This is a genomic window from Comamonas sp. FG99 (genome assembly GCF_057808605.1).
The window spans coordinates 1-110,425 of the sequence record NZ_JBMDII010000017.1 but is presented as its reverse complement, the minus strand read 5'-3'; the positions used below and the strand labels follow the sequence as shown (position 1 = coordinate 110,425).

The 110,425-nt window shown below is 68.1% G+C and carries 109 protein-coding genes and 1 tRNA gene (1 of these 110 cut by a window edge); 66 read left to right on the top strand and 44 right to left on the bottom strand.

What is annotated here, in order from left to right; all coding sequences use genetic code 11:
• Positions 1-485, top strand: the 3' portion of a protein-coding gene (gene queC / locus ACODRX_RS13555; RefSeq protein ID WP_488872035.1) for a 7-cyano-7-deazaguanine synthase QueC. The gene continues 220 nt to the left of window position 1, outside the view; the window shows 485 of its 705 coding nt (coding positions 221-705); the start codon falls outside the window, past its left edge; its stop codon occupies positions 483-485.
• Between the two features lies 1 nt (position 486).
• On the opposite strand, the gene ACODRX_RS13550 is transcribed toward queC, so the two are convergent.
• Positions 487-1,392, bottom strand: coding sequence for a LysR family transcriptional regulator (locus ACODRX_RS13550; RefSeq protein WP_488872034.1), 906 nt, complete (start codon positions 1,390-1,392; stop codon positions 487-489).
• A 71-nt stretch (positions 1,393-1,463) separates the two neighbouring features.
• Between ACODRX_RS13550 and ACODRX_RS13545 the strand changes: the two genes are divergently transcribed.
• Positions 1,464-2,552, top strand: coding sequence for an adenosine deaminase family protein (locus tag ACODRX_RS13545; protein ID WP_488872033.1), 1,089 nt, complete (start codon positions 1,464-1,466; stop codon positions 2,550-2,552).
• A 5-nt stretch (positions 2,553-2,557) separates the two neighbouring features.
• Positions 2,558-3,538 carry a Bug family tripartite tricarboxylate transporter substrate binding protein gene (locus ACODRX_RS13540; RefSeq protein WP_488872032.1) on the top strand — a complete coding sequence of 327 codons (981 nt, stop codon included), beginning with the start codon at positions 2,558-2,560 and terminating at the stop codon, positions 3,536-3,538.
• Here the strand turns inward: ACODRX_RS13540 and ACODRX_RS13535 are convergent.
• A complete protein-coding gene (locus tag ACODRX_RS13535) occupies positions 3,525-4,466 on the bottom strand; it encodes a LysR family transcriptional regulator (RefSeq protein WP_488872031.1) in 942 nt (313 codons plus the stop codon). The genes ACODRX_RS13540 and ACODRX_RS13535 overlap by 14 nt on opposite strands.
• 148 nt (positions 4,467-4,614) lie before the next feature.
• Here ACODRX_RS13535 and ACODRX_RS13530 point away from each other — a divergent pair, with 148 nt between their 5' ends.
• Entirely contained in the window at positions 4,615-5,562 is a 948-nt protein-coding gene (locus tag ACODRX_RS13530; protein WP_488872044.1) for a Bug family tripartite tricarboxylate transporter substrate binding protein, read from the top strand.
• Between the two features lie 14 nt (positions 5,563-5,576).
• Positions 5,577-7,202: a gamma-glutamyltransferase family protein gene (locus ACODRX_RS13525; protein ID WP_488872030.1), complete on the top strand. Its 1,626-nt coding sequence runs from the start codon at positions 5,577-5,579 to the stop codon at positions 7,200-7,202.
• A gap of 11 nt (positions 7,203-7,213) precedes the next feature.
• Here ACODRX_RS13525 and ACODRX_RS13520 read toward each other — a convergent pair whose 3' ends face one another.
• Positions 7,214-8,122, bottom strand: coding sequence for a LysR family transcriptional regulator (locus tag ACODRX_RS13520; RefSeq protein ID WP_488872029.1), 909 nt, complete (start codon positions 8,120-8,122; stop codon positions 7,214-7,216).
• Between the two features lie 143 nt (positions 8,123-8,265).
• Between ACODRX_RS13520 and ACODRX_RS13515 the strand changes: the two genes are divergently transcribed.
• Positions 8,266-8,727, top strand: coding sequence for a (2Fe-2S)-binding protein (locus ACODRX_RS13515; RefSeq protein WP_488872028.1), 462 nt, complete (start codon positions 8,266-8,268; stop codon positions 8,725-8,727).
• 16 nt (positions 8,728-8,743) lie between these two features.
• Positions 8,744-11,005 (top strand): xanthine dehydrogenase family protein molybdopterin-binding subunit, encoded by a 2,262-nt coding sequence (locus tag ACODRX_RS13510; RefSeq protein WP_488872027.1) that lies wholly within the window; start codon positions 8,744-8,746, stop codon positions 11,003-11,005.
• Between the two features lie 50 nt (positions 11,006-11,055).
• Here the strand turns inward: ACODRX_RS13510 and ACODRX_RS13505 are convergent, their stop codons facing one another.
• From ACODRX_RS13505 to ACODRX_RS13465, 9 genes are all read right to left on the bottom strand, one after another.
• Positions 11,056-13,071, bottom strand: coding sequence for an FUSC family protein (locus ACODRX_RS13505; protein WP_488872026.1), 2,016 nt, complete (start codon positions 13,069-13,071; stop codon positions 11,056-11,058).
• Positions 13,068-13,532: a MarR family winged helix-turn-helix transcriptional regulator gene (locus ACODRX_RS13500; RefSeq protein ID WP_488872025.1), complete on the bottom strand. Its 465-nt coding sequence runs from the start codon at positions 13,530-13,532 to the stop codon at positions 13,068-13,070. The genes ACODRX_RS13505 and ACODRX_RS13500 overlap by 4 nt, the downstream gene beginning before the upstream one ends.
• A 92-nt stretch (positions 13,533-13,624) precedes the next feature.
• Positions 13,625-14,488: an alpha/beta fold hydrolase gene (locus tag ACODRX_RS13495; RefSeq protein WP_488872024.1), complete on the bottom strand. Its 864-nt coding sequence runs from the start codon at positions 14,486-14,488 to the stop codon at positions 13,625-13,627.
• A gap of 40 nt (positions 14,489-14,528) precedes the next feature.
• Complete coding sequence (dmpG, locus tag ACODRX_RS13490; protein WP_488872023.1) at positions 14,529-15,548, bottom strand: 4-hydroxy-2-oxovalerate aldolase; 1,020 nt, start codon at positions 15,546-15,548, stop codon at positions 14,529-14,531.
• Between the two features lie 14 nt (positions 15,549-15,562).
• A complete protein-coding gene (locus ACODRX_RS13485) occupies positions 15,563-16,510 on the bottom strand; it encodes an acetaldehyde dehydrogenase (acetylating) (protein WP_488872022.1) in 948 nt (315 codons plus the stop codon).
• A gap of 20 nt (positions 16,511-16,530) precedes the next feature.
• Positions 16,531-17,505 (bottom strand): Bug family tripartite tricarboxylate transporter substrate binding protein, encoded by a 975-nt coding sequence (locus ACODRX_RS13480; protein WP_488872021.1) that lies wholly within the window; start codon positions 17,503-17,505, stop codon positions 16,531-16,533.
• Positions 17,506-17,555: 50 nt separating this feature from the next.
• A complete protein-coding gene (mhpD, locus tag ACODRX_RS13475; protein WP_488872020.1) occupies positions 17,556-18,338 on the bottom strand; it encodes a 2-keto-4-pentenoate hydratase in 783 nt (260 codons plus the stop codon).
• A 28-nt stretch (positions 18,339-18,366) separates the two neighbouring features.
• Positions 18,367-19,341 carry a 3-carboxyethylcatechol 2,3-dioxygenase gene (locus tag ACODRX_RS13470; RefSeq protein WP_488872019.1) on the bottom strand — a complete coding sequence of 325 codons (975 nt, stop codon included), beginning with the start codon at positions 19,339-19,341 and terminating at the stop codon, positions 18,367-18,369.
• Positions 19,342-19,346: 5 nt separating this feature from the next.
• On the bottom strand, positions 19,347-21,146 hold the full coding sequence (locus tag ACODRX_RS13465) for a bifunctional 3-(3-hydroxy-phenyl)propionate/3-hydroxycinnamic acid hydroxylase (protein WP_488872018.1): 1,800 nt from the start codon (positions 21,144-21,146) through the stop codon (positions 19,347-19,349).
• Between the two features lie 233 nt (positions 21,147-21,379).
• On the opposite strand from ACODRX_RS13465, the gene ACODRX_RS13460 reads away from it, so the two are divergent.
• A complete protein-coding gene (locus ACODRX_RS13460) occupies positions 21,380-22,195 on the top strand; it encodes a DNA-binding transcriptional regulator (RefSeq protein WP_488872017.1) in 816 nt (271 codons plus the stop codon).
• 6 nt (positions 22,196-22,201) lie between these two features.
• Here the strand turns inward: ACODRX_RS13460 and ACODRX_RS13455 are convergent, their stop codons facing one another.
• The 3 genes from ACODRX_RS13455 to ACODRX_RS13445 form a co-directional block, all read right to left on the bottom strand.
• Positions 22,202-22,684: a CreA family protein gene (locus ACODRX_RS13455; RefSeq protein WP_488872016.1), complete on the bottom strand. Its 483-nt coding sequence runs from the start codon at positions 22,682-22,684 to the stop codon at positions 22,202-22,204.
• A 117-nt stretch (positions 22,685-22,801) separates the two neighbouring features.
• Positions 22,802-25,375, bottom strand: a complete 2,574-nt coding sequence (cphA, locus tag ACODRX_RS13450; protein ID WP_488872015.1) for a cyanophycin synthetase — start codon at positions 25,373-25,375, stop codon at positions 22,802-22,804.
• A gap of 26 nt (positions 25,376-25,401) precedes the next feature.
• Positions 25,402-27,597: a cyanophycin synthetase gene (locus tag ACODRX_RS13445; RefSeq protein WP_488872014.1), complete on the bottom strand. Its 2,196-nt coding sequence runs from the start codon at positions 27,595-27,597 to the stop codon at positions 25,402-25,404.
• Positions 27,598-27,842: 245 nt separating this feature from the next.
• Between ACODRX_RS13445 and ACODRX_RS13440 the strand changes: the two genes are divergently transcribed.
• The 6 genes from ACODRX_RS13440 (at position 27,843) to ACODRX_RS13415 (ending at position 35,667) form a co-directional block, all read left to right on the top strand.
• A complete protein-coding gene (locus ACODRX_RS13440; protein ID WP_488872013.1) occupies positions 27,843-30,188 on the top strand; it encodes a cyanophycin metabolism-associated ABC transporter in 2,346 nt (781 codons plus the stop codon).
• Positions 30,189-30,193: 5 nt separating this feature from the next.
• Positions 30,194-30,691 (top strand): cyanophycin metabolism-associated DUF1854 family protein, encoded by a 498-nt coding sequence (locus tag ACODRX_RS13435; RefSeq protein WP_488872012.1) that lies wholly within the window; start codon positions 30,194-30,196, stop codon positions 30,689-30,691.
• 58 nt (positions 30,692-30,749) lie between these two features.
• Positions 30,750-31,151 (top strand): hypothetical protein, encoded by a 402-nt coding sequence (locus ACODRX_RS13430; RefSeq protein WP_488872011.1) that lies wholly within the window; start codon positions 30,750-30,752, stop codon positions 31,149-31,151.
• 245 nt (positions 31,152-31,396) lie between these two features.
• On the top strand, positions 31,397-33,415 hold the full coding sequence (locus ACODRX_RS13425; protein WP_488872010.1) for a TonB-dependent receptor domain-containing protein: 2,019 nt from the start codon (positions 31,397-31,399) through the stop codon (positions 33,413-33,415).
• A 162-nt stretch (positions 33,416-33,577) separates the two neighbouring features.
• Positions 33,578-34,618, top strand: coding sequence for a mannonate dehydratase (gene uxuA / locus ACODRX_RS13420; RefSeq protein ID WP_488872009.1), 1,041 nt, complete (start codon positions 33,578-33,580; stop codon positions 34,616-34,618).
• A 35-nt stretch (positions 34,619-34,653) separates the two neighbouring features.
• Complete coding sequence (locus ACODRX_RS13415; RefSeq protein WP_488872008.1) at positions 34,654-35,667, top strand: Bug family tripartite tricarboxylate transporter substrate binding protein; 1,014 nt, start codon at positions 34,654-34,656, stop codon at positions 35,665-35,667.
• A gap of 6 nt (positions 35,668-35,673) precedes the next feature.
• Here the strand turns inward: ACODRX_RS13415 and ACODRX_RS13410 are convergent, their stop codons facing one another.
• Together ACODRX_RS13410 and gspF are read right to left on the bottom strand one after the other, a co-directional pair.
• Complete coding sequence (locus tag ACODRX_RS13410; protein ID WP_488872007.1) at positions 35,674-36,588, bottom strand: 5'-nucleotidase; 915 nt, start codon at positions 36,586-36,588, stop codon at positions 35,674-35,676.
• Between the two features lie 25 nt (positions 36,589-36,613).
• Positions 36,614-37,834 carry a type II secretion system inner membrane protein GspF gene (gspF, locus tag ACODRX_RS13405; RefSeq protein WP_488872006.1) on the bottom strand — a complete coding sequence of 407 codons (1,221 nt, stop codon included), beginning with the start codon at positions 37,832-37,834 and terminating at the stop codon, positions 36,614-36,616.
• Positions 37,835-38,055: 221 nt separating this feature from the next.
• On the opposite strand from gspF, the gene ACODRX_RS13400 reads away from it, so the two are divergent.
• The 12 genes from ACODRX_RS13400 (at position 38,056) to hisD (ending at position 46,701) form a co-directional block, all read left to right on the top strand.
• Positions 38,056-38,904: an ABC transporter ATP-binding protein gene (locus ACODRX_RS13400; protein ID WP_488872005.1), complete on the top strand. Its 849-nt coding sequence runs from the start codon at positions 38,056-38,058 to the stop codon at positions 38,902-38,904.
• Entirely contained in the window at positions 38,904-39,686 is a 783-nt protein-coding gene (mlaE, locus tag ACODRX_RS13395) for a lipid asymmetry maintenance ABC transporter permease subunit MlaE (RefSeq protein WP_488872004.1), read from the top strand. The genes ACODRX_RS13400 and mlaE overlap by 1 nt, the downstream gene beginning before the upstream one ends.
• A 153-nt stretch (positions 39,687-39,839) precedes the next feature.
• A complete protein-coding gene (gene mlaD / locus ACODRX_RS13390; RefSeq protein ID WP_488872003.1) occupies positions 39,840-40,328 on the top strand; it encodes an outer membrane lipid asymmetry maintenance protein MlaD in 489 nt (162 codons plus the stop codon).
• A gap of 24 nt (positions 40,329-40,352) precedes the next feature.
• The gene (locus tag ACODRX_RS13385) at positions 40,353-41,144 is read left to right on the top strand and encodes an MlaA family lipoprotein (protein WP_488872002.1); all 792 of its coding nucleotides are present in this window, start codon (positions 40,353-40,355) and stop codon (positions 41,142-41,144) included.
• A 45-nt stretch (positions 41,145-41,189) separates the two neighbouring features.
• On the top strand, positions 41,190-41,849 hold the full coding sequence (locus ACODRX_RS13380; protein WP_488872001.1) for an MlaC/ttg2D family ABC transporter substrate-binding protein: 660 nt from the start codon (positions 41,190-41,192) through the stop codon (positions 41,847-41,849).
• 11 nt (positions 41,850-41,860) lie between these two features.
• Positions 41,861-42,139: an STAS domain-containing protein gene (locus tag ACODRX_RS13375; RefSeq protein ID WP_488872000.1), complete on the top strand. Its 279-nt coding sequence runs from the start codon at positions 41,861-41,863 to the stop codon at positions 42,137-42,139.
• Between the two features lie 146 nt (positions 42,140-42,285).
• Positions 42,286-43,251 carry an ABC transporter ATP-binding protein gene (locus ACODRX_RS13370; protein ID WP_488871999.1) on the top strand — a complete coding sequence of 322 codons (966 nt, stop codon included), beginning with the start codon at positions 42,286-42,288 and terminating at the stop codon, positions 43,249-43,251.
• Between the two features lie 8 nt (positions 43,252-43,259).
• Positions 43,260-44,015, top strand: a complete 756-nt coding sequence (locus ACODRX_RS13365) for an ABC transporter permease (protein WP_488872043.1) — start codon at positions 43,260-43,262, stop codon at positions 44,013-44,015.
• Between the two features lie 60 nt (positions 44,016-44,075).
• On the top strand, positions 44,076-44,315 hold the full coding sequence (locus ACODRX_RS13360; RefSeq protein ID WP_488871998.1) for a BolA family protein: 240 nt from the start codon (positions 44,076-44,078) through the stop codon (positions 44,313-44,315).
• A gap of 11 nt (positions 44,316-44,326) precedes the next feature.
• Entirely contained in the window at positions 44,327-44,971 is a 645-nt protein-coding gene (gene hisG, locus ACODRX_RS13355) for an ATP phosphoribosyltransferase (RefSeq protein ID WP_488872042.1), read from the top strand.
• A gap of 9 nt (positions 44,972-44,980) precedes the next feature.
• Entirely contained in the window at positions 44,981-45,382 is a 402-nt protein-coding gene (locus ACODRX_RS13350; RefSeq protein WP_488871997.1) for a DUF1016 N-terminal domain-containing protein, read from the top strand.
• A 2-nt stretch (positions 45,383-45,384) separates the two neighbouring features.
• A complete protein-coding gene (gene hisD, locus ACODRX_RS13345) occupies positions 45,385-46,701 on the top strand; it encodes a histidinol dehydrogenase (RefSeq protein WP_488872041.1) in 1,317 nt (438 codons plus the stop codon).
• Between the two features lie 19 nt (positions 46,702-46,720).
• On the opposite strand, the gene ACODRX_RS13340 is transcribed toward hisD, so the two are convergent.
• A complete protein-coding gene (locus ACODRX_RS13340; RefSeq protein WP_488871996.1) occupies positions 46,721-47,572 on the bottom strand; it encodes an NAD-dependent protein deacetylase in 852 nt (283 codons plus the stop codon).
• 140 nt (positions 47,573-47,712) lie between these two features.
• Between ACODRX_RS13340 and ACODRX_RS13335 the strand changes: the two genes are divergently transcribed.
• The 8 genes from ACODRX_RS13335 to galE all read left to right on the top strand — a co-directional run bounded on the left by ACODRX_RS13335 (position 47,713) and on the right by galE (position 53,844).
• Entirely contained in the window at positions 47,713-48,699 is a 987-nt protein-coding gene (locus ACODRX_RS13335; protein ID WP_488871995.1) for a Bug family tripartite tricarboxylate transporter substrate binding protein, read from the top strand.
• A gap of 65 nt (positions 48,700-48,764) precedes the next feature.
• Positions 48,765-49,028: a hypothetical protein gene (locus ACODRX_RS13330; protein ID WP_488871994.1), complete on the top strand. Its 264-nt coding sequence runs from the start codon at positions 48,765-48,767 to the stop codon at positions 49,026-49,028.
• Positions 49,025-49,474, top strand: a complete 450-nt coding sequence (locus ACODRX_RS13325; protein WP_488871993.1) for a PIN domain-containing protein — start codon at positions 49,025-49,027, stop codon at positions 49,472-49,474. The genes ACODRX_RS13330 and ACODRX_RS13325 overlap by 4 nt, the downstream gene beginning before the upstream one ends.
• Positions 49,471-50,595: a pyridoxal phosphate-dependent aminotransferase gene (locus tag ACODRX_RS13320; RefSeq protein ID WP_488871992.1), complete on the top strand. Its 1,125-nt coding sequence runs from the start codon at positions 49,471-49,473 to the stop codon at positions 50,593-50,595. Before ACODRX_RS13325 ends, ACODRX_RS13320 begins: the two co-directional genes overlap by 4 nt.
• 21 nt (positions 50,596-50,616) lie before the next feature.
• A complete protein-coding gene (hisB, locus tag ACODRX_RS13315; protein WP_488871991.1) occupies positions 50,617-51,216 on the top strand; it encodes an imidazoleglycerol-phosphate dehydratase HisB in 600 nt (199 codons plus the stop codon).
• Positions 51,213-51,887 carry an imidazole glycerol phosphate synthase subunit HisH gene (hisH, locus tag ACODRX_RS13310; RefSeq protein ID WP_488871990.1) on the top strand — a complete coding sequence of 225 codons (675 nt, stop codon included), beginning with the start codon at positions 51,213-51,215 and terminating at the stop codon, positions 51,885-51,887. Before hisB ends, hisH begins: the two co-directional genes overlap by 4 nt.
• Before the next feature lie 47 nt (positions 51,888-51,934).
• Positions 51,935-52,681 (top strand): 1-(5-phosphoribosyl)-5-[(5-phosphoribosylamino)methylideneamino]imidazole-4-carboxamide isomerase, encoded by a 747-nt coding sequence (gene hisA / locus ACODRX_RS13305; protein WP_488871989.1) that lies wholly within the window; start codon positions 51,935-51,937, stop codon positions 52,679-52,681.
• Between the two features lie 152 nt (positions 52,682-52,833).
• Positions 52,834-53,844 carry a UDP-glucose 4-epimerase GalE gene (gene galE / locus ACODRX_RS13300; protein ID WP_488871988.1) on the top strand — a complete coding sequence of 337 codons (1,011 nt, stop codon included), beginning with the start codon at positions 52,834-52,836 and terminating at the stop codon, positions 53,842-53,844.
• A gap of 8 nt (positions 53,845-53,852) precedes the next feature.
• Here the strand turns inward: galE and ACODRX_RS13295 are convergent, their stop codons facing one another.
• Both ACODRX_RS13295 and ACODRX_RS13290 read right to left on the bottom strand, forming a co-directional pair.
• The gene (locus tag ACODRX_RS13295) at positions 53,853-54,188 is read right to left on the bottom strand and encodes a type II toxin-antitoxin system RelE/ParE family toxin (protein WP_488871987.1); all 336 of its coding nucleotides are present in this window, start codon (positions 54,186-54,188) and stop codon (positions 53,853-53,855) included.
• Positions 54,185-54,421: a ribbon-helix-helix domain-containing protein gene (locus tag ACODRX_RS13290; protein ID WP_488871986.1), complete on the bottom strand. Its 237-nt coding sequence runs from the start codon at positions 54,419-54,421 to the stop codon at positions 54,185-54,187. Before ACODRX_RS13290 ends, ACODRX_RS13295 begins: the two co-directional genes overlap by 4 nt.
• A gap of 122 nt (positions 54,422-54,543) precedes the next feature.
• Between ACODRX_RS13290 and hisF the strand changes: the two genes are divergently transcribed.
• The 9 genes from hisF (at position 54,544) to tatC (ending at position 59,866) form a co-directional block, all read left to right on the top strand.
• Positions 54,544-55,344 (top strand): imidazole glycerol phosphate synthase subunit HisF, encoded by an 801-nt coding sequence (gene hisF / locus ACODRX_RS13285; RefSeq protein WP_488871985.1) that lies wholly within the window; start codon positions 54,544-54,546, stop codon positions 55,342-55,344.
• Positions 55,345-55,393: 49 nt separating this feature from the next.
• Positions 55,394-55,783 carry a phosphoribosyl-AMP cyclohydrolase gene (hisI, locus tag ACODRX_RS13280; protein ID WP_488871984.1) on the top strand — a complete coding sequence of 130 codons (390 nt, stop codon included), beginning with the start codon at positions 55,394-55,396 and terminating at the stop codon, positions 55,781-55,783.
• 29 nt (positions 55,784-55,812) lie between these two features.
• Complete coding sequence (locus tag ACODRX_RS13275) at positions 55,813-56,208, top strand: phosphoribosyl-ATP diphosphatase (protein WP_488871983.1); 396 nt, start codon at positions 55,813-55,815, stop codon at positions 56,206-56,208.
• Positions 56,205-56,594: a DUF4870 family protein gene (locus ACODRX_RS13270; RefSeq protein ID WP_488871982.1), complete on the top strand. Its 390-nt coding sequence runs from the start codon at positions 56,205-56,207 to the stop codon at positions 56,592-56,594. The genes ACODRX_RS13275 and ACODRX_RS13270 overlap by 4 nt, the downstream gene beginning before the upstream one ends.
• Positions 56,587-57,690, top strand: a complete 1,104-nt coding sequence (locus ACODRX_RS13265; protein WP_488871981.1) for a patatin-like phospholipase family protein — start codon at positions 56,587-56,589, stop codon at positions 57,688-57,690. Before ACODRX_RS13270 ends, ACODRX_RS13265 begins: the two co-directional genes overlap by 8 nt.
• A gap of 114 nt (positions 57,691-57,804) precedes the next feature.
• On the top strand, positions 57,805-58,161 hold the full coding sequence (locus ACODRX_RS13260) for a histidine triad nucleotide-binding protein (RefSeq protein WP_488871980.1): 357 nt from the start codon (positions 57,805-57,807) through the stop codon (positions 58,159-58,161).
• Between the two features lie 43 nt (positions 58,162-58,204).
• Entirely contained in the window at positions 58,205-58,447 is a 243-nt protein-coding gene (gene tatA / locus ACODRX_RS13255) for a Sec-independent protein translocase subunit TatA (RefSeq protein ID WP_488871979.1), read from the top strand.
• A gap of 46 nt (positions 58,448-58,493) precedes the next feature.
• Positions 58,494-59,018, top strand: coding sequence for a Sec-independent protein translocase protein TatB (gene tatB / locus ACODRX_RS13250; protein WP_488871978.1), 525 nt, complete (start codon positions 58,494-58,496; stop codon positions 59,016-59,018).
• Positions 59,019-59,059: 41 nt separating this feature from the next.
• Positions 59,060-59,866, top strand: coding sequence for a twin-arginine translocase subunit TatC (gene tatC / locus ACODRX_RS13245; protein WP_488871977.1), 807 nt, complete (start codon positions 59,060-59,062; stop codon positions 59,864-59,866).
• 98 nt (positions 59,867-59,964) lie between these two features.
• On the opposite strand, the gene ACODRX_RS13240 is transcribed toward tatC, so the two are convergent.
• From ACODRX_RS13240 to ACODRX_RS13230, 3 genes are all read right to left on the bottom strand, one after another.
• Positions 59,965-61,131 carry a Do family serine endopeptidase gene (locus tag ACODRX_RS13240; RefSeq protein ID WP_488871976.1) on the bottom strand — a complete coding sequence of 389 codons (1,167 nt, stop codon included), beginning with the start codon at positions 61,129-61,131 and terminating at the stop codon, positions 59,965-59,967.
• A gap of 81 nt (positions 61,132-61,212) precedes the next feature.
• Positions 61,213-62,202 (bottom strand): tripartite tricarboxylate transporter substrate binding protein, encoded by a 990-nt coding sequence (locus ACODRX_RS13235; RefSeq protein WP_488871975.1) that lies wholly within the window; start codon positions 62,200-62,202, stop codon positions 61,213-61,215.
• A 3-nt stretch (positions 62,203-62,205) separates the two neighbouring features.
• Entirely contained in the window at positions 62,206-63,426 is a 1,221-nt protein-coding gene (locus tag ACODRX_RS13230; protein ID WP_488871974.1) for a M20 aminoacylase family protein, read from the bottom strand.
• Between the two features lie 95 nt (positions 63,427-63,521).
• On the opposite strand from ACODRX_RS13230, the gene ACODRX_RS13225 reads away from it, so the two are divergent.
• Both ACODRX_RS13225 and ACODRX_RS13220 read left to right on the top strand, forming a co-directional pair.
• On the top strand, positions 63,522-64,415 hold the full coding sequence (locus ACODRX_RS13225) for a LysR substrate-binding domain-containing protein (RefSeq protein ID WP_488871972.1): 894 nt from the start codon (positions 63,522-63,524) through the stop codon (positions 64,413-64,415).
• Between the two features lie 240 nt (positions 64,416-64,655).
• On the top strand, positions 64,656-65,990 hold the full coding sequence (locus ACODRX_RS13220; RefSeq protein WP_488871970.1) for an MFS transporter: 1,335 nt from the start codon (positions 64,656-64,658) through the stop codon (positions 65,988-65,990).
• Here ACODRX_RS13220 and ACODRX_RS13215 read toward each other — a convergent pair.
• Positions 65,974-66,456, bottom strand: coding sequence for an AmiS/UreI family transporter (locus ACODRX_RS13215; RefSeq protein WP_488871968.1), 483 nt, complete (start codon positions 66,454-66,456; stop codon positions 65,974-65,976). The two genes, ACODRX_RS13220 and ACODRX_RS13215, sit on opposite strands and share 17 nt — an antisense overlap.
• Positions 66,457-66,563: 107 nt before the next feature.
• On the opposite strand from ACODRX_RS13215, the gene ACODRX_RS13210 reads away from it, so the two are divergent.
• Together ACODRX_RS13210 and pdxA are read left to right on the top strand one after the other, a co-directional pair.
• Positions 66,564-67,316 carry a Nif3-like dinuclear metal center hexameric protein gene (locus ACODRX_RS13210; RefSeq protein WP_488871967.1) on the top strand — a complete coding sequence of 251 codons (753 nt, stop codon included), beginning with the start codon at positions 66,564-66,566 and terminating at the stop codon, positions 67,314-67,316.
• Between the two features lie 23 nt (positions 67,317-67,339).
• Positions 67,340-68,374 (top strand): 4-hydroxythreonine-4-phosphate dehydrogenase PdxA, encoded by a 1,035-nt coding sequence (pdxA, locus tag ACODRX_RS13205; protein ID WP_488871965.1) that lies wholly within the window; start codon positions 67,340-67,342, stop codon positions 68,372-68,374.
• A 99-nt stretch (positions 68,375-68,473) separates the two neighbouring features.
• On the opposite strand, the gene mscL is transcribed toward pdxA, so the two are convergent.
• Complete coding sequence (gene mscL, locus ACODRX_RS13200) at positions 68,474-68,902, bottom strand: large conductance mechanosensitive channel protein MscL (RefSeq protein WP_488871964.1); 429 nt, start codon at positions 68,900-68,902, stop codon at positions 68,474-68,476.
• 165 nt (positions 68,903-69,067) lie between these two features.
• Here mscL and petA point away from each other — a divergent pair, with 165 nt between their 5' ends.
• The 6 genes from petA to ACODRX_RS13170 all read left to right on the top strand — a co-directional run bounded on the left by petA (position 69,068) and on the right by ACODRX_RS13170 (position 73,338).
• Positions 69,068-69,664 carry a ubiquinol-cytochrome c reductase iron-sulfur subunit gene (petA, locus tag ACODRX_RS13195; RefSeq protein ID WP_488871963.1) on the top strand — a complete coding sequence of 199 codons (597 nt, stop codon included), beginning with the start codon at positions 69,068-69,070 and terminating at the stop codon, positions 69,662-69,664.
• An 11-nt stretch (positions 69,665-69,675) separates the two neighbouring features.
• Complete coding sequence (locus ACODRX_RS13190) at positions 69,676-71,124, top strand: cytochrome b (protein WP_488871962.1); 1,449 nt, start codon at positions 69,676-69,678, stop codon at positions 71,122-71,124.
• Positions 71,125-71,146: 22 nt separating this feature from the next.
• Positions 71,147-71,908: a cytochrome c1 gene (locus tag ACODRX_RS13185; protein ID WP_488872040.1), complete on the top strand. Its 762-nt coding sequence runs from the start codon at positions 71,147-71,149 to the stop codon at positions 71,906-71,908.
• A 118-nt stretch (positions 71,909-72,026) separates the two neighbouring features.
• A complete protein-coding gene (locus tag ACODRX_RS13180; protein WP_488871961.1) occupies positions 72,027-72,638 on the top strand; it encodes a glutathione S-transferase N-terminal domain-containing protein in 612 nt (203 codons plus the stop codon).
• Positions 72,639-72,677: 39 nt separating this feature from the next.
• Positions 72,678-73,214 (top strand): ClpXP protease specificity-enhancing factor, encoded by a 537-nt coding sequence (locus tag ACODRX_RS13175; protein ID WP_488871960.1) that lies wholly within the window; start codon positions 72,678-72,680, stop codon positions 73,212-73,214.
• 48 nt (positions 73,215-73,262) lie between these two features.
• Positions 73,263-73,338, top strand: a tRNA-Thr gene (locus ACODRX_RS13170).
• 87 nt (positions 73,339-73,425) lie between these two features.
• Here ACODRX_RS13170 and ACODRX_RS13165 read toward each other — a convergent pair.
• The 3 genes from ACODRX_RS13165 to ACODRX_RS13155 all read right to left on the bottom strand — a co-directional run bounded on the left by ACODRX_RS13165 (position 73,426) and on the right by ACODRX_RS13155 (position 77,483).
• Complete coding sequence (locus tag ACODRX_RS13165) at positions 73,426-75,945, bottom strand: TonB-dependent receptor (RefSeq protein ID WP_488871959.1); 2,520 nt, start codon at positions 75,943-75,945, stop codon at positions 73,426-73,428.
• Between the two features lie 102 nt (positions 75,946-76,047).
• A complete protein-coding gene (locus ACODRX_RS13160; RefSeq protein WP_488871958.1) occupies positions 76,048-77,001 on the bottom strand; it encodes a FecR domain-containing protein in 954 nt (317 codons plus the stop codon).
• Positions 77,002-77,003: 2 nt separating this feature from the next.
• A complete protein-coding gene (locus ACODRX_RS13155; RefSeq protein WP_488872039.1) occupies positions 77,004-77,483 on the bottom strand; it encodes a sigma-70 family RNA polymerase sigma factor in 480 nt (159 codons plus the stop codon).
• A 283-nt stretch (positions 77,484-77,766) separates the two neighbouring features.
• Between ACODRX_RS13155 and ACODRX_RS13150 the strand changes: the two genes are divergently transcribed.
• From ACODRX_RS13150 to ACODRX_RS13120, 7 genes are all read left to right on the top strand, one after another.
• Positions 77,767-78,744: an ABC transporter permease gene (locus ACODRX_RS13150; protein ID WP_488871957.1), complete on the top strand. Its 978-nt coding sequence runs from the start codon at positions 77,767-77,769 to the stop codon at positions 78,742-78,744.
• Position 78,745: 1 nt separating this feature from the next.
• Positions 78,746-79,996: a M20 aminoacylase family protein gene (locus ACODRX_RS13145; protein ID WP_488871956.1), complete on the top strand. Its 1,251-nt coding sequence runs from the start codon at positions 78,746-78,748 to the stop codon at positions 79,994-79,996.
• 5 nt (positions 79,997-80,001) lie between these two features.
• Positions 80,002-80,922 carry an ABC transporter permease gene (locus ACODRX_RS13140; RefSeq protein ID WP_488871955.1) on the top strand — a complete coding sequence of 307 codons (921 nt, stop codon included), beginning with the start codon at positions 80,002-80,004 and terminating at the stop codon, positions 80,920-80,922.
• Between the two features lie 120 nt (positions 80,923-81,042).
• Entirely contained in the window at positions 81,043-82,044 is a 1,002-nt protein-coding gene (locus ACODRX_RS13135) for an ABC transporter ATP-binding protein (protein ID WP_488871954.1), read from the top strand.
• Positions 82,041-83,069 carry an ABC transporter ATP-binding protein gene (locus ACODRX_RS13130; protein ID WP_488871953.1) on the top strand — a complete coding sequence of 343 codons (1,029 nt, stop codon included), beginning with the start codon at positions 82,041-82,043 and terminating at the stop codon, positions 83,067-83,069. The genes ACODRX_RS13135 and ACODRX_RS13130 overlap by 4 nt, the downstream gene beginning before the upstream one ends.
• Positions 83,070-83,162: 93 nt before the next feature.
• Positions 83,163-83,435 carry a YlcI/YnfO family protein gene (locus tag ACODRX_RS13125; RefSeq protein ID WP_488871952.1) on the top strand — a complete coding sequence of 91 codons (273 nt, stop codon included), beginning with the start codon at positions 83,163-83,165 and terminating at the stop codon, positions 83,433-83,435.
• Positions 83,432-83,668, top strand: coding sequence for a type II toxin-antitoxin system RelE/ParE family toxin (locus tag ACODRX_RS13120; protein ID WP_488871951.1), 237 nt, complete (start codon positions 83,432-83,434; stop codon positions 83,666-83,668). Before ACODRX_RS13125 ends, ACODRX_RS13120 begins: the two co-directional genes overlap by 4 nt.
• 348 nt (positions 83,669-84,016) lie before the next feature.
• Here the strand turns inward: ACODRX_RS13120 and ACODRX_RS13115 are convergent, their stop codons facing one another.
• Both ACODRX_RS13115 and zwf read right to left on the bottom strand, forming a co-directional pair.
• Positions 84,017-84,862 (bottom strand): MurR/RpiR family transcriptional regulator, encoded by an 846-nt coding sequence (locus tag ACODRX_RS13115; protein ID WP_488871950.1) that lies wholly within the window; start codon positions 84,860-84,862, stop codon positions 84,017-84,019.
• A gap of 268 nt (positions 84,863-85,130) precedes the next feature.
• Complete coding sequence (zwf, locus tag ACODRX_RS13110) at positions 85,131-86,600, bottom strand: glucose-6-phosphate dehydrogenase (RefSeq protein WP_488871949.1); 1,470 nt, start codon at positions 86,598-86,600, stop codon at positions 85,131-85,133.
• Positions 86,601-86,730: 130 nt separating this feature from the next.
• On the opposite strand from zwf, the gene tal reads away from it, so the two are divergent.
• From tal to ACODRX_RS13080, 6 genes are all read left to right on the top strand, one after another.
• The gene (gene tal / locus ACODRX_RS13105; protein ID WP_488871948.1) at positions 86,731-87,678 is read left to right on the top strand and encodes a transaldolase; all 948 of its coding nucleotides are present in this window, start codon (positions 86,731-86,733) and stop codon (positions 87,676-87,678) included.
• Positions 87,675-89,291 carry a glucose-6-phosphate isomerase gene (gene pgi, locus ACODRX_RS13100; protein ID WP_488871947.1) on the top strand — a complete coding sequence of 539 codons (1,617 nt, stop codon included), beginning with the start codon at positions 87,675-87,677 and terminating at the stop codon, positions 89,289-89,291. Before tal ends, pgi begins: the two co-directional genes overlap by 4 nt.
• Positions 89,292-89,440: 149 nt before the next feature.
• Positions 89,441-90,331, top strand: coding sequence for a transporter substrate-binding domain-containing protein (locus tag ACODRX_RS13095; protein WP_488871946.1), 891 nt, complete (start codon positions 89,441-89,443; stop codon positions 90,329-90,331).
• A gap of 39 nt (positions 90,332-90,370) precedes the next feature.
• Entirely contained in the window at positions 90,371-91,726 is a 1,356-nt protein-coding gene (gene hglS, locus ACODRX_RS13090; RefSeq protein ID WP_488871945.1) for a 2-oxoadipate dioxygenase/decarboxylase HglS, read from the top strand.
• Between the two features lie 9 nt (positions 91,727-91,735).
• Positions 91,736-92,953: an aminotransferase-like domain-containing protein gene (locus ACODRX_RS13085; protein WP_488871944.1), complete on the top strand. Its 1,218-nt coding sequence runs from the start codon at positions 91,736-91,738 to the stop codon at positions 92,951-92,953.
• 87 nt (positions 92,954-93,040) lie between these two features.
• On the top strand, positions 93,041-93,985 hold the full coding sequence (locus ACODRX_RS13080) for a LysR substrate-binding domain-containing protein (protein ID WP_488871943.1): 945 nt from the start codon (positions 93,041-93,043) through the stop codon (positions 93,983-93,985).
• A gap of 18 nt (positions 93,986-94,003) precedes the next feature.
• On the opposite strand, the gene ACODRX_RS13075 is transcribed toward ACODRX_RS13080, so the two are convergent.
• From ACODRX_RS13075 to ACODRX_RS13010, 14 genes are all read right to left on the bottom strand, one after another.
• Positions 94,004-95,386: an MFS transporter gene (locus ACODRX_RS13075; protein ID WP_488871942.1), complete on the bottom strand. Its 1,383-nt coding sequence runs from the start codon at positions 95,384-95,386 to the stop codon at positions 94,004-94,006.
• A gap of 146 nt (positions 95,387-95,532) precedes the next feature.
• On the bottom strand, positions 95,533-97,188 hold the full coding sequence (locus ACODRX_RS13070) for a hydantoinase B/oxoprolinase family protein (protein WP_488871941.1): 1,656 nt from the start codon (positions 97,186-97,188) through the stop codon (positions 95,533-95,535).
• A gap of 2 nt (positions 97,189-97,190) precedes the next feature.
• Positions 97,191-99,293: a hydantoinase/oxoprolinase family protein gene (locus tag ACODRX_RS13065; protein WP_488871940.1), complete on the bottom strand. Its 2,103-nt coding sequence runs from the start codon at positions 99,291-99,293 to the stop codon at positions 97,191-97,193.
• Between the two features lie 330 nt (positions 99,294-99,623).
• Positions 99,624-101,261, bottom strand: a complete 1,638-nt coding sequence (gene groL / locus ACODRX_RS13060; RefSeq protein WP_488871939.1) for a chaperonin GroEL — start codon at positions 101,259-101,261, stop codon at positions 99,624-99,626.
• Between the two features lie 90 nt (positions 101,262-101,351).
• Positions 101,352-101,642, bottom strand: coding sequence for a co-chaperone GroES (gene groES / locus ACODRX_RS13055; RefSeq protein ID WP_488871938.1), 291 nt, complete (start codon positions 101,640-101,642; stop codon positions 101,352-101,354).
• 261 nt (positions 101,643-101,903) lie between these two features.
• Positions 101,904-102,380, bottom strand: coding sequence for a GNAT family N-acetyltransferase (locus ACODRX_RS13050; RefSeq protein ID WP_488871937.1), 477 nt, complete (start codon positions 102,378-102,380; stop codon positions 101,904-101,906).
• Positions 102,381-102,413: 33 nt separating this feature from the next.
• Positions 102,414-102,845 (bottom strand): divergent PAP2 family protein, encoded by a 432-nt coding sequence (locus ACODRX_RS13045; RefSeq protein WP_488871936.1) that lies wholly within the window; start codon positions 102,843-102,845, stop codon positions 102,414-102,416.
• A 14-nt stretch (positions 102,846-102,859) separates the two neighbouring features.
• Entirely contained in the window at positions 102,860-103,729 is an 870-nt protein-coding gene (locus ACODRX_RS13040; protein ID WP_488871935.1) for a decaprenyl-phosphate phosphoribosyltransferase, read from the bottom strand.
• On the bottom strand, positions 103,726-105,150 hold the full coding sequence (locus ACODRX_RS13035; RefSeq protein ID WP_488871934.1) for a hypothetical protein: 1,425 nt from the start codon (positions 105,148-105,150) through the stop codon (positions 103,726-103,728). The genes ACODRX_RS13040 and ACODRX_RS13035 overlap by 4 nt, the downstream gene beginning before the upstream one ends.
• Positions 105,151-105,155: 5 nt before the next feature.
• Complete coding sequence (locus ACODRX_RS13030; protein WP_488871933.1) at positions 105,156-106,208, bottom strand: bifunctional nicotinamide-nucleotide adenylyltransferase/Nudix hydroxylase; 1,053 nt, start codon at positions 106,206-106,208, stop codon at positions 105,156-105,158.
• A gap of 3 nt (positions 106,209-106,211) precedes the next feature.
• On the bottom strand, positions 106,212-107,912 hold the full coding sequence (locus tag ACODRX_RS13025; protein WP_488871932.1) for an NAD+ synthase: 1,701 nt from the start codon (positions 107,910-107,912) through the stop codon (positions 106,212-106,214).
• Positions 107,913-107,921: 9 nt separating this feature from the next.
• Positions 107,922-109,109, bottom strand: coding sequence for a nicotinate phosphoribosyltransferase (gene pncB / locus ACODRX_RS13020; protein ID WP_488871931.1), 1,188 nt, complete (start codon positions 109,107-109,109; stop codon positions 107,922-107,924).
• Between the two features lie 76 nt (positions 109,110-109,185).
• Complete coding sequence (locus tag ACODRX_RS13015; RefSeq protein ID WP_488871930.1) at positions 109,186-110,004, bottom strand: cysteine hydrolase family protein; 819 nt, start codon at positions 110,002-110,004, stop codon at positions 109,186-109,188.
• Between the two features lie 59 nt (positions 110,005-110,063).
• Positions 110,064-110,237: a DUF1328 domain-containing protein gene (locus ACODRX_RS13010; protein ID WP_488872038.1), complete on the bottom strand. Its 174-nt coding sequence runs from the start codon at positions 110,235-110,237 to the stop codon at positions 110,064-110,066.
• Between the last annotated feature and the right edge of the window lie 188 nt (positions 110,238-110,425).

Sequence of the window (110,425 nt, the reverse complement as noted above, 5' to 3'; positions counted from 1 at the left end):
ATGTGCTGCGCCAGATCGGCGGCTCTTCGCTGACCGACGACGTGGCCTTTGCCATGCAGGCCGACGGGCTGCCCAATACCTTCGTGCCGGGGCGCAACCTGCTGTTCATGACGCTGGCGGGCGCGCTGGCCTACCGCCGCGGGCTGCAGGTGCTGGTGACCGGTGTCTGCGAGACGGATTTCTCCGGCTATCCCGACTGCCGCGACGACACCATGAAGGCCTTGCAGGTGGCCTTGAACCTGGGGTTGGAGCGGCGGCTGAACATCGAGACGCCACTGATGTGGCTCGACAAGGCCCAGACCTGGGAGCTGGCCTGGCAGCTGGGCGGCCAGCCGCTGGTGGAGCTGATCGTGCAGGACAGCCATACCTGCTACGAAGGCGACCGCAGCCAGCGCCACGATTGGGGCTGGGGCTGCGGCAGCTGCCCCGCCTGCGCCTTGCGCGCCAAGGGCTGGGCGCGCTGGCGGGCAGCCCGGCCCGGCTGATTCACCGTCCGGCCAGCGCCTCGCACAGAAAGGCCTGGCAGGCCGCCACCCAGGGCCGCTGCGCTGCAGGCTCGCCACGCAGCATCAAGGCCAGGCGCCGGCTGATGACCGGCGCGATCAGCGGCCGCACCTGCAGCGCCGGCGTGGCCACGCCCTGGGTGTAGAGCCGCGAGATCACGCCCACGGCCTGGCCCGACTGCACCAGGCTGTACAGCGACTCGCTGTAGCGCATGCGCAGTGCGCCCTCCATCCCGATGCGCTGCTGGCGCAGCGTGGCGACGGCCAGCTCGTAGGTGCTGCCGCGGGCGAACAGCGCCAGGCGCTCGCCGCGCAGGGCCTTCCAGCGCAGGCCGCCCGAGGCGCCGGCCAGGCGATGGCCGGCGGGCAGCAACACCACCAGCTCATCCTCGACCAGCGGCGTGGCGTGCAGGCCCTCGGGCATGTCGAGTTCGGTGGAGATGCCGATATCCACCTCGCCGCCGCGCAGCCCGGCGATCAGCTCGTCGTGCAGCGGATCGCTCACCTGCACGCGCACCTGCGGATGGCGCCGCTCCCATTGCGCCAGCGCCGGCGCCAGCAGGTGCATGGCCGAAGGCAGGCAGGCGATGCGCACCGTCTGCAGGCCGCTGCGCAGCAGCGCGTGCATGTGCGATACGCCGCGGTCGAAGCTGGCCACCAGCCAGGCCGCATCGTCGTGCAGCGCGCGCCCGGCCTCGGTCAGCGCCACATGGTGCGGGCCGCGGTCCATGAGCGTGGCGCCCAGCAGCAGCTCCAGCTCGCGCACGCTGGCCGATATGGCCGGCTGCGACAGCGCCAGTACCTGGGCTGCCTGGCTGAAGCTGCCGTGCTGTGCCACGGCCAGGAAGGCGCGCAGCTGCCGCAGAGTGGGGGCGCGCAGGTTTTGCATAAGAGTGAATGATAGACCTATCAGGTTAAATCATTTTGCTGATAGCAAGCCATGGCCTACCATGCGTGGCCATGAATGCCGCCCCACAAGCCGCCACGCCTGCGCTGACCGCGTTTGCCCAGGCCCTGCCCAAGATGGAATTGCACTGCCACCTGCTGGGCAGCGTGCGCAAGCACACCTTCAGCGACCTGGCCCGGCGCGCCAAGGCGCCGGTTTCGCAGGAAGAGATCGAGGCCTTCTACACCCGCGGCGAAAAGCCCGTCGGCGTGCTGCGCGTGCTGCGGGCGCTTGACCAGTGGCTGCTGCGCACGCCCGACGACCTGCACCGTATCACCTACGAATACCTGCAGGATGCCGCCGCGCACAGTGTGCGCTATGCCGAGTTCTTCTGGAACCCCACCGGCACCGTGCAATGCTCCGGCATGGGCTATGGCCAGGCGCAGGCCGCGATCCTGGCCGGCGCCGCCGATGCGCGGCGCGACCATGGCATCCATGGCCGGCTGGTGCCGGCGATCGACCGCGAGGCCCCGCCCGCGGCCGCGCTGCAGATGGTGGAGTGGATGCTGCAGCACCGCCATGACGATGTGCCCGGCATCGGCATCGACTACCGCGAAAACGACCGCCCGCCCGAGCTGTTCGCGCAGGCCTATGCGCTGGCCCGCCGCCACGGCCTCAAGACCACGGCCCATGCCAGCGAGTTCGGCCTGCCCTGGCACAACCTGCAGACCGCGCTCGATCTGCTGCAGGTGGACCGGGTGGACCACGGCTATACCGTGGTGGACAACCCGGAGCTGGCGGCGCGCTGCGCCGAGCAGGGCATCGTCTTCACCGTGGTGCCCACCAATTCCTACTACCTGCGCACGCTGGCACCCGAGCGCTGGGCGCTGGACCACCCGATCCGGCGCATGCCAGAGCTGGGCATCCGCGTGCATCCCAATACCGACGATCCGACGCTGCACCATGTGACGCCCACCGGCGCCTGGTCGATGATGGTGTGCGACTTCGGCTTTTCGGTGGCCGAGCTGCGCGGCTTCATGTTCAACGGCATCGATGCCGCCTGGATCGATGCATGCGACAAGCACACGCTGCGCGCCGAGTGGAGCGCCGAATTCGATGCGTTGTGCACCCGGCTGAATCCCCAATCCTCCCTGCAAGCCTGACGACCATGTTCAAGAAACTCTCCCTCGCCCTGGCCTCCGTGCTGCTGGCCACAGCTTCCCATGCGGCCGATTCCGCCTGGCCCACGGCCCGCCCGATCACGCTGATCGTGCCTTTCAGCGCCGGCGGCAGCGTGGATGCCACCGCGCGTCTGCTGGCGCAGAAGCTGGGCGAGCGCCTCAAGCAGTCGGTGGTGGTGGACAACGTGGCCGGCGCCGGCGGCGCCATCGGCGTGAACAAGGCGGTGCATGCCAATGCCGACGGCTATACGCTGGTGATGGGGGCGGACAGCCCGATCGCCATCGCCAAGCTCGTCAACCCCGCAGCGGTGCGCTACGACGCGCTCAAGGACCTGGCGCCGGTCGCCATGGTCAACACCGCGCCGCTGGTGCTGGTGGCGCGCAGCAGCCTGCCGGCCGCCAGCCTGGGCGACGCCATCCAGCTGGCGCAGAAGGAGCCCGGCAAGATCAGCTATGCCACCTCGGGCATAGGCACCATCCTGCACCTGGCGATGGAGCGCATCAGCGAGCAGGCCAAGGCCCAGTTCGTGCATGTGCCCTACAAGGGCGGCGGCCAGATCGTGACCGACGTGGCCGGCGGCCAGGTGGATCTGGCGATGCTGATCAGCGTGACCGCGATGCCCCAGATCCAGGCCGGCAAGCTCAAGGCCCTGGCGGTGACCTCGGCCCAGCGCCTGCCCGAGCTGCCCAACGTGCCCGCGGTGGCCGAGACGCCTGGCCTCAAGGGCTACCAGATGGTGTCGTGGGCCGGCCTCTTCGCGCCGGCGCGCACGCCCGCGGCCGTGGTCGACAAGCTCAACCACGAGGTCAACGCGGTGCTGGCCATGCCCGAGGTGAAGGCCAAGCTGGCCGAGCAGGGCGCGGTGGCGGCCGGCGGCGGCACGCCGGCCCAGTTCGGCCAGTTCGTGCAGGGCGAGCAGGCCCGCTACGCGCAGATCGTGAAGGCGGCGCGCATCAAGGCCGATTGAGCGCCGCGATGCGCCTGAGCGCATCGACGAAGCCCGCCACCTGCCCGTGCTCGCTCTCGCGGCGCCAGACCACGCCGACCGGGCCGAAGGGAATGGGCCGCGCCAGCGGCAGCAGCCGCAGCAGGCCCAGCGCCTGCAGGTGCCGGGCCATGGCGCCCGAGCAGGCGCCGATGTAGTCGGTGGCCTGCAGCACGGTCTGCAAGGTGGTGATGGTGGCGGTCTCCACCATGGGCCGCACCCAGGAGCCCTGGTGCTCCAGCATCGCGGCATCGAGCTGGGTGCGCATCAGCGTGCCCTTGGGCGGCATGATCCAGGGGCAATGCATCAGCTGCGCAAGGCTGTGCTCTCGCGCCTGCTGGGCGAGCGGATGGTGCGGGCCGGCGACCACGCAGATATCGTCCTCGAACAGCAGCTCGTGCTGCAGGTGCGGGCCGAAGGCCCGGGCGTCGATGCTGCCCACCACCAGGTCGAGATCGCGCTGCTCCAGCCCCGCCAGCAGTTCGTTGAACGCGGCCTCGGTCATCTGCAGCGCCACCGAGGGATGGCTGCGCTGGAAGGCCACCATGGCCTGCGGCACCAGGTGGGCCACGCCGGCCCAGATGCTGCCGATGTGCAGCCGCGCCGACAGGCCCGCGGCAATCGCGTCCAGCTCGGTGTGGGCGCGCGACACCTCGCCCAGCACGCGGACCGCGAGCCGGTGCAGGGCCTCGCCCGCCGGCGTGAACTGCAGCTTGCGCCCACGCAGCGCCAGCGGCGTGCCCGCCAGGTTCTCCAGCTCCAGCAGCCAGTGCGACATGGCCGACTGCGTCATGTGCATGCGCTGCGCGGCCCCGGTGAGCGTGCCGGCATCCTTCAGGATGAGCAGCGACTCCAGGTGGCGAATCTTCAGGCGGCGCGCCCAGGCGATGGTTTCAACGGCTTCATGCATGAGTAAATGCTAATGTATTCATCACGGAATTTCGCAATGAATTTCATGGGAAAACTCCAATAATTCCGGGTTGAAGGAATTAGTGTTTTCTCATGCAAGGAGCGTTTTTGTGAAGCGTCGTGAATTCGGCCGTCTGGCCCTGTCTTCGATGGCCGCTGCGGCGGCCGGTATGCCTGTGCTGGCGGGGGCGCAGGCTGCCTATCCGGGCCGGCCGGTGCGGCTGGTGATCTCGCAGGCGGCGGGCGGCAGCTCCGACACCATCGCGCGCCTGTGGGCCGAGATCGCCGCCAAGCAGCTGGGCGGCTCGGTGGTGGTGGAGAACAAGCCGGGCGCGGGCGGCATCATCGCGGCGCAGGCGGTGCTGGCGCAGCCGGCCGACGGCTACACGCTGTTCTTTGCCGGCGTGTCGCAGATGGTGCTCAACCAGTTCGTCTACAAGCCGCTGCCCTACAGCCCGCTGACCGATTTCGCGGGCGTGGGCATGCTGACCACCGTGCCCTTCGTGCTCGTGGCCAGCCCCAAGTCGGGCATCAAGAGCTTCCAGGACCTGGTGGCCCAGGCCAGAAAGCAGCCGGGCGCGCTGAACTTCTCGTCTGCCGGCCTGGGCAACTCGACCCACCTGGCGGTGGAGCTGCTGCAAAAGCGCGCCGGCATCCAGATGACCCATGTGCCCTACAAGGGCGAGACCGACGGGCTGCTGGCGCTGGCCAGCGGCGACGTGCAGCTGATGGCGCCGGTGCTGGGCACCGCGCTGCCGCAGATCAAGGCCGGCAAGGTGGTGCCGCTGGCGCTGTTCGCGCCCCGGCGCATGCCCGAGCTGCCCGAGGTGCCCACCGCCCGCGAGCTCGGCCTGCAGGGCTTCGATTCGCTGGGCTGGAGCGGCATTGCGGTCAAGGCCGGCACGCCGCCCGAGATCATCGCCCGGCTGCATGCCACGATCGCGGCCTTCCACCGCGATCCGCGCGTGCAGGAGCGGCTCAAGACCATGGCCACGATCGCGATGGAGGGGCCGTCCGGGCAGCTGATGGAAACCGCCAGGCGCGACTCGGCCACCTGGGCCGACGCGATCTCCGAGCTCAAGCTCTCGGCCCAGTGAACCGGAGCGGCACGATGGCGAAACAAGCAATGGTCTGCTGCGCCCAGCCCGAGGCGGCGGAGTCGGGCATCGAGATCCTGCGCCAGGGCGGCAACGCCGTGGACGCGGCGGTGGCCACGGCGCTGGCGCAGACGGTGGTCGATCCGCTGATGTGCGGCATCGCCGGCTTTGGTACCGCGGCGGTCTACCTGCCGGGGCGGGCGCACGAGTATTTCGACTTCCACTCGCCCGCACCCCGCGCGGCGCGGCCCGGCATGTGGGAGCATTTGCTCGAAGGCGAGGCGCGCGACGGCTTCGGCTTCGTGCTCAAGGGCCGGGTCAACGACATCGGCCCGCAGTCTATCGGCGTGCCGGCCACCCTGCGCGGGCTGCAGCGCATGCACGAGGCCCATGGCACGCTGCCCTGGGCGGCCGTGGTGGAACCCGCGATCCGTTGGGCGGCGGACGGCTTTTTCGTGCGCCCGGGCATGTACACCTTCTGGATGGACGAGCCCGCGATGGGCCGGGTCAGCAACCGCGAGCGGCTGCTGTACTCGGCCGAGGGCCGGCAGCTGTACTGCCGGGCCGACGGCAGCCCCAAGCCCACCGGCACGCCGCTGGCCAACCCCGGCATGGCGCGGGTGCTGGAGCAGATCGCCGCCGACGGCGCCGAGGTCTTCTACACCGGCGCGCTGGCCGAGCGCATGGCTGCCGACCTGCAGGCCCAGGGCGCGCTGGTGTCGCTGGAGGACCTGGCCGGCTACGACGTGCAGCGCCTGGCGCCGCTCGAAGGCAGCTACCGCGGCCGGCGCGTGACCACCAACCAGCCTCCTGGCGGCGGCGCGATGCTGCTGCAGATGCTGAACCTGCTGGAGCAGTTCGACCTGTGCGAGCTGGGGCACAACACGCCCGAGTACATCCGCACCGTGTGCGAAGCGATGAAGCTGGCCACCGTGGCCAAGGACCGCTTCATCGGCGATCCGCGCTTTGTGGAGGTGCCGCTGGGCGAGCTGCTGTCCAAGGACCGGGCGCGCGAGGCGGCCGCGCGCATCCGCGCCGGCCACAAGGCCAGCGTGGTGCGGGTGAACCCGGGCGCGGTGGTGCCGCGCGACACCACCCACCTGAGCGTGGTGGACGGCGACGGCAACTGCGTGGCCATGACGCATTCGCTGGCCATGCCCTCGGGCGTGATGACGCCGGGCATGGGCTTTTTCTACAACGGCTGCATGGGCGTGTTCGATCCGCGCCCGGGCCGTGCCGGCAGCATCGCGCCGGGCAAGAGCCGCTTCACCTCGTCGTGCCCGAGCATCGTCTTTGGCGGCGCCAATGGCGACATGCCCGAGATCGTGCTGGGCGCGCCCGGCGGCACCCAGATCGCCATGGGCGTGCTGCAGGCCATCGTCAACGTGCTCGATTTCGGCATGGACATGCAGCAGGCCGTGTCCGCGCCGCGCTTCTCCTCCACCAGCAACGCCATCGACGTCTGCAACCGCATCCCGCGCTACACCACGCGCGTGCTGCAGGAGCAGGGCTACGAAGTGCTGCGCAACCCCTACAACTACACCATTGGCTGGGTGCATGGCATCCGCATCGCCGCTGGCGGGCTGCAGGGCGGCGCCGACCCGGGGCGCGACGGCGTGGCGCTGCAGACCGCGCTGTAGCGGGCCGAGCGTCAGGCAGTGATGGCGGGCAGCCGCTGCTTCAGGAAGTCGAGGAACACCCGGGTCTTGACCGGCAGGTGCGCGCGCTGCGGGTGGTAGGCATAGAAGCCCGGAAAGCTGGCGCGATACGGCGCCAGCACCTCGACCAGCGCGCCGCTTTGCAGCAGCGGCGCCATCGATTCGCTCCAGCCCATGGCCAGGCCCACGCCGCCCAGCGCGGCCTGCAGGCCGGCTTCCCAGTGGTTGACCACCAGCGGCCCATGCACCGCGCGCTCGGTCAGCGCACCATCCACCGTGAACTCCCACTTGTAGACCGCGCCGCTGCTGCGCATGCGGTAGTTGATGCAGCGGTGCCGCTGCAGCTCGTCGGGGTGCTGCGGCTGCCCATGGGCCTGCAGGTAGCCGGGCGCGGCCACGCAGCACAGGCGGAATTCGCGCGTCAGCCGCACCGCGATCATGTCGCCCTCCAGCGAGTCGCCGATGCGTATGCCCAGATCGAAGCCCTCGCGCACGATGTCGACGAAGCCGTCGTCATACACCAGCTCCAGCGCGATGTGCGGATGCCGCGCAAAGAACTCGGCCAGCAGCGGCTCCACCAGCACACGGCCGGCGGGATGGGCCAGCGTGAGGCGCAGCGTGCCGCCCTCCACGCCGGCGCTGCTCTGCAGGTCTTCGGTGGCGCTGCGCAGGCTGGCCAGCGCGGGGGCCACGCGCTCCAGATAGGCTCGGCCGGCCTCGGTGAGGTTCACGCTGCGGGTGGTGCGCTCGAACAGGCGCACGTCGAGCCGCGCCTCCAGCTTCTTGATGGTCTGCGACAGGGCGGCCGGCGTTACGCCCAGAGTATGCGCGGCATAGGTGAGGCTGCGGTGCTGGGCCACCTGCTCGAAGGCCGCCAGCGAGGCCAGGATCTCGGGCTTCATGGGGCTTTATTTTTAAGCAAAACTTGATAACTTACGTAGATAGGCTATCTTTTTCTTTCAAACGAGCTGCGGCACACTGCTCGCCACCCCCGCGCACGCGATGTGTGCCGTGGTGGGCCCTGCAACCAGAAAGAGAACGCCCCATGCCCGTGAAATTCACCCTCAACGGCAAGCCGACTTCGGTCGACGTCGATCCATCCACCCCCATACTCTGGACGCTGCGCGATACGCTGGGCCTGCAGGGCACCAAGTTCGGCTGCGGCATGGCCATGTGCGGTGCCTGCACGGTGCACTTGAACGGGCAGGCGATCCGCTCGTGCATCACGCCCATCTCGGCCGCCGCGGGGCAGAAGCTCGGCACCATCGAGGCGCAGGCCGCCGACAAGGTGGGCAAGGCCGTCGAGGACGCATGGGTGCGCCACGACGTGGCCCAGTGCGGCTATTGCCAGAGCGGCCAGATCATGAGCGCCACCGCGCTGCTCAAGGGCAACAAGGCACCCAGCGATGGCGATATCGACGCCGCCATGGCCGGCAACATCTGCCGCTGCGGGACCTACGCCCGCATCCGTGCGGCCATCCATGACGCGGCCAAGACCCTGGCCTGAACCCGAGGAGCGCCCCATGCATTTCACCACCGACATGCTCCAGGATCTGCCGCGCGGCCTGCGCCCGCTGCTTGATGACGCCGAGGCGGCTTGCGCTTGCAGTGGCGCATCGCGCCGCAGCTTTCTCAAGCTCGCCACCGCATCGGGCTTTGCGCTGGGCGCCTTTCCGGCCGGCGTGCTGGCCCAGGCCGGCGGCGAGGCCGCGAATGGCGGCCTCAAGCCTACGCAGCAGCCTGCCGCATTCGTGAAGATTGCGCGCGACGGCATTGTCACCGTCACCATCAACCGGCTGGATTTCGGCCAGGGCGTGCAGACTGGCCTGCCCATGGTGCTGGCCGAGGAGCTGGACGCCGACTGGTCCCAGGTGCGCAGCAACCACGGCAATGCCGATCCGGCCTATGTGGACCCGGTGATGGGCTTTCACCTCACCGGCGGCTCCACCGCGATCAAGCATTCATACACCCAGTACCGCGAACTCGGCGCGCGCACCCGCGCGATGCTGGTGGCGGCCGCGGCCCGGCGCTGGGGCGTGCCGGCCGACTCGCTGCGCACGCAGTCCGGCCAGGTGATCGGCCCGCGCGGCAAGAAGCTGGGCTATGGCGAGCTGGCCGATGCCGCGATGAAGCTGCCCGTGCCGCAGGCCGTCACGCTGAAGGAGCCGAAGGATTTCCGCATCATCGGCCAGCCCACCGGCCGCATCGATGCGCGCGCCAAGTCCAGCGGAAACCAGGCCTACGGCATAGACACCCGGCTGCCAGGCATGCTCACTGCCGTGGTGGCGCACCCTCCCATCTATGGCGGCAAGCCGGCCTCGGTGGATGACAGCGCTGCCAAGGCCATCAAGGGCGTGCGCGCCGTGCTGCGCATACCGAGCGTGCATGGCGGCGAGACGGTGGCCGTGGTGGCCGATGGCTACTGGCCCGCCAAGCTGGGGCGCGATGCGCTCAAGCTCGAGTGGGATACCGCATCGCTGGGCAAGGTGGATTCGGCCCAGCAGATTGCCCAGTACCGCGAGCTGGCGCAAAAGCCCGGTGCGCTCAAGTACGACGCCGATGTGTCCAAGCTCGGCAGCGCGCCGCACAAGATCAGTGCGGAGTATCTGTTTCCCTACCTGGCCCACACCCCCATGGAGCCGCTCAACTGCACGGTGCGCCTGACCGGCCAGGGTGCGTCGGCCCAGGCCGAGCTGTGGCTGGGCACGCAAGCGCCGGGCTGGGAGGCGGCCACGGCCGCGCGCATCCTGGGCGTGGCGCCCAAGAATGTGCGGGTGCATGTGCAGATGGCGGGCGGCGGCTTCGGGCGCCGTGCCACGCCCGGCAGCGACTACGTGGCCGAGGCCTGCCAGATCGCCAAGGCCGCGCGCGCAGCCGGCGTGGATGCGCCGGTGCGCCTGGTGTGGAGCCGCGAGGACGATGTCAAGGGTGGCTACTACCGCCCCATGCACCTGCACCGCGCCGAGATCGGCTTCGACGAACAGGGCAGGGTGCTGGCCTGGGACCATGTCATCGTCGGCCAGTCCATCGCCCACGGCACGGCCTTCGAGGGCTTCATGGTCAAGGATGGCGTGGACAGCACGGCCGTCGAAGGCATGAGGGAGCCCTACGACCTGCCCATGCGCCTGTCGGTGCACCATCCGGTGCTGAACGCGCCGGTGCTGTGGTGGCGCAGCGTGGGCTCGACCCACACCGCCTTCGTGATGGAGACGCTGATCGACGAGATCGCCCGCACGGCCAAGCTCGATCCGGTCGAGTACCGCCTCAAGCAGTTCGGCAGCAAGCACCCGCGCCACAGCGCCGCGCTGCAGCTGGCGGTGGACAAATCCGGCTACGGCAAGCGCCAGCTGGCGCAGGGCCGGGCCTGGGGCGTGGCGGTGCACGAGTCCTTCGAGTCGGTCGTGGCCTATGTGGTCGAGGTCTCGGTGCAGGACGGCACGCCGAAGCTGCATGCGGTCACCGCCGGCGTGCACTGCAACCTGGCGGTCAATCCGAAGAGCGTGGAAGCGCAGGTGCAGGGCGGCGCGCTGATGGCGCTGGGCACCTGCCTGCCCGGCGCGGCCATCACCTTCAAGGACGGCGTGGTGGAGCAGGGCAACTTCAACGACTACACCGTGGCCCGCCTCACCGACATGCCGGCCGTTGCGGTGCACATCGTGCCCAGCGCCGATGCGCCGACCGGCATGGGCGAGCCGGGCGTGCCGCCGCTGGCGCCGGCTTTTGCCAATGCGCTGGCGTGGCTGACGGGCAAGAGCCTGCGGCAGTTGCCATTCAAGCTGGCCTGACGCCCGCGGCTTGATGCTGTGGCGCGCACGCCCGCGCTCTGGGCGATGCCCTATGCGGCACTCTCCGGCAATGCCCGCTGCGCCCAGAAATCCCGGTAGCCGGTGATCTCGTGGGCCGCCTGGCGCAGCCGGCGCGCGGGCTCGGGGTGGCTGGCGGCCACGCGCCGGGCGACGGCGTTGAGCGGCGGCACGCAGGCCTGGGGCGCAGCCTGCAGCCGCTGCAGGCGCCGCAGCGCGGCGCGCACCGCGCGCGCGGTGCCGCGGCACAGGGCGGGGTCTGCCGCCAGGCCGTGCAATGCCTGGATGGCGTGGCCCACGTGCAGCGCGGCCAGCCCGCATTCGGCGGCCTGGGCGCCGCGCTGCGCGCCGGCCTGCTCGGCCATGCGCACCAGGCGCAGCAGGCGGTGGTACAGGCGCGCGCGCCAGACCCGCCCGTTCTGGGCGTGGCGGCGGGTGGCGGCCATGGCCTGCAGTTCGCGGACCATCATGGTGCGCAGGCGCTCAAGCCGCCCCTGCAGCGTGACCGGCAGGATGAAGCGGTAGGCGGCCCAGCCCGCGAGCGGGCCCGAGACCACCGCCAGCCCCAGCGCCAGCGCATGGCCGAAGCTCGCGGTCTGCGGGTAGTGGGGCTGCAGCAGGAGCAGCAGCACCATGTTGCAGTCGTAGCCCGAGAGCATGGTGCGCCGGTGCGAGAACAGCAGCGCGCCGACGAAGATGAAAGGCAGCGTCAGCCACACCAGCCCCGCCTGGCTGCTGGCGAAGGGCCAGGCCAGCCACTGGCAGGCCAGGGCCACGAGCACGCCGATGGCCTGGCCCAGCGTCACATGGCGCATGGCCGCCGCCGGGTTCTCGGAGCCGGAGAACACGGTCAGCATGATGGCCATGCCCAGCAGCATGTAGGCGCCGCCGCTCCAGCCCGTGGCGATCCAGAGCAGGCCGACCAGGGCGCTGGACGAGGCCGCGCGCAGCATGGCACGGCGCGCCCCCAGCCAGTCGCTGTGCAGCACCACAGGCCAATGGTGTGGGTAATGATGCGGGTGATTGCGCACGCCATGGTGCACAGCGCCGCTGGCCGCCAGGTGGGCCTGCAGCGCCAGGCCCAGCGGCGTGAGCATGTCGGCCGCCAGCTGCCAGGGCGCGGCGCTGTCGCGTGCCCGGGCCAGAGCCTGCGCCGCGCGCAGGAGCTGGGGCTCGGTCTCCAGCGCCTGGGCGGCCTCGCGCAGCGCGGCGGCCACCTCGCGGGCCTGGGTTGCGCCGAAATCGGCGGGCGGCTGCAGCAGCGGCGCGTCGCGCAGCCACAGCAGGGCGGAGACCTGGGCGTTCATGAGGCGGCGCAGCGCGCGCACGGCCTCGCGCGAGCGCTGTGAGCCCGCGGCATGCGGCTCCAGCCCTTCCTCGATCACCGCGATGGCCAGCAGCCGCTGTGCCAGCTCCTGAGCGCCGATGGCGCTGCGCCCGTGCGCCTGGAAGCCGTCGGCCAGCTCGCGCAGCAGCCGCGCCAGCTGCTGGCGGATCTCGGTATTGCCCGGAATCTCGCCGCCGCGGGGGGTGAACAGCCAGCCCACGAGCAGCGCCGCGAGCACGCCCGTCAGCGCGGTGAACAGCCGGTCCCAGCCCAGCGCGAAGACCCGCTCCGGGTGGGCGGTGTCGAGCAGGGCCACCATGGCCGCCGAATAGCCGGCCAGCATGGTGCCGTAAGCCATGAAGCTGCGCAGCAGGTTGCCGATGCCCGCGCACAGGCCGAGCCAGGCGGCCAGGCCCAGCACCAGCCACGGCAGGCTGCCTTGGGCGAGCAGCACCAGGCCCACGCCCACGGCCGTGCCGGCGATGGTGCCCGCGAAGCGGTAGAAGCTCTTTTCGAGCAGTTGCCCGCGCAGCGGCTGCGACGCGGCCCAGACGGTCATCGCGGCCCATTGGGGATGCTCCAGCCCCAGCTGCCAGGCGGCCAGCAGGGCCAGGCAGGCGGCCAAGGCGGTGCGCAGGTGCTGGCGCAGGCGCGCGGCGTCGAAGCCCCAGCGTGCCGCCGCCTCCAGCAGGCGGCCGTAGGCATGGTGCAGTGCGTTCACGATGGCTGGCCCTCGGCGCGCAGCGCGGCCATGCGCGCCTGGATCTTGGCCAGGCCCGAGAGCATGGCCTGCACCTCGGCATCGTCCAGGTCCTGCAGCATGGCCAGCTCGGCCTGCAGCATGGTGGCGCGCACGCGGTCCACGGCCTGGTTGCCGGCGGCGGTCAGGAAGATGCGCTTGCTGCGCCGGTCGCCGGGGTCGGCGCGGCGCTCCACCCAGCCATGGCCTTCGAGGATGTCGAGCAGCCGCACCAGGCTGGAGCCATCGAGGCCCACGCGCTCGGCCAGCTCCTTCTGGGTGACGCCGTCGCCCCAGGCGCGCAGGTGGATCAGCGGCGCCCAGGTGGCGTCGGTCAGCCCGTCGCAGGCCAGTTGCTCCTCGACCTGGCGGCGCCATTGGCGCACCAGGGTGACCATCAGGAATCCGAGTCGGGCGCGGGGTGGGGCTGCGGCAAATGACATGCCGAGATTATCTTTGACATTCAATTAATTTGCAATACAAACTAATTGAATGTGCATTTAATCAGGGAATATTCCCTGGGTACCGCGACGATTCAGCGCGCGAGGAAGTCCAGCACCATGCGGTTGAAGGCCGGTGCATGCTCCCACTGCGCCCAGTGGCCGCAGCGGTTGAAGATGTGCATCTCGGCGTCGGGGATGCCCCAGATCACGCGCAGGCCCACATCCAGCGGCACGAAGCGGTCATCGCGGCCCCAGATGACCAGGGTCTGGGCGCGGATCTCGTGCAGGCGGTGGCCGTAGTCGCTGAACTGCCTGGGGTTGACCTGCAGGCTCTTGACGAAGTTTTCGAGATGGTCACGGCGCGCGAGGATGTTGGCCAGGCGCTGTTCGTACAGAGCCTCGGTGAGGCTGCTCGCGTCGTAGACGAAGACGTTCATCATGCGCTTGAGGTTCTCGACCGTCGGCTCGCGGTAGAGCGCGCCGATGAGCTTGATGCCCTCGGTGGGCATGGGCACGAACTGGCTGGGGCCGCCCGTGCCGCCGCCCATGAGCACCAGGCGGCCGGTGCGCTCGGGGTTGGCCAGCGCGAAGCCCACGGCGCTGTGCGCGCCCATGGAGTTGCCGATGAGGTGCACGCGGCCCTCGATGCCCAGGCCGTCGAGCACCGCGCGCAGGCAGCGGGCGTTGAGGTCGGAGCGCGAGCCGGTGCTGACGATGCTGTCGCTCTTGCTCCAGCCCGGGCAGTCGAGCAGCAGCACGCGGTAGCCGGCCGCAGCCAGCGGCTCGATGTTGCGGTGGAAGTTGGCCCAGCCGCTGGCGCCCGGCCCCGAGCCGTGCAGCAGGACGACGGTCTGCCCGCCCTGGCCGACGTCGTTGTAATGCAGCCGCAGCGGCAGGCCGTCTTCGGTGATGGTGATGAAGCGGCTCGTGGCCTCTTCGGTGATGCTGGTGTTCATGGAAATGCCTTGGAGGGTGGGAGTGCAGAGGGGGGGCGCATCAGGCGCGCTGCTTGAGGATGTCCAGAGCCACATCGACGATCATGTCCTCCTGGCCGCCCACCATGCGGCGGCGGCCCAGCTCCACCAGGATGTCCACCGTCTTGATGCCGTAGCGTGCCGCCGCCGCCTCGCTGTGGCGCAGGAACGAGCTGTACACCCCCGCATAGCCCAGCGCCAGCGTCTCGCGGTCCACGCGCACCGGCCGGTCCTGCAGCGGGCGCACGATGTCGTCGGCCGCATCCATCAGCTTGTACAGGTCGGTGCCATGGTTCCAGCCCAGGCGGTCGATGGCGGCGATGAAGGCTTCCAGCGGCGCATTGCCCGCACCCGCGCCCATGCCCGCCAGGCTGGCGTCCACCCGGTCGCAGCCTTCCTCCACCGCCACGATGGAGTTGGCCACGCCCAGGCTCAGGTTGTGGTGCGCGTGCATGCCGGTCTGGGTCTCGGGCTGGAGCACATCCTTGAAGGCCCGGAAGCGCTCGCGCACATCGTTCATGTTCAGCGCGCCGCCCGAGTCCACCACATAGCAGCAGGTGGCGCCATAGCTCTCCATGAGCCTGGCCTGCCGGGCCAGCGCCTGCGGCTCGGTCATGTGGCTCATCATCAGAAAACCCACGGCCTCCATGCCCAGCTTGCGGGCGTACTCGATATGCTGGCGCGAGACATCGGCCTCGGTGCAATGCGTGGCCACGCGCACCACGCGCACGCCGGCGTCGTAGGCGTTCTTCAGGTCGTGCACGGTGCCGATGCCCGGCAGCAGCAGCGTGGCGATCTTGGCGTGCTTGACCACGCTGGCCACGGCGGCTATCCATTCGAGATCGGTGTGCGCGCCAAAGCCATAGTTGAAGCTGGAGCCCTGCAGGCCGTCGCCATGGGCCACTTCGATGGAATCCACCTTGGCTTCGTCCAGCGCCTGGGCGATCTGCCGGGCCTGCGCCACGCTGTACTGGTGGCGGATGGCGTGGCTGCCGTCGCGCAGCGTCACGTCCGAGATATAGATCTTCTTGGATGCTTGCATGGTGTCTCGTCTCCTCAGGCGGCCACGGTGGCGGCCAGCATGCGCGCGGCCATGGTCTCGGCCGTGCGCAGGCCGGCGCTGGTCATGATGTCCAGATTGCCGGCATAGGCCGGCAGGTAGTGGGCCGCACCCTCGACCTCCAGGAAGATCGAAGTCTTCAGGCCCGTGAGCGCATCGCCCACGCCCGGAATACGGATCGGCGCGGCGATGCGCTCGAACTGCACCGCCTGCTTGAGGCGGTAGCCCGGCACATAGGCCTGCACGGCGGCGGCCATCTGCGCCACCGACTCGGCGATCGCATCCTCGTCGGCCGGCGCGCTCAGCGTGTAGACCGTGTCGCGCATGATCAGCGGCGGCTCGGCGGGGTTGAGCACGATGATCGCCTTGCCCTTGGTGGCGCCGCCCACCACCTCGATCGCCTTCGACGTGGTCTCGGTGAACTCGTCGATATTGGCGCGCGTGCCAGGGCCGGCGCTCTTGCTGGAGATCGAGGCCACGATCTCGCCATAGTGCACCTTGGCCACGCGCGACACCGCCGCCACCATGGGGATGGTGGCCTGGCCGCCGCAGGTGACCATGTTCAGGTTGGGCGCATCCAGGTGCGCGTTGCCGTTGACCACCGGGATGCAGTACGGGCCGATGGCTGCGGGGGTGAGATCGATCATGCGGATGCCAGGCTTGAGCGCGCGCAGCAAGGCGTCGTTCTGGACATGGGCGCTGGCGCTGGTGGCATCGAACACAAAGTCGATATCGGCGAACTCGGCCATGCGGGTGAGGCCTTGCACACCTTCATGCGTGGTGGCCACGCCCATGCGGGCGGCGCGCGCCAGGCCGTCGGAGGCGGGGTCGATGCCGACCATGGCGGCCATCTCGATGTGCTGGCCGTGGCGCAGGATCTTGATCATCAGATCCGTGCCGATGTTGCCGCTGCCGATGATGGCGGCCTTGAGTTTGCGGGTCATGTCTGCTGCTCCTTCAGGGCTCAGTCGATGGAGGCGCCGCTGGCCTTGATCAGCGGTGCCCAGCGCGCGATCTCGGCCTGCATGAAGCTGCCGAACTGCGCGGGCGTGGAGGGGAAGGGCTGCATGCCCTGTTCGGCGAAGCGCTTGAGTACCTCGGGGTCCTGCATGGCCTTGAGGATGGCCTCGTTGAGCCGCTGCACCACGGCGGCCGGCGTGCCGGCCTTGGCCACGGCGCCGAACCAGACGCCCGCATCCACACCGGCGATGCCGAGCTCGCGCAGCGTCGGCACCTGGGGCAGTTGGGGCGAGCGCTTGTCGGCGGCGATGGCCAGCGGCTTGAGCTTGCCGCCCGCGATCAGCGGCGCGGTGGTGATCACCGGATCGAACATGAAGTCCACCTGGCCGCCCATCACGTCCTGCAGGGCCGGGGTCGAGCCCTTGTAGGCCACATGGCGGTAGCTGCCGCCGGCCTGGCCGCGGAAGGTCTCGCCCAGCAGATGGCCTATCGAGCCCATGCCCTGCGAGGCATAGTTGAGGCCGCCCTTGCGCTCCTTGGCCTGGCGCACCAGCTCGGCCACGCTGTGCAGCGGGCTGTTGGCGGGCACGACCAGCACCAGCGGCGAGGCGATCAGCGAGGTGATGGGCGTGAAGTCCTTGACCGGGTCATAGGAGAAGCGGCGAAACAGCGTGGGGTTGATGGCGAACATCTCGGTTGCCGCCACGTAGAGGGTATGGCCGTCGGCCGGCTGCTGGCGCACATGGGCCGCGGCGATCTGGCCGCCGCCGCCGGGCCGGTTGTCCACGACCACGGGCTTGCCCAGCTGCTCGCCCATCTTATGGGCCAGCGCGCGGGCCACGGTATCGGTGATGCCGCCGGCCGGAAAGGGCACGACCATGGTCAGCGGCCGGCTGGGAAAGTTCTGGGCCTGGGCCGGCAGGACTGCTCCGGCCAGCGCCATGAAGAGAAGGCGGGTGAGGGTACGTCGGTTGCACATGGATGTTGTCTCCTGGTGGTGTCGTTGCTCGTCTTTGGGGGGGATGGTTTTCAGGTGCCGAAGCGCGCGCGCACCGTGCCCACGCCGCTGATATGGGCCTCGAAGCGGTCGCCGGGCTGCACGGCCACCATGGGGCCCAGCGCGCCGGTGAGCACCAGGTCGCCCGCGCGCAGCGGCTGGCCCAGCGCGGCCAGCTTGCGCGCCAGCCAGGCGGCGGCATTGAGGGGGTGGCCCAGGCAGGCCGCGCCCGAGCCCGTGGATACGGTGTCGCCATTGCGCTGCATGCGCATGTCGCAGAGCTTGAGGTCCAGCCCATCGAGCTTCACCGGCACGGCGCCGAGCACGAGCAGGCCGCTGGAGGCGTTGTCGGCCACGGTGTCGACGAAGCGGATGTCCCAGTCGGCGATGCGGCTGCCGACGATCTCGATGGCGGGCAGCACATAGGCCGTGGCCGCGATGACGTCGGCCACGGTGGCGTCGCGCAGGTCCAGCTCGCGCGAGAGCACGAGGGCGACCTCGGCCTCGGCCTTGGGCTGCTGGGTGCGGGCCATGGGAATGGGCTCGTCGTCGCCATAGACCATGTCGGCGAACAGGGTGCCGAAGTCGGGCTGCTCCACGCCCAGCTGCTTTTGCACGGCCGGCGAGGTCAGGCCGATCTTGCGGCCCACGATGCGCCGGCCCTGGCCTTGCGCGTGGCGCACGTTGGCCAGTTGCACGGCATAGGCGCTGGCCTCGTCGGCGATCTCGCCGCGCAGCGGCGCGATGGGGCGGGCGCCGTGTTCGGCCTCGCGCAGGCGGCGGGCCCAGGTCTCAATCTGTTCGGTGGTGTGCATGGCGCAGCAAGGGATAGTGGTGGAAGGATCAGTCGGCGGTGTGCATGAACATCACGCCATAGCCCGCGATCAGCGAGGGCACGGCGCGGTAGGCGTTCACCGGGCAGGGCAGCCCGGGGCGCTGGGGCAGGGCGGCGCGCGCCACCAGCCAGGTCTTGGACTCGTGGGCCGAGCGGCCGGCCTGCTCGTCGATCGAGGCTTCGCTGTCGCGGCACAGGGCGGCGAGGTCGCCCGAGGCCATGGCGCGCATCCAGCGCAGGTCCCATGCGGGGTTCAGGGGCTTCATCCAGGCTTCGCCGCGCGCCAGCGCCATGCCGGCGGCCATGACGCGCTCGGTCTTGGCGGCTTTCTCGGCCTGCGTGGGCGCGGCGCCGACGGTGATGCGCTCGCGCACCGCCGGGTCGGGGTGGGCCAGCGTGGGCACGGGCGGCTCATGCGACAGGCCACCCGAGCCGATCAGCAGCGTGCGCTGCGGCAGGCCGTCGAGAAAGCGGCCCAGGGCCTCGCCCACCGTGCGGCAGCGCGCCAGCCGCGCGATGCCGGGCTGGGCCACGGCGTTGAGGAACAGCGGCAGCACGGGCGGGGTCTGCGCCAGGTCGTCGCCCCACAGCTGCTGCAGGGCCTGGGCAAAGCCGTGGTCCACCTCCATGCGGCGCGAGACGGCGATGTCGATGTGCGCATCCATCAGGTGCGTGGCCAGCGCCAGCGCCAGCTCCCCGGGTACGTTCAGCGGCCCCGCGGGCGAGAGGTAGTCGCCCACGGCGCGCACCTGGGTGCCCAGGCACAGCGGCGGCATCAGCGCGTTGAAGAAGCCGTTGTAGTGGTCGGGGCCCACGAGCACGACCAGCTCGGGCGCGAAGGCGTGGACGGCTGCGCGCGCCGCGCCGGTGGCGGCGTCGAGCGCGTGCTGGTCTTCGGCGTCCACGGGGTTCAGGCCCAGCAGCGGCGAATGCGACATGCCCAGGAAGGCGCGCCGTGCGCGGGCGATGGCGGTGGTGTCCATGGCGTTCAGTCCTGCAGTGCGGCGCAGCGCTGTGCGGCGGCCGGGGCCAGCGGGGTGTGCAGCAGGCGCGCCAGCTCGGCGGTCACCGCGCCGACCTCTTGCGGCGAGGCCAGGGCCGCCACGAAGCGGTCGGGGCGCACGAAGGCGATGGAGCGGCTTTGCCGGCCGAACCATTCCTTGAGGCGGCCCTGGGCATCGCCCAGGGTGATGACGCCGTCGCGCGCGGGCGGGCAGTGCCCGAGCTGCCCCGGGGGCATGACGCGGACCAGGCACGCACCGAGCCGCCGCCAGAAGGCCAGCGCCCTGTCGTCCAGGCCGTGCGCCGGGTCCGTGCCCCAGGCGATGATGGCGAAGCGCGCGCCGATGGCGTCGTCCAGGCGCAGGCTTTGGCCCTGGGCGTCGGTGACGCGGGGCTGGATGAACATGCGGCCCACCGGGCTGGGCGCGCTGGCCTCCAGCCCGTGGACGAGGCGGCCCAGCGGCGAGTCCTTCTTCTCGGCCATGAGGCCGAACAGCCGGCCCAGCGGGGTGTCGCCCGAGCGCTCCAGCAGGCCGCCGAGCAGCGGCGCGGGCCGCTGCGCCGTGGCCGCCTGGTGCAGCACCACGCCTTGTTCGTAGCGCGGCATGGGCTTGAAGCGCATCTCGGCGAAGTACTGCTTGACCGGCGGCACCGCGTTGAGCGCGAGCATCACCGTGTCGCGCAGCCGCGCGGCGGTGCGGCTTTCGGGCGCGAAGATGTCGCCGGCCACCTCGGACAGGTGGATCATGCTGCGCGCATGGTCGCGCCGCTCCTGGCCGTAGCTGTCGAGCAGGGCCTCGCCGGCCTGGCCCTTGGCCACCAGGGCCAGCTTCCAGGCCAGGTTGCTCGCATCGCGCATGCCGCTGTTGTAGCCCTGGCCCTGCCAGACCGGCATGATGTGGGCCGCGTCGCCGGCCAGCAGTACCCGGCCTGCGCGGAAGCGGTCGGCCAGGCGGGCGTTGTGGGTGTACACGCGCTTGCGGATGTAGTCGAGGCTGTCGGGGTCGGCCACCACCTTGCGCATCAGCTGGGCCAGGTTTTCCGGCCGGGACAGCTCCTCCTCGGTCTCGCCGGGCATGACCATGAACTCGAAGCGGCGGATGCCGTGCGGCAGCGCGGCCGAGACGTAGGGGCGCTCGGGGTCGCAGTGCATGCCGATGTGGGGCGTGCCCAGCGGATCGTTGCGCACGTCAACCACGATCCACTGGTTGGGCTTGGTGCGGCCCTCGAAGGGGATGCCCAGCGCGCGGCGCACGCCGCTGTTGCCGCCGTCGCAGGCCACCATGAAGCGGGCACGCTGCGCCTGGCGCGATCCGTCCGCGGCCTGCAGCTGCAGGCTCACGCCGGCGTCGTCCTGCGTGAAGTGCGCGAGCTCCCGGCCGAACAGCACTTGCACATGCTCGAAGCGCGCCAGGCCCTGGTGGAGGATGGCGTCCACCTGGGGCTGGATGAAGGCGTTGCGGCGCGACCAGCCGAACTCGTCGGTGCGCGGCTCGATCGAGGCGAAGCACTGGCCCGCGGCGGTGTAGAAGCGCATCCAGTGGTCGGGCGTGATGTGGGCCTCGACCTGCGCGGACAGGCCGGCGGCCTGCAGCGTGCGCAGCGACTCGTCGTCGATGCCGATGGCGCGCGGGTAGTCGATGATGCGGTCCAGCTTTTCGACGACCAAGGTGCGCACGCCGGCCTGTCCCAGCAGGTTGGCCAGGGTCAGGCCCACGGGGCCTGCACCGATGATGGCGACGTCGAATGGCTGTGCCTGCGCCGGGGTGTCTGCTGTCTTGTCCATGGGGGCTTCCTTGTCTCCGCTTTGCAATGCCGTGGCGCGGGTTTTCGGGCGCCGCGCCGTCCATGGCTGCGCATTGTGGGCAGGGCCGGCAGATCTGCGAACTGCGTGCACCTGGTGCACATCAGGCCATGGGTTTACCCTTGATTCAGCCTGCTTTTCCAGGTTTCGGCCCCGCGCCCGGCAGCGGCTGGCGCGGTGAACGCGCTACACTGCCCGGCACCGGCTTTTTCCCCATGACCGACCAGCGCCTGCAGCCACTGCCCGAGCGGGACTACAAGGACGTGCGCAGCCTGGCGCGCGGCCTGGCGGTGCTGCGCGCGCTCAACCGCGCCCCCGGCGGGCAGGCCAGCACCACGGCCCTGGCCCAGGCCTGCGGCGTGCACCGCACCACGGTCAAGCGGCTGCTGGAGACGCTGCGCGCCGAAGGCTTCGTGCGCCGCGCCGAGAAGGAGGGCCAGTACTACCTGACCTTCGAGGTGCGCAGCCTCAGCGAGGGTTTCGAGGACGATGCCTGGATCGCTCAGGTGGCGCTGCCGCTGATGCGCGCGGCCGTGCCCGACCTGCTGTGGCCCTGCGACCTGGGCATGGTGGAGGCGGGCTTCATGGTGGTGCGCGAGAGCACGCACCGTTTCAGCCGCCTGTCGCAGCACCGCGGCATGATCGGCGAGCAGATACCGGTGTTCTTCACCGCGCTGGGCCGCGCCTACCTGGCGGCCTGCTCGGCCAGCGAGCGCGAGGCCTTGCTCTCGCTGCTGGCGCGCCGCGCGGATGCGGTGGGGGCGATGGCGCGCGATACGGCGGCGGTCGATGCGCTAGTGCGCGAGACGCTGGCGCGCGGCTATGCGACCAACGAGGGGGAGTGGGCCCGCGAGGCCGAGTTCGCGGCGGTGGCCGTGGCGCTGCGCAGCGGCCGGCGGCTGCTGGGCGCCATCAACCTGGTCTATCCGCGCCAGGCCGTCTCGCCGCAGGAGCTGCAGCGCCGCTACCTGCCGCGCCTGCGCCGGCTGGCGCTGCGCATCGGGCGCGACGCCCGGCCCTGGCTGGAGTGAGGCTGCCTACTTGCCCAGCGGGATGGGCGTGGTGCTCGGCACGGGCACGGCCGTGACGCTGTTTTGCGGCGAGCCTTCGATGACGCGGTCGGAGTAGGTCATGTAGACCAGGGTGTTGCGCTCGGCGTCGACCATGCGCACCACGCGCAGGCGCTTGAACAGCAGCGAGATGCGCTCGCTGAAGACCTCGTCCTGCTTCTTGAGCGGCTTGCCGATCTGGATGGGGCCGGTCTGCACGCAGCTGATCGAGGCCTCGGCCCGGTCCTCGGCCACGCCCAGCGCGCCCTTGACGCCGCCGGTCTTGGCGCGCGAGACATAGCAGGTGACGCCCGAGACCTGCGGGTCGTCGTAGGCGTCGACCACGATCTTGTGGTCCGGGCCTATCCATTTGAAGACGGTGTCCACCGAGCCTATGGTCTGCGCCGCGGCCCAGGGCGCGGCGCAGCACAGCAGGGCGGCCGCGGCATGGCGGAGGGTGAGGGGTTTCATGGCGTGTAGTTTAAAAAAGAGAGCTGCCAGCGCTTTCATGGCAATGTTTTCAGATAGATTTATATCTGAAATCCATGTATACCAAGCGCTGGCAGCTCCTGTTTTAGATAGCCGGCGTTATTCGATCTCGCCGTTGACATGGCGCTGCAGATGGGCCAGGGCTTCTTCCACCTGGTCCACCAGCACCAGGCACAGGTCGCCTTCCTGCAGGCGCGCCAGCGCATGGTCGATGGCGATGAATTCGCCGGTGATCTCGGCCACGTAGCTGGTGCGCGGCGCGCCTTGCAGGCCCTGGCGCAGCAGCGCGATGACCTCGCCGTCGGCGCGGCCGCGCTGCGCCGCGTCCTGGTAGAGGACCACGTCGTCGAAGGCCTTGCCCAGCATCTCGGTCTGCACGCGGATGTCCTGGTCGCGCCGGTCGCCGGCGCCGCTGATGACCACGCTGCGGCGCTTGGCGGGCATGGCCTCCACCGCCTGGATCAGCGCCTGGATCGCATCGGGGTTGTGGCCATAGTCGGCCACGATGGTGGCGCCGCGGTAATCCATGACGTTGAAGCGGCCGGGCACGGTGTCGGTGTCGCTGATGAAGCCGGCCAGGCCGCGGCGGATGGTGTCCCACGGCAGGCCCACGCCCCAGGCCGCGGCCACGGCGGCCATCACGTTCTCGACCTGGAAGCCGATGGCGCCGCCGCGCGTGAGCGGTATGTCGCGCAGCGGGATGGTCTCGCGCCACGAGCCTTCGGCCGCGACGATGGCGTCGCCATCGACATAGACCACGCGGTTGCCCTGGGCGCGGTGCGTGGCCATGACCGGGTGGTGCCGGTCGGCGGCGAAGAAGATCACCTTGCCGGGGCTGCTGCCGGCCATGGCGGCCACATGCGGGTCGGCGGCGTTGAGCACCGCATAGCCGCCCGGCGCGACGGTGTGCACGATGACGCGCTTGAGCACCGCCACGTCTTCGACGGTGGTGATGTAGTTCAGGCCGAGGTGGTCGCCCGCGCCCACGTTGGTGACCACCGCCACCTGGCTGCGGTCGAAGCCCAGGCCTTCGCGCAGGATGCCGCCGCGCGCGCATTCGAGCACCGCCGCATCGACCTCGGGGTGGAAGAGCACGTTGCGCGCGCTCTTGGGGCCCGAGCAGTCGCCGCTGTCGATCTGGCGGCCGTTGACCCAGACGCCGTCGGTGTTGGTCATGCCGGTGCGCCAGCCGTGCGAGGTGAACAGATGCGCGATCAGGCGCGTGGTGGTGGTCTTGCCGTTGGTGCCGGTCACCGCCACCAGCGGCACGCGGCCATCGTCGTGCGGGCTGAACAGCAGCTCGACCATGGGCACGCCCACGTTGCGGGCCTTGCCGAAGGAGGGCGCCAGGTGCATGCGCAGGCCGGGCGCGGCGTTGACCTCGACGATGCCGCCGCCTTGCTCCTCCAGCGGGCGCAGCACGCTTTCGCAGATCACGTCCACGCCGCAGATGTGCAGGCCGATGGTCTGCGCCGCCTCGATGGCGCGCGCGGCCACTTCGGGGTGCACGTCGTCGGTCACGTCGGTGGCGCTGCCGCCGGTGGAGAGGTTGGCGTTGTTGCGCAGCACCACGCGCTGGCCCGGCGCGGGCACCGATGCGGGCGCCAGGCCTTCGGCGGCGATGCGGGCCATGGCGATGTCATCGAGGCGGATCTTGGTCAGCGCGGTGCCGTGGCCCGAGCCGCGGCGGGGGTCCTGGTTGACGATGTCCACCAGCTCGCGGATGGTGTGCTGGCCATCGCCGATCACCTGCGGCGGCTCGCGCCGCGCCGCGGCCACGAGCTGGTCGCCGACGACCAGCAGGCGGAAATCGTGGCCCGGCAGGTAGCGCTCGACCATCACGTCGCCATACTCGGCGGCGGTGGCGTAGGCGGCGGCGAGCTGCTCGCGGGTGGAGATGTTCACCGTCACGCCCTTGCCCTGGTTGCCGTCCTGCGGCTTGACGACCACCGGCAGGCCCACTTCCCCGGCCACGGCCCAGGCGTCGTCCAGGCCGTCGACCGGGCGGCCCAGCGGCACCGGCACGCCGGCGGCATGCAGCAGCCGCTTGGTCAGATCCTTGTCCTGCGCGATGGATTCGGCCACCGCGCTGGTCTGGTCGACCTCGGCGGCCTGGATGCGGCGCGCGCGCGCGCCCCAGCCCAGCTGCACCATGCTGCCGGCGGTCAGGCGCCGGTAGGGCAGGCCGCGCAGCAGCGCGGCATCGACGATGGAGCCGGTGCTCGGGCCCATGCGCTCGTCCTCGTCGAGCGAGCGCAGCTCGGCGATGGCGGCGGCCGCGTCGAACGGCGCGTTGGCCTGGGTGGCGGCGATCAGTTGCTCGGCCAGCTCCATCGCGCGCCGGCCCACGGCCTCTTCGGTGTACTCGACCACGACCTGGTAGGTGCCGCTCTCGACCGTTTCGTGCGTGCGGCTGAAGGTGACGGCACAGCCGGCCTGCGCCTGCAGCGCCAGCGCGGCAACTTCCAGTGCGTGGGCCATGGACACGCCGTGCTCCGAGCCCTGCGGGCGCAGCGGGCCCACGGAGGGGAAGCGGGCGCGCAGCTGGTCTTCGAAGCCGTCGATGCGCGTGTAGTCGCGCTCGGGTTCGCTGCAGTGCACGATGCATTCGATGGCGGTGTTGCGGCTCCACAGGTTGGGGCCGCGCAGGGCGCGGGTGCGGGAGATTTCCATGGTGGTTCTTTGGGGATGTGGAGCGATCAGGCGGGCTGGTAGTCGAAGGTCTTGATGCCGGCGGCGATCAGGTCGGGCGTGATGTCCAGCGCCCAGGCGGTGGCGATGGCCGCCAGCAGCGCCGAGGTGTCGGGGATGAAGCCATTGGCAGGCCGCAGCGCCGCCAGCTGGCCCAGCACGCGCTGTTGGCCGCCGCTGGCCAGCACCACCTGTTCGCCCTGCACCAGCACCGCGCGGCCGCCATCGTGGCCGGGTTCGGTATTGCCGCGGTGCGCGGCGATGGTGGTCAGGGCCGCGGCGTCGGCGCCGCTGCTGTAGAGGATCACCTCGCCGTCGCACAGCTCGGCCAGTTCGGCCACTTCCGCGATGTCGGCATTGAGCACGCCGGCGCCTTCGTCGAGCACCACGTCGATCTGGGTGCGCAGCACGCGGCGCATCTTGGCCGGCTCCAGCACGTCGTGGTCGGCCAGCTGCTCGTAGCCATCCATGTCGGTGACCACGCCGACCAGGCAGCGGTCGTAGGCCAGGCCTTCTTCGAGGATGGAGCGCGAGGTGGTCTGGATCACCGCGGCCTCGGCCAGGCGGTTGGTCAGCAGGCGGTGGGCGCCGGCCCAGTTGGCGGTGTTGCTCTTTTGCGTCTGGCGGTTGGCCAGGAACATGCCTTCGCTGCAGGCCACGCCGGTGCGCTTGCCCGACAGCTGCAGCAGCCAGCCCACCAGGCGGGAGATGAAGGCGTTCTCGCGCGTGCCGACGATGCCCACCAGCGGGATGCGGCCGGCGCCGCTGCCTTCCTCGGTGCGCGGGAATAGGTGGTCGGCGATCGCCATGCCCACCGGGCGCGGCGCGCCGCTGGTGGGCTTGAGGTGCATCAGCAGGCCGGGGCCGGCGTTGACTTCGAGGATCGCGCCCTGGCCCTTCATGGGCTGGGAGACGTCCTTGAGGATCATGTCCATGCCGGCGATATCGAGGCCCACGATCTTGGCCGCCAGCGCGGCGTAGTAGGCCACGTCGGGGTGCACGTCGTCGGTGCAGTCGATGGCCATGTTGCCGTTGCGCTGCAGCAAGATGCTCTGGCCCGAGGGGATGACCGAGTCGGGCGTCACGTTCTGGCGGTTCAGCTCCAGCCTGACCGCGCCCGATTCGAGGTTGATCCAGTCCAGCGGGTACTCCTGCTCGGGGCCGCGGCGCGGGTCTTGGTTGAGCACGGCCACCAGCTCGCGCAGCGTGGCCTGGCCGTTGCCGTGCACGCTCACGGTCTCGCCCTTGGTGGCGGCCACTACCTTGCCGCCAACCACCAGCAGGCGGTGCTCCACGCCGTCGATGAATTTCTCGACGATCACATCCGAGCCCTCGGGCTCGGCCAGCGCGAAGGCGGCCTTGATGTCTGCCTCGTGGTGCAGCTCCAGCGTCACGCCGCGGGCGTGGTTGCCGTCCGAGGGCTTGACGGTGACCGGAAAGCCGATGTCCTGCGCCACTTCCCAGGCTTCATCGGCGTTTTTCACGATCTGCCCCTCGGGCACGGGCACGCCGCACGAGGCCAGCAGCCGCTTGGTGAAGTCCTTGTCCTGCGCGATGCCTTCGGCGATGGCGCTGGTCTGGTCGCTCTCGGCGGTCCAGATGCGGCGCTGCGCGGCGCCGTAGCCCAGCTGCACCAGGTTGCCGTCGTTCAGGCGGATGTGCGGGATGCGGCGCTCGCTGGCCGCATCGACGATGGAGCCGGTGCTGGGGCCCAGGTAGCGGTCGTTGATCGCGGTCTTGATGGCCTGGATCGCCGGCTTCAGCTCGAACGGCCGGTCGTTGATCGCGGCCATCAGCAGCGCATGGCCCTGGGCCAGCGCCACGCGCGCCACTGCTTCCTCGGGGCAGCGGAAGACCATGCGGTACACGCCGCGCTGCGAGACTTCGCGCGTCTGGCCGAATTCGGCCGGCATGCCCGCCAGGTTCAGCAGCTCGATGACCACATGCTCCAGCACATGCCCCATCCAGGTGCCGCCTTGCAGCCGCTGGATGAAGCCGCCGCGCTCGCCCACGCCGCAGTGGTGCTCGACCAGGTCGGGCAGCCAGGCGGTCAGCCGCTCATTCAGGCCGGGGATCTTGTTGGACGGATAGTCCTCCAGCTCGCCCAGGTCCAGCCAGACCTCCAGGATGGGGCGGTAGGTCCAGACGCTGGGGCCTCGCAGGTAGGTGGTGCGCAGCAGTTGGATGTCTTTGAATATCGGCATAAATCTTGTGCGATTGAGAAAAACCGCCGGGCAGGGCGGTGCAGGGCCGGCAAATGGATATACATTGTGCCCATCCTGAGGCCGCTCAGGGCGACTGGCGCGCGCAATTTGTCAGCGCGGCGCGGGGATGGCGCGTTAAGGTGAAGATGCCGCGGCGCAGGGGCGCTGCGGTGGCGAAGGATCGGGCGGCCTGCCCCGGGGGCCGCGGCCGGCCGGCGCGAAACGATCGTAAAAAAAGCAAGTCAATGCAGCATTCATCTCAAGTTGTTCCGGCGGACCAGGCTGGCCTGCCCGCCGGTAACGCTCACTCCGTTCCACTCCATAGCCAGGAAAACGTGCTGGCCCTGCTTGCGGTTGACTTGACCCAGGGGCTGCGCTTCGGCCAGGGCCAGCTTGTGGTGACGGAGCAACGCCTGCTGGCCCAGTCGCCCGACGACGGCGCCTGGACCGCCTGGGAGCTGCGTCCCGGCCTGGCGCTGAGCCTGATCGACCAGGCCGGCGTGGGCACGCTGGAGCTGGCCGACGCCGGCGGGCGCCTGGCGCTGTGGCGCTTCACGCTGGGCGCGCAGGCCAAGGCCCTGCGGCTGATGCAGAAATTCGAGGAGCAGGTCGAGCTGCTGCAGGGCGGCCACCGGCATGTCGACGGCGAGGAGGAAACCCTGTGCGCGGTCTGCAATACGCCGCTGCCGCCCGATTCCGACGAATGCCCGGCCTGCGCGCGCGAGCAGGCGCCGCACACCTCCACCTGGGTGCTGCTGCGGCTGTGGCGCTTTGCCAAGCCGTACAAGAAGCTGCTGTACACCGGTTTCGGGCTGACGCTGGCGTCCACCGCCGCCACGCTGGTGCCGCCGTACCTGACGATCCCGATCATGGACGACATCCTGATCCCCTACCAGAACGGCCAGCAGATCGACCCCAGGCTGGTGGCGATGTACCTGGGCGGGCTTCTGCTGTCGGCCCTGGTGGCCTGGGGACTGGGCTGGGCGCGCACCTACGCGCTGGCCCTGGTGTCCGAGCGCATCGGCGCCGACCTGCGCACCAGCACCTACGAGCACCTGATGAAGCTGTCGCTCGACTACTTCGGCGGCAAGCGCACGGGCGACCTGATGGCGCGCATCGGCGCCGAGACCGACCGCATCAACCTGTTCCTGTCGCTGCACGCGCTCGATTTCGCCACCGACGTGCTGATGATGGTGATGACCGCGGCGATCCTGTTCTCGATCAACCCGTGGTTGGCGCTGGTCACGCTGGTGCCGCTGCCCTTCATCGCCTGGCTGATCCACACGGTGCGCGACAAGCTGCGCACCGGCTTCGAGCGCATCGACCGCGTCTGGGCCGAGGTGACCAACGTACTGGCCGACACCATTCCCGGCATCCGCGTGGTCAAGGCCTTCGCCCAGGAAAAGCGCGAGGCCGACCGCTTTCGCACCGCCAACCAGCACAACCTGGAGGTCAACGACAAGCTCAACCGCACCTGGTCGCTGTTCACGCCCACCGTGTCGCTGATGACCGAGATCGGCCTGCTGGTGGTCTGGGCCTTCGGCATCTGGCTGGTGGCGCACAAGAGCATCACCGTCGGCGTGCTGGCCTCGTTCATCGCCTACATCGGGCGCTTCTACTCGCGGCTCGATTCGATGAGCCGCATCGTCTCGTTCACGCAGAAGGCGGCCGCCGGCGCCAAGCGCATCTTCGACATCCTCGACCATGTGAGCAACGTGCCCGACCCGAGCAATCCGGTGAAGGTCGGCCGGGTGCAGGGCGCGCTGCGCATGGACAACATCAGCTTTCGCTACGGCAGCCGCGCGGTCATCAAGAACCTGAACCTGGAAATCCGTCCCGGCGAGATGATCGGCCTGGTGGGCCACAGCGGCTCGGGCAAGAGCACGCTGGTCAACCTGGTGTGCCGCTTCTACGACGTGACCGACGGCTCGCTGCAGCTCGACGGCGTGGACGTGCGCCGCTTCGCGGTGACCGACTACCGCCGCCACATCGGCCTGGTGCTGCAGGAGCCCTTCCTGTTCTTCGGCACCGTGGCCGAGAACATCGCCTACGGCAAGCCCGAGGCCACGCGCGAGGAAATCGTGGCCGCGGCGCGCGCCGCCCATGCGCACGACTTCATCCTGCGCCTGCCCATGGGCTACGACTCGGTGGTGGGTGAGCGCGGCCAGGGCCTGTCGGGCGGCGAGCGCCAGCGCATCAGCATCGCCCGCGCGCTCTTGATCGACCCGCGCATCCTGATCCTTGACGAGGCCACGTCGGCGGTGGACACCGAGACCGAGAAGGAAATCCAGAAGGCGCTGGACAACCTGGTGCAGGGCCGCACCACGATCGCCATCGCCCACCGCCTGTCCACGCTGCGCAAGGCCGACCGGCTGGTGGTGATGGACCGCGGCGAGATCGTCGAGGTCGGCCCGCACGACGCGCTGATGGCCAAGCAGGGGGCCTACTGGCGCCTGTACGAGGCCCAGGCCCGCCGCGCCGAGGAGGATGCCGAGGCCGCCGGCGTGGTCACCGCCCGCGCCGCTGGCGTGGTCTATGACAGCCAGCCGCCCGTGGCCCCGGCGCCCGTATCCCATTTCGAGGCGAAGTAAGCACCATGAGCCTGCCCGTGAATACCTCCGCTACTGCCCTGAACCCCTTGCCCCTGTCGCGCAACGCCTTCGGCCGCCTGGTGCTGCAGCTGGACGCTGGCCGCCCCGCGGTGGTCACGCCGGTGCGCGCCTTTCCGCTGACCGCGCCGCTGGAGGGCCTGTCGCTGGTCGGCGACAACGGCAAGGAGCTGCTGTGGATCGCACACCTCGACCAGCTCGATGCCGCGGCCCGCGCGCTGCTGGAGGAAGACCTCGCGGTGCGCGAGTTCGTGCCGCAGATCCTGCGCCTGGTCAGTGTCTCGTCCTATGCCATGCCCAGCCAGTGGGCGCTGGAGACCGACCGCGGCCCGGCGGTGATGACGCTCAAGGCCGAGGAGGACATCCGCAAGCTCGACGGCCGCCGCAAGCTGCTGATCACCGCCGCCGACGGCGTGAACTACCGGGTTCCCGACAGCACCCGGCTCGACAAGCATTCGCGCAAGATGCTGGAGCGCTTCCTGTAACTTGAGCGTCATCCAAATGCAAGGATAATGCCCAGTTGTTTTTGTACTCCTGGGCACCATGCTGCTGCGCCGCTCCTTGCTGCTGATCGACTGGCTGCGCCATCCGGCGCAGGGCCGGGCGCGGCCGTGGCTGCTGGGCCTGGCGCTGTGGCTGTGCCTGATGCAATGGTTCACGCCCACGCTGGGCCTGATGCACCAGGTGCTGCACCACGGCGGCAGTGCGATGGCGGCATCCATCGATGGCGCCGAGGCGGAGCAGGAATCCCCCGCGCCGATGTTCGATGGCCATTCGTCGGCCGATTGCCAGCTTTTCGACCAGATGGCGCTGGGCCTGGCGCTGCTGGCCCCGCCCATGGCGCTGGCGCTGGTGCCGGCGCTGCGCAAGGCCGCCTGGTCCGTCCAGGCGCTGCTGCTGCGCCAAAGCCCGGCGCTGTTTTTTGCCCGCGGTCCACCCCTTTGATGCGCTGAGCGTTTCGCGCAGGCCGTGAAACGCGGCTCCGGGCCCATGCGCCCGGCATGTTCCGCAAGCCCGATGCCGCTGCCGTCGCCACTGCCTTGAGGGCCGCTGGCGCAGGTTGCATGGGCGTTTGCGGCCAACCCCATTCCTCTCTCTATACACGGCCCTGCCCGCGCGCATGGCCGCATGGCGCATTCATGAAAATCTTTGCCTTGCCTTCCTCTTTTTTTATTGCAACCCCCGTGGCCATGGCTGCCTTGCTGGCCTGCCAGCCATGCGCGGCGCAGGCCGCCGATGCCGCGCCGGCCCTGGCTGAAGTGACCGTCAAGGCCGACGGCCTGGCGCGCAGCGTGGATGCACTGACCACGCCGGTCTCGGTGCTCGAGGGCGACGAGCTGGTGCAGCGCCGCGGCGCCAACCTGGGCGACACGCTGTCGGGCGAGCCCGGCATCCAGGCCACGCATTTCGGCGCCGGCGCGAGCCGCCCCATCATCCGCGGCATGGACGGCGCGCGGGTCAAGGTGCTGTCCGATGGCGCGGCGGTGCAGGACGCCTCCACCGTCAGCCCCGACCACCTGGTGGTCACCGAGCCCATGCTGTCGCAGCAGATCGAGGTGCTGCGCGGCCCGTCGGCGCTGCTGTATGGCGCGGGCGCCATCGGCGGCGTGGTGAACGTGCTGGACCAGAAGATCCCCACCGCCGTGCCGAAGAAAGGCTACGAAGGCCAGCTGGAGCTGCGCGCCGGCACCGCCGGCAGCGGCGCGGCCGGCGCGCTGTCCATGACCGGCGGCAGCGGCCGCTTCGCCATCCATGTGGAGGGCATGGCGCGCGATGCGGGCGACTACCGCGTGGGCAGCGGCTGGCCCGCAGGCGGCCAGGTCGAAGGCAGCCATTCGCGCGGCAACAATGGCAGCATCGGCCTGTCGTGGATCGGCGACAGCGGCTATGTGGGCCTGGCCTACACCCGCCAGACCGCGTACTACGGCCTGCCGGGCCACAGCCACAACTTGGAGGGTTGCCACACCCACGGCCTGCACCTGCATTGCGGCGGCCACGGCCATGATGAAGATGGCCATGACCACCATGGCGAAGAAGGGAATGAGCATGGCGACGTGCCGGTGGTCGACCTGCGCAGCGAGCGCTACGACCTGCGCTCGGAATGGCGCAACCCGGTGGCGGGCATCAACGCGGTGCGCGTGCGCGGCGGCATCACCCGCTACCGCCACGACGAGGTCGAGGACGGCCAGGTGTCCACCGCCTTTCGCAACCGCGCCCACGACCTGCGCGTGGAGGCGGTGCACGCGCCCATCGCCGGCTGGAGCGGCGTGTTCGGTTTCGAGACCATGCAGCGCCGCTTCAGCGCCGAAGGGGAGGAAGCCTATGTGCAGCCCACGCTCACCCGCCAGCATGGCGTGTTCCTGCTGGAGGAGCGGCGCTTCGGCGCCTTCAGCGCCGAGGCCGCGCTGCGCCACGACTGGCAGACGGTGGACGCGCAGGACGACGAGCTGCACCGCAGCCACCGCGGCACCTCGGCATCGCTGGGCGGCGGCTGGAGCTTCGCGCCCGGCTACCGGCTGAGCGCCCACCTCACCTCGGCCAGCCGCCTGCCCACCGCCGAGGAGCTGTACGCGCGCGGCCTGCACATGGCCACCGCGACCTACGAGCTGGGCAACCCCGAGCTGCGCGCCGAGCGCTCGCAGAACATCGACCTGGGCCTGGCGCGCACCGCGGGCGACACCACCTTCGCGCTCAACCTCTACCGCAACCGCATCAAGAACTATGTCTACGGCCGCACGGTCGACGAGCTTGAAGGCCTGCAGCTGCTGCAATACAGCCAGCAGACCGCGACCTTCACCGGCCTGGAGGCCAAGCTGCAGCAGAAGATCGATGCCAACTGGCGCGCCACGCTATGGGGCGACATGGTGCATGCGCGCCTGGCCGACGGCAGCCACATCCCGCGGCTGGCGCCGGCCCGCGTGGGCCTGCGCCTGGCCGGCCAGTGGCAGCACTGGCGCACCGAGGCTTCGTTCCTGCTGGTCAAGCGCCAGAGCAAGGTGGCCGAGTTCGAGACGCCCACCCCGGGCTACGGCATGCTGAACTGGCGCATCAGCTACCACGGGCAAAGCGGCGACGGCAGCCCCTGGCAGGTCTATCTCAAGCTGAACAACCTGAGCAACAAGCTGGCCTATGCCCACACCTCGTTCATCAAGAACGCGGCGCCGCTGCAAGGGCGCTCGGTGACCGTGGGGTTTGTCAAGGCGTTCTGATGTGATGTCCCGAAGCGCGTGGGGCATGCCCACGCGCTTGTCAAGCCGCTTGTGGATCGGTGTTCGCCCTGATTCACGCCGGTTTGCCTATCTGTTCTGATTTGCTCCTTTGAAACCGGTTACTTCACTCGAAATAATGGTATTCAACCAGGAGCTTCTCGCATGAAAATGTCATTCCGCTGGTATGGCGCGTCCGATCCGGTCAGCCTCCAGTACATCCGCCAGATCCCGGGCATGACGCATATCGTCTCGGCCATCTACGACGAGCCGGTGGGCGAGGTCTGGCCCATGGACAAGATCCTGGCGCTCAAGGCGGCCATCGAGGCCGCGGGCCTGCAGTTCGAGGTAGTCGAGTCGGTGCCGGTGCACGAGGACATCAAGCTCGGCAAGCCCTCGCGCGAGCGGCTCATCGCCAACTACCAGCAGACCATCCGCAACCTGGGCGCTGCCGGCACCAAAGTGATCTGCTACAACTTCATGCCCGTCTTCGACTGGACGCGCACCGAGCTGGCCAAGGTGCTGGAGGACGGCTCGACCTGCCTGGCCTTCAGCACCCGGGAGGTCGAGGAGATCGACGCGAGCCAGGGCATTGCGCTGCCGGGCTGGGATTCGAGCTACCAGGCCGAGGAGCTGCAGGCGTTGCTGGGCGAGTACCGCGGCGTCGATGCCGACGGGCTGTGGCGGCACCTGGAGTATTTCCTGAAAGCCATCATCCCGGTGGCCGAGGAGGCCGGCGTGAAGATGGCCATCCATCCCGACGATCCGCCGCGCCCGATCTTCGGCCTGCCGCGCATCGTCAAGGACCGCGACGATCTGGCGCGCATCCTGGGCATCGTGGACACGCCGGCCAACGGGCTCACGCTGTGCTCGGGCTCGCTGGGCGCGGGGCCGCAGAACAATGTCGAGGCGCTGGTACGGGAGTTCGGCGGCCGTGGGCGCATCCATTTCGCCCATATCCGCAATGTCAAGATCACGCCCGAAGGCGATTTCGAGGAGACGGCGCACCGCTCGGACTGCGGCTCGCTCGATATCGCCGCCATCGTCAAGGCCTACCACGACGTGGGCTTCGACGGCTACGTCCGCCCCGACCATGGCCGCATGATCTGGGGCGAGAGCGGCAAGCCCGGCTACGGCCTGTACGACCGGGCGTTGGGCGCGGTCTATATCAATGGGCTGTGGGAAGCCGTTGCCAAGTTTGCTTGATTTCCGCCGAAAAACCACCCTGAGGAGACGACTCCATGCATTCCGATTCCAAGCGCTTTTCTTTCTTGCGCCGCAGTGCGCTGCTGGGCCTGCTGGCCACCGGCATCGGCGCTGCCGCCATGCCCGCGCTGGCGGACAATCCCTGGCCGGCCAAGCCGGTCACGCTGCTGGTGGGCTTTCCGCCTGGCGGGCAGACCGATTTCGCGGGCCGCGTGCTCACCAACACCTTGCCCGGCACGCTGGGCCAGGGCGTGGTCATCGAGAACAAGGCCGGCGTGAACGGCAACCTGGCGTCGGTGGACATCCTGCGCGCCCAGCCCGATGGCTACCGCCTGCTGGTGGGCAATGGCTCGATGACGGTCACGCCGCACGTCTACGCCAAGCTGGGCATCGTCGATCCGCAGAAGTTCACGCCCATCGTCATGCTGCTGCAGTCGCCGCTGGTGCTGGCCGTGCCGGCCAAGTCGCCGGTCAAGAACTATGAGCAGTTCGTCGCCGAGGTCAAGGCGCGCGCCAAGAGCGGCAAGGGCATCGACTACGGCACGGGCGGCGCGGGCTCGCTGGTGCATGTCACCATGGAGCTGCTGCGCGAGCGCATGGGCGGCCCGGCGATGAACCACGTGCCCTACAAGGGCAGCAGCCCGGCGATGGTCGACCTGATGGCGGGCCGCATCGACGCCATGTTCGACGCCACCTCGGTGGTCGCGCCCTACATCCAGTCGGGCCAGCTGCGCCCGATCCTGGTGACCAGCAGCAAGCGCGTGGCCACGCTGCCCAATGTGCCCACCGCGGCCGAGGCCGGCATCAAGGATTTCGAGATCATCTCCTTCATCGGCCTGTATGGCCCGCCGGGCCTCAAGCCCGAGGTGGTGCAAAAGGCCAATGCCGCGGTGAACGCGGCGCTGAAGGACCCGGCCGTCATCAAGAGCATCCAGGAGCGTGGCGACGAGCCCGGCGGCGGCACGGCCGAGCAGCTCGCCAGCCTGACCAAGGCGCACTACAAGCTGTGGGGCGACGTGGTCAAGGCCAACAACATCCAGGCGGACTGACGGGCCTCAGGCGGATGGCGCATCGCCATTCGCCACGCCGCTGCTCACATGTCCGGCCGGCACATGGCGGGCGGCGGAGCTGGCGTGGCCGGTCTGGTCGTCGAAGAAGAAGTCGGGCTCGAACTCGCGCAGGAACTCGCCCTTGGACAGGCCGCCGAGGAACATGGCTTCGTCGACGCCGATGTTCCAGTCCATCAGCGTGCGGATGGCGCGCTCGTGCGCGGGCGCGCTGCGCGCGGTGACCAGGGCGGTGCGGATGCTCATGCGCGATTCGGCATCGTGCTGCAGGCGGTGCAGCGCCACCAGCAGCGGCTTGAAGGGCCCGTCGGGCAGCGGGCGGGTGGCATGCTCGCTTTCATGGCGCTGGAACTCGTCCAGCCCCTTGGCCTGGTAGATGCGCTCGGCCTCGTCCGAGAACAGCACCGCGTCGCCGTCGAAGGCGATGCGCACCTCGCCGGGGTGGCCGGCCTGCGCCGGCACCGATTCGGTGAGCACGCGCGCGGCCGGATAGCCCAGGGCCAGGGCCTGGCGCACGTCGTCGGCATTCGCCGAGAGGAACAGGTGCGCGCCCAGCGGCCGCAGGTAGCGGAACGGGTCGCGCCCCTGGGTGAACACGCCGCGCTGCACGCTGGCCAGGCCATGCGCCTGGCACGAGCGGAACACCCGCATGCCGCTGACCGGGTCGTTGCGCGACAGCAGCACCACCTCGACCTTCTGCGCGCCGCCCTGGTTGAAGGCCAGCAGCTTGCGCGCCAGCGAGAAGGCCACGCCGGGCGGCGCGGGCACGTCCAGGCGCTGCAGCTGCAACTGCACGTAGGCCCGGTCGTCGCCCTGCTCGAAGAGGCGGTTTTCCTCCTCGAAGTCGAACAGCGCGCGCGACGAGATCGCGACGACCAGCTTGTTGTCCAGGGTAGGGGCCATGTGCGTTTGGGGGTTGGGCCGGGCGCTAGCGCACGAATTGGTTGAGCTGGATGATGGGCATCAGCACCGCCATCACGATCACGCCCACCACCAGGCCCATGGCCACGATGAGCAGCGGCTCCAGCAGCGTGGCCAGGCGCATCGCGCGGCGCCGGACCTCGCCCGAGAGCTGGTTGGCCACGCGCTGCAGCATCTGCGGCAGCTCGCCGGTCTGCTCGCCCAGCCGGGCGAACATCGGCAGCAGCGCCGGGTAGCGTTTTTTCTGCGCCAGCGCCGAGGCCAGCGGCGCGCCTTCGCGCACCATGTCGAGCGCATCGAGCGCATCGTGGCGCATGGCCTGGTTGCCCACGGTATCGGCGGCGGCCTGCAGGGCCTTGAGTATGGGCACGCCGGCATTGCTCAGCATGGCCAGCGTGGAGGCGAAGCGCGCCGCGTTGTAGTTGCGCGCCAGCCGGCCCAGCACCGGCAGGCGCAGCCAGGCCGCGTCGTAGCGGCGGCGTACATCGGGCTGGCGCAGCGCCAGGCGCAGCATCACCAGCGCCAGCGCCGCCACCAGCGCCGCCAGCCAGCCCCAGTGGCGGATCAGCTCGCTCAGGGCCAGCATCACGCGGGTGAGTATCGGCAGCGCATGCTTGGTGCCGGCAAACACCTCGGCCACCTGGGGCACCACGTAGCTCATCAGCACCATCACCACCACGAAGGCGAAGCAGGTGACGATGGCCGGGTACAGGGCCGCGCCGATCAGGCTGTTGCGCAGCTGCTCGCGCTCTTCCAGGTCGTCGGCCAGCCGGCTCAGCACCTCGTCGAGGTGGCCGCTGTGCTCGCCCGCGTCGATCACCGCGCGGTAGATGGCGGAGAAATCCGCCGGGTACAGCGCCAGCGCCTTGGCAAAGGTGGAGCCGCCATTGACCTCGGCGCGCAGGCTGGCCACCAGCTGGCGCTGGCCTTCATGGTCGATCTCTTCCATCAGCGCGGTCAGCGCGCGCTCCAGCGGCAGGCCCGAGCCCAGCAGTCCGGCGAGCTGGCGCGTCCACACGGCCAGGCCAGCGGCGTTGAACACCTGGCGCTGCCAGCGCCGCGGCCCGCCGCCATCTGCCGCGGTACCCGCGGCCACCGGCTCCACCGACAGCGGCACCATCGCCTGGGCGCGCAGCTGGCTGCGCGCGGCCTTGGCGGTGTCGGCTTCGATCATGCCCTTGCGGGTCTGGCCCTGGGCATCGAGAACTTCGTAAGAAAAAGCAGGCATGCAAGCAAGAAGGGAACGTTCGCGGGCTATTGTGCATGAAGGGCGACAATTTCCGGGGATATGGCCGAGCTTGCCTGCGGCCCTGTCATGAGGATGTTATAAATACATACATGTATGTTTGCTGTGTTTGCATTCGCTCAACACAGCGTTCTACTTCTCCATACATTTGCCGTGATGGCAATACCGTATGATGCAGCCAGCCGGTTCCTTCCGGCATTTTTATGTCCAATTCCAGCCTGTCTCCTTTGGTTGAACTGCGCAATGTCACCTTCGGATATGGTGACCGCGCAATCCTGCGCGACATGTCGCTGACCATTCCGCGCGGCAAGGTCACTGCGGTGATGGGCGCGTCGGGTGGCGGCAAGACCACGTTGCTGCGCCTGATCGGCGGGCAGGAGCGCGCCCAGGCCGGGCAGGTGCTGTTCGATGGCCAGGACGTGACCACGATGGACCAGGCGCAGCTGTATGCGGCGCGGCGCCGCATGGGCATGCTGTTCCAGTTCGGCGCGCTGTTCACCGACATGAGCGTGTTCGAGAATGTGGCGTTTCCGCTGCGCGAGCACACCGACCTGCCCGAGGCGCTGGTGCGCGATGTGGTGCTGATGAAGCTCAATGCGGTGGGCCTGCGCGGCGCACGCGAGCTGATGCCTTCGCAGGTTTCGGGCGGCATGGCGCGGCGCGTGGCGCTGGCGCGGGCGGTGGCGCTCGACCCCGAGCTGATCATGTACGACGAGCCCTTTGCCGGGCTGGACCCGATTTCGCTGGGCACCTCGGCGCAGCTGATCCGCCAGATGGGCGATGCCATGGGGCTGACCACCATCATCGTCTCGCACGATGTCGAGGAAACCTTCCGCCTGGCCGACCAGGTGATCATCCTGGGCGCGGGCGTGGTGGCCGCGCAGGGCACGCCCGACGAGGTGCGCGCCAGCAGCGACCCGCTGGTGCACCAGTTCGTCAATGCGCTGCCCGAAGGGCCGGTGCCGTTCCACTATCCCGCGCCGTCGCTGGAGCAGGAGTTCGGTGGGGCGGCCGGCTTGGGTGCTGGCGGCGCCGGCAAGGGAGGCCGCTGATGCCGTGGTACCACCCCGCCGCCATCGGCTTCGGCGTGCGCCGGCAACTGGCCGGCATGGGCCAGGCCACGCGCCTGTTCCTGCGCCTGCTGGCCTCGCTCGGCTATGTGCTGCGCCGCAGCGCGCTGTTGCGCGAGCAGATCCATTTCCTGGGCAATTATTCGCTGGCCATCATCGGCGTCTCGGGCCTGTTCGTGGGCTTCGTGCTGGGGCTGCAGGGCTACTACATCCTGCAGCGCTACGGCTCCGCCGAGGCGGTGGGCCTGATGGTGGCGCTGAGCCTGCTGCGCGAGCTGGGGCCGGTGGTGACCGCGCTGCTGTTCGCCGGGCGCGCCGGCACTTCGCTCACCGCCGAGGTGGGCCTGATGCGCGCGGGCGAGCAATTGAGCGCGATGGAGATGATGGCGGTGGACCCGGTGCACCGGGTGCTGGCGCCGCGTTTTTGGGCCGGCGTGATCGTGATGCCGCTGCTGGCCGCGGTGTTCAGCGCGGTGGGCGTGATCGGCGGCTGGGTGGTTGGCGTGGTGCTGATCGGCGTGGACGGCGGTGCCTTCTGGGGCCAGATGCAATTCGGCGTGGATGTGCTGCGCGATCTTGGCAATGGCGTGGCCAAGAGCTTTGTCTTCGGCGTCACCGTGACCTTCGTGGCGCTGCTGCAGGGCTATGCGGCCAAGCCCACGCCCGAGGGCGTGTCGCGCGCGACCACCAAGACGGTGGTGATGGCGTCGCTGGCGGTGCTGGGGCTGGACTTCCTGCTCACCGCGATGATGTTCAGTATATGAATGGACACCCCCTATGTCGCTTTGCTCCTTCCCCCAAGGGGGACGACGGCCTTGGCTGCGGGGCGGCCCTGGCTGGCCGTCCCGCCGATGGGCCGTGGCAGTTTCTGGCGGTGTGGGTGATGTTTGGCGCTAAGGATAAATAAGGAAGAATCTATGCAGCAATCCAAAAGCGATGTCTGGGTTGGCCTCTTCGTGATGCTGGGGCTGGCGGCGCTGGCCTTCCTGGCGCTCAAGTCCGCGAACCTGCTGACGCTGGACTTCAACTCGGGCTACACCGTCACCGCGCGCTTCGACAACATCGGCGGGCTAAAAGCCCAGGCGGCGGTGCGCAGCGCCGGCGTGCGGGTGGGGCGCGTCAAGGCGATCGGCTTCAACGACAAGACCTTCCAGGCCGATGTGCAGCTGGAGCTGAACAAGCAGTTCGTCTTTCCCAAGGACAGCTCCTTCCAGATCCTGACCAGCGGCCTGCTGGGCGACCAGTACATCGGCGTGATCCCCGGCGCCGACGAGAAAAACCTCGCGCAGGGCGATGTGATCACCTCGACGCAGTCGGCCGTGGTGCTGGAAAATCTGATTGGCCAGTTCCTCTACGGCAAGGCGGAGGAGGGCGCATCGGCCAGCAAGCCCGCTGCCGGGCACTGAGGCCCCAACGATGAGAACAAAGCCATGACAAGAATAGCTATCAATCTCCCCAGGCGGGCCGCAGTGCCGGCCGTGGTGCTGGGCGCGGCGCTGCTGGCCGGCTGCGCCACCGGCCCCAACGCCAATCCGCGCGATCCGCTGGAGCCCTACAACCGGGCCATGTTCAACTTCAACGACGCGCTGGACCGCGCGGTGCTCGAGCCGGTGGCCACGGGCTACAAGGACGTGCTGCCGTCGCCGGTGCGCACCGGGGTGAGCAACTTCTTCTCGAACCTGGGCGACCTGTGGTCGTTCGTGAACAACGCATTGCAGCTCAAGGGCGAGGCGGCCTACAACAGCGCGGTGCGCTTTTCCACCAACACGGTGCTGGGCCTGGGCGGGCTGATCGACGTGGCCTCCGAGGCGAACATCGACCGCTACAAGACCGACTTCGGCCTGACCATGGCGCGCTGGGGCATGCCCTCGGGCCCCTACATCGTGTGGCCGCTGCTGGGGCCCTCGACGGTGCGCGATTCGGTCGGCATGGTGGCCGACTGGCATGGCGACCTGGTGAGCTATGTGGACCCGGTGTCGGCCCGCAATTCGCTGTATGCGCTGCGCATCGTCAATAACCGCGCCAACCTGCTCACCGCCACCTCGCTGATCGAGGCCGCGGCGCTGGACAAGTACAGCTTCACCCGCGACGCCTATCTGCAGGTGCGCCAGCAGGCGGCGCAGCCCGAGTATGGCGATGAGCGCGACTGGGCCAACGAGTCGGCGCCCGAACCTGGAACCGTGCCGGTGGCCGAGCCGCCGGCGCTGCGCCTCAAGCGCTGAACCCCTGGCGCCCCCCGTGGGCGCGCCCAAGAAAGGAACAAGAATATGTTGAACCGACGTCTCTGGATCCGAGTGCTGGCCAGCTGTGCCGCCAGTGCCGCGCTGCTGGGTGCCACGCTGGCGCGGGCCGCCGACATGGCGCCCGACGAGATGATCCGCCAGCTCTCCGACAAGGTGCTGAACACGCTCAAGACCGACCAGGCCATCCGCGCCGGCGACGTGAGCAAGATCACTTCCTATGTCGACTCCGAGGTCATGCCCAATGTCGATTTCCGCCGCATGATGGCTGCCGCCGTGGGCCCCAAGTGGCGCACGGCCACGCCGTCGCAGCAGCAGCAGTTGCAGGACGAGTTCAAGAAGCTGCTGGTGCGCACCTATGCGGGCGCGCTGCACCAGGTGAGTGACCAGACCATCAGCGTCAAGCCGGTGCGCATGCAGCCGGGTGACCAGGAGGTGCTGGTGCGCTCCGAGATCCTGGGCCGGGGCGATCCGATCCAGCTCGACTACCGCCTGGAGAAGGCGCCCGGCCAGGGCTTCGGCTGGAAGATCTACAACATCAACGTGCTGGGCGTGTGGATGGTGGAGACCTACCGCAACCAGTTCCAGCAGGAGATCAACACCAAGGGCGTGCAGGGCCTGATCGACTCCATCGTGGCCCGCAACAAGGCCAACGAGTCCGCGCCCGCCCCCGTGCCGGCCAAGTGAGCGCAACCGCGATGGATTCCACGCTGGCCCTGCCGGCCACCCTCACCCAGGCCCAGGCCAGCGCCGCGCTGCGCCAGCTGCAGCAGGGCATGGCGGGCTTGCCTGCGGCGGCGGCGGTGCAGGTCGATGCCTCGGCGCTGGCCCGCTTCGATTCCTCGGCCATCGCGGTGCTGCTCGAATGCCGCCGCACCGCACTGGCCGCCGGCCGGCCCTTCTCGGTGCAGCAGGCGCCGCACACCATTGCCTCGCTGGCGCGGCTGTATGGCGTGGCCGGATTGCTGGGTATATGAAAAGCAGGAGCATTCAGCGCTTGACTGGCGCTGGATTGCGATCTGAATCATATTGAAACTGAGTCTATATAAGCGCTAGGTGCTATTGTTTTGATGACGCCCTGTCGCCAGCACGCCACTGGCGTTCGTCCTACAATCCCCGACTCATGTCCGCCGTCTCCTTCCAATCCGTCTCCAAGATCTACCCCACCTCCAGGGGCCCGTTCCAGGCCCTGAACCAGGTGAGCCTGGACATCGCCGAAGGCGAGTTCTTCGGCCTGCTCGGGCCGAACGGCGCGGGCAAGACGACGATGATCAGCATCCTCGCCGGGCTGGCGCGGGCCAGCAGTGGTTCTGTCAAGGTGCTGGGCAGCGATGTGCGCGGCGATTACGCCAGCGCGCGCCGCAAGCTGGGCATCGTGCCGCAGGAGCTGGTGTTCGATCCCTTTTTCAACGTGCGCGAGTCGCTGCGCATCCAGTCCGGCTATTTCGGCGTCAAGAACAACGACGACTGGATCGACGAGCTGCTGGAAAACCTCGGCCTGGCCGACAAGGCCAATGCCAATCTGCGCCAGCTCTCGGGCGGCATGAAGCGCCGCGTGCTGGTGGCGCAGGCGTTGGTGCACAAGCCACCCATCATCGTGCTCGACGAGCCCACCGCCGGCGTGGACGTGGAGCTGCGCCAGACGCTGTGGCAGTTCGTCTCGCGCCTCAACAAGCAAGGCCATACGGTGCTGCTCACCACCCACTACCTCGAAGAAGCCGAGGCGCTGTGCAACCGCATCGCCATGCTGCGCTCGGGCAGCATCGTGGCGCTGTCCACCATGGCCGGGCTGCTGCAGGGCAGCTCGGCCAATGTGCTGCAGTTCAAGACCGACGCGGCGCTGCCGCCCGAGCTGGCCGCGGCCAGCCGCGTCACCGGCCGCATCGTGCAGGTGCCGGCCAGCGACGCGCGGGCGGTCGAAGACATCCTGGCGCGCCTGCGCGTGAGCGGCATCGCGGTCGAAGACCTGGAGATCCGCCGCGCCGACCTGGAAGATGTCTTCCTGCAGGTGATGGCGCGCGGCACCGGTGGCGATAGCGGCGCAAGCCACGCCACCGCGCAGCTGGGACCGCAGGGAGTCGGGCGATGAACACGATGATGAGCGGCTGGCAGACCCTGTTCTACAAGGAAGTGCTGCGCTTTTGGAAGGTGAGCTTCCAGACCATTGCCGCGCCGGTGCTCACCGCGGTGCTGTACCTGCTGATCTTCGGCCATGTGCTGGAGGGGCGCATCACGCTGTTCGGCGCGGTGGGCTATACCGCCTTCCTGGTGCCGGGGCTGGTGATGATGAGCGTGCTGCAGAACTCGTTCGCCAACAGCTCGTCCAGCCTGGTGCAGAGCAAGATCATGGGCAGCCTGGTGTTCATCCTGCTCACGCCGCTGTCGCACTGGGCCTGGTTCTTCGCCTTCGTGGGCGCGGCGGTGGTGCGCGGGCTGGCCGTGGGGCTGGGGGTGTACCTGGTCACGCTGTTCTTCGCGCCGCCGCAGTTCGCGGCGCCGCTGTGGGCGCTGGGCTTCATGCTGCTGGGCGCCGCGCTACTGGCCACGCTGGGGCTGATCGCCGGGCTGTGGGCCGACAAGTTCGACCAGATGGCCGCGTTCCAGAACTTCCTGATCATGCCGATGACTTTTCTGTCCGGTGTGTTCTACTCCATCCATTCGCTTCCCCCCTTCTGGCAGCAGGTGAGCCACCTGAACCCGTTCTTCTACATGATCGACGGTTTTCGCTATGGCTTCTTCGGGCAGAGCGACGTCTCGCCCTGGCTGAGCCTGGCCATCGTGGGCGGCGCGTGGCTGGTGGTGAGCGGCCTGGCCGTGCATCTGCTGCGCATCGGCTACAAGATCCGCAACTGAATGAAAATGATGGCTGCCGGCGCGTGCCCTAGGGGCGCCGGGGCCTGACCTGGTACAGATATGACCGCAGACGAACTCCAAAGCATCATCGGCGCCGGCCTGGCCTGCGAGCACATCGCGCTCGAAGGCGACGGCCGCCACTGGTTCGCCACCATCGTGTCGCCCGCGTTCGAGGGCAAGCGGCTGATCCAGCGCCACCAGCTGGTCTATGCTACCCTGGGCCAGAAGATGCACACCGACGAGGTGCACGCGCTGTCGATGAAAACGTTCACGCCCGCCGAATGGGCCGCACAGCCATGACCACTTCCAGCATGATCACGCTGGCCCTGTCCAAGGGCCGCATCTTCGACGAAACCCTGCCGCTGCTGGCTGCCGCCGGCATCGAGGTGCTCGAAGACCCCGAGAAATCGCGCAAGCTCATCTTGCCCACCAACCAGAGCGACGTGCGGGTGGTGCTGGTGCGCGCCACCGACGTGCCCACCTACGTGGCCTACGGCGGCGCCGACGTGGGCGTGACCGGCAAGGACACGCTGCTCGAACATGGCGGCGGCGGGCTGTTCCAGCCGCTGGACCTGCAGATCGCCAAGTGCCGCGTCAGCGTGGCGGTGCACAACGACTTCGACTATGCCCAGGCGGTGCAGCGCGGCGCGCGCCTGCGCGTGGCCACCAAATACACGACGATTGCCCGCGAATTCTTCGCGCGCAAGGGCGTGCATGTCGACCTGATCAAGCTCTACGGCAGCATGGAGCTGGCGCCGCTCACCGGCATGGCCGACGCCATCGTCGACCTGGTGTCCACCGGCAACACCCTCAAGGCCAACAACCTCAAGGAGGTCGAGCACATCATCGACATCAGCTCGCACCTCGTGGTCAACCAGGCATCGCTCAAGCTCAAGCAGGAGCGGCTGCGCCGCATCATCCACGCCTTTGCGCAAGGGGTGGAGCGCCGGCGCTAGGAACATGCCATGAGCGCCGCCCCGCAGCCCGCCGATTTCGCCGATATTGCGCGCCTGATCGCCGCTGCCCGGCAGCAGGCCGTGCAGGCGGTCAATACCGCGCTGATAGAGCTGTACTGGCAGGTCGGCGAGCGCATCAGCCGCAAGATCGCCGCGGCGCAATGGGGTGAAGGCGTGGTGGACCAGCTGGCCCGCTACCTGGCGCAGAGCCAGCCGGGGCTGCGGGGATTCACGCGGGCCAATCTGTTCAGGATGCGGCAGTTCTATGAGGCTTATGCGAGCAATGAATTTGTCGCACCACTGGTGAGACAAATTCCCTGGACGCACCACCTGATCATCCTGGGGCAGAGCAAGCGCCCCGAAGAGCGCGAGTTCTACCTGCAGAATGCCCATGATCTGAATATTGAATGACTATGAAATTCGTAGCTGCTCCTGTCCATCTGTCAACCGCTAGTGCCAATTTCGAGCATGATTTTGCCGAGCGCCTGCACTGGAGCGCCGACACCGACGCCGCCATCGAGCAGCGCGTGGCCGATATCCTGGCCGACGTGCAAGAGCGCGGCGATGCCGCCGTGCTCGAATACACCGCCCGCTTCGACGGCCTGCAGGCCGCCGGCATGGCCGAGCTGGAGCTCAGGCAGGACGAGCTCAAGGCCGCCTTCGACGGCCTGCCGCCGGTGCAGCGCGAAGCGCTCGAAGCCGCCGCCCGCCGGGTGCGCAGCTACCACGAGGCGCAGAAAAAAGCCAGTGGCGAAAGCTGGAGCTACCGCGACGAAGACGGCACCTTGCTGGGCCAGAAGGTCACGCCGCTGGACCGCGTGGGCATCTACGTGCCCGGCGGCAAGGCCGCCTACCCGAGCAGCGTGCTGATGAACGCCATCCCTGCCCATGTGGCGGGCGTGACGGACATCATCATGGTCGTGCCCACGCCGCAGGGTGCGAAAAACCCGCTGGTGCTGGCCGCCGCCTACGTGGCCGGCGTGCACCGCGCCTTCACCATCGGCGGCGCCCAGGCGGTGGCCGCGCTCGCCTATGGCACGGCCACGGTGCCGAAGGTGGACAAGATCACCGGCCCTGGCAACGCCTACGTGGCCAGCGCCAAGAAGCGCGTGTTCGGCCTGGTCGGCATCGACATGATCGCCGGCCCCAGCGAAATCCTGGTGCTGGCCGACGGCAGCACGCCGCCCGAGTGGGTGGCGATGGACCTGTTCTCGCAGGCCGAGCACGACGAGCTGGCGCAGTCCATCCTGCTGTGCCCCGACGCCATGTACATCGCCGCGGTACAGCGCGAGATCGACCGCCTGCTGCCCGAGATGCCGCGTGCCGAGATCATCGCCAAGAGCCTGAGCGGCCGCGGCGCGCTGATCCTCACGCGCGACATGCAAGAGGCCTGCGCCATCAGCAACCGCATCGCGCCCGAGCACCTGGAGGTCAGCAGCCGCGATCCGCACCGCTGGGAGCCGCTGCTGCGCCATGCCGGCGCCATCTTCCTGGGCGCCTACACCAGCGAAAGCCTGGGCGACTACTGTGCCGGCCCCAACCATGTGCTGCCCACCAGCGGCACCGCGCGCTTCTCGTCGCCGCTGGGTGTGTACGACTTCCAAAAGCGCAGCAGCCTCATCGAGGTGAGCGAGCAGGGTGCGCAGGCCCTGGGTCGCATTGCCAGCGTGCTGGCCCATGGCGAAGGCCTGCAAGGGCATGCGCGCGCGGCGGAGATGCGGCTCAAATAGTCCCAGCCCTGCGGCGGCTTCAGGCGGCCTGGGGCGAGACCGCGCCCGCGAGCTGCATGAGCGCCTCGCCGCAGGGCGCCTGCAGCTTCAGGTCCAGCTCGGCGTCGGCCCGCGTCACCCCCAGGTTGATCGCCGCCACCGGCAGCTGCCCTGCCTTGGCGGCATGCACGAAGCGCAGGCCCGAATACACCATCAGCGAGCTGCCCACGACCAGCAGCGCGTCGCTGTGCGCCAGCGTCTGCATGGCCGCCTGCACGCGCGGGCGCGGCACGTTCTCGCCGTAGAACACCACGTCCGGCTTGAGGATGCCGCCGCAGCGCGGGCAGGGCGGCACCGCGAAGCCCGAGAAGTCGATGCCGCTCAGGTCGGCATCGCCGTCGGGCGCCGCGGCGGCCTCGCGGTGCTGCCAGTGCGGGTTGGCAGCCAGCAGCATGGCCTGCAGATCCGCCCGCGCCAGCCGCTGGCCGCAGCCCATGCAAAGCACCTGGTCGAGCCGGCCGTGCAAATCCACCACGCCGCGGCTGCCGGCCTGCTGGTGCAGGCCGTCCACGTTCTGGGTAATCACCTGGGCGATGCGGCCCAGCGACTCCAGCTGCGCCAGCGCATGGTGCGCCGCATTGGGCCGGGCCTGGCGGAACACCGGCCAGCCGATCAGGCTGCGCGCCCAGTAGCGCCGGCGCGTGGCAGCGCTGCCCATGAAGTCCTGGAAGGTGACCGGGGCGGGGCGCTTCCAGGCGCCTTGGGCATCGCGGTAGTCGGGGATGCCGCTGCCGGTGGACAAGCCCGCGCCGGTCAGCACCGTCCAGCGCGGCCGGTGTGCCAGCAGCTGGAGCAGGGCGGATGCAGCAGGTGTGTCGATCATGGCGGGCATGATGGCACAGCCGGGCGCCCGCGCAGCGGCGTCGGATTTTCATGCGGCCTCGAAGTTTCAGATATTGAAACTGTGGTTTGCGAACCAGGCACGCTCTCCTACATTCGCGTTTCGCTGATTGCCATCAAGGAGACATTGCCATGAACCCAGCCACCGATACCGCCAGGCGGCGTGTTTTGCGGGCCGCGGCCGCATTTTCCGCGGCCGCGGCCTGGCCGCTGGCCCGCGCGGCGGGTGACAGGCGGCCCATACGCCTGGTGGTGCCTTTTCCCGCCGGGGGCGGCACCGATGTGCTGGCACGCCTGCTGGCCAAGGGGCTGGGCGGCGAACTCGATGCCACGGTGGTCGTCGACAACGTGCCCGGCGCCACCGGCACCATAGGCAGCGCCCAGGTGGCGCGCAGCGCGCCGGACGGGCACACGCTGCTGCTGGGCATCAGCGGCACCCATGCGATCGCGCCCGCCCTGTTCAAGCAACTGCCCTACCAGCCCACGCGCGATTTCACCGCGATTGCGCGGGTTGCCCATGGCGGCAACATCCTGGTCGCCAATCCGGCCTACCCGGCCAACTCGGTGGCCGAGATGGTGGCGCTGGTCAGGAAGTCCGGTGCGCCGCTGATGTACGGCTCCTGGGGCAACGGCTCCGGCGGCCATCTGGCGGGCGAGAGCATCCGCCAGGCCACCGGCATTGCCATGGAGCATGTGCCCTACAAGGGCGTGGCGCCGCTGCTGCAGGACCTGATCGGCGGCCAGATCCAGGTCGCGCTGGCCGATGTGACCGGCGCCATGCCGCTGCTGCAGGCCGGCAAGATCAAGGCGCTGGCCGTGACCGGGCGCAAGCGCTCGTCGGCGCTGCCGCAGGTGCCCACGCTGGTGGAAAGCGGCGTGGCCTTCGATACCGAGAGCTGGTTTGCGGTGTTCGCGCCCGCGCGCCTGCCGGCGGCCGAGGTGCAGCGCCTGGCCCAGGCTTGTGGGCAGGCGCTGCGGCAGCCGGACATCGCCGCCAAGATCAAGAGCCTGGGCATGGAGGCCGACCCGATTACGCGCGAAGACTTCGACAAGCAGTGGCGCCAGGACATCGACACCTGGGCGCGCGTGGTGAAAGCCGGCGGCATCACCATGGATTGAGCGGGGGCAGGGGTGGGGTTGGACACGAATTTCGTGTAACACGAAATTCGTGTAAACTGGCCGCCATGAAGAATCTCACCATCACCGTCGAAGACGGCGTGCTGGAATGGGCGCGCATCGAGGCCGCGCGGCGCGGCACCAGCGTGTCGCGCATGGTGGGCGATTTCCTCGCCGAGATGCAGCGCCGCGAAGACGCCTACGAGCGCGCCTACCTGGCCTGGCGTACCGATGAGCGCAGCTGGAATGGCGGCGCCCCGGCCGGGCGCAGCGGCGCGCGCGGCGTGGCGCTGTCGCGACTGCCGCATGCAAGCCGGGGGGCGAAGCCATGAGCGAGCTCGGCGGGCCCACCGTCTTCGTCGACACCTCGGTGCTGATCGCCGCCGAGGACGGCGCCGCGCCCGATGCGCAGGCGGCGGCGCTGGCCTGGCTCGACCTGCTGTGGCGCAGCCGCAGCGGCCGCACCAGCACGCAGGCGCTGGCCGAGTTCTACGACAGCGTCACCCGGCGTGCCATGCCGCAGGGCGATGCCCGCGCCGCCATCCGCCGCTACAACAGCTGGATTCCCTGGCAGATCGACGCCGCCACGCTGGAGACCGCCTGGGCCATCGAGGCCCGGCACCAGCTGGCCTTCGGCGACTGCCTGGCCGTGGCCTGCGCGCAGCACAGCGGCTGCGCCATGCTGCTGTCCAGCGCACTGCCGCATGCGGCGCACTACGGCGGCGTGCAGGTGATCGATCCCGCGCTGCAGCCGCCCACCATTGAGGAAACACCATGACCCAAGCCCCCGCTCCCTTGACCGAAGGCGCGTTGAAGCGCATCCGCCCCGATGTGCGCGCCATGCATGCCTACCATGTGCAGCCCGCCACCGGCCTGCTCAAGCTCGATGCGATGGAGAACCCCTACAGCTTGCCGCCCGAGCTGCAGCGGCTGCTGGGCGAGCGCCTGGGCGCGCTGGCGCTCAACCGCTACCCGGGCGGGCGCAGCGCCGAGCTGTGCGCGGCGCTGGCGCGCCATGCCGAGGCGCCCGCTGGCACCGCCCTGGTGCTGGGCAATGGCTCGGATGAGCTGATTTCACTGGTCTCGCTCGCCTGCGCCCGCCAGTCGGGCGAGGCGCGTGCAAAAGTGATAGCGCCCCTGCCGGGCTTCGTCATGTACGGGGTGAGCGCGCAGTTGCAAGGCCTGGATTTCGTCGGCGTCGATCTCACGCCCGACTTCGAGTTGGACGAGGCCGCGATGCTGGCCGCGATCGCCGAGCACCGCCCCGCCATCACCTACCTGGCCTACCCGAACAACCCCACGGCCACGCTGTGGAGCGAGGCCGCGATGCAAAGCGTGATCGACGCCGCCGGCCAGGTGGGCGGCATCGTGGTGGTGGACGAGGCCTACCAGCCCTTTGCCAGCCGCAGCTGGATGGCTCGCATGCGGGCCGAGCCCGAGCGCAACGGCCATGTGCTGCTGATGCGCACGCTCTCCAAGTTCGGCCTGGCCGGCGTGCGCCTGGGCTACCTGATCGGCCCGGCCGCGCTGGTGGCCGAGATCGACAAGGTGCGCCCGCCCTACAACGTGAGCGTGCTCAACTGCGAGGCCGCGCTGTTCGCGCTGGAGCACCAGGAGGTCTTCGCCGCCCAGGCCCGGGAGCTGCGCGCGCAGCGCGCCATCATCGTGCAGGCGCTGCGCGCCATGCCCGGCGTGCTGCAGGTCTGGGACAGCGAGGCCAACATGGTGCTGCTGCGGGTGGCCGACGCCGGCAAGGCCTTCGCCGGCATGCGCGAGCGCGGCGTGCTCATCAAGAACGTGTCGGCCATGCACCCATTGCTCGCAGGCTGTCTGCGCCTGACGGTGGGCGCGCCGCAAGAAAACGCTACCATGCTGGCTGCGCTGCAAGCTTCTCTCTAAATCGCTACGGGAACTACCACGGTGACCATTTCTGAACGACGCGCCAGCGTGGCGCGCAACACGGCCGAAACCCGCATCAAGGTGGCCGTGAACCTCGACGGCACGGGCAAGGCCAAGCTGGCCAGCGGCATCGGCTTCTTCGACCACATGCTCGACCAGATCGCCCGCCATGGCCTGATCGACCTGGACATCCACTGCGAGGGCGACCTGCACATCGACGGCCACCACACGGTGGAAGACGTGGGCATCACCCTGGGCCAGGCCTTTGCGCAGGCGGTGGGCGACAAGAAGGGCATCCGCCGCTACGGCCATGCCTATGTGCCGCTGGACGAGGCGCTCTCGCGCGTGGTGGTCGATTTCTCGGGCCGCCCCGGGCTGCACATGGACGTGCGCTTCAGCGCCGGCACGATCGGCCAGCTCGATACCCAGCTGGTGTTCGAGTTCTTTCAGGGCTTCGTCAACCATGCGGGCGTGACGCTGCACATCGACAACCTCAAGGGCGTCAACGCGCACCACCAGTGCGAAACCATCTTCAAGGCCTTCGCTCGCGCGCTGCGCTTCGCGCTGGAGCGCGATCCGCGCATGGAAGGCGTGATCCCCTCCACGAAAGGCTCGCTGTGAACACGGTTGCAGTCGTCGACTACGGCATGGGCAATCTGCGCTCGGTATCGCAGGCGGTGATGGCCGCGGCGGCCGACACCGGCGCCAAGGTGATCGTCACCGCACGCCCTGAAGAGGTGCGCGCCGCCAGCCGCGTCGTGCTGCCGGGGCAGGGCGCCATCCGCGACTGCATGGCCGAGCTGCGTGATTCGGGCCTGCAGGAATCGGTGCTCGAGGCCGCCGCGGCCAAGCCGCTGTTCGGCGTCTGCGTGGGCATGCAGATGCTGCTGGAGCACAGCGCCGAGGGGCCGGAAGGCGGAACGCCGGGGCTGGGCCTGATTCCCGGCCAGGTGCTCAAGTTCGAGCTGGAAGGCCGCCTTCAGGCCGACGGCAGCCGCTACAAGGTGCCGCAGATGGGCTGGAACCGCGTGCGCCAGACGGCGCATGCGCGCTTCGGCGGCAAGCCGCATCCGGTATGGGCCGGCGTGCCCGACGACGCGTACTTCTACTTCGTGCACAGCTTCTACGCCCGCCTGGCGCAGGCTGGGCATTGCCAGGGCGAAGCCGAATACGGCGAGACTTTCGCCTGCGCTATTGGCCGCGACAATATTTTTGCGACACAATTCCACCCAGAAAAGAGCGCCGACCAGGGCCTGGCCCTGTACCGCAATTTTCTGCACTGGAATCCCTGACTCCTGCTTTTGTTCCACTTCCGCTTTTTGCTTGCCAGCGAACCACCATGCTGCTCATCCCTGCCATTGATCTGAAGGACGGTCATTGCGTGCGCCTGAAACAGGGCGATATGGATCAATCCACCACCTTCGGCGAAGACCCGGTCGAGGTCGCCCGCCGCTGGTTCGATGCCGGCGCGCGCCGCCTGCACCTGGTGGACCTGAACGGCGCCTTTGCCGGCCAGCCGAAGAATCTGTCGGTCATCAAGGCCATCCTCCAGGAGTTCGGCGACGAGCTGCCGGTGCAGCTGGGCGGCGGCATCCGCGACCTGGACACGATAGAGAAATACATCGACCTGGGCATGCGCTACGTCATCATCGGCACGGCGGCGGTGAAGAACCCAGGCTTCCTGCAGGATGCCTGCAGCGCCTTCGGCGGCCATATCATCGTCGGCCTCGATGCCAAGGACGGCAAGGTGGCCACCGACGGCTGGAGCAAGATCACCGGCCATTCGGTGATCGACACCGCCAAGCGCTTCGAGGACTGGGGCGTGGAGTCCATCATCTACACCGACATCGGCCGCGACGGCATGCTCACCGGCATCAACATCGATGCCACCGTGGCGCTGGCGCAGTCGCTGAAGATCCCGGTGATCGCCTCGGGCGGGTTGGCCGGCATGGCCGACATCGAGCAGCTCTGCGCGCTCGAGTCCGAAGGCATCGAGGGCGTCATCTGCGGCCGCGCCATCTACAGCGGCGATCTCGATTTCGAAGCCGCCCAGGCCCGCGCGGATGAGCTCGGCGGCGGCGATTGAACAGCAATTGTCAACAAACCACCGGTTTGTAACCTTGTGGCACATGTGATTACCCCCGGTTTGCGCATGGCGGGATGGCTTGCCACACAATACGTGGCGCGGCATCAAAATTCATAGCAATCCCCGCCGCTGCATCGAAAGAAAGCGCATCTGTGATACTCGTGACTGGCGGTGCCGGCTATGTCGGCTCCCATCTTTGCGTGGCACTGGCCGAGGCCGGAATGCCCTTTGTCATTCTCGACAACTTCAGCAATGCGCGCCGCTCGGTGCTGCAGAGGCTGGAGCGCATCCTGGGCTTCGCGCCGCCCTGCATCGAGGGCGACGTGCGCGACGCCGGCCTGCTGGAGCACCTGTTCGACGAGCAGCGCTTCGAGGCCGTGGTCCACCTGGCCACGCTGAAGGTGGCCGCCGACTCGGTGCGCGAGCCGCTGCGCTACTACGACAACAACGTCACCGGCACCGTGGGCCTGCTGCGCGCCATGCAGACCGCTGGCATCCGCACCTTCATCGGTTCCTCGTCCGCGGTGGTCTATGGCGACCCCGCCGCCTGCCCGGTGCGCGAGGACGCGCCGCTGGCCGTCTCCACGCCCTATGGCCAGACGGTGATGATGGCCGAGCAGATCCTCACCAGCCTCGACGAAGCCTCGCCGCGGCGCTGGAAGATGGCGCTGCTGCGCAGCTTCAACGCGGTGGGCTGCCACGACAGCGGCCTCATCGCCGAAGACCCGCCGCGCATGTCCACCCATGTGGCGCCCTACATGGCCCAGGTGGCGTCGGGCAAGCGCGACTGCCTGCGCATCTTCGGCAACGACTATCCCACGCCGGACGGCACCGCCGTGCGCGACTACCTGCACGTCAGCGACCTGGCGGCGGCTTATGTGGCCGCGCTGCGCTACCTGCGCGGCCATGCCGGCCTGGTCAAGCTCAACATCGGCTCGGGCCGGCCCACCACGGTGCTGGAGCTGGTGCGGGCCTTCGAGCGCGCCAACGGCCGCGCCGTGCCGTTTCGCATGGCGCCGCGCCGCGCGGGCGACGCGGCCCAGCTGTGGGCCGACATCCGCATGGCGCAGCAGCTGCTGGGCTGGCAGCCGCAGCATGGCCTGGAGCGCATGCTGGAGGACGTCTGGCGCTGGCAGATCGGCATGGGCCGCAGCGTGCACTGACTCCTGGGCTACTGCGCTGGGCCGTCGATCTTTTCCAGCCAGGCGGGAATATCCCGCGCCCCATGGAGCACGCGCCACACATCGATGTGGTCCTCGCGCTCAAGGTAGAAAACAATGTGCGGATAGCGCCTCAACGGCCAGCTTCGCAGGCCGGGAAGCTGCGCCGCATGGCCATGGCGGGACGAGCCGGTGCCGGGGTGCGAGCCTATATGCGTGTAGGCCTGCTCCAGCGCGTCGATGAAGCCCAGCGCCGCGGCGGCGGCGCCCTCGCCCAGGTAGTAGTTGATCGCGTCTTCCACATCCCGCAGGGCGAGCGCTCGGGGGACGACCGGCTTGGCCCTCATCCCCTGGCGCTGCGCACGCGCGAGCGCAAGGACTCGAAGTAGCCGCTGTCGACCGCCGGCCCTGCCTCCGAGGCCGCGCCGTCGAGCAGCAGGCTGCGCAATTGCTGGCGATCCTGTTCCCGGCGTATCAGCTCGCGCACGTATTCGCTGCTGGTGCCATAGCCGCGCTGGCGAACCTGCTCATCGACGAAGGCCTTGAGCGTCTCGGGCAAGGAGATATTCATGGTGCTCATGGCTGGCCATGCTAGCCGCCATGGCAAAATTTGGCAAACGGCTGGAGTTGCTCCATGCCTGCCCGCAGCCGCCGCCCACCGTGGTATGGTTGCCTCCCGTTCCTCCACTTGCCAGACGCACCATGCTTGCCAAACGAATCATTCCCTGCCTTGATGTGACCGGCGGCCGCGTGGTCAAAGGGGTGAATTTCGTCGAGCTGCGCGATGCCGGCGATCCGGTGGAGATCGCCGCGCGCTACAACGCGCAGGGGGCCGACGAGCTGACCTTCCTCGACATCACCGCCACCAGCGATGGGCGCGACCTCATCCTGCCCATCATCGAGGCAGTGGCCTCGCAGGTCTTCATCCCGCTCACCGTGGGCGGCGGCGTGCGCACTGTCGAGGATGTGCGCCGCCTGCTCAACGCCGGCGCGGACAAGACCAGCTTCAACTCCGCGGCCATCGCCAACCCCGCCGTCATCGATGCCGCGAGCGACAAGTACGGCGCGCAGTGCATCGTGGTGGCCATCGACGCCAAGCGCCGCACGCCCGAGGACGAGCTGCGCATCGGCGAGAGCGGCAGGCCGGTGGGCGCGGGCTGGGATGTATACAGCCATGGCGGGCGCAAGAACACCGGGCTCGACGCGGTGCAATGGGCGGCCGACATGGCGCGCCGCGGCGCCGGCGAGATCCTGCTCACCAGCATGGACCGCGACGGCACCAAGTCCGGCTTCGACCTGCAGCTCACCCGCGCGGTGAGCGACGCGGTGTCGGTGCCGGTCATCGCCTCGGGCGGCGTGGGCAATCTCGAGCACCTGGCCGACGGCATCCAGCAAGGCGGCGCCGATGCGGTGCTGGCCGCCAGCATCTTCCACTACGGCGAATACACCGTGGGCCAGGCCAAGCAGCTCATGGCCCAGCGCGGCATCGCGGTGCGGTTGTAGGCGCTCCAAACCCTTTCCAGGGGCTTCCCAGATCGCGGACAATGGCCGCATGAATTGGCTTGACGACGTGAAGTGGGATGCGCAGGGCCTGGTGCCGGTGATTGCGCAGGAGCAGGGCAGCGGCGATGTGCTGATGTTCGCCTGGATGAACCGCGAGGCGCTGCAAAAGACCGCCGAGTTGCAGCGGGCGGTGTATTTCAGCCGCTCGCGTGGCAAGCTGTGGTTCAAGGGCGAGGAGTCCGGCCATGTGCAGCAGGTGCACGAGATCCGCATCGACTGCGACAACGATGTGGTGCTGCTGAAGGTGACGCAGCTCGGCCACGAGCCGGGCATCGCCTGCCACACCGGCCGGCACAGCTGTTTTTACAGTGTTTTGCAAGATGGCCGGTGGCGGCCGGTGGAGCCGGTCTTGAAAGATCCCGGATCCATCTACAAATAACACGGCAATTCCTGAACAGATACAAACACATGACCCCTACCGCACCCCTGGATTCCGCTGATGCCCTGGCCCGCCTGGCCAAGGTACTCGAATCGCGCAAGCCGGCCAATGGCGGCAACCCCGAATCGAGCTATGTGGCGCGGCTGCTGCACAAGGGGCCGGATGCCTTCCTGAAGAAGATCGGTGAAGAGGCGACCGAGGTCGTGATGGCCGCCAAGGACGTGGACCATGGCGCGCCGGCATCCAAGCTGGTGTACGAAGTGGCGGATCTGTGGTTTCATTCCATGGTGGCGCTGGCCCACTATGGCCTGGCGCCGCAGGATGTGGTGGATGAGCTGGTGCGCCGCGAAGGGCTGAGCGGCCTGGAGGAAAAGGCGCTGCGCAAGGTCAAGAGCCGCGAAGGCGAGGAAGGAAACCCATCATGAACGATGTGATCGACGTGAAAGCCGTGGACCCGCGCGAGATGGAAAGTCTCAAGACCTGGGGCTGGGTCAGCTACCTGCTGCACCTGATCGTGGCCGTGGCCGCGGTGGTGCCGGGCGCGCAGCCCAGCCTGGTGCTGCTGGTGATCGCGCTGGTGATCGACCTGGTCAAGCGCGATGATGCGCGCGGCACCTGGCAGGCCAGCCACTTCTCATGGCGCATCCGCTCGGTGCTCTGGGCCGGCGTGCTGTACCTGGTGACGCTGCCCCTGTGGCTGTTCTTCGTGATACCGGGCATGATCGCCTGGGCGGTGATCTCGATCTGGTTCCTCTATCGCATCGTGCGCGGCATGGTGGCGATGAACAAGGACAGGGCGGTCGATGACTGACGTCGCAGCCGGGATCGGCGGCGTGGCGCCGCTCGTGCCGCCCGGCCGGCGCAAGCAGTCCTTCCCGCCCCTGAGCAAGGGGCCGGATGAGAACACCCCGCCGCTGAGCCTCGCCTTGCAGGGCGGCGGCTCGCACGGCGCTTTCACCTGGGGCGTGCTCGACGCGCTGCTCGACAACCGCTCGCTGTGGGTGGAGGCGATCAGCGGCACCAGCGCCGGCGCGATGAACGCGGTGGTGTTCGCCTACGGCTACGGCAAGGGCGCCAGCGCGCACACCGATCGCGCCAAGGCCCATGAGGCCGGCTGCGCACAGGCGCAGGAGTCCCTGGTGCAGTTCTGGGAAGGCGTGGGCACGCTGGGCAGCCTGTTCTTCGGCGCGCCGCTGCAGAACAACCCGCTGGTGAGCATGATGTCGCAATGGTTCTCGCCCTACCAGACCAATCCGCTCGACCTCAACCCGCTGCGGCGCCTGCTGGAGAAGGTGGTGGATTTCGAGTTCCTGCAGAAGGAGCAGGGCAAGCATGCACCCAAGGTGTTCGTGTGCGCCACCAATGTGCGCACCGGCAGCGCCGATGTATTCAGCGGCGACCGGCTGACGGCCGATGCGGTGATGGCCTCGGCCTGCCTGCCAATGCTGTTCAAGGCCGTGAGCATCGAGGGCGAGCATTACTGGGACGGCGGCTATTCCGGCAACCCGCTGATCTATCCGCTGATCTACAACACCGGCAACCACGATGTGCTGCTGGTGCAGCTCAATCCCACCGAGTACCACGGCCTGCCCGACAGCGCCCAGGACATCCTGGACCGCATGAGCGAGATCACCTTCAACGCCAGCCTGCTGGCCGAGCTGCGCGCGATTGCCTTCGTGCGCCGCCTGCTGGAGCAGCGCCGGCTCGACCCCGCGCAGTACAAGAACATGCTGATCCACCATATCGATGGCGGCAAGGTGCTGCAAGGCTACGGCGCATCGAGCAAGACCAAGGCCAACATGAGCTTCGTGCTGGAGCTGTGCGCCAAGGGCCAGGCCAGCGGCCAGCAGTGGCTCCAGCAGCATCGCCAGGATGTGGGCGTGCGCTCGGCGCTGCACGATGCCTGATGCCGTGCCGCTCGCGGGGGCTGCGGGTAGTACGTAAGGGTGGATGGCGGCCAATATGCCCCCGGGCATGCGTTATGCTGTGGCGCTTTGGTATCACGTTTCAGGGACCCGGTCATGCATGACCCCAACTGCATCTTCTGCAAAATCATCGCGGGCGACATTCCCTCGCAAAAGATCTACGAGGACGAGGAGTTGTTCGCGTTCAAGGACATCCGGCCCGCCGCGCCGGTGCATTTCCTGCTCGTGCCCAAGATCCACGTGCCCTCGATGGCCCAGGTGGGCGCCGAGCATGCGCCGCTGCTGGGGCGCCTGATGACCAAGATTCCCGCCCTGGCCCTGGAGCAGGGCTGCAACCCGTATCCCGACGGCGGCTACCGCGTGGTGGTGAATACGGGTGCCGAGGGCGGCCAGGAAGTGCATCACCTGCACGTACATGTCATGGGCGGGCCACGCCCTTGGCGCGTGGGGTGATTGCGCAGTTTTAAAATGTGTCCTGTTCACTAGGAGATTTCTCATGGGATCGCTTTCTATTTGGCATTGGCTGATCGTTCTGCTGATCGTGGTGATGGTGTTCGGCACCAAGAAGCTGAAAAACATCGGCTCCGACCTGGGCGGTGCGGTCAAGGGTTTCAAGGACGGCATGAAGGACGGCAGCAGCGATGCGGCCGCCGGCACGCCGGCCAGCCAGCAGCAGGTCGGCCAGTCGCCCGTGGCCGACAAGACCACGATCGACGTCGAAGCAAAGAACAAGGGCTGAACACCGGGCTGTGCCATGCGGCGCAGCGCCGGCAGACCATGCACGCATGTTTGATATAGGCATTTCCAAGATGGCCTTGATCGGCGCTGTCGCGCTGATCGTGATCGGGCCCGAAAAGCTGCCGCGCGTGGCGCGTACCGTCGGCACCCTGCTGGGCAAGGCGCAGCGCTACGTGGCCGACGTGAAGGCCGAGGTCAACCGCTCGATGGAGCTGGATGAGCTGCGCAAGATGAAGGATTCGGTGGAGAGCGCCGCGCGCGACGTGGAAAGCTCCGTGCGCACCAACGCCGCCGACTTCGAGAAAAGCTGGAGCGACGAGGTCGGCGCGGTCGAGCGCAGCCTCTCGGGCAGCGGCGACGATGGCTTCCAGACCGCCGATCCCTACGCCGAGAGCTATGGCAGCCCTGTCGCGTCGGCGGTGACGCCGGCCTACCGCCACCCCGGCAAGAAATGGCGGCTCAAGCGCGGCGCAACGCCGCAGTGGTACAAGCAGCGCGCGGGGGTACGCACCCGCGTGCAGTCGGGTGCGGCGCGGGTCGCGCGCTTCAGGCCCCGGAAGTCGTCCTCGTGACCTGCATTTTTTCTGAGGCCCATGCGGTCGCTGGCTGATCCATGTCTGATAACCGTTCCCAAGAAGATGAGCTGGCTGGCACCGAGCAGCCTTTCGTGCAGCACCTGATGGAGCTGCGCAACCGGCTGCTGTACTGCATCTACGGCGTGCTGCTGGCGCTGGCGGTGCTGGCGTTTTTCCCCGGGCCGGATGGCTTGATCGACTTCATCGCCCACCCCATCAAGGCGCACATGCCGCCCGATGCCAAGCTGATCGCGGTGGGCGTGTTCTCGCCGTTCCTGGTGCCGCTCAAGGTGCTGGGCATGGCGGCGGTGCTGGCGGCGCTGCCGTGGATCATGTACCAGCTCTGGGCCTTCGTGGCGCCGGGCCTGTATTCGCACGAAAAGCGCTTCGCGCTGCCGCTGATCTTCTTTGGCAGCCTGCTGGCCTACCTGGGCATTGCCTTCGTGCAGCTGTTCGTGCTGGACCGCATGTTCGGCTTCATCCAGCATTTCACGCCGGCGAGCGTGGCCGCGACGCCGGACATCGCCTCCTACGTCGAGGCCATCCTGTCGCTGTACATCGCCTTCGGCCTGGCATTCCAGGTGCCCATCGTGGTGATCCTGCTGGTGCGCGTGGGCCTGGTGGAGATCGCCAAGCTCAAGTCCTTCCGCGGCTACTTCATCGTGGTGGCCTTCGTGGTGGCCGCGGTGGTGACTCCGCCCGACGTGTTCTCGCAGCTCGCGCTGGCGCTGCCGATGTGCGTGCTGTACGAGATCGGCATCCTCGGCGCCTCGTGGATGATGCGCAACGCCAAGCCGGCCGATGCCGAGGAGGGCGCTTCGGCGGCGGACCGGCCGCAGTCCTGAGCTAGCAAAAACAAGAGCGGCTGGCGCTTGCTGTGCAAGCAATCCAGCCGCTTTTCTATTCAATAGCAAGGAGCACCGGGCGCTGGGCGCTCTTTTTTTTATCTGCGCCGCAGCTGTCCCGCCGGGCGCCGGGTTTCGGGCCGGGTGCCGGGCGTGATATTGATGTGCAGCGTGGCATCGCCGCGGCGCACCGTGAGCGGGGTTTCCTTGCCCGGCGCGAGCGTGGCCACGGTGGACAGCAGCTGCGAGACATGGCCCACCGGCTGCTCGCCCACCTGGGTGATCACGTCGCCGGGGCGGATGCCGGCCTGCGCGGCCGGGCCGTTTTGCAGCACGCCGGTGATGATCACGCCTTCGCTGGCCTTCACGCCGAAGGTCTCGGCCAGCTCGGGCGTCAGGTCGTTGGGCTCCACGCCGATCCAGCCGCGGGTGACCTTGCCGTCGCGCACGATGCTGTCGAGCACGTTCTTGGCGATCGAGGTCGGGATCGCGAAGCCTATGCCCATGCTGCCGCCCGAGCGCGAATAGATCGCGGTGTTGATGCCCACCAGGTTGCCGCTCACGTCCACCAGCGCGCCGCCCGAGTTGCCGGGGTTGATGGCCGCATCGGTCTGGATGAAGTTCTCGAAGGTGTTGATGCCCAGCTCGCTCCTGCCCAGCGCGCTGATGATGCCGCTGGTCACCGTCTGGCCCACGCCGAACGGGTTGCCGATGGCCAGCACCTGGTCGCCGACCTCGATGCCGTCGGAATTGCCCAGCACGATCACCGGCAGGCGGTCGAGCTCGATCTTGAGCACCGCCAGGTCGGTTTCCGGGTCGGTGCCTATCACCTTGGCCTTGGCCTGGCGGCCGTCGGTCAGCGTCACCTCGATATCGTCGGCGCCCTCGACCACATGGTTGTTGGTCAGCACATAGCCGTCGGGGCTGACGATCACCCCACTGCCTAGGCCGGCCTGCGACTGCGTGCCCTGGTCGCCGAAGAAGAACTGGAACCAGGGGTCATTGGCGCGCGGGTGGCGCACCTCGGTGCTGGTGTTGATGCTGACCACCGCGGGCGCCGCCTTCTTGGCGGCCGGGCTGAAGCTGCTGGTGGCCACCGCGGCGCGGCTGGCCGCGTTGTCGGGCGCTTCGATCAGCGCGATGCCGGCGCTGCTGCGGGTGGCGCCGCCGCGCTGCAGCCAGCCGGGCTGCAGCGTGGCTACGACGAAATAAATGCCAAGCAGTACGGTGACCACCTGGGCAAACAGAAGCCAGAGGCGTTTCATAAAGGGGAGTGGTGTCGATGAGGATGGGACCGGACGATTATGTCATCCATGCCATCCTCGGCCGCCGCGCCCCGGCGCCGCTCATTGCGGCTGCAGCTGAATGCTCCTGGCCATGGCGCGGAACTTGGCGCTGTCGTCCCTGAGCAGGCGCTCGGCCTCGTCCAGCGTCTGGGGCGCAGGCGCTTCCGAGCCGGTGGCGATGATCTGGCGGCGCACCTCGGGGTCGCGCAGCACTTGCGACAAGGCCTGGTTCAGGCGCACGACCACATCCTCGGGGGTCTTGCGGCTGACCATCAGAGCGGCCCAGGTGCTGTGGTTGAAGTCCTTGAGCACATGGCCTTCGCCAAGCGCGGGCACTGCCGGGTCGAGCTCGCTGCGCGTGGGCGCCAGCCAGCCGATGAGCTTGAGCCGCCCCTGCTCGGACATGCCCTTGAAGCTGGTGGCATAGGGCAGGATGGCGAAGTCGATGCTGTTGCCGCCGATGTCCTGCACCATGGGCGCCATGCCCTTGTAGGGCACGTGCGTGACGCGGATATGGGTTTGCTGCGCCATGCTCTCGGCCAGCAGGTGGTACATGGAGCCGATGCCGACGCTGCCGTAGGACAGGCCCTTGTCCTGGGTCTTGGCATAGGCGATGAACTCGTCGGCGTTGCGCACCGGCAGCGAGGCGCGCGTCACCAGCACCAGCGGGTTCACCGAGACCCGGCCCAGCATCCGGAAATCCTCGGCCCGCAGCTTGACGGCCGGGTTGACCATGGGCGAGAGAATCACCTCGTTGGGCGAGCCGAGAAAGATCATGTGGCCGTCGGCCGGTGCGTTCAGCACCTTCTGCGCGGCCAGCGAGCCGCTGACGCCGCCCAGGTTGTCCACGATCACCTGCTGGTTCAGGGCCCGGCCCAGCGCGCTGTTCAGCGCGCGGGCGATGGAGTCCGACAGGCCGCCCGCCGGGTAGGGCACGAGCAGCGTCACCACGCGCTGGTCGGCGGCCTGCGCGCCGGCGGCGGCGCACAGCGCGCCAAGCGAGAGGGCGAGCGCGCGCCGCCGGGATGAAGTGGCAAGGGGGAATGGCATGGATCAGCTCCGGGTGTGGGTCGATAGGAATGCATGGGCCAGCGCCACCCAGAACGTGGCGCCGGTCCCGAGGTTGCGGTCGTTGAAATCGAAGCTGGGGTTGTGCACGCTGCAGGGCCCCGAGGCGCAGCCATGCGTGTGGCCGTTGTCGCCGTTGCCGATGAACAGGTAGCAGCCGGGGCGCTCCTGCAGCATGTAGGCGAAGTCTTCGCTGGCGCACAGCGGATCGGCGTTGGCCACGACCTGCGCCTCGCCGAACAGCGCGCGCGCCACCTCCATGGCCAGCCGGGTTTCGGCGCCGGCATTGACCAGCACCGGGTAGCCGCGCTCGTAGGCGATGCGGCAGCGCGCGCCGAAGCTGGCGGCCTGGCCCTGCGCCACCGCGCGGATGCGCTCCTCCAGCAGATGGCGCACCTCGGGCTTGAGGGCGCGGATGCTCAGCTCCAGCTCGGCGGTCTCGGGGATCACGTTGTAGGTCTGCCCGGCCTGCAGGCGGCCCACGGTGATCACGGCCGAGGCCAGCGGGTCCACATTGCGCGCGACTATGCTTTGCAGCGCCATCACCGTGGACGCGGCCACGACCGTGGGGTCGGTCGCCAGGTGCGGCATGGCGCCGTGGCCGCCGCAGCCCTCGAACACGATGGTCGCGCGGTCGGAAGAGGCCATGTACGCGCCTTCGCGAAACAGGAGCCTGCCCTGCGGCACGCCCGGCAGGTTGTGCATGGCGAACACCGCATCGCAGGGAAAGCGCGCAAACAGCCCTTCCTTCATCATGCGCTGGGCGCCGCCGGCGCCGCCCAGCTCTTCCGCGGGCTGGAAGATCAGGTGCAGGGTGCCGTCCATGGCGCTGCCGCCCTCGCGCTGCAGCTTCGCCAGCGCCTGGGCCGCGCCCAGCAGCATGGTGGTGTGGCCGTCGTGGCCGCAGCCGTGCATCTTGCCCGGCACCTCGCTGGCCCAGGGCAGGCCCGTGGCCTCCTGGATGGGCAGCGCATCCATTTCGGCGCGCAGCCCCAGGCGCGCGGGGCCGGGGCCGAACACCAGCGTGCCGACCAGGCCGGTGCCCGCCAGGCCGGTGCTCACCTCGTAGCCCCACTCGCGCAGGCAGCGCTCGACCAGGGCGCTGGTCTGGAATTCCTCGAAGCCCAGCTCGGGCTGGCGGTGGATGGCGTGGCGCCACGCGAGCATGGCGTCGGCATCGATGTAGGGGCTGAATTTCGCGTGCATGCGAAAAAATATATCGCCCCGGGATGCAGGCCAAAAGCCGGTATATTTTCCGGCATGACAACCAGAACGATTCACCTGATGAAAACCCCGAGAACATGAAAAACCACCAGGTCAGGGCCTTCGTCCAGGTGGCGGAAAGCGGCTCGATCCGCGCCGCCGCCCGCGCGCTTTTCCTGAGCCAGAGCGCCCTGACCAAGTCGCTGCGCGAGCTGGAGGAAGATGTGGGCGCGCAGCTGCTGGTGCGCAGCTACAAGGGCATCGAATTCACGCCGGCGGGCCGGGTGCTGCTGTCGCATGCGCGGCTGGCGCTGTCGGTGCTGGACAAGGCGCGCGAGGAGGTGCGGCTGATCCGCGGCGGCTCGGGCGCCCGCGTGGCGGTGGCCATGTCGCCCTTGATTGCCATCAAGGCGCTGCCCTGGGCCTGGAAGCAGTTCGAGCAGCTGGCGCCGGATGCGCAGTTGACGCTCAGCGAAGGCTTTCTGACCAGCCTGGTGCCGGCGCTGCTGGAGGGGCGGCTGGATTTCGCGCTGGCCATTGCCGATCCCGTCGATTTGCCCTACGAGCTGGTCTTCAGGCCGCTGCTGGAGGTGGTGGCGCTGCCCGCCGGGCGGCTGGGCCATCCGCTGGCCACGGCGCAGACCTGGGAAGCGCTGCGCGACGCCACCTGGGTGATGAACTTCTCGGCCGGCAGCCACAGCGAGACGCTGGTGAGCTGGCTGCGCGGCCAGGGCCTGGCCGAGCCGCGCAAGATGGTCAACTGCGCCTCGTCCACGCTGATGAGCGAGCTGATGCGGCGCACCGACATGCTGGGCTTTTGCCCCGAGATCCTGCTGGACGACCCCACCTTCGGCGCCGGGCTGCAGCGCCTGCCGGTCGGGCCGCTGCCGCCGCCCATGGCGCTGGGCCTGATCCAGCTGCGCGGCGTGCCGCTGAGCAGCGCCGCCAGGCCGCTGGCGGCATTGTTCGAGCGGTATTTCCAGGGCGTTTAGCGCCGCCCCCGTGCGCCCATGTGGGCAGCTCGGGTATAGCGGGGCGCCGAGGGAATCCAAGGGTTAACACCTAGAATCCTCGCTTCGACTGCGCCTTTCCTGCTCATTGCGGTTCCTCGCGAACTGGCCATCCTCCAGGCTTGCCTGCCCCGATCCCCGTATCCCGGGCGATCCCAGAACCCGGTGATCGCGCGCAAAACTGCGCCGCACTGCACCGCGCTGTCTTCAGCCTGAGGACACATGACTTCGCAAACCTTCCCCCAAGGCGCCGCCGCAGCGGCGCCGGCCCGCGCATTGACGCGCGGCGACTACAAGACCCTGGGCCTGTCGGCCCTGGGCGGCACCCTGGAGTTCTACGACTTCGTGGTGTTCGTGTTTTTTGCCAACGTGATCGGCTCGCTGTTCTTTCCGGCCGCGATGCCCGACTGGCTGCGCCAGCTGCAGACCCTGGGCATCTTTGCCGCCGGCTACCTGGCGCGGCCGCTGGGCGGCGTGCTGATCGCGCACTTCGGCGACGTGCTGGGCCGCAAGAAGATGTTCACGCTGTCCATCTTCCTGATGGCGGTGCCCACGCTGGTGATCGGCCTGCTGCCCACCTATGCCTCCATCGGCATCGCGGCGCCGCTGCTGCTGCTGCTGATGCGCGTGCTGCAGGGCGCGGCGATCGGCGGCGAGATGCCCGGCGCCTGGGTGTTCGTGGCCGAGCACGCGCCGGCGCGGCACTACGGCTTTGCCATCGGCGCGCTCACCTCGGGCATCACCGGCGGCATCTTCCTGGGCTCGATCATCGGCGTGTGGCTCAACAGCAGCTACAGCGCCGCCGAGATCCACGACTGGGCCTGGCGCGTTCCGTTCATCCTGGGCGGGGCCTTCGGCCTGGTGTCGGTCTACCTGCGCCGCTTCCTGCACGAGACGCCGGTGTTCAAGGAGCTGCAGGCGCGCAAGCAGGCCGGCAGCGAGCTGCCGCTCAAGACCATCCTGCGCGAGCACCGCGCCGCCTGCGTGCTGGTGGCGCTGATGACCTGGGTGCTGTCCACCGCCATCGTGGTGGTGGTGCTGTTCACGCCCGCCTACCTGCAGAAGGTGTTCCACATCGCCCCCGCCTCGGCCATGCGCGCCAATGCGCTGGCCACGGTGACGCTGACGCTGGGCTGTGTGTTCTGGGGCTGGCTGTCGGACCGCATGGGCACCCGCACCGCCATGGTGCTGGGCTGGCTGGGCATGAGCGCCACGGCCTATCTGTTCTACCTGGGCCTGCCGGGCACCGAGGCCTCGCTGCTGTGCTCGTATGCGCTGGTGGGTTTCTTCGTGGGCAGCATCTCGCTGCTGCCGGTGGTGGGGGTGCGGGCCTTTCCGGCGCCAGTGCGCTTCACCGGCCTGTCCTTTGCCTACAACACGGCCTACGCGGTGTTCGGCGGGCTCACGCCCATGCTGGTCTCGGTCTGGCAGCAGAGCGATGTGATGGCGCCGGCCCACTATGTGGCCGCCATGGGCATCCTGGGCGCGGCGCTGGGATTTTGGCCGCTGGCCTGCAAGGGCTGGCAGCCGCGCGCGGTGGCTACCAGCGGCCGGTAAGCATCAGCAGGCCCGGCGCCCAGCAGGTGCCGATGCCGCAGGCGATGGTGTAGTGCGGCAGCAGGCGCAGGCGGCGGCCCAGGCCCATGGCCACGAAGAACAGCAGCCACAGGCTGGACCACAGCAGCCACAGCAGCGCCATGCGCCAGTCCGTCTGGGCCCCGGCATAGACCAGGGCGCTGACCGCCACGAAGCCGCTGTACCAGCCCAGGCCCTGGCCCTTGAGCCCAAACCAGTTCGTGGCCGCCGCGTACAGGTAGGTGAAGGCGAACAGCAGGCCGCCGGCGCTGGTGAAATAGTCGTGCGGGCTGCCGCCGCCCACCAGGCCGGGCAGGTTGGTGAACAGCGCCAGCAGTCCCACCAGCAGGTTGAGCGCCACCGTGTCCCGCGGCTCGATGCGGCCCATCAGGGACAGCCCGTTGACGATCAGGACCGCGCCGATGAAAAGAAGTGCAATGCCGAGCATGGGAGAGATCTGCGGGAAGGTAAGGCCGGCAAGCTTAGTGGCCCGGGCCGCGCTTGCGCCCGGCCATCCAGGCATAAGAGAAATTCGGCTTCTGAGACAATCGCCCGATGACGACACAACGGCAGGATGTGCTGCGCGCCTTCGACGAGCTGCTGCAGCCCGAGCGCTTCAAGGATTACGGCCCCAACGGCCTGCAGGTGGAGGGCAAGGCCCGGATCCGCAAGATCGTGAGCGGCGTCACCGCGTCGCGCGCGCTGATCGACGCGGCCATCGCCGCCGGGGCGGATGCGCTCTTCGTGCACCACGGCCTGTTCTGGCGCGGCCACGACGGCCGCATCACCGGCTGGATGAAGCAGCGCATAGAGCGGCTCATCAAGCACGACATCAATCTCCTGGCCTACCACCTGCCGCTCGATGCGCATCCGCTGCTGGGCAACAACGCCCAGCTTGGCAAACAGCTGGGCTGGGAGGCCGACGCGCGCTTCGGCGAGCAGGATCTAGGCTTCATCGGCAGCATGGCGCCGCAGCCGCCGCAGGCGGTTGCAGCGCATTTGCAACAGGTGCTGGGGCGCGGCGTCACCTCGGCGACAAGCGCGGATGCCCGCCCCGTGCGCCGCATCGCCTGGTGCACCGGCGGTGCCCAGGGCTTCTTCGAGGCGGCGATCGCGGCCGGCGCCGATGCCTTCGTGACCGGCGAGATCTCCGAGCCGCAGGCCCATCTGGCGCGCGAGACCGGGGTGAGCTTCTTCGCCGCCGGCCACCATGCCACCGAGCGCTACGGCGCGCCGGCCGCGGCGGGCCATGTGGCCGCCCAGCTCGGGCTCGCGCACGAGTTCATCGAGATCGACAATCCCGCATGAGCGGTGCTTCCAAAAACATAGCTATGTCCTCTGCGCCATTGGCCATCACCCAGGGTGACCCCGCCGGCATCGGCCCGGAAATCATCGCCAAGGCCTTTCGCGATGCCGGCCCCGAGCTGCGGGGCTGTTTCGTGGTTGGCGACCTGCAGACCCTGCGCCGCGCCGCGGCCTGCATCGCGCGGCCGGGCGAGGCGCTGCTGCCGGTGGCCGGGCTGCGCAGCGCCGCCGAGGCCGCGGCCGTGCCGCCGCGCTGCATTCCGGTGCTGGCGCTGCCCGGCCTGCCGGGGCCGCTGCCCTGGGGCCGGGTGCAGGCCGAGGCCGGCCGGGCCGCCGCCGCCTGCGTGCAGTGGGCGGCGCGCGCCGCGCTGCGCGGCGAGATCGCCGGCCTGGTCACCGCGCCGCTGCACAAGGAGGCGCTGGCGCTGGCCGGCGTGCACTACCCCGGCCATACCGAGCTGCTGCAGGCCGAGGCCGCGCAGCATGCCGGCGTGCCGCTGGCGCAGATGCCGGTGCGCATGATGCTGGCCAACGATGCGCTGCGCACCGTGCTGGTCAGTATCCACGTGTCGCTGCGCGATGCGATCGCGGCCGTGAACCAGGGCAATGTGCTGCAGACCATCCGCATCACCCATGCCTCGCTCACGCGCTTTCTGGGCCGCACGCCGCGCATCGCGGTGGCGGGGCTCAATCCGCATGCGGGCGAAGGCGGACTGTTCGGGCGCGAGGAGATCGAGCACATCGCGCCCGCGATCGCGGCGGCGCGCGCCGAGGGGATAGCCGCCGTCGGCCCCGAGGCGCCGGACACCGTCTTCATGCGCGCGCGCCAGGCGCCGGGCAAGCCGGCCGAGTTCGATGCGGTGGTGGCGATGTACCACGACCAGGGGCTGATCCCGGTGAAGTACCTGGGCCTGGAGCAGGGCGTGAATGTAACCCTGGGCCTGCCGCTCATCCGCACCAGCCCGGACCATGGCACCGCCTTCGACATCGCCGGCCAGGGCGTGGCCGATGCGTCCAGCCTGGTCGAGGCGGTGCGCATGGCCAGGCAGCTGGCGGCCTGAGGCGAGCACAAAAAAAGCAGCCCGAAGGCTGCTTCCAAGGATTGCAAACATGTCTGGCAGGCCGGTGTGGACGGCCAGTTTGTTGCATTTACTCCACAGTTATTTCTTCAGGCTGTCACGTATTTCACGCAGCAGCACGATGTCTTCCGGCGTGGCGGGCGCGGCTTCGGGGGCGGCGGGCTCCTCGCGCTTCAAGCGGTTGATCTGCTTGATCATGAGGAAGATGATGAAGGCCAGGATGAGGAAGTTCACCGCCACGGTGATGAAGTTGCCATAGGCCAGCACCGGCACGCCGGCCTTGCGCACCGCTTCCACCGTGTGCGCCGTACCCTCGGGCACCGCGCCCAGAGCGAGGAAATAATTGGAAAAATCCAGCTTGCCGAAGACCAGCCCGACCACCGGCATGATCAAGTCGGCGACCACCGAGTCCACGATTTTGCCGAATGCGCCGCCGATGATCACGCCGACCGCGAGATCGATCACATTGCCTTTGACGGCAAATTCGCGGAACTCTTTCATGAAGCTCATTTTTGCCACTCCTCTGATGCAAAACAAAGACTGCAGTATGGCAGACAGCCAAGGGTTTGGGCGCATTGAACTCTTGATTTACCCTCCGCTACAATCCGCCGAAACATGAGTGCATGGTGCAATACCTGCTCTTAAAAGCTAAGCGAAGTTCATCGAGGATCCCCCATGAGTGACTCTCCCATCGACTCCAGCAAGCGGACGTGGCTGATCGCGTCCGGCTGCGCTGGCGCCGTTGGCGGCGTGGCAACCGCCGTCCCTTTCGTGTCGTCGTTCCAGCCGTCTGAAAAGGCCAAGGCCGCCGGCGCCGCCGTGGAGGTGGATATCTCCGAGCTCAAGCCCGGCGAGAAGATGACCGCGGAGTGGCGCGGCAAGCCGGTGTGGATCCTGCGCCGCACCAAGGAGCAGCTCGACGAGCTGCCCAGCCTGGACAGCCAGATGGCCGATCCCAACTCGGAGCGCACCGCCTTCCCCACGCCCGAGTACGCCAAGAACGAATGGCGCTCCATCAAGCCCGAGGTGCTGGTGGTGGTGGGCATCTGCACCCACCTGGGCTGCTCGCCCACCGACAAGCTCACGCCCGGCCCGCAGCCCTCGCTGCCCGACGACTGGAAGGGCGGCTTCCTGTGCCCCTGCCACGGCTCCACGTTCGACCTGGCCGGCCGGGTGTTCAAGAACAAGCCCGCGCCCGACAACCTCGAGGTGCCCCCCTACATGTACCTGTCGGACACCAGGCTCCTGATCGGTGAAGACAAGAAGGCTTGAGCGAGGACGACATGGCACACGAATTCAAGGACATCTCGCCCAACGCGCCGGCCAGCGCCAAGCTCGGCAACTGGCTGGAAAACCGCTTCCCGACCGCCTTCGACGCCTACCGCGTCCACATGTCGGAGTACTACGCGCCGAAGAACTTCAACTTCTGGTACATCTTCGGCTCGCTGGCCCTGCTGGTGCTGGTGATCCAGATCGTCACCGGCATCTTCCTGGTGATGCACTACAAGCCCGACGCCGCCAAGGCCTTTGAGTCGGTCGAGTACATCATGCGCGACGTGCCCTGGGGCTGGCTGATCCGCTACATGCACTCCACCGGCGCCTCGGCCTTCTTCGTCGTGGTCTACCTGCACATGTTCCGCGGCCTGCTGTACGGCAGCTACCGCAAGCCGCGCGAGCTGGTATGGGTGTTCGGCTGCGCGATCTTCCTGTGCCTGATGGCCGAGGCCTTCATGGGCTACCTGCTGCCCTGGGGCCAGATGTCGTACTGGGGCGCCCAGGTGATCGTGAACCTGTTCTCGGCCATCCCCTTCATCGGTCCCGACCTCGCGCTGCTGATCCGCGGCGACTACGTGGTGGGCGATGCGACGCTGAACCGCTTCTTCAGCTTCCACGTGATCGCGGTGCCGCTGGTGCTGCTGGGCCTGGTGGTGGCGCACCTGCTGGCGCTGCACGACGTGGGCTCCAACAACCCCGACGGCATCGAGATCAAGGGCCCCAACGCCCCCAAGGATGCCAACGGCCATCCGCTGGACGGCGTGCCCTTCCACCCCTACTACACGGTGCACGACATCTTCGGCGTGACCGTGTTCTTGATGGTCTTCACCGCGGTGGTGTTCTTCGCGCCCGAGTTCGGCGGCTACTTCCTCGAATACAACAACTTCATTCCCGCCGACCCGCTGAAGACGCCGTCGCACATCGCTCCGGTGTGGTACTTCACGCCGTTCTACTCGATGCTGCGCGCCATCACCACCGAGATGATGTACGCGATCTCCGCCATCCTGGTGATCGCGGTGGCCTATGTCTGCGTCAAGACCCGGCTTGCCGGCGCCCTCAAGGGCCTGCTGGTGATCGTGGGCCTGGTGGTGCTGGCCATGTTCGGCGCCTTCGCCTTCACCGGCATCAAGGCGCTGGCCGGCATCGACGCCAAGTTCTGGGGCGTGGTGGTGATGGGCGGCGCGGTGATCATCCTGTTCTTCCTGCCCTGGCTGGACCGCAGCCCGGTCAAGTCCATCCGCTATCGCCCGAGCTGGCACAAGTACGTGTATGCGGTGTTCGTGGTCGATTTCATCATCCTGGCCTACCTGGGCGTGCAGCCGCCGTCGCCGGTGGGCGAGAAGGTGTCGCAGGTCGGCACGCTGTTTTATTTCGGATTCTTCCTGCTGATGCCGTGGTGGAGCCGCCTGGGCGAGCCCAAGCCCGTGCCCGAGCGCGTCACTTTCGCTGCGCACTGACCAGGAGGAGAGCCACACCATGATGAAAAAAATCGTTCTTTCCGCGCTGGCCGCCCTGGGACTGAGCCTGGGGGCCGCGGCGCACGCCGCCGAAGGCGGCATCGCCTGGGACAAGGCGCCCGTCAACACCACCGACACCGCCTCGCTGCAAAACGGTGCCCGGCTGTTCGTGAACTACTGCCTGAGCTGCCACTCGGCCGCCTTCATGCGCTACAACCGCCTGAAGGACATTGGCCTGAGCGACCAGGAGATCAAGGACAACCTGCTGTTCACCACCGACAAGGTGGGCGAGACCATGAAGGCGGCGATCGACCCGCACCAGGCCAAGGAGTGGTTCGGCGCGAACCCGCCCGACCTGACGCTGGTGGCGCGCTCGCGCGCCGGCCACAACGGCACCGGCGCCGACTACCTGTACACCTTCCTGCGCACCTTCTACAAGGACGACACCAAGCCGACCGGCTGGAACAACCTGGCCTTCCCGTCGGTCGGCATGCCCCATGTGCTGTGGGAGCTGCAGGGCGCGCGCGTGCCGGTCTACGAGGAAACCGAGAGCCACGGCCACAAGACCGAGATCTTCAAGGAGTGGAAGCAGCTGACGCCGGGCAAGATGTCGACCCAGGAATACGATAAGAATGTGGGTGATTTGGTGAACTATCTACAATGGATGGCTGAGCCGGCGCAAAACACCCGGGTTCGCGTGGGCGTCTGGGTATTGCTCTTCCTGCTGGGTTTCACCGTGATTGCCTGGCGCCTGAACGCTGCGTTCTGGAAGGACGTCAAATAAACCTGCCGCGGTGATCGGGCCCGGCGCGTGGCGCAGGGCTTGAATTCCGGTTGTCGATTTGTGTAGAGTGGGCAGTTTGCTGGCTGCCCACTCTTTTGATTTTTAGGAGTCTTACACCATGATGGTGCTTTATTCGGGAACGACCTGTCCTTTTTCTCACCGCTGCCGTTTCGTGCTGTTTGAAAAAGGCATGGATTTCGAGATCCGCGACGTGGACCTCTTCAACAAGCCCGAAGACATCAATGTGATGAACCCCTACGGCCAGGTGCCCATCCTGGTCGAGCGCGACCTGATCCTGTACGAGTCGAACATCATCAACGAGTACATCGACGAGCGCTTCCCGCACCCGCAGCTGATGCCCGGCGACCCGATGGAGCGCGCGCGCGTGCGCCTGTTCCTGCTGAACTTCGAGAAGGAACTGTTCACCCATGTGCACACGCTCGAGGAGCGCGGCGCCAAGGGCAATGAAAAGGCCCTTGAAAAAGCGCGCTCGCAGATCCGCGACCGCCTGACGCAGATGGCGCCGGTGTTCCTGAAGAACAAGTACATCATGGGCGAAGGCTTCTCGATGCTCGACGTGGCCATCGCGCCGCTGCTGTGGCGCCTAGACTACTACGGCATCGAGCTGTCGAAGAACGCGGCGCCGCTGCTCAAGTATGCGGAACGCATTTTCTCGCGCCCGGCCTACATTGAGGCGCTGACGCCGTCCGAAAAGGTGATGCGCAAGTAATCCGGCCGCGGCCCGCGGGCCGCGGCAGGGAGATTGGTGATGAGCGAAATCCAGACTACTTCTACCCAGCCCTACCTGATCCGGGCCTGGTTCGAATGGTGCAACGACAACGGGCTGACGCCGTACCTGAGCGTGCGAGCGGACCGGACCGTGCAGGTGCCGCGCGAATTCGTCAAGGATGGCGAGATCGTGCTCAACATCAGCTACGACGCCACCAATGCGCTGAAGCTGGGCAATGACTACATCGAGTTCAGCGCCCGCTTCGGCGGCGTGCCGCGCGAGATCATGATCCCGGTGAACCGGGTGGTGGCGATCTTCGCGCGCGAGACCGGACAGGGCATGGGCTTTCCGCCTCCGCCGGACCTGCTGGACGACGATGCCGAGGCCGCGATGCAGGCGCTGCAGGCCCCGGCGGCCGGCGACGCCCTCGACGAAGGCGTCGCCGTGGTACAGCTGGTGCCCACGCCGGGCGGTGCGGCTGGCGAAGCGTCGGGCGAGGCGCCCGGCAGCGAGCCGCCGGACGGCCCCAAGCCGCCGCCCACGGGCGGGCGGCCGTCGCTCAAGCTGGTGAAATAGCGGCGCCGGCGAAAGCCCGCGGTATTCCCGTATAGAATCGGATTCTTCGCCGATTTAGCTCAGTTGGTAGAGCAACCGCCTTGTAAGCGGTAGGTCATCAGTTCGAATCCGATAATCGGCACCAGTTGACTATCCCAGATAGTCTCAAAACCTCTCAAAACCCGCATGCTTCTTGGCATTGCGGGTTTTTTCATTCCGCAAGGCCCTCGCGCTACCAGGTGTGCGCGTAGCTGATCTTGAGCACCGCGCCGGCCGCGGGCAGGCGGCTGGTGTTGTTGTTGCTGCGCAGCAGCTGGCTGTAGAGTGGGAAGTAGTGCCGGTTGAACAGGTTCTCCACCCCCAGCGACACGCGGTTGCGCGGATCGATCTTCCACTGGCTGATGAGGTCCACCGTGGTGTAGCCGCTGGTGTCGTAGCGGCCGAAGCTGGTTTTGCCATTCAGGCGGTAGTCCTTGGATGCATAGGAGGTGGCCTGGATCCGGTGGCTCCAGCTGGCATTGGGGCGGTACTCCACATAGGCGGTCAGTTTCAGCGGCGGAATGCGGTAGCCGGTCATGCTCTGGTAGCCGCTGGCGCCCTGGGGCAGTTCGCGGCCTTTCATCCAGGTGAAGGTGCCGCCAAGGCTCCAGCGGTCGTCATCGCTGAAATAGTCGAGGCCGGCTTCCACGCCATGGATTTTTTCCTGCGTGCGCAGCAGGGCCAGCCCGTTGTTGAAGCTCTGTACCGCGCCCAGATCGGAAGAGGACTGGAAGGCGCTCAGGTTGGTCTGCAGGTTGCGGAATCTGCCGCGCCAGCCGATCTCGTAGGTATTGGTCTTGATGGCCTGCAGGTTGGAGTTGCCGATGTTGAAGCCCGGTGTCGCATTGCGCACTACCACGCCGATGTCCGGCAGCTCGAAGCCCTGGCTGTACGACGCATAGAGCTCCTGGCCCTTGACGGGTGTGAACACGGTGCCCAGGTTGTAGGTCCACGAACCGTATTTGACGGTGCCGCCCGCAATGGGCTGCGGGTTGGGCACGCGCAGCTGCGACAGCGGCATGAAGTCGTCGAAGCTCGCCCGGGCGCGGTCGTAGCGGGCCCCGCCCTCCACCGACCATTGGTCGCTGAATTTATGCTGCAACTGCGCAAACGCGCCCAGGCTGCTGGTGGTGACTGGCGGCATGTAGCTGAGGCGGCCGATCTTGTTGAATACCAGGCCGCCGCTCGCGTCGTAGGCGGCGGGATCGAAGATGTCGATGGGCATGTCGGTGCGTTCGTGGTTGAAGTCCGCGCCCCAGATCAGCAGGCTTTGCTTTTGCTGGCCGAGCGGAGTCTTGATGGTCAGCCGCCCGCCGAAGACGTTCGAGTTCTGCATGGACTGATCGACGTTGGCGCCGCGCACGGATACGGCGCGCGCATCGAAGGGCGCAAAGCGGGTATAGAAGTCGCGGTAGTAGAGCTGCGCGGCCAGTGTGCTGCCGGCGAGGTCGCGGTTTTCGTAGTCGAGGCCCAGCATGGTGTTCTTGATCTGGTTCTGGTCGGCAAGCACCAGGCCCTTGATGGGCCTGGCGGCTGCGGAGCCGGCCGGCAGGCGGGCCACCGATGGGTCGGAGGCGTAGTCCGTGTCCTGGCTGGCGCTATAGCGGCTGGCAGAGAACTGCAGCCGCTGGCTTGCATCGAGCTTGAAGCCGATCTTGGCCGATGCGTTGTAGATGTTGGAGTCGAACAGGTCCCCCTGGCTCGGCTCCGGTGCTATGCGCTTGCCCTCGGCATCGAAGGAGCCGCCGACATGCCTGGCGCCGAGGCTGAGCGAGTAGTCGACCACGTCGCCGCCACCCGACAGGTAGTGCTGCACTTCGCCGCCGAGTCCCGCGCCCCGCAGCCTGGAAAGCGGCGTCGTTGCGCTCACGATGGTTTCGGCCGTGGCCTCTCCCGACGGCCGCTTGGTGCGCACGGAAATGATGCCGCCCGCCGCGCCGCTGCCATAGATGGCGCTGCTGCCGCGCAGCACCTCGATTTGCTCAATGTCCGCCGGGTTGATGTTGGCCAGGTTTCTCGATGAGTCGCGGTTGGTGTTGAGCGGTATGCCGTCGACCAGCACCAGCATGTTTCGCCCGCGCAGGGTCTGCCCATAGTCGGTGACGGTATGACTGGAGCCTGCCATGCCCGGCACCAGCTTGCTGAGCATGGTGGCCAGGTTGTCCGAGCCTTGGCGGAGTTTTTCGGCCTCGTCGGCATCGATGATGCTGACCTGGCGCGAGGGCGCGGTCAGGTTGTTCTGGGTCCGGGCCGTGACGGTGATGGTGGCGAGCTCCGGGGCTTCGCGGCCGCTATCGCTGACCGCCCGCCCCGGCGCCTGGCTGGCGACGGGCCGGGCCTCCAGCGCATAGTTGCCGGGGCCCATGCGGCGCACGCCGAGCCCGGTGTTGGCCAGCAGGAGCGCAAAGCCGGCGTCGATGGAGTAGGTGCCCGACAGGCCCAGCGTCTGGATGCCACCAAGCTTGTCCATGTCCAGGCTGAGGTTGATGCCGGCCTGTGCGGCAAAGGCCATCAGCGCGGGGCCAAGGGGGCCGGCCGCGATGCGGTAGGCCTGCTGCGCCGGGCTGGCGGCCGGGGCCGCTGCCCATGCCTGTGGTGCCTGCAGGCCGACGGCGGCGGCCGCGACCAGGGCGACGATGGCTGCTCTGGTGGCCAGGGCCGTGGGCCGCAGCCGGATATGGTGCCGGGTGTGGCGGGTGGGTTGTGCGGGCATCTTGCTCTTTCCTCGTAGCTGTCAATGAATGGAACTCAATGCACATGACAGGCGAGGCCGAAAAATCGGACAGCGAGCGGGAAAAATTTTTGCAGTGCGGATTCAGGCGTGGGTGACTGTGACCCAGAAGCGGGTGCGCGCCAGCGTGCGTACCGGCAGGGTCTCGGCCAGCAGCTGCAGGATGCGGTCCGTGTCGCGCAGCTGGTAGACGCCCGAAACGCGCAGCTCGGCCACGCTGGGGTCGCACAGCAGGAGGCCTTCGCGGTAGCGCCCGAGCTCGGCCAGAAAATCCCGCAGCCGCATGTTCTGCGCATACAGCATGCCCTGGGCCCAGGCGTCGGCGTGGGGCGCCAGCGGGCTGATGCTTCCTGCCTGCCGGCTGTCGAAGCTCAGCTGCTGGCCCGCATGCACCACGGTGGAGGCGGCGGAGTTTCTTGGCGTGACTTCGACGGAGCCCTGGAGCACCGACAGGCTGGTGCCCTGGGCGTGCTTGCGCACGATGAATTCCGTGCCCAGCGCGCGCATCTGGCCGTCGTCCGTCTGGACGATGAAGGGCAGGGCGGCGTATTCGGCGGCATGCGAGGTCTTGACCAGGATTTCGCCCTCATATTGGAAGACCCGCCTGGCATCGTCGCTGAATCTGGCGCTGATGGCCGAGGCCGTGTTCAATTGCAGTCGGCTGCCGTCGGCCAGCGTGACCGAGCGGGTCTGGCCCTTGGCGGTGCTGTAGTCGGAGCTCCAGGCCTGCCATGGCAGGTAGCGGTAGGAAAACCAGCCCAGCGCGGGCGCAAGCAGCGCCAGCGCCGCTGCCCGCAGAACCTGGCGGCGAGTGCCGGCTTGGCGCGGCCGGCCGAGAGTCGCCATGCCGACGGCCGGAGGGACGGAGCTCATGTATGCGCCCAGCTGCTCGGCGCGCTGCCAGACGCTCTCATGCACCGGGCTTTGCCGGCGCCAGCGCAGAAGGGCGGCCTGCTCTTCGGCGCTGAAGTCGGAGGCGTGCCTGCGGGCCAGCCAATGCGCGGCCTCGTCCAGAACGCGTGCCTCGACCGCCGCCATGCTCAGCGCTCCAGCATCGCGCGCAGGCATTGCCGGAAGCCCTGCGCCATATAGCGGGTCACGGTGCGCACGCTCAATTGCATGTGCCCGGCAATGGCTTCGTAGGACATGGCATCGAGCTGGGACAGCAGGAATGCGGTGCGCACCTTGGTCGGCAGCTCGTCGAGCAGCGCATCCAGCTCCTGGAGCGTCTCCAGCAGGATGGCGCGGGCCTCGGCCGACAAGACCATCTCCTGCGGCAGCAGATGCAGCGATGCGAGGTAGGCCTGCTCCAGCGAGCGCCGCTCCAGGTGGTTGGCCATCAGCCGCCTGGCCACCGTGGTCAGGTAGGCGCGGGGCTCCTGGATCTCTTCGATGGCCCGCCCCTTGCTGCTCGCCCAAATGCGCGTGAAGGTGTCTTGGGCAATGTCCGCCGCATCGCAGTGATTGCCCAGCTTGCGCTGCAGCCAGGCGACCAGCCAGCGATTGTGCTGCAGGTACATGCGACCCAGCACCTGGCTGGCTGCAACATTGGTGGAAGGGGACACTGGCTTGTCTTGCGAGTCAAAAATATGGCCGGCATTTTATCGCAAATGATATGGATTCTCATTTATGAAATTGCAAGCCCGAGGCACACCTGTTGCAGAAAACAGTCATGTTGCTGTCGTTTTTTATAGCTATTGGCATAGTCCCCATGCCGCCTGCATGAGGGAGGGCGGATAATCCGTAGCTATCGCGACTCGCCGCCAGGGGGCGGCGACGGGTGATTGCAGGAGAAAGCCCTCGATGCTTGCGTTCATTCTGCGCCGCTTGATACAGGCCGTCATCGTGATGGTGGCGGTGGCGTTCATCTCGTTTCTGCTGTTCCAGTACGTGGGCGATCCGGTGGCCATCATCCTGGGGCAGGATGCCACGCCGCAGCAGATCCGCGAGCTGCGCCAGGCCCTGGGGCTGGACCAGCCCTTCTTCGTGCAGTTCTGGCATTTCCTGGTGAACGCGGCGCATGGCGAGTTCGGCATCAGCCTGCGCCAGGGCGCCAAGGTTTCCAGCCTGATCGCCGAGCGCTTGCCGGCCACGCTGGAGCTGGCGCTGGTGGCCGCGGTGCTGGCGCTGGCGGTGGGCGTGCCCATGGGCGTGTATGCGGCGCTCAGGCGCGGCACGCTGCTGAGCCAGGTGTTCATGACGGTGTCGCTGCTGGGCGTGTCGCTGCCCACCTTTTTGATCGGCATCCTGCTGATCCTGGTGTTCTCGGTGCACCTGGGCTGGTTCCCGAGCTTTGGGCGCGGCACGGTCACGCAGCTGGGCTGGTGGAGCACCGGGCTGCTGTCTGCCAAGGGCTGGCACCATATCGTGCTGCCGGCGGTGACGCTGGCGATCTTCCAGCTGACGCTGATCATGCGCCTGGTGCGCGCCGAGATGCTGGAGGTGCTGCGCACCGACTACATCAAGTTCGCCAAGGCCCGCGGCCTGCGCGATCGCAGCATCTATTTCGGCCATGCGCTGAAGAACACGCTGGTGCCGGTGATGACCATCACCGGCCTGCAGCTGGGCGGGCTGATCGCCTTTGCCATCATCACCGAGACGGTGTTCCAGTGGCCCGGCATGGGGCTGCTGTTCATCCAGGCGGTGACATTCGCCGACATTCCGGTGATGGCTGCCTATCTGTGCCTGATCGCGCTGATCTTCGTGGTGATCAACCTGGTCGTGGATCTGCTGTATTTCGCGGTGGACCCGCGGCTGCGCGTGGAAAAGGGAGGGCACTGACATGCTGGCGCCACGTTATTCCGCTGCCGGTCGGGTGTTCGGCCAGATCGTGCAGTACCACCCGGAGCTGACCGCGTTCCGGCGCGATCTGCACGCCCATCCCGAGCTGGGCTTCGAAGAGGTCTATACCGCGTCGCGCATCGCCAAGGCGCTGGAGCTGTGCGGCGTGGACGAGATCCACACCGGCATCGGCAAGACCGGCGTGGTGGGCGTGGTCCGCGGCCGCCAGGACAGCAGCGGCCGCATGATGGGCCTGCGCGCCGACATGGATGCGCTGCCGATCAAGGAGGGCGGCGACTGCAACTGGAAGTCCGCCCGGCCCGGGCTGATGCATGCCTGCGGCCACGACGGCCATGTCGCCATGCTGGTGGGCGCGGCGCGCTACCTGGCGGCGACACGCCAGTTCGACGGTACGGCGGTGCTGATCTTCCAGCCCGGCGAGGAGGGCTTTGCCGGCGCGCGCGCGATGATCGAGGACGGGCTTCTCGAGCGTTTTCCGGTGCAGTCGGTCTACGCCATGCATACCTGGCCGGCGATGCGCGAGGGCACGATAGGTTTGAACACGGGGCCGATGATGGCGGCGGCGGACCGCATCCGCATCGAGCTGGTGGGCAAGGGCGGGCATGGCGCGCACCCCTACCAGACGAACGATGTGCTGCTGGCGTCGGCGCACCTCATCACCGCCATCCAGACCATCGTCTCGCGCAACGTGCGGGCGCTGGACAGCGCGGTCATCAGCATGTGCGCGATGGAGGCGGGCGACATGGGGGCCTTCAGCGTCACGCCCGGCTCGGCGGCCATGGTGGGCACGGTGCGCAGCTTCAGCGTCGAGGTGCAAAACCTGATCGAGCGGCGCCTGGGCGAGCTGTGCCAATCCATCGGCCAGGCCTTCGGCGTGACCACCAGCCTGCAGTACGAGCGCATGTACCCGGCCACCATCAATACCGTGCGCGAGGCCCGCTTCGCCGGCGACGTGGCGCAGCTGCTGGTGGGCGCGGACAACGTGGTGCGCGACCTGGTGCCCAGCATGGGCGCGGAGGACTTCTCCTTCATGCTGCAGCAGCGTCCCGGCGCCTACTTGCGGCTGGGGCAGTCCTCGGGCGAAGGCTTTCAGCCGCTGCACAGCAGCCAGTTCGATTTCAACGACAACGTGCTGCCGCTGGGCGCCGCGCTGCATGCCAGCCTGGTGGAGCGCGGCATGCCGCTGGTGCAGGGCGTGCCGGCGGAAGGCCCGGTGGGCGACAAGGAGTGACGCGGATGAAATCCATGGTGACGCGCTGGCTCGACAGCGATGTGGGCTACAGCTTTCGCAGCTCGCCGACGGCGATCATCGCGGCGGCGATCGCGGCGGTATGCGTGATCTGCGCGGTGTTCGCGAACTGGATCGCGCCGCACAACCCGTTCGATCTGACCACGCTGGAGCTCAGCGATGCGCGGCTGCCGCCGGTGTGGATGGAGGAGGGCAGCTGGAAATACATCCTCGGCACCGACGACCAGGGGCGCGACATCCTCTCGGCGCTGATGTTCGGCGCGCGCATCTCGCTGATCGTGGGGCTGGCGGCTGTGGCGCTGTCCATCGTGCTGGGGGTTGTCCTGGGTTTGCTGGCTGGCGCGAAGGGCGGATGGATCGATGCCTTCCTGATGCGCTTGTGCGATGTGGTGTCGTCGTTTCCTGCGATCTTGGTGGCGCTGTTAATTGCAGGCGTGGCCCGAGCCATTTGGCCGAATGCGGACACCGGAGTTGCGTTCGGGGTATTGGTTCTGGCCATTGCTTTCGCCGGCAGCAATGGCTGGGTCCAGTATGCGCGCACGGTGCGCGCCAGTACCATGGTCGAGCGCAACAAGGAGTACGTGCAGGCCGCGCGCGTGACCGGGGTGGCACCGATGCGCATCATGACGCGCCATGTGCTGCCCAATGTGCTCGGGCCGGTGATGGTGCTGGCCACCATCCAGGTGGCCACCGCCATCATCACCGAGGCCACGCTGTCCTTCCTGGGCGTGGGCGCGCCGCCGACCTCGCCGTCGCTGGGCACGCTGATCCGCGTGGGCAACGACTACCTGTTCTCGGGCGAATGGTGGATCGCGATCTTCCCCGGCATCATGCTGGTGCTGATCGCGCTGTCGGTCAACCTGCTGGGCGACTGGCTGCGCGATGCGCTCAATCCACGCCTAAGATAAAAAGTGAGCTGCTAGCGTATTCATACCAAGGGTTTCAAATATATTTGATGCTGAAACCAATATAAAACAAGCGCAGCCAGCTATGGTTTTAGCTAGCAACCTATTGCGGAATGACCCACGATGCCATTGCTTGAACTGAAGAACCTGGTGGTGGAGTTCCCCACCCGGCGCGGCGTGCTGCGGGCGCTGGACGATATTTCGTTCTCGATCGCGCCGGGCGAGATCCTGGGCGTGGTCGGCGAATCGGGCGCGGGCAAGTCGCTCACCGGCGCGTCCATCATCGGCCTGCTGGAGCCGCCGGGGCGCGTGGCCTCGGGCCAGATCCTGCTCGAAGGCCGGCGCATCGACAAGCTGCCGCACGCGCAGATGCGCGAGATACGCGGGCGCCGCATCGGCGCGATCTTCCAGGACCCGCTCACTTCGCTGAACCCGCTGTACACCGTGGGCCGCCAGCTGGTGGAGACCATACAGACCCACCTGGGCCTGTCCAAGGCCGAGGCGCGCCAGCGCGCCATCGAGCTGCTCCAGGACACCGGCATTCCCGCGGCCGAGGAGCGCATCGACCACTATCCGCACCAGTTCTCGGGCGGCATGCGCCAGCGCGTGGTGATCGCGCTGGCACTGGCGGCCGAGCCGCAGCTCATCGTGGCCGACGAGCCGACCACCGCGCTCGATGTCTCCATCCAGGCGCAGATCATCACGCTGCTCAAGAACATCTGCCGCACCCGCGGCGCGGCGGTGATGCTCATCACCCACGACATGGGCGTGATCGCCGAAACCTGCGACCGCGTGGCGGTGATGTACGCCGGCCGCGTGGCCGAGATCGGCCCGGTGCACGAGGTCATCAACCAGCCGGCGCACCCCTATACGCGCGGCCTGATGGCCGCCATACCCGATATGCAGGGCGAGCGCGAGCGCCTGTTCCAGATCGACGGCGCCATGCCGCGGCTCAATGCCATCCCGCCCGGCTGCGCCTTCAATCCGCGCTGCGGGCAAGTCTTCGAGCGCTGCCACGAGCAGCGCCCCGAGCTGATGCCGGCCGGTGCCACGCAGGCCGCCTGCTGGCTGCACGCGCCGGGCTACGCGGCGCCGCCCGCCACCGGCGAGGAGGTGCGCGCATGAAGCCAAGCACCGCCTCCGCGCCGCTGGTGCAGGCCCGCGACCTGGCCAAGACCTTCGACGTCTCCGCGCCCTGGCTCAACCGGGTGCTCGAGCGCAAGCCGCGCAGCCTGCTGCGTGCGGTCGACGGCGTGAGCTTCGACATCGACAAGGGCAAGACGCTGGCGCTGGTCGGCGAATCGGGCTGCGGCAAGAGCACCGTGGCGCGCCTGCTGGTGGGGCTGTACGCGCCCACGCGCGGCAGCTTCGCCTTCGACGGGCAGGATGCGCACGCGGCCTATCGCGAGCCCAAGGCCAGCACCATCCGGCGGCGGGTGCAGATGATCTTCCAGGATCCGTACGCCAGCCTCAACCCGCGCTGGACGGTCGAGCAGATCATCGGCGAGCCGCTGCGCGAGCACGGCCTGGCCACCAGCGTGGAGCAGCTCAAGGCCCGCGTGGCCGAGCTGCTGGTGCAGGTCGGGCTGGCGCCGCTGGACATGGCCAAGTACCCGCACCAGTTCTCGGGTGGCCAGCGCCAGCGCATCTCGATCGCGCGCGCCCTGGCCACCGAGCCCGAGTTCCTGGTGTGCGACGAGCCCACCTCGGCGCTGGACGTGTCGGTGCAGGCCCAGGTGCTCAACATCATGAAGGACCTGCAACGCAAGCAGCGCCTCACCTACCTGTTCATCTCGCACAACCTGGCGGTGGTGCGCCATGTGAGTGACCAAGTCGGCGTGATGTACCTGGGCCGCCTGGTGGAGCTGGCCGACAAGGCGGTGCTGTTCTCGGCGCCGCGCCATCCGTACACGCGCATGCTGCTCGATGCCATCCCCAAGATGCACGACACCGGCAAGGCGCGCACGCCGGTGCAGGGCGAGGTGCCCAACCCCTTGAACCCGCCCAGCGGCTGCGCCTTCAACCCGCGCTGCCCGCTGGCCAACGAGCGCTGCCGCAGCGAGCGCCCGCAGCTCATCGACGACGGCGGCGTCAAGGTGGCCTGCCATGCGGTGGAGGAAGGGCGGATCGGGCCGCAGGCGGCGGCGTAAACGCGTGACCAGGTTGCGGCGTAACGGCGTAACGGCGTAACGGATTCCGGGCCCGCGCTTGTCGATGTATTGCATAAGCGATACATTGACGGCATGAAAACCGCAACCATCCCGCCGGTGCGCATCGACCCGGCGTTCCGTGAGGAAATCGAGCAGGCGCTGGAGGCCGGAGAAAGCCTGGCGGCGCTGGTGGAAACTGCCGTGCGCCACGAGGTGAGCCGCCGCCGGCTGCAGTCGGAGTTCGTGCGCCGCGGCATCGCGGCGATCCAGAGGAGCGAGGCTGCCGGTGACGGCGTGCCCGCAGAGGAAGTGATCGGCCGGCTGGAGCAAAAGCTGGCCGCCGCCCGGGCCCGCAAGCCGGCATGAGCTACCAGGTGATCTTCAGCCGCGAGGCGGTGCAAGACCTGGAGCGCCTGTTCGACCACCTGTTGGAGCGGGAGCTGGGCAGCGCCACGGGCGACCTGGACCTTCCGGCCCGGGCGATCGCCGCCATACGCCAGGCCTGCCAATTGCTGGGGCGCAGCCCTTTCAGCTATCGCAAGGCGGCAGACAGTCCCTTCGTACGCGAACTCATCATTGCGTTCGGCGGCACGGGCTAGGGCCTGTTCACACCAATACGGGGTCGCGCAAGCCCGACAGGGCTGTCAATGCTAGGCACGCGACGCCGTGCGTGTGCTCACCCGCACAAGGAGCGCAACGACGCAGTGGCGGCCCTGCCGCACTTGCCCGAAGGGTTGAGCCCTCTTGGGCGGTCTGCTGCGTTGCTGTCTCTTGCAAGGTACCTACCTTGCTGCGGGCCAGCGCCTTGCAGCCCATCCCAAGAGGACTCAACGCGATCCCCGTGCTTTGTGTGAACAGGCCCTAGGTGGCGCTGTTCGAGATCGTCGACGCCCGCCGGGTCATCGTGGGCGCCGTGCGGCACCAGAGGGAAAGCGACTACCACTGAGTCAGGTGTAGCGCTTGGCGCGCAGGTTGTCCTTCATCTGCTGCAGCACCGGCTGCAGCGGCTCGCCGATGCGCAGCGCCACCGTGGTGGCCAGCACGTCGATGATCAGCAGGTGCAGCAGGCGCGAGACCATGGGGCTGTAACGGTCGTAGCCCTCGGGGTGGTCGGCGGCCAGGTGGATATGGCAGGCCTTGGCCAGCGGCGAGCCGCTGGCGGTGATGGCGATGGTGGTGGCGCCGTTGCGCCGCGCGATCTCGGCCGCATCCATCAGGTCGCGCGTGTGGCCCGAGTTGGAGATGATGATCGCGCAGTCGCCCGGGCCGAGCAGCGTGGCGCTCATCACCTGCATGTGGCCGTCGCTGGTGGACAGCGTGATCACCCCCAGGCGGAAGAACTTGTGCTGCGCATCCTGCGCAACGATGCCCGAGTTGCCGGCGCCGTAGAACTCGATGCGCTTGCCGGTCTGCCAGGTGGCGGCGATGGCGCTGGCGGCGGCATCCAGCGCCGAGCTGCTGGCCGCGTTGCGGTATTGCAGGAAGGCGGCGACCGAGTTGTCCACCACCTTCACCAGCACGTCGCCGGTCTTGTCGTCGGCATCCACGCTGCGGTGGATGAAGGGCACGCCCTCGCTCACGCTGCCGGCGAGCTTGAGCTTGAAATCGGCCAGGCCGTCGTAGCCCATGCTGCGGCAAAAGCGCACCACGGTGGGCTTGCTCACATGGGCGCGCTCGGCCAGCTCGCGCACCGGCAGCGTGGCGAAGGCGCGCGGGTCGGCCAGCACCAGGCGGGCCACGCGCTGCTCGGCGGGGGCCAGCGAGGGCAGGGAGGCGGTGATGCGGTCGAGCATTAGAACCTGCTCCCGGTCTTTTCATAGGGTGCGTTGCCCCGCAAAGGCAGTGGATGCAAGGCGCCCACCGCAAGCCGCACTGGTGTGCGGCGAGGATGGGCAACGCCGCAGACGCTGTCTTTGCGGGGCAACCCGAAGGGCATGACAGCAAACCGCCACGCTCGTTGTTGCCCACCTTGCCCAGGCCGCGAGCATGGGCTGCGGCGGGCGCCTAGATCGTGACGGTTTGTTGTCATGCGCACTCCATGAAAAGACCGGGAGCAGGTTCTTAAAACTCTTCCATCCAGCTGTGCCCGTCGCGCGCCACCAAGGCGCTGGCGGCGCTGGGCCCCCAGCTGCCGGCGGCATAGGGGCGCGGCATTTCGCCGCGCGCATTGGCCTCGGCCCAGCTGTGCAGGATGGGCTCCACCCATTGCCAGGCGGCTTCCTGCTCGTCGGCGCGCACGAACAGGTTCAGCCGGCCGGCGATCACGTCGAGCAGCAGGCGCTCGTAGGCGCCCACGCGGTGGCTGCCGAAGCGCTGGTCGAAGTCCAGGTCCAGCTCCACCGGCGCGAGGACTTGCACGCCATCCGCCCCGGGCTGGCCCTGGCCCGCGGCCATCAGGTGCAGGCTCAGGCCGTCGCGCGGCTGCAGGTGGATGACCAGGCGGTTGGCCTCGCCCAGCGGCGTGCGGTAGATGGCGTGCGGCACCTGGCGGAAGTGCACCACGATCGAGGCCTCGCGCCCGGCCAGCCGCTTGCCGGTGCGGATGAAGAACGGCACGCCGGCCCAGCGCCAGTTGTTGATCTCGGTGCGCAGCGCGACGAAGGTCTCGGTCTGGCTGCCCGCGGGCACGCCGGTTTCCTGGCGGTAGCCAGGCACATCGCTGCCGCCGAGCTGGCCGGCGCTGTACTGGCCGCGCACCACGTCGCGGTGGATGGCCTCGGCCGTCCAGCGCTTGAGCGAGCGCAGCACCTTGAGCTTTTCGTCGCGGATCGCGTCGGCGTGGGCGCTGACCGGTGGCTCCATGCCGATGGCGCACAGCAGCTGCAGCGCATGGTTTTGCACCATGTCGCGCAGCGCGCCGGTCTTGTCGTAGAAGGCGCCACGCTGCTCCACGCCCAGGCGCTCGGCCATGGTGATCTCGATGCTGGCCACGTTCTCGCGCCGCCACAGCGGCTCGAAGAAGGCATTGCCGAAGCGCAGCGCCAGCAGGTTCTGCACCGAGGGCTTGCCCAGGTAGTGGTCGATGCGGAAGATCTGCCGCTCGCTGAACACCTGGCGCACCGCGGCGTTGATGCTGCGGTTGGATTCCAGGTCGTGGCCCAGCGGCTTTTCGAGCACCACGCGGGTGTGGGGCGTGGCCAGCCCGGCCGCACCCAGCTCTTCGCAGGCCTTGGTGAACAGCGAGGGCGCGGTGGCCAGGTACATCACCACGGTGTCGGCCTGGCGCGCGCGCAGCAGCTCGCCCAGGGCGGCGTAGTCGGCGCTATTCGACAGGTCCATGCGCTGGTAGTGCAGCAGCTGGGCGAAGGCGGCGAACTCTTCGTCGCTCGGGCGCTTGTCGCCCTCGACCGAGGCCAGGCGCGAGCCGATCAGCGTACGGTATTCGTCGTCGCTCAGTGCATCGCGCGCCACGCCGATGATGCGCCCGCCCGCCGGCAGGCTGCCATGGCGGAACGATTGGAACAGCGCCGGCAGCAGCTTGCGCCAGGCCAGATCGCCCGTTCCGCCAAACAACACCAGGTCAAAGCTCATGAAACTTCCTGAAAAAAATGGCCTTGAATAATGTAACTCAGTTTCATAATCGCGGTGAAGTCTCTACAATCGCCGCCGAAACTGCGTTACCCTAGCGTAAACCCTTTCAGCCATTTTGCGAGACAAGACCATGAACCAACTCGATGCGCTCAAGGCCCAGACCACGGTGGTGGCGGATACCGGAGACTTTCACCAGCTGGCGCAGTACCAGCCGCAGGACGCAACCACCAATCCGTCGCTGATCCTCAAGGCGGTGCAAAAGCCCGACTATGCGCCGCTGCTGGCGCAGACGGTGCAGCAGCACCGCGGCAAGCCGCTGGACGAGATCATGGACCGGCTGCTGGTGCGCTTTGGCGGCGAGATCCTGTCCATCATTCCCGGCCGCGTTTCCACCGAGGTGGACGCCCGCCTGTCGTTCGACACCGCGGCGACCGTGGCGCGGGCCGAGCGCATCATCGCCCTGTACCGGGCCGAGGGCGTGCCCACCGAGCGCGTGCTGATCAAGGTGGCCTCGACCTGGGAGGGCATCGAGGCCGCGCGCCGGCTTGAGGGCCAGGGCATACGCACCAACCTGACGCTGCTGTTCTCGTTTGCGCAGGCCGTGGCCTGCGGCCAGGCCAAGGTGCAGCTGATCTCGCCCTTCGTCGGCCGCATCTACGACTGGTACAAGCGGCAGGCCGGCAGCGGCTGGGACGAGGCGGCCATGGCCGGCGCCAACGATCCGGGCGTGCAATCGGTCGCCGCCATCTACGATTACTACAAGCACTTCGGCATCGCCACCGAGGTGATGGGCGCGAGCTTTCGCAACGTGGGCCAGATCCTGGCGCTGGCCGGCTGCGATTTGCTCACCATCTCGCCCGAGCTGCTGGCGCAGCTGGCCGCGTCCGAGCAGCCGGTGCCGCAGGCCCTGTCGCCAGAGGCGGCCAGGCAGCGGCAGCTGGAGCGGGTCGAGTACGACGAAGCCGGCTTCCGCTACGCGCTGAACGAAGACGCCATGGCCACCGAAAAGCTGGCCGAAGGCATCCGCGCCTTTGCCGCCGATGCGCTCAAGCTCGACCAACTGCTGCAGGCCGCATGAACTCCCCATTGCACGGAAGCCACGAAAACCGGCTGCGCTGCGACCGCGCGCCCGCCTGGCAGCAGCTGCGCCAGCACTACGACAGCCAAGGCCGCGGCTTCGACATGCGCGCGGCCTTCGCCGCCGACGCCTCGCGCCTGGCGCGCTGGAGCCAGCAGGCGCCGCATCTGTTCGCCGACTTGTCCAAGAACCTGATCGACGAGCGGGCCCAGCAGCTGCTGCTGCAGCTGGCGCGGGAATGCGGGCTGGAGCGCTACCGCGACGCCATGTTCGCCGGCGAGCCCGTCAACAACTCCGAAGGCCGCGCCGTCATGCACTGGCTGCTGCGCCAGCCGGCGCAAGGGCTTCAGGACTGGCTGCCGCACAGCCCGCAGCCGGTGCGCGACGCGCTGGCGGACGTGCACCAGAGCCTGGAGCGCATGCTGGCGCTGGCCGAGCAGGTGCGCGCCAACCCCCACATCACCGACATCGTCAACATCGGCATCGGCGGCTCCGACCTGGGCCCGGCCATGGTGGTGAATGCGCTGGCCGACTGGCACCTGCCGGGCAAGCGCCTGCACTTCGTCTCGAACGTGGACGGCCACGAGCTGGGCCATGTGCTCAACCAGGTGCGGCCCGAAAGCACCTTGTTCCTGGTGGCCTCCAAATCCTTCACCACGCTGGAGACCATGGTCAACGCGCATTCGGCGCGCGAGTGGTTCCTGCAGCAGGGCGGCTCGGTCGAGCGCACGGCGGCGCTGCCGGTGGCCCGGCATTTCTGGGCGCTGACCACCAACGAGGCGGCGGCGGCCGAGTTCGGCATCGACACCACGCTGGGCTTCTGGGACTGGGTGGGCGGGCGTTATTCGCTGTGGTCGGTGATCGGGCTGCCGATAGCGATCGCGGTGGGCAGCGAGCATTTCCGCGCCATGCTGCAGGGCGCGCACGACATGGACGTGCACTTCAAGACCGCGCCGCTGGAGTCCAACCTGCCGGTGCGCCTGGGCCTGCTCGACATCTGGTACCGCAATTTCCACGGCTTCGCCACGCGCTGCGTCGCGCCCTACAGCCACGGCCTGCGCCGGCTGTCGGCCTACCTGCAGCAGCTGGAGATGGAGAGCAACGGCAAGGGCATGGATGCCTGCGGCCAGCGCCTGCCCTATGCGACTTCGCCGGTGGTCTGGGGCGAGCCCGGCACCAACGGCCAGCATGCCTTCTTCCAGATGATCCACCAGGGGCGCGACGTGGTGCCGGTGGAATTCATCGCCGCGCGGGTGGGCGGCGAGTTCCTCGAAAGCCACCAGAACAACCTGGTCATCAATGCCATCGCGCAGGCCCAGGCCCTGCTGGTGGGGCGCACCGAGGAGACCGGCCCGCGGTACTGCCCCGGCAACCGGCCCAGCACCTTCTTGCTGATGGAGCGGCTCAGCCCGATGTCGCTGGGCGCGCTGATCGCGCTGTACGAGCACCGCGTCTTCGTCAGCGGCGCGCTGTGGGGCATCAACAGCTTCGACCAGTGGGGCGTGGAGCTGGGCAAGCAGCTGGCCAAGGAGCTGTTCGCGCGGCGCGCGCGGCGCGACTGGGCGGGCGTGGACGCATCGACCGCGGCCTTGGTAGCCAAGCTGGCGCCTTGATATGGAAAATGTAGCTGCTGGCGCTTGAGCATCGGGCGTCGGCAGCAGATGTTGCCTTTTGCTCAACAACTGCTTCCAATCTGGCGCTTGGGCGGTGGCGGTGTGTCTGGAATACTCCAAGGTTTTGGGAATCCAGACAAGGAGACAACATGCCCCGTTCATTCAAGATGCTGGCCCTGGCGGCCATGGTGGCCGCGGCCAGCGGCGCCGCGCTGGCCCAGGGCAGCGGTACGCTCGACAAGATCAATGGCAGCGGCAAGGTGGTGGTGGGCGTGCGCGAAAGCTCCGCGCCCATGGCCTATGCGATCGGCGCCAACAACCGGTTCGGCGGCTACCATGTGGAGCTGTGCGAGCGCGTGCTCAAGGCCATCGCGCCCCAGGCCAAGCTGGAATACATGGCGCTCACCGCGCAGAACACCATGCCGCTGGTGGAGAACGGCACGGTGGACATCGGCTGCGGCCCCACCACCAACAACCTCACGCGCCAGAAGCAGGTGGCGTTTGCGGTCACCACCTATGTGAGCCAGGTGCGCATGGCGGTGAAGGCCGATTCGGGCATCACCAGCTTCAAGCAGCTCGATGGCCGCCCGGTGGCGGCTTCGGCCGGCACCACCGCGGTGCAGCTGCTGCGCAAGTACGGCAAGGACAATGGCGTGAGCCTGCCCACCACGCTGGGCAAGGACCATTTCGAGAGCTTCATGCTGCTGGAGTCGGGCCGTGCCGACGCCTTCGTGCTCGACGACAACCTGCTGGCCGGCGTGGTGGCCAACTCGGCCAACCCCAAGGGCTACAAGATCGTCGGCGAGGTGCTGGGCTCGGAGCCCATCGCCATCCTGTTCCGCAAGGACGATCCGGCCTTCAAGAAGGCGGTGGACGAGCAACTCGTCAAGCTCATGCAAAGCGGCGAGCTGGCGAAGATCTATGACAAGTGGTTCATGCAGCCGATCCCGCCCAAGAACATGGCGCTGAACCTGCCGATGAGCGACATGCTCAAGAAGCTGATGGCCGAGCCCAACGACAAGCCATTGGAAGCTTATTGATAGCGCTGCCGCAATCCCACTGCCACTGCCGATTTGACGATGACTGCCTTTGTCGCACCCGATGAGATCCGCGGCCGCTTTGCGCGCGCCATGTCCGAGATGTACCGCCAGGAGGTGCCGCAGTACGGCGGCCTGGTCGAGCTGGTGGCCCAGGTCAACGGCCAGGTGCTGGCGGCCCAGCCGCAGCTGGCGCAGGCCATGGCCCAGGCGGGCGAGCTGGAGCGCCTGGATGTGGAGCGCCATGGCGCGATCCGCGTCGGCACGCCGCAGGAGCTGGCCACGCTGCGGCGGCTGTTCGCCGTCATGGGCATGGAGGCGGTGGGCTACTACGACCTGTCGGTGGCGGGCGTGCCGGTGCACTCCACCGCCTTCCGCCCGGTGGCGCAGGCGGCGCTCAGGCGCAATCCCTTCCGCGTCTTCACCTCGCTGCTGCGGCTGGAGCTGATCGCCGACGAGGCGCTGCGCCAGCAGGCCCAGGCCATCCTGGCGCGGCGGCGCATCTTCAGCGAGCGGGCGCTGGCGCTGATAGCGCGCAGCGAGCAGGCCGGCGGCCTGAGCGATGCCGAGGCCGATGCATTCGTCGCCGAGGCGCTGGAAACCTTCCGCTGGCACAGCGAGGCCACGGTCGACGCCGAGACCTACGAACGGCTGCACCGGGCCCACCGCCTGATTGCCGATGTGGTCTGCTTCAAGGGCCCGCACATCAACCACCTGACGCCGCGCACGCTCGACATCGACGCCGCCCAGGCACCCATGCCGGCGCGCGGAATGGCTGCCAAGGAGGTGGTCGAGGGCCCGCCGCGCCGTGCCTGCCCCATCCTGCTGCGCCAGACCAGCTTCAAGGCGCTGGAGGAGGCGGTGCGCTTTCCCGGCGCTGGCGACGCCGCCCGGGGCACGCACACCGCGCGCTTCGGCGAGATCGAGCAGCGCGGCGTGGCGCTCACCCGCAAGGGCCGCGCGCTGTACGACGAACTGCTGGCCCAGGTGCGCGACATGGCCGGCGCCGGCCATGCGGGCGCGGGCTATGCGCAGCGGCTGGCGGCCGCGTTCGAGGCCTTTCCCGATTCGCACGCGGCCATGCGTGAGCAGGGGCTGGCCTTCTACCGCTATGTGGCCACCGGCGTTGCGGCCGATGCCCAGGCGCCTGTCGAGGCGCTGCTGGCGGCCGGCGCGCTGCGCGCCGAGCCCATCATCTATGAAGACTTCCTGCCGGTGAGCGCGGCCGGCATCTTCCAGTCCAACCTGGGCGGCGAGGAGCAAAAGCGCTACCAGGCCAACCAGGCGCAGCAAGCCTTCGAGGCCGACCTGGGCGCCCGGGTGCACGATGAGATCGCGCTGTACCAGGCCTTGCAGGACGAGTCGCTGGCGGCGGCGCGCGCCGCGTTGCGCCTCTAGCTGGAGACCATGGTGAGCCGTGCCGCCTACTTCTCGTTCGTGCCCGCATTCGCCGAGCCGCAGGGCTCACCGATCCGCGAGCTGTTCCCTTACCTGAGTCAGCCGGGCATGATCTCGCTGGCGGGCGGCTATCCCTCGCCCAGCCTGTTCGACCAAGAAGGCCTGGCCGCTGCAGCCGCGCAGGCGCTGGCCGCCGGGCCCACCGCGTTGCAGTATGGCGCGACCGAAGGCTCGCCCGTGCTGCGCGAGCAGCTGGCCGCGCAGTGCCGGGGGCGCGGCATGGCCTGCGAGGCGGCCGATGTGCTGGTCACCACCGGCTCGCAGCAGGGCTTCGATCTGCTGCTGCGCGTGCTGGTCCAGCCGGGCGATGCGGCCTGTGTGGAAACCCCGGCCTACCCGGCCACGCTGGCTGCGCTGCGCCAGGCGGGCGCGCGCGTGCTGAGCGTGCCGGTGGATGCGCATGGCCTCGATGTGGATGCGCTGGCCGGGCTGCTGGCGCGCACGCCCGCAGCGCAGCGCCCGCGGCTGCTCTACACCGTGCCCAGCTTCTCCAACCCCTGCGGCACGCTGCTCACGCAGCAGCGGCGCGAGCGGCTGGTGCAGCTGGCGCTGGAATACCGCCTGGTGGTGGTGGAGGACGATCCCTACGGCGAGCTGACCTTTACCAGCGAGCGGCCCGCGCCGCTGTATGCCTGCGCGCAGCGGCTGGCGCCCGAGGCCAATCCGGTCGTCTACTTGGGCAGCCTGTCCAAGACCGTGGCGCCGGGCCTGCGCGTGGGCTGGATGGTGGCGGATGGCGCGGTGCTGCGCCGCTGCACCGTGGCCAAGCAGACGGTGGACCTGTGCACCTCGCCGCTGGCGCAGAGCGTGGCCGCATGCTATTTGCAATCGGGCCGCTACCCGCAGACGGTGGCGCGAGCCTGCGCCGAGTACCGGCGCCGCATGCAGGCGCTGACGGACGGACTGGCCAGCGAGTTGCAAGGCCTGGTGTCCTTCGTCAAGCCGGCCGGTGGCATGTTCGTATGGGCATCATTCGAGCGCAGCATCGATCCCCAGGCACTGTTCCAGGCGGCGGTGGCAAGGCAGGTGCTGTACGTGCCCGGCAAGGCCTTCTATGCGGACGCGCCCGACCTGCACACCATGCGCCTGTCGTTCGCGGCGCCCGAGGTGCCGCAGATCGAGGAGGCGGTCAGGCGGCTGGCGGCGGCGCTCCAGGCATCGCGCTGAGCCGCGCAGGCGCCTGACTGCGGCTCGTCTATTGGACAATGGCGCCATGTTCCGGACAGAGCGCGCCGCTCGGGGCGGCGCAGCACGATGAAATACAAGCTACCACCCCTGGCACCGCTGCGTGTGTTCGAGTCCATCTACCGCCACGGCTCCATCCGCAAGGCGGCCGATGAGCTGTGCCTGACGCCGCAGGCCGCGAGCCAGCAGCTCAAGCAGCTGGAGAGTGCGCTGGATGTGCAGCTGTTCGAAAGAGGTGCACGCGGCCTGGTGGCGAGCGCGGACGCCGAGGTACTGTACCGCTACGTGGAGCAGGGCCTCGATGCCCTGAGCCGGGGGCTGGAGGCCCTGCAGGCGAGCAAGCGCAATGCCAGGTTCCACATTCAGGTGAGCCCGTATTTCGCAACGCAGTACCTGATCCGTGCACTGCCTGCGTTCACCAAGCACATCCCCGAGCTGGACCTGCGGATTTCCATCGGCGTGGAGTTGCCGCCGTTCGAGGCGTCGGACCTGGACGCCGCCATCGTCTGGGGGTATGGAGGCATCGAGCGCCTCGACGAGACGCCGCTGCTGGAGGACTTGAAGGTCATCGTTGCCGCGCCCCAGCTGCTGGCGCAAAACCCCATAGAGCAGTTTGAGGACCTGCGCCGGCACCGGCAGATTTCGCCGCTGAGCCACAACACGCTGTGGGCGGACATCTTTGCCATGCTGGGCCTGCCGGCACCGCAGCAGCATGCCAGCCCGCTGCTGCTGCACACGCACGATGCCATGCTGCAGGCCGTGCTCAGCGGCCAGGGCGTGGGGCTTTTGTCCTATGTGGACGCGCTCATCCACATCAACGGCGGCCAGCTGGTGGCCCCTTTCGGGGTGGAGCTGCTGCGGCAGCTGCCGCTGGAGAAGACGCCCAAGTTCCACCTCTATTCGCGCCCTGGCGCAACGGGAAATTCGGTGCTGGCCCGCTTCAAGCACTGGCTTCTTGCCGAGCTGTGCACGCCGCAGGTCATCGGCTATGCGTCGCGGCTGGCGGGCAAATAAAAGCGAGCCGGCCCTGCCTCATTGCACGGGGTCGCCATGCATGGGCGCGCCGGTGCGATCCTTGCTGGTGGCCAAGGCGATCAGCCCCACGATGGCCGCGGCAATCAGGTAGTAGGCGGGGACCACGGAGTTGCCGGTCTTGGCGATCAGCCAGGAGTTGATCATCGGCGCGGTGCCGGCGAACATGGCCACCGCCACGTTATAGCTCAAGGCCATGCCCTTGAAGCGCACGCTGGTGTGGAACAGGGCCGGAATGATGGAGTAGATGCTGCTCAGCAACATGGCCAGCAGCAGGTTCAGCACTGCCAGCGCTGCGACCTTGGTGCCGGCATCGCCGGCCATCAGCAGCTCGAAGCAGGGTACGGCTACGAGGACGATCAGCAGGCTGGCCGCCATCATCATGCGCCGGCGGGTGATCCGGTCCGCCAGCATGGCCAGCAGTGGAATCATCACGATCAGCAGCAGCTGCGGGCCCAGCGAGAGCTTCAGGCTGGTGGCCTGGTCGACATGCAGCGCGCTCACGAAGTAGGTGGGGATATAGGTCACTACGGTGAACAGGGTCACGTTGGTCACGATGATGATGCCTGCCGACTGGAATAGCTCCTTCATGTGCGTGTTGAACAGCACCTTCCAGCTTGCCTGCTGCAGCGAATCGTGCTGCTGCTTCATCGCCTGGAAGGCTGGCGTTTCCTCCAGGTAGCGGCGGATGTACAGGCCGATGGCGCCCAGCGGCAGCGCGATCAGGAAGGGGATGCGCCAGGCCCAGTCCAGGATCTGCTCGGCGCTGAAGAACACAGTCAGGATGGCCGAGATCGAGGCGCCGAAGAAAAAGCCCGCCATGCAGCCCACCTCGACCCAGCTGGTGAGCAGCGTGCGGTTGCGGTCGCGGCAGTACTCGGCCACGAAGATGGCCGCGCCACTGGCCTCGCCGCCCGCGGACAGGCCCTGCATCAGGCGCAGCACGATCAGCAGCAGCGGGGCCGCGATGCCGATGCTGGCGTAGCCCGGCAGCACGCCGATCAGAAAGGTGGCGATCGCCATCATGATGATGGTGATGGTCAACACGCGCTTTCTGCCGTATTTGTCGCCCAGCGAGCCGAAGAAGATGCCGCCAATCGGGCGCGCGAAGAAAGCAATGGCAAATGCCGCCCACGACGCGATGATCTGCATGCCGGGCGAGCTTGCCGCAAAGAACACCTTGCCCAGCACGGCGGCCAGATAGCCGTAGACCGAGAACTCGAACCATTCGACGAAGCTGCCGACCACGGAGGCGACGACGACGCGCTTGAGCTCGCCAGGCGCGATGGTCCGCGGTGCGATGCCGCCCGATGCGGGAGGCGAGGCGTGGGACGGCGCGCTCGCGGCCGCGCCGAAATCTGCCATGGAGGTCTGTGTGCTCATCGTGTGGCCCTCGGTTGGTCGATGGCGCCGGCCCTTTCGGTGCAGGTCCGGCGGAAATGCATGGGTGCATGCGGCCCGCGGCCGCATCCGCGGCCGCGCAGGGCGCACACCCTGGAAGGCGCAGCCCCGGGCTGCGTCAAGCCGCGTCAGGCGGGGTAGTCGGCTTGTGCCTGCTCCCGGCCGATATAGCCGAATTCGATGTCGCGCCGCACCAGCTCCGCGGGCCGAAGCGCCGGGTTGCCGTTGCCGCCGCCGCCGGGCAGCTCGAGGATCAGCCGGCGGCCCACCGGAATATCCTGCTTGCCCTTGCCGCGCAGGGGCGTGCCGTCATCGAGCGAGACGCGGCCGAGCGCGCCGGCCTGGCCGCCGTTGTGGCCGCGCGCGGCAAAGCTCACGCGGTCGAACATGGCGTTAAGGTTGAACTGGAAGCCGTCGGCCGCGCTGATCTCGATGCGCTGCCCGAGTCCGCCGCGCCAGCGGCCTGCGCCGCCGGAGTCGGGGCGCAGCTCCTTGCGCCAGATGATGATGGGGCCGATGCTCTCGGTCACCTCCACCGACATGGCCTGCACGCCACTGGGGAAGGCGGTGGCACTCAGGCCGTCGCTGGAGGGGCGAGCACCGGTGCCGCCGGTGTTGAACATCAGGATCTCGTGCTGCTGGTTGCGCGTGGCCTGTGTCACGCCCTTGAAGCTCATCTGCAGATTCCACAGCGAGCTGGCGCCTTCGGCCGGGATCTCTGCCTGGCAGATGGGCTGCAGCGCGCCCAGCACCACGTCGGGAAGCAGGTGGCCGATCACATGGCGCACCGACACCGGGCGTGGCCGCTGGGCATTGACGATGCAGTCCTGCGGTGCGCTGATCTCGAAGGGCTGCAGCGAGCCCCAGTTGTTGGGGATCTCGGGGGCGATGGCGCACTTGAGCGCATAGGACGCATAGGCCTTGGTATAGGTGAGCGGTACGTTGATGCCATAGCGGCTGGGCTCGGAGGTGCCGGCGAAGTCGGCCAGCAGCCTGTCGCCCTGGACGCTGATCTGCACCTTCAGGTCGACGGGCTTTTCATAGCCGTCCACCGTCATCGAATAGCCGTGCGTGCCGTCGGGCAGGGCCGCGATGCGTTCGCGCGTGGCGCGCAGGCTGTGCTCGAAGATGAAGCGCGCCAGCTCTTCCAGGTCTGGCAGCCCGAACTCGGCCAGCATGGCCTGCAGGCGCCGCACGCCGGTGCCGTTGGACATGGCTAGCGAGTGGAAGTCGCCGATCACCTGGTCGCGTTCGCGCACATTGTTGCGCAGGATCTCCATGAGGTCCTCGTTCAGCTCGCCGGCGCGAAACAGCTTCATCGGAGGGATGCACAGGCCTTCCTCGTACACGTCGCTGCCATCGGGGCCGAAGCCGCGGCCTCCGATGTCCACCACATGCGCCGTGGCCGCGCAGTAGCCAATGTGCTCGCTGCGTCCGCCGAAGCTGCCGAACACCGGCGTGACCACGGTGATGTCGTGCAGGTGGCCGGTGCCCAGCCAGGGATCGTTGGTTACCAGCACGTCGCCCTCGCGCAGCTGGGTGCGCTCGAATTTCTTCGCAAAATGCGCCACCGACTCGGCCATGGAGTTGACGTGGCCCGGCGTGCCGGTCACCGCCTGGGCCATCATGCGGCCCTGCTTGTCGAACACGCCTGCGGAAAGGTCGCCCGCCTCGCGCACGCTGGTGCAGAACGCGGTGCGGACCAGTGTCACCGCCTGCTCTTCAACCACCGAGATCAGGCGGTTCCACATGATCTGGTAGCGAACCTGGGTATTGCTAGTCATGGTCACTCTCCGCTTTCCATACGTTCCACGAGAATGCAGTCGTCCGACTGCAAAACCACCTTGAAGGCGGGGCTGACATAGGTGGAGGTTTCCTTCTCCACGATCACCAGCGGGCCCGGCACGGCCTGGCCCCTGGGCAGTCCGTGGCGCTCATAGATGTCGCAGGCATGGAAACGCTCGCTCTTCACATCGAAAACTTCGCGCGTGCCGATGACGCTGCCGCCGCCCTTTCGGGGCTGGCCGCCCAGCTCCAGCGGCAGCCGGGCCGGTGGCTCGGTCCTGGAGCGCAGCGACAGCGACCAGCTCACCACCTCGATGTCCAGGCCGTCGATGGCATGGCCGAAAAGGCCCACATAGCTTTCGACGAAGGCCTGGGCCAGGGATGCCACGCTGCCGGCGCCAAAGTCTTGCACGTCCACGGACACCGGTATTTCCCAACCCTGGCCGCAGTAGCGCATGAAGGCGCGCAGCTCCTTGGTGGTTGCGCCGCTGTAGCCGGTGTCGTTCAGGAAGCTGCCGACCTCCAGCGCCATTTCACGCAGCATGCCGTTCACGGCCTCGCCGTCGAACAGGCTCAGGCGCATGACCGAGCTGCGCAGCGATTCGTAGGCGAAGGGCGCGCGCAAGAAGCCGATGGCCGAGCCCACGCCCGCGCCGGCCGGCACCAGGAGCCGCCGTATGCCCAGCTTTTCGCACAGCCGCACGGCATGCAGCGGCGCCGCGCCGCCATAGGCGATCATGGTGTAGGCCTCCAGGTCGTGGCCGGACTCCACCGCATGCATGCGTGCGGCGTTGGCCATGTTCTCATCCACCATCTCGGCCACCGCATAGGCAGCGCGGACTTCGTCCAGGCCCTGTGGCTGCGCCACGTGCTCGGCCATGGCGCGCTGGGCGGCGCGCGTGTCCAGCTGGATGCTGCCGCCAGCGAAACGGGCGGGGTCCAGCTTGTGCAGCAGCAAGTCGGCGTCGGTCACCGTGGGGCGCAGGCCCCCGCGGCCGTAGCTGGCGGGGCCGGGCTCGGAGCCCGCGCTCTCCGGGCCCACGCGCACCTGGCGCATGTCGTCCACATGGGCGATGGAGCCGCCGCCAGCGCCGATCTCGACCATCTCGATCACCGGGATCGAGATCGGCATGCCACTGCCTTTCTTGAAGCGATAGCTGCGCGCCACTTCGAACACGCGGGCCGTCTTGGGCACATGGTGGTCGATCAGGCAGATCTTGGCGGTCGTGCCTCCCATGTCGAAGGAGAGCACCTGCTCCTGGCCATACTTGGCGGCGAAATCGCTGGCATAGATGGCGCCGCCAGCCGGCCCGGACTCCAGCAGCCGCACCGGAAATTCGGCGGCGCTGGCCAGCGACATCAGGCCGCCGCCCGAGTGGATGAGGTACAGCGGGCAGCGCATGCCCTCATCTTGCAGCGCTTGTGCCAGCCGGCGCAGGTACGAAGACATCAGCGGCTTGACATAGGCGTTGGCGCATACCGTGTTGAAGCGCTCGAACTCCCGGATCTGCGGCGAGACTTCGCTGGAGATCGACACGGACAGCCCGGGCAGGGCCTGCAAGACCAGCTCGCGCACGCGCCGTTCATGGGCAGGGTTCCTGTAGCTGTGCATCAGCCCCACGGCTACGCTCTCGAAGTCGCCCTCGCGCAGTTGTGCGATGACTTGCGCGATCTGCGCCTCGTCCAGCGGCTGCAGCTCGGCGCCCTTGGCGTCCAGCCGCCCCTGTACCGTGAAGCGGTGGTTGCGCGCGATCAGCGGCGCGGGCAGCTGTATGGCCAGGTCGTACTGCTCGAAGCGGCCCTCGTTGCGCATCTCGATCACGTCGCGAAAGCCTTCGCTGGTGATGAAGGCCGTCTTGGCCCCGCGCCGCTCAATCAGCGAATTCGTGGCCAGCGTGGTGCCATGGATGATGGTGCCGATCTGCGCGGGCTGGATGCCTGCCTGCGCGGCTGCCAGCTTCAACCCCTTGACGATGGCGCGTTCGGGCTTGTCATAGTCCGTCAGCACTTTCTCGCTGAACAGGGCGCCATCCACTTCCAGCGCAATGTCCGTGAAGGTGCCTCCGATATCCGCACCTGCACGTATGGTTTGCGTATTTGCCATTGACCGTTTCTCCGAATGCATTCCAGTTCTGCTCGCTCGGCAACAGGCGCGACTTGCGCAAACAGGCCTGCTGGCCTGCGCAAGTCCCGACAGGTTTTCGGGCGCTCTGGAGCGGATGATCCGGGCAGGCGAATGGCGTGACAAACAATTTATTCGAGCGTCAGGACAAGCGCTGCTTTGCGGGTGGAAACCACTACATGGAAACCCGCGCCGTGTGCGGGTTGCGTCGCTGGCCATCTGCGCTCGCCCAAAGCAAAAGCCCCGCAGGCGCAAACCTGCGGGGCTTTGATTTTGGTGCTGGCGAGGCTCGGGGCCTCGCCTGGCGGGCAATTACATGCCCATGCCGCCCATGCCACCCATGTCGGGCATGGCCGGAGCCGGTGCGTCGGCCTTGGGGGCCTCGGCGATCATGGCTTCGGTGGTCAGCAGCAGCGATGCCACGGATGCGGCGTTCTGCAGTGCGGTGCGGGTCACCTTGGTCGGGTCCAGGATACCCATTTCCAGCATGTCGCCGTAGGTGTCGTTGGCGGCGTTGAAGCCGTAGTTGCCCGAGCCGTTGAGCACGGCGTTCACGACCACCGAGGGCTCACCACCGGCGTTGGCCACGATCTCGCGCAGCGGGGCTTCGATGGCCTTGAGGATCAGCTTGATGCCAGCGTCCTGCTCGGCGTTGTCGCCCTTCAGCGCGCCGACAGCCTGGCGAGCGCGCAGGAATGCCACGCCGCCGCCGGCCACGATGCCTTCTTCCACCGCAGCGCGGGTAGCGTGCAGGGCGTCTTCAACGCGGGCCTTCTTTTCCTTCATCTCGACTTCGGTGGCTGCGCCAACCTTGATCACGGCCACGCCGCCGGCCAGCTTGGCCACGCGCTCTTGCAGCTTTTCACGGTCGTAGTCGCTGGTCGCCTCTTCGATCTGGATGCGGATCTGCTTGACGCGGGCTTCGATTTCGGCAGCCTGGCCAGCACCGTCGATGATAGTGGTGTTTTCCTTGCCGATCTCGACGCGGGCAGCTTGGCCCAGGTCTTCCAGCGTCACCTTCTCCAGCGACAGGCCCACTTCCTCGGCGATCACCTTGCCGCCGGTCAGGATGGCGATGTCTTCCAGCATGGCCTTGCGGCGGTCGCCGAAGCCAGGAGCCTTGACGGCCACGACCTTCAGGATGCCGCGGATGGTGTTGACCACCAGGGTGGCCAGGGCTTCGCCTTCGACGTCTTCAGCCACGATCAGCAGCGGACGGCCAGCCTTGGCCACGGCTTCCAGCGTGGGCAGCAGGTCGCGGATGTTGCTGACCTTCTTGTCGTACAGCAGCACGAAGGGGTTGTCCAGGATGGCGGCCTGCTTCTCGGGATTGTTGATGAAGTAGGGCGACAGGTAGCCGCGGTCGAACTGCATGCCTTCCACGACATCCAGCTCGTTGTCCAGGCTCTTGCCTTCTTCCACGGTGATCACGCCTTCCTTGCCGACCTTGTCCATGGCTTCGGCAATGATGCTGCCCACGGATTCGTCGGAGTTGGCAGAGATCGAGCCGACCTGGGCGATTTCCTTGGAGGTGGTGGTGGCCTTGGATTGCTTCTTCAGCTCTTCCACCAGGGCGGCGACAGCCTTGTCGATGCCGCGCTTCAGATCCATGGGGTTCAGGCCGGCGGCCACGTACTTGGAGCCTTCGCGCACGATGGCTTGGGCCAGCACGGTGGCGGTGGTGGTGCCGTCACCGGCGATGTCGTTGGTCTTGGAGGCCACTTCCTTCACGAGCTGGGCGCCCATGTTCTGCAGCTTGTCCTTGAGCTCGACTTCCTTGGCCACGGACACGCCGTCCTTGGTCACGGTGGGGGCGCCGAACGAGCGCTCCAGCACCACGTTGCGGCCCTTGGGGCCCAGGGTGACCTTGACCGCGTTGGCCAGGATGTTCACGCCTTCAACCATGCGAGCGCGGGCTTCGCCGCCGAAAACTACGTCTTTTGCTGCCATTTTTGGCTCCTACAAAGATTTGGATCAAATTGGCTGCTAAGCCTTATCTGTAAAGCGCTAGCAGCTATCAAAAAAGAAGTTTGCCGAGGCTTATTTCTCGACAACTGCGAAGAGGTCTTCTTCCTTCATCACCAGCAGTTCGTTGCCATCGACCTTCACGGTCTGGCCGGAGTACTTGCCGAACAGCACGCGGTCGCCGACCTTCACGCCTAGGGCGATGGCTTCGCCCTTGTCGTTCTTCTTGCCGGGGCCCACGGCCAGCACTTCGCCCTGGTCGGGCTTCTCGGCTGCGTTGTCGGGGATCACGATGCCCGAAGCGGTCTTGGTTTCGTTTTCCAGGCGCTTAACGATCACGCGATCGTGCAGGGGACGCAGGTTCATCACAACTCCTTCAATGGTGTAGATACCGGATTTCGACACATTGCCAGGCCCGGGAAAGACGGTGTGCCTGGCGGGAAACAAGCGAGAAGCCGGATGCTGTTAGCACTCGACTTCCACGAGTGCTAATAATACGGTCAACTCGGAATGATTCAAGAGCAGGCGGTGAAAATTTTGCGCGAAGGCCGCCATCGTTTTGATGAAACGGCGGTGAAACCCTGGCGTGGAAAGCGCAAGCTGCTATTTTTTCAGGAGTATGCGGGTTTACCCGGCCAGGGCCTGCAGCGCGTCGCCGGTGAGGCGGTAGCGTATCCATTCGCTCTGGGGCTTGGCGCCAAGGCTGTCATAGAAGCGGATGGCGGGGGTGTTCCAGTCGAGCACGCTCCATTCGAAGCGGCCGCAATCGTTTTCCACGGCGATGCGCGCCAGGTGGCGGAACATCGCCTTGCCGGCGCCATGGCCGCGGCAGGCCGGATCGATGTACAGATCTTCCAGGTACAGGCCGTTGCGCCCCTGCCAGGTGGAGTAGTTGAAGAAATACACCGCGAAGCCTATGGCCCGGCCATCCTGCTCGCAGATCAGCCCGTGCGCGGTGGCGCCTGCGCTGAACATGGTGCGGTGCACATGCGCCGGCGTGGACAGTACCTCGTGCTCGGCTTTCTCGTAGATCGCCAGGTCGCGCACAAAGCGCAGGATGGTATCGGTGTCTTCGATGGTGGCGGGGCGGATGGTGAGGGCCATGAAGTGAGGGCTGTACGCGAAAAGCGTGCAATGCTAGCAGCCCTGTGGGCAGGGAAGCCAGGCGGAGACCAGGTACGCAACCAGGGCTCCGGTGGCTATGCCGCCCAGGATTTCCCAGCGTGTGTGCCCCATGCGTTCGCGCAGCGGGGCTGCATCCTGCCGGTCGCGGGCCAGCCGGTTGATGGCGGCCGCATGCTGGCCCACCTGCCGGCGCAGGCTGGCGGCATCGAGGATCACGATGAAGGCCAGCGCCAGCGCCACGCCGAACGCAGGATGCGAGATGCCATGCCTGAGTGCGATCAGCACGGCCATGCTGCTGACGATGGCGCTGTGGTTGCTGGGCATGCCGCCATAGCCGATCAGCCCGAAGGCGGGCTTGCCCGCACGCAGGCTGTTGATGGCGAACTTGAGCGTGCCGGCCGCCAGCCAGGCCAGCAGCGGCGTCAGCAGGTAGGACAGGTCCATGCGCATCCCTTTCATCACCCCTTGAGCCCGGCCAGCGCCCACACGCATACGGCCACCCAGGCCAGCACGGTGGCCAGCAGCGGCTTGTCGGCCAGCAGCGCATCGGTGGGCGATTCGCCGCCGTCGAGCACGTCCACCACGTACCAGTAGCGGAACAGGCCGAACAGCACCAGCGGGATCGACACCACCAGCTGCGGCCGCACCGACATGACGAACATGCTGTAGAACAGCAGCGCGCCGGTGGCGGCGATTTCCGCATACCGGTCCACCAGCGGCACCGAGTATTTCTCCAGCACCGCCCGCGCTTCGGCGCCGCTTTGCTGCAGTTCCTGGCGGCGCTTGAGCGCGGCCAGGTACAAGGCCAGGCACAGCGTGGTGACGAACATCCAGGCGCTGACGGGAACCTGCAGCGCCTGGGCTCCGCCCCATACGCGCAGCACGAAGCCGATCGCGATTGTGAAGATGTCCAGCACCGGCTGGTGCTTCAGATAGAAGGTGTAGGCCAGATTCAGCAGCAGGTAGGCCGCAATCGCCTGCGCCACCGGCGGTGCCTGCCAGGCGCCCGCGGCCAGCAGCAGGTATAGCAGTCCCAGCAAGGCCAGCGCCTGCGGCACCGTCACCAGGCCGCAGGCCAGCGGGCGGGTGCGCGATTTGCGCGGATGCCTGCGGTCGTGTTCGATATCCCTGAGGTCGTTCACGATATAGGTGGCCGACGAGGCCAGGCAAAACAGCAGCATCGCCGCCAGCGCATGCGCCACCGCGCCACGGTCCAGGAACGAGCCGGTGAAGATCAGCGGCGCCAGCACGAAGCCGTTCTTCACCCATTGCCGGGGCCGCAGCAATTGCAGCAGTCCACGCAGGCGCATGCGCGGCGCTGGCTTCATGGCCTGGCCCAGCGCCGCGCCAGGCCGAACAGGACGCCGGTCCAGAGCAGGATGAAACCGCTCAGGAACACGGCCGCATGGCGCTCCACTTCGAGCAGGCCATCGCCGAACACCGAGCTGAAGATGCTGTAGAAGCACAGCAGTCCGCCTATCCAGATGGCGTGGGCCCAGGCGGCATTGCTGCCGCGTGGCGTGAGCGAGAACACGAAGGCCGCTGCCGCAATGAGCACCATCGCTGCGATGCCGGCATGGTACGCCGGCCGGGGGGCCGCCACGATCAGCGAAGACGGCGAGGTGGCGAACAGCGCGGGCGCGAGCGTGCTTGCATGGTGCGGGAACAGGTATCTGATGAAACCGTAGACGAGCTGGTATTCGTCCACGCCGGCCAGCAGGGTCTTGGCAATGGTGGCGGGCTGCCCTAGGGCCAGGTTCAGCAGTTTCAGCCGGCTGACCTGCGCCACCTCGGGGCAGGTATTGACCTTGAGCCCGTGATTGAACACATGGGCACTGACGCCAGCATGCTGGGCGCATTCGGGCCGCAGGCCCACAAGGGTTGCCGCCTGCTGCGGATTGCTGGAATGCATGAGCACGCCATAGAAAATGGTATCGGTGCGGTTGACGCGGTCGATGCCGGCATAGAAATCCTTGCTTTCCGGTGGCCGCAGATAGAGCTGGCACAGGCTGGCCACGACGATGCCGCACAGCACGGCTGCCGCATGGGCCGGGTAGCGTTTGCCGTTCATCAGCACGAACAGCGCCGCCAGCACGATGCCGAGAAACAGGTATTGCTGGTTCGAGAAGCCCAGCATGAAGACCAATCCCGCCATCAGCAGCCAGCTGGAGCGGCGGCGGGTGAATGCATCGACGCGGCAGGCGATCAGCGCGAGGGCGAAGAATAGCGAGAAGAACAGGCTGGTGAACACCGGGTACAGCGAGTGGAAGTACATCAGGCTGCTCAGATCCCACAGCAGCAGCACGAAGCTCACGGCCAGCAGCAGCCGCAGCCGCATGCTGGTGATGGCGGACAGCAGCCAGGCGAAGACCAGGAGCAGCACTGCCAGCTTGGCATAGCCGAGCTGCTGGATGGGAAACTGGTCGCCCAGCTGGTGCCACAGCTTCAGGCTGCTGAGGTACAGCGATTCGGCCGTGGGATTGCAGAACTGCCACAGCCGCTCGCCGTTGTAGGTCAGCATGGGCACCACCCGGTCGGGCGCTGCGCTGTGGAAGAGCTCGGAGCGCTCGTCGAAGTTCCAGATGCCCACGCAGCCCGAGGTGCGCAGGAAGTCGAAATTGTTCGGGTAGCCCAGCAGCGGCTGGTGCGCGGAAAAGACCAGGAACCGGGCCATGCCGAGCAGCACCAGGGCTGCGATCAGCAGCCAGGGCCAGCGGGAGCCGCCATGGGCGGGGGGGAGAGCTTTCATGGGGGCTATTGTCCGCTGCCCGAGAGCAGGTTTTGCAGGATGCGGAAATGGTCTTCGAAGAACTCCGCCTCGCGCGCGGCGATGCCGGCGATCGGTAGCCAGAAGGCCTCGGCCGCGTCGTCGCCGGCGTGCACGCCGGGCCGGGGCGCGTCTTTCAGGTCGAAATAGTGCACATGGGTGATGGTGCGGCCGCGCTGGCTGCGGTCGGGGTGGTCGAAGACGGTGACGGACACCAGCGCGGCTTTCAGCGCGGCCTCGTCCAGTGCGCAGTGGGTTTCTTCGGCCAGCTCGCGCAGGCAGGACTGCCATAGCGTGTCGCGCGGCTCCAGGAAGCCGCCGGGCAGCGCCAGCAGGCCCCGGCCAGGGGCATGGCCGCGGCGGATCAGCAGCACCTCGCCGCGCGAACGCAGCAGCGCGTCCACGGTGACAAACACCGGCGGATAGGGCGCGGCGGCCCAGGAGGCCCGGTACTGGCGCAGCATCCGCCATTCGGCCTGCAGCTCGGCATATTCGGGGCACCGGCTCCATTGCTGCAGGAAGGCCAGCGAGGACCGCGGCAGCGCCGGCGCCAGTGCGGGAAAGCCTTGCTCCAGGGCGGCGGGCCCGGCGCCGAAGTAGGCGTCGCGCACCGGTGTCGCGTCGAATTCGTTTTGCCGCGGCAGGCTCACCAGTTGCCAGCCGGGGAAGTGCGCGAGATAGCTGCTGCTGCTGTCCTTGAAATGGCCCACCAGCCCGATGCGGTCGCCCTGCGCGGTGTGCTGCCGCACGGCTTCGCGCACGGCGGCCACCCAGCGCGGCTCGTCGTAGTAGTCGCGCACCGGCACGCAGCGCACGCGGGCGGCCTGCTCGGGCGGCAGCGCGCCGGCCAGCATCTCGGCGCGCTCCTGCCAGGTGAAGGGGTTCTTGGGGCTGCGCGCCTGGAAGGCCGAGCCGAGGATGGCCACCACCTGGCGCGCGCGCGCCAGCGCCTGCTGCAGCAGCGCCAGGTGGCCGAGGTGCGGCGGCTGGAAGCGGCCGATCAGTACGGCGCAATCGTAGATATCGGGAGCGTTGCTCATGTCTCAGGGGTAAAAGGCGGCGATCGGCATCTGCCGGCCGGTGCCGAAGGCGCGCGGGCGCAGCCGCAGGATGGGTGGGGCCTGGCGGCGCTTGTATTCGCTGCGCACGATCATGCGGCGCACCTTGTCCACGGTGGCGCGGCCCTCGGCCGTGGTTTCGAATTGCTCGACGAAGCGGCGGGCCGATTCGTATTCGCGGCTGGGCAGGTGCAGGCCTTCGATCAGGATGCGCAGGATCTCGTCGAGCACCGGGTAGGGCGGCAGGCTGTCCTCGTCCTTCTGGCCCGGCGCCAGCTCGGCCGACGGCGGCTTGTCGATGATGGCCTGCGGGATCAGCGCGCGGCTGGCGCGTTCGTTGAGGTGGCGCGCCAGCGCGAACACCTCGGTCTTGTACAGGTCGCCGATCAGGCCCAGGCCGCCGTTGGTGTCGCCATACAGCGTGCAGTAGCCGACCGAGATTTCGGATTTGTTGCCGGTGGTCAGCAACAGGTGGCCAAAGGCGTTGCTGAACTCCATCAGGATGGTGCCGCGGATGCGCGCCTGCAGGTTCTCCAGCGGCAGGCCCTGCAGCGGCTGGCCAAAGCTGGCCTGGTACTGGGCGCTGTAGGCACCCACCAGCTCGGCGATGGGGTGGGTCTTGAGCGCTATTCCCAGGTTGCGGCACAGCGCCACCGAATCATCGACCGAGCCGCTGGACGAGAACCGCGACGGCATGGTGATGCCGACCACGTTGCCAGGCCCCAGCGCCTCGGCGGCCAGCGCCAGCGTGAGGGCCGAGTCTATGCCGCCCGAGCTGCCCACCACCACCTGCCGGAAGCCGCAGCGGCGCGCATAGTCGGTGAGGCCCAGCACGATCTGCTCGCGGTAGAACTCCATGGTGGGCAGGCCCTGCTCGGGCGGGCGGGGCGGCTGGCGGCCATCGGCCGTGAGAAAAGAGCCCTGCTCCAGCCGCAGCGTACAGACCGATTCGGTGAAGCGCGGGGCTTCCCACACCACGCCGTCGCCCGGCTGCACCGCGAACGAGGCGCCGTCGTAGACGATCTGGTCGTGCCCGCCGATCTGGTTCAGGTACAGGATGGGCAGTTCGTGGCGCCGGGCGGCCTGGCCGAAGATCTGGTGGCGCTGCTCGCGCTTGCCGAGCTGGCTGGGGCTGGCGTTGATGCTGACGAGCACGTCGGGCGCGGCGTCGGCCATGCGCTCGAAGGGGTTGGTGGCGTAGTCGGCGCCGGTGTCGTTCCAGCCGTCCTCGCAGATCAGGAAGCCCACCTGGGCGCCGCCGATGCGCAGCACCTTGGCCACGTCGCGCCCGGGCTCGAAGTGGCGGCGCTCGTCGAAGATGTTGTAGGTGGGCAGCAGCTGCTTGTCGTACTGCAGGCGGATGGCACCGTCCTGCAGCACCAGCAGGCTGTTGTGCAGCGGCTTGCCGGGGCCCTTGCGCCGCGTGGGCGCGCCCACCACCCAGTACAGGCCGGGCCAGCGGCGCGTGGCGGCCAGCAGCCGGGCCAGGCCGGCATCGACGCGGGCCAGGAACTCGGGCTCGTCCAGCAGGTCGCCGGGATAGTAGGCGGTGAGCGACAGCTCCGAGAAGACCACCAGGGCCGAGCCGTCGGCATGGGCGCGCTCGGCGGCGGCGGCCATCCTGTCGATATTGCCGTCGATGTCGCCGACGGTGAAGTTCAGCTGGGCCAGCGTGATGCGCAGCATGGCGGCTCCTCAGTTCTTGACGTCGAAGACCTGTTTCAGATACGCCAGGTAGGTCTCGTCGTCGCACAGGGTCTTGCCCGGGCTGTCCGAGAGCTTGGCCACCGGCTGGCCGTTGGCGTGGGTGAGCTTCATCACGATGTTGATGGGCGTGAGGCCCATGTCGTTGGCCAGCTGGGTGCCGATGCCGAAGCCGCACTGGATGCGGTCGGCGAAGTGCTGGTACAGCGCCAGCGCGGTGTCCAGCGTCAGCCCGTCGGAGAACACCAGCCGCTTGGTGTGCGGGTTGATGCGCAGCTGCTCGTAGTGGGTGAGGGCCTTCTCGCCCCACAGGTAGGGATCGCCCGAGTCGTGGCGCAGGCCGTCGAAGAGCTTGGCGAAGTACAGGTCGAAGTCGGCCAGGAAGGCGTCCATGCCCACGGTATCGGTCAGCGCGATGCCCAGGTCGCCGCGGTACTCCTGCACCCAGTCTTCCAGCGCGGCGCTCTGGAAGTCGCGCAGGCGCACGCCGTGCGCCTGGTAGCTTTGCAGGTATTCGTGCGCCATGGTGCCTATGGGCACCAGGCCCAGGTCGCGCGCCAGCAGCACGTTGGAGGTGCCCTTGAACCATTGTGCCGTCTGGGTGGCGAAGGTCTGTACCACCTCGCGCTGCCAGGCGCCCGAAAAGCGCCGGCGCACGCCGAAGTCGAACAGCTCGAACGGGTGGCGGTGCTTGGCCTCGCGAGCCAGCTCCTGCAGGCGCACCACCTTGGCGGCCAGGCGCCTGCGGCCCTCGGTGAGCGCCGCCTGCTGGTCGAAGCGGCGGAAATACAGCTCATTGACGATGGACAGCACGAAGATCTCGAAGCCCATCACATGCACCTGCGGGCCGCTGGCCACGATGTGCAGGTGTTCGCCATCGGCCCTGACCTCGATGAAGTCGCGCTGGAACTGGAAGATGCGCAGGAAGTCGATGAAGTCCGACTTCATGAAGCGCCAGCTCGCCAGGTAGTCGAGCTCGTCCTTCCTGAACTTGAGCTGGCACAGCTGGTCGATCTCGGCGCGCACCTCATCCACCAGCTGCGCCATCGGAAAGTCGGTCTGGGTGCGGCAGACGAAGCGGTACAGCGACTGCGTCTGCGGGTGGCGGTGCAGCATGGCCTGCCACATGGTGAACTTGTACAGATCGGTGTCGAGCAGGCTGGTGATGATGGGCGTCATGCCGTTGTCTCTGTGTTTAACCTGTGAAATTGATAGCTGTCGGCGCTTAATCCATGGGCGCTACATGCCAAAAAGACTATAAATCAAATGCCGCGCTGTTCTCGCAGCGTACACCGAGTTCGCGCATGCGCGAGAAAAACGCGTCCTGCGCCGCCTCGAAGCCGGCCACTGGGCTCATGCAGTCGGCCAGCAGCACGATGCGCGACAGATCGGGCAATCCCCAATACTGCACGATGTGCTCGGTGGTGGCGCGCACGCAGTGGCTGCCGGCTTCGCCGGCGATCACGAGCAGGGAGCTTTCGCGCAGCCCGGCCAGCAGGGCCTGGTTGACATCGGTGTCCGCATCCTGCGGGTCGGGCACCTCGGCGCGCACGGCGCTGTAGTGCTCGGTCCAGGGGTTCATGCCCTTGAAGACATGCCGCACCGCGCGCTGGCGCTGCTCCTGCCAGCGGCGGCTGGCGGCCAGCACGTCGGCGTGCACGCCATGGCCCCAACTGCCGATCTCGCAGTGCAGCGGCCAGACCATCAGCTGGTAGCGGCCCTGGGCCTGCAGCGCATCCAGGTAGGCCAGGGTGCGCGGCAGCACCGCGGCGTTGCGCGGCAGGTAGTCGCCGGCGCGCACCTGGGCCGCGCTGATGGCGGTGAAGGGCGCAACCGCCGCGCCGCCGCGCTGCCGCCAGAAGGCGGGGTGGGCGATGTCGTAGGCCTGGTGCGAATCGAGCGTGATGGTGATGCGCTCGAGCCGCGCGGCCTGCCGCTCCATCCAGCGCGCCAGGCGCTGCATGTCGGCATGCGCGCCGGTCACCGGCAGGGCCGGCGCCTGTCCCGCGCGGGGCGCAAAGTCGCAGAAATCATTCTGCGGATCGATGATGAGCAATTGGGTGGTCTGCTGCATGGCGGCACTCCTTCGATGCCATGCAGTCTATTGCGGCCGTGGTGCAGCGGTGCAAACCCCTAGCCAAAGAGGCTGATGCCCAGCATGGCCAGCACCACGAAGATGATCGCGATGGCCACGAAGATGAAGAACAGAATCTTGGCGACGCCTGCCGCGCCGGCCGCGATGCCGGTGAATCCGAACACGCCGGCAACCAGCGAGATGATGGCGAAGATGATGGCCCACTTCAGCATGAAAGACTCCTTCTCGTTGAACAGGGTCCAGCGTAAAGCGTCTACTTGCGCCTTGCCCGTAGGCATTTGCAGGAAAGCCTGCGTAGGATGCCGCCCCGCCAGAGAACATGGCCCCCACGCAGGCAAGCCGAAACTGCTGCCAGCCAGTGCGCAGGTTTGAAGGCAGAGGCCGGGACTCGCCCCGGCGG

Coding starts and splice junctions, on each gene's coding strand:
- ACODRX_RS13550 (WP_488872034.1), bottom strand. CDS start 1,392: ATGCAAAACCTGCGCGCCCCCACTCTGCGGCAGCTGCGCGCCTTCCTG.
- ACODRX_RS13545 (WP_488872033.1), top strand. CDS start 1,464: ATGAATGCCGCCCCACAAGCCGCCACGCCTGCGCTGACCGCGTTTGCC.
- ACODRX_RS13540 (WP_488872032.1), top strand. CDS start 2,558: ATGTTCAAGAAACTCTCCCTCGCCCTGGCCTCCGTGCTGCTGGCCACA.
- ACODRX_RS13535 (WP_488872031.1), bottom strand. CDS start 4,466: ATGCATGAAGCCGTTGAAACCATCGCCTGGGCGCGCCGCCTGAAGATT.
- ACODRX_RS13530 (WP_488872044.1), top strand. CDS start 4,615: ATGGCCGCTGCGGCGGCCGGTATGCCTGTGCTGGCGGGGGCGCAGGCT.
- ACODRX_RS13525 (WP_488872030.1), top strand. CDS start 5,577: ATGGCGAAACAAGCAATGGTCTGCTGCGCCCAGCCCGAGGCGGCGGAG.
- ACODRX_RS13520 (WP_488872029.1), bottom strand. CDS start 8,122: ATGAAGCCCGAGATCCTGGCCTCGCTGGCGGCCTTCGAGCAGGTGGCC.
- ACODRX_RS13515 (WP_488872028.1), top strand. CDS start 8,266: ATGCCCGTGAAATTCACCCTCAACGGCAAGCCGACTTCGGTCGACGTC.
- ACODRX_RS13510 (WP_488872027.1), top strand. CDS start 8,744: ATGCATTTCACCACCGACATGCTCCAGGATCTGCCGCGCGGCCTGCGC.
- ACODRX_RS13500 (WP_488872025.1), bottom strand. CDS start 13,532: ATGTCATTTGCCGCAGCCCCACCCCGCGCCCGACTCGGATTCCTGATG.
- ACODRX_RS13495 (WP_488872024.1), bottom strand. CDS start 14,488: ATGAACACCAGCATCACCGAAGAGGCCACGAGCCGCTTCATCACCATC.
- dmpG (WP_488872023.1), bottom strand. CDS start 15,548: ATGCAAGCATCCAAGAAGATCTATATCTCGGACGTGACGCTGCGCGAC.
- ACODRX_RS13485 (WP_488872022.1), bottom strand. CDS start 16,510: ATGACCCGCAAACTCAAGGCCGCCATCATCGGCAGCGGCAACATCGGC.
- ACODRX_RS13480 (WP_488872021.1), bottom strand. CDS start 17,505: ATGTGCAACCGACGTACCCTCACCCGCCTTCTCTTCATGGCGCTGGCC.
- mhpD (WP_488872020.1), bottom strand. CDS start 18,338: ATGCACACCACCGAACAGATTGAGACCTGGGCCCGCCGCCTGCGCGAG.
- ACODRX_RS13470 (WP_488872019.1), bottom strand. CDS start 19,341: ATGGACACCACCGCCATCGCCCGCGCACGGCGCGCCTTCCTGGGCATG.
- ACODRX_RS13465 (WP_488872018.1), bottom strand. CDS start 21,146: ATGGACAAGACAGCAGACACCCCGGCGCAGGCACAGCCATTCGACGTC.
- ACODRX_RS13460 (WP_488872017.1), top strand. CDS start 21,380: ATGACCGACCAGCGCCTGCAGCCACTGCCCGAGCGGGACTACAAGGAC.
- ACODRX_RS13455 (WP_488872016.1), bottom strand. CDS start 22,684: ATGAAACCCCTCACCCTCCGCCATGCCGCGGCCGCCCTGCTGTGCTGC.
- cphA (WP_488872015.1), bottom strand. CDS start 25,375: ATGGAAATCTCCCGCACCCGCGCCCTGCGCGGCCCCAACCTGTGGAGC.
- ACODRX_RS13445 (WP_488872014.1), bottom strand. CDS start 27,597: ATGCCGATATTCAAAGACATCCAACTGCTGCGCACCACCTACCTGCGA.
- ACODRX_RS13440 (WP_488872013.1), top strand. CDS start 27,843: ATGCAGCATTCATCTCAAGTTGTTCCGGCGGACCAGGCTGGCCTGCCC.
- ACODRX_RS13435 (WP_488872012.1), top strand. CDS start 30,194: ATGAGCCTGCCCGTGAATACCTCCGCTACTGCCCTGAACCCCTTGCCC.
- ACODRX_RS13430 (WP_488872011.1), top strand. CDS start 30,750: ATGCTGCTGCGCCGCTCCTTGCTGCTGATCGACTGGCTGCGCCATCCG.
- ACODRX_RS13425 (WP_488872010.1), top strand. CDS start 31,397: ATGGCTGCCTTGCTGGCCTGCCAGCCATGCGCGGCGCAGGCCGCCGAT.
- uxuA (WP_488872009.1), top strand. CDS start 33,578: ATGAAAATGTCATTCCGCTGGTATGGCGCGTCCGATCCGGTCAGCCTC.
- ACODRX_RS13415 (WP_488872008.1), top strand. CDS start 34,654: ATGCATTCCGATTCCAAGCGCTTTTCTTTCTTGCGCCGCAGTGCGCTG.
- ACODRX_RS13410 (WP_488872007.1), bottom strand. CDS start 36,588: ATGGCCCCTACCCTGGACAACAAGCTGGTCGTCGCGATCTCGTCGCGC.
- gspF (WP_488872006.1), bottom strand. CDS start 37,834: ATGCCTGCTTTTTCTTACGAAGTTCTCGATGCCCAGGGCCAGACCCGC.
- ACODRX_RS13400 (WP_488872005.1), top strand. CDS start 38,056: ATGTCCAATTCCAGCCTGTCTCCTTTGGTTGAACTGCGCAATGTCACC.
- mlaE (WP_488872004.1), top strand. CDS start 38,904: ATGCCGTGGTACCACCCCGCCGCCATCGGCTTCGGCGTGCGCCGGCAA.
- mlaD (WP_488872003.1), top strand. CDS start 39,840: ATGCAGCAATCCAAAAGCGATGTCTGGGTTGGCCTCTTCGTGATGCTG.
- ACODRX_RS13385 (WP_488872002.1), top strand. CDS start 40,353: ATGACAAGAATAGCTATCAATCTCCCCAGGCGGGCCGCAGTGCCGGCC.
- ACODRX_RS13380 (WP_488872001.1), top strand. CDS start 41,190: ATGTTGAACCGACGTCTCTGGATCCGAGTGCTGGCCAGCTGTGCCGCC.
- ACODRX_RS13375 (WP_488872000.1), top strand. CDS start 41,861: ATGGATTCCACGCTGGCCCTGCCGGCCACCCTCACCCAGGCCCAGGCC.
- ACODRX_RS13370 (WP_488871999.1), top strand. CDS start 42,286: ATGTCCGCCGTCTCCTTCCAATCCGTCTCCAAGATCTACCCCACCTCC.
- ACODRX_RS13365 (WP_488872043.1), top strand. CDS start 43,260: ATGAGCGGCTGGCAGACCCTGTTCTACAAGGAAGTGCTGCGCTTTTGG.
- ACODRX_RS13360 (WP_488871998.1), top strand. CDS start 44,076: ATGACCGCAGACGAACTCCAAAGCATCATCGGCGCCGGCCTGGCCTGC.
- hisG (WP_488872042.1), top strand. CDS start 44,327: ATGATCACGCTGGCCCTGTCCAAGGGCCGCATCTTCGACGAAACCCTG.
- ACODRX_RS13350 (WP_488871997.1), top strand. CDS start 44,981: ATGAGCGCCGCCCCGCAGCCCGCCGATTTCGCCGATATTGCGCGCCTG.
- hisD (WP_488872041.1), top strand. CDS start 45,385: ATGAAATTCGTAGCTGCTCCTGTCCATCTGTCAACCGCTAGTGCCAAT.
- ACODRX_RS13340 (WP_488871996.1), bottom strand. CDS start 47,572: ATGCCCGCCATGATCGACACACCTGCTGCATCCGCCCTGCTCCAGCTG.
- ACODRX_RS13335 (WP_488871995.1), top strand. CDS start 47,713: ATGAACCCAGCCACCGATACCGCCAGGCGGCGTGTTTTGCGGGCCGCG.
- ACODRX_RS13330 (WP_488871994.1), top strand. CDS start 48,765: ATGAAGAATCTCACCATCACCGTCGAAGACGGCGTGCTGGAATGGGCG.
- ACODRX_RS13325 (WP_488871993.1), top strand. CDS start 49,025: ATGAGCGAGCTCGGCGGGCCCACCGTCTTCGTCGACACCTCGGTGCTG.
- ACODRX_RS13320 (WP_488871992.1), top strand. CDS start 49,471: ATGACCCAAGCCCCCGCTCCCTTGACCGAAGGCGCGTTGAAGCGCATC.
- hisA (WP_488871989.1), top strand. CDS start 51,935: ATGCTGCTCATCCCTGCCATTGATCTGAAGGACGGTCATTGCGTGCGC.
- ACODRX_RS13295 (WP_488871987.1), bottom strand. CDS start 54,188: ATGAGGGCCAAGCCGGTCGTCCCCCGAGCGCTCGCCCTGCGGGATGTG.
- ACODRX_RS13290 (WP_488871986.1), bottom strand. CDS start 54,421: ATGAGCACCATGAATATCTCCTTGCCCGAGACGCTCAAGGCCTTCGTC.
- hisF (WP_488871985.1), top strand. CDS start 54,544: ATGCTTGCCAAACGAATCATTCCCTGCCTTGATGTGACCGGCGGCCGC.
- hisI (WP_488871984.1), top strand. CDS start 55,394: ATGAATTGGCTTGACGACGTGAAGTGGGATGCGCAGGGCCTGGTGCCG.
- ACODRX_RS13275 (WP_488871983.1), top strand. CDS start 55,813: ATGACCCCTACCGCACCCCTGGATTCCGCTGATGCCCTGGCCCGCCTG.
- ACODRX_RS13270 (WP_488871982.1), top strand. CDS start 56,205: ATGAACGATGTGATCGACGTGAAAGCCGTGGACCCGCGCGAGATGGAA.
- ACODRX_RS13265 (WP_488871981.1), top strand. CDS start 56,587: ATGACTGACGTCGCAGCCGGGATCGGCGGCGTGGCGCCGCTCGTGCCG.
- ACODRX_RS13260 (WP_488871980.1), top strand. CDS start 57,805: ATGCATGACCCCAACTGCATCTTCTGCAAAATCATCGCGGGCGACATT.
- tatA (WP_488871979.1), top strand. CDS start 58,205: ATGGGATCGCTTTCTATTTGGCATTGGCTGATCGTTCTGCTGATCGTG.
- tatB (WP_488871978.1), top strand. CDS start 58,494: ATGTTTGATATAGGCATTTCCAAGATGGCCTTGATCGGCGCTGTCGCG.
- tatC (WP_488871977.1), top strand. CDS start 59,060: ATGTCTGATAACCGTTCCCAAGAAGATGAGCTGGCTGGCACCGAGCAG.
- ACODRX_RS13240 (WP_488871976.1), bottom strand. CDS start 61,131: ATGAAACGCCTCTGGCTTCTGTTTGCCCAGGTGGTCACCGTACTGCTT.
- ACODRX_RS13235 (WP_488871975.1), bottom strand. CDS start 62,202: ATGCCATTCCCCCTTGCCACTTCATCCCGGCGGCGCGCGCTCGCCCTC.
- ACODRX_RS13230 (WP_488871974.1), bottom strand. CDS start 63,426: ATGCACGCGAAATTCAGCCCCTACATCGATGCCGACGCCATGCTCGCG.
- ACODRX_RS13225 (WP_488871972.1), top strand. CDS start 63,522: ATGAAAAACCACCAGGTCAGGGCCTTCGTCCAGGTGGCGGAAAGCGGC.
- ACODRX_RS13220 (WP_488871970.1), top strand. CDS start 64,656: ATGACTTCGCAAACCTTCCCCCAAGGCGCCGCCGCAGCGGCGCCGGCC.
- ACODRX_RS13215 (WP_488871968.1), bottom strand. CDS start 66,456: ATGCTCGGCATTGCACTTCTTTTCATCGGCGCGGTCCTGATCGTCAAC.
- ACODRX_RS13210 (WP_488871967.1), top strand. CDS start 66,564: ATGACGACACAACGGCAGGATGTGCTGCGCGCCTTCGACGAGCTGCTG.
- pdxA (WP_488871965.1), top strand. CDS start 67,340: ATGTCCTCTGCGCCATTGGCCATCACCCAGGGTGACCCCGCCGGCATC.
- mscL (WP_488871964.1), bottom strand. CDS start 68,902: ATGAGCTTCATGAAAGAGTTCCGCGAATTTGCCGTCAAAGGCAATGTG.
- petA (WP_488871963.1), top strand. CDS start 69,068: ATGAGTGACTCTCCCATCGACTCCAGCAAGCGGACGTGGCTGATCGCG.
- ACODRX_RS13190 (WP_488871962.1), top strand. CDS start 69,676: ATGGCACACGAATTCAAGGACATCTCGCCCAACGCGCCGGCCAGCGCC.
- ACODRX_RS13185 (WP_488872040.1), top strand. CDS start 71,147: ATGAAAAAAATCGTTCTTTCCGCGCTGGCCGCCCTGGGACTGAGCCTG.
- ACODRX_RS13180 (WP_488871961.1), top strand. CDS start 72,027: ATGATGGTGCTTTATTCGGGAACGACCTGTCCTTTTTCTCACCGCTGC.
- ACODRX_RS13175 (WP_488871960.1), top strand. CDS start 72,678: ATGAGCGAAATCCAGACTACTTCTACCCAGCCCTACCTGATCCGGGCC.
- ACODRX_RS13165 (WP_488871959.1), bottom strand. CDS start 75,945: ATGCCCGCACAACCCACCCGCCACACCCGGCACCATATCCGGCTGCGG.
- ACODRX_RS13160 (WP_488871958.1), bottom strand. CDS start 77,001: ATGGCGGCGGTCGAGGCACGCGTTCTGGACGAGGCCGCGCATTGGCTG.
- ACODRX_RS13155 (WP_488872039.1), bottom strand. CDS start 77,483: ATGTACCTGCAGCACAATCGCTGGCTGGTCGCCTGGCTGCAGCGCAAG.
- ACODRX_RS13150 (WP_488871957.1), top strand. CDS start 77,767: ATGCTTGCGTTCATTCTGCGCCGCTTGATACAGGCCGTCATCGTGATG.
- ACODRX_RS13145 (WP_488871956.1), top strand. CDS start 78,746: ATGCTGGCGCCACGTTATTCCGCTGCCGGTCGGGTGTTCGGCCAGATC.
- ACODRX_RS13140 (WP_488871955.1), top strand. CDS start 80,002: ATGAAATCCATGGTGACGCGCTGGCTCGACAGCGATGTGGGCTACAGC.
- ACODRX_RS13135 (WP_488871954.1), top strand. CDS start 81,043: ATGCCATTGCTTGAACTGAAGAACCTGGTGGTGGAGTTCCCCACCCGG.
- ACODRX_RS13130 (WP_488871953.1), top strand. CDS start 82,041: ATGAAGCCAAGCACCGCCTCCGCGCCGCTGGTGCAGGCCCGCGACCTG.
- ACODRX_RS13125 (WP_488871952.1), top strand. CDS start 83,163: ATGAAAACCGCAACCATCCCGCCGGTGCGCATCGACCCGGCGTTCCGT.
- ACODRX_RS13120 (WP_488871951.1), top strand. CDS start 83,432: ATGAGCTACCAGGTGATCTTCAGCCGCGAGGCGGTGCAAGACCTGGAG.
- ACODRX_RS13115 (WP_488871950.1), bottom strand. CDS start 84,862: ATGCTCGACCGCATCACCGCCTCCCTGCCCTCGCTGGCCCCCGCCGAG.
- zwf (WP_488871949.1), bottom strand. CDS start 86,600: ATGAGCTTTGACCTGGTGTTGTTTGGCGGAACGGGCGATCTGGCCTGG.
- tal (WP_488871948.1), top strand. CDS start 86,731: ATGAACCAACTCGATGCGCTCAAGGCCCAGACCACGGTGGTGGCGGAT.
- pgi (WP_488871947.1), top strand. CDS start 87,675: ATGAACTCCCCATTGCACGGAAGCCACGAAAACCGGCTGCGCTGCGAC.
- ACODRX_RS13095 (WP_488871946.1), top strand. CDS start 89,441: ATGCCCCGTTCATTCAAGATGCTGGCCCTGGCGGCCATGGTGGCCGCG.
- hglS (WP_488871945.1), top strand. CDS start 90,371: ATGACTGCCTTTGTCGCACCCGATGAGATCCGCGGCCGCTTTGCGCGC.
- ACODRX_RS13085 (WP_488871944.1), top strand. CDS start 91,736: ATGGTGAGCCGTGCCGCCTACTTCTCGTTCGTGCCCGCATTCGCCGAG.
- ACODRX_RS13080 (WP_488871943.1), top strand. CDS start 93,041: ATGAAATACAAGCTACCACCCCTGGCACCGCTGCGTGTGTTCGAGTCC.
- ACODRX_RS13075 (WP_488871942.1), bottom strand. CDS start 95,386: ATGAGCACACAGACCTCCATGGCAGATTTCGGCGCGGCCGCGAGCGCG.
- ACODRX_RS13070 (WP_488871941.1), bottom strand. CDS start 97,188: ATGACTAGCAATACCCAGGTTCGCTACCAGATCATGTGGAACCGCCTG.
- ACODRX_RS13065 (WP_488871940.1), bottom strand. CDS start 99,293: ATGGCAAATACGCAAACCATACGTGCAGGTGCGGATATCGGAGGCACC.
- groL (WP_488871939.1), bottom strand. CDS start 101,261: ATGGCAGCAAAAGACGTAGTTTTCGGCGGCGAAGCCCGCGCTCGCATG.
- groES (WP_488871938.1), bottom strand. CDS start 101,642: ATGAACCTGCGTCCCCTGCACGATCGCGTGATCGTTAAGCGCCTGGAA.
- ACODRX_RS13050 (WP_488871937.1), bottom strand. CDS start 102,380: ATGGCCCTCACCATCCGCCCCGCCACCATCGAAGACACCGATACCATC.
- ACODRX_RS13045 (WP_488871936.1), bottom strand. CDS start 102,845: ATGGACCTGTCCTACCTGCTGACGCCGCTGCTGGCCTGGCTGGCGGCC.
- ACODRX_RS13040 (WP_488871935.1), bottom strand. CDS start 103,729: ATGAAGCCAGCGCCGCGCATGCGCCTGCGTGGACTGCTGCAATTGCTG.
- ACODRX_RS13035 (WP_488871934.1), bottom strand. CDS start 105,150: ATGAAAGCTCTCCCCCCCGCCCATGGCGGCTCCCGCTGGCCCTGGCTG.
- ACODRX_RS13030 (WP_488871933.1), bottom strand. CDS start 106,208: ATGAGCAACGCTCCCGATATCTACGATTGCGCCGTACTGATCGGCCGC.
- ACODRX_RS13025 (WP_488871932.1), bottom strand. CDS start 107,912: ATGCTGCGCATCACGCTGGCCCAGCTGAACTTCACCGTCGGCGACATC.
- pncB (WP_488871931.1), bottom strand. CDS start 109,109: ATGACGCCCATCATCACCAGCCTGCTCGACACCGATCTGTACAAGTTC.
- ACODRX_RS13015 (WP_488871930.1), bottom strand. CDS start 110,004: ATGCAGCAGACCACCCAATTGCTCATCATCGATCCGCAGAATGATTTC.
- ACODRX_RS13010 (WP_488872038.1), bottom strand. CDS start 110,237: ATGCTGAAGTGGGCCATCATCTTCGCCATCATCTCGCTGGTTGCCGGC.